The following is a 94,293-nucleotide window of genomic DNA, read 5'->3' on the forward strand; positions in this document are numbered from 1 at the left end:
AAGTTCAATGTTCCGCAGTAGCTCAGTGGTAGAGCAATCGGCTGTTAACCGATTGGTCGCAGGTTCGAATCCTGCCTGCGGAGCCATCATGCTTCCATAGCTCAGTTGGTAGAGCACTTCCATGGTAAGGAAGAGGTCACCGGTTCAAGCCCGGTTGGAAGCTTCACAATGGCTCGTAGCTTTTTTGGTAAAGTGGTCAAGGTCAAACCATTCACAGCAAGAAAACAAACACTTAACTTATACACTGTACGGAGACACTTCTCTCTCTGGAGTTGGCAAAACTCTAGTGAGAGGAGTGTCTTTTTTATTATGTTCTTGAAGTATGCAATCAGAGAGTTTCTCTCCGAGAAGAAAACCATTGAAAACCTCTCCAGAGCGACTCTCGAAGGGTATGAGCTGTTATTTTCTGATTTCATGAGCTGGACAGAGAAAGAGGGAATAAAAACCATTCAAGAGGTGACTCCTCGGGTATTAAAAAATTACTTTATGTATCTCGCTGAGGAGCGCAAGAATAACCCAGTGTCCCTAAACACGAAACGAAAACTTATGAGCGTATTTTTTAACTTCCTCATTTCAGAGGGACTCCTCAATGGTGACAACCCAGTGAAACAACTCAAGAAAGCCAAGGAGGAGAAAACTCTCAAGACATTAACTGATGAGGAGGTAAATTCCCTCATTGCTTGGTTAAAACGTCAAAAGAGACGCAATAACAGCTTTTATACTGTCAGAGATTACACCATATTTGTGACGCTACTCGGAACTGGAATGAGACTTGGCGAGCTATGCAACCTCAAATGGGAGGACATTGATTTCTCGAGCCAGAGAGCAAAAATCTTTGGCAAGGCTCGCAAGGTTGAGACAATTCCACTTAATAGCAAGCTCCTCTCCGAGTTGGCTCTCTGGAAGGAATATAGCTCAGACTCTCTAGGAAAGCTCCCAGAGTACGTATTTACAAACATAAAGGGAGAACGTCTCGGGGAGAATGGAACAAAGCAAGTTTTTAAACGACTCACGAATGAAACTGGTATTAAAGTTTCACCTCATATGCTCAGACATACATTTGCTCGCAAATTTATTGAGTCTGGAGGAGACGTTTCTGTTTTAAGTAAGCTCCTCAGACATAGCTCCATAAAAACGACAGAGATTTATCTACATTACTTCAGCAACACTCTCAAAGACATGAACGAGGCGCATAACCCTCTCAATAACTTAATTTAAGGAGGAGAAGAGCATGAAGATAAATACTCAGCTTTTGAATGCCATTTTAGAGGTATTAAATGAGTTAGACTACAAACTCGATGACAATTCAACAATTTCCAACCTCAAGGAGGCAATAAACGACCTCGCAGAAAATGGACATTTCTTAGAACTTGCTAAAACCCCTCGAGGGGAAACACAACTCAGGCTTGTTGCTACTAAAGCAACGCTATTAGATGAAGAATTGTATTAAAAAACAAACGAGGAGCTCCCTCCCGAGTCGCCAAACTTTGAAGGGAAGCTCCTCACGCAACACACTCCGAGAGGTTGCCCTAAGGGTTGCCCTCTCGTTTTTTATTATACTTACTGAGAGAGCTTGGGGCAACCTCCAGAGGATAACTGGGGGTTTTATTATGGAAAATTTAAGGGAGTTTGAGACTTTCTCAAGCGTTGAAGAAATGGACAATTTTATAAGTGAAGTTCTGGAGTATTTTGACCTTTGCGAGCTGGATAGAAGGCTTTTAAAGTTACTTGCTGGTCATTCTTGCAAGTTTATTGGAGTAAGCTGGCTCAAGGTTGAATCAATGGCTAACGCTCTAGGAGTAAGCTATAAGACAGTTCAAAGAGCTTTGAAGCGTCTCAAGGAGCTTGGAATAATAAAGAGAATAAGAACTCTGAGACCGACTCGAGGAGGCTTTGGGGCAAGTATAACTATCATTTGTCCTATCGAGTTGACCTATCGTGAGGAAGCCACAAAGGAAGCTCCAGAGGGAACTCAAGAGGCTTCAACTCGCAAAGAAACCTTTTCTTTTAAAACATATTCTGAAGATATAAAATATACTCAAGATATAAAATATATACGACAGCAAGCAGAGCTTGACTACTCATATTTAACTGAGTTTGTACCCGAGGAGTTTATTCAAGTCGTCAAACCTTTTGTAAGACCTGAGGAGGCTTATTCTCTCTGGGGAAAAGTGCAAGTTGCTTCTCGGAGATTTGCTCCACTAGTCGAGAATCTTCTCGAGCCAGCAATTAGAGCTTTTAAGGCTTCTGTCTGGGCTTACAAAACAAGAAGAGTGAAAAAGACTTTTGGAGCGTACTTCTGGGGGACTCTTGCAGGTATCCTCTCAGTAGAGCAACGAAGAGAGCTGATAAGAAGGGGAGAGAGTATTCTTAACATGGACACTTGTTTGTTATCTCTTTGAGGGGACAACTCGCAAGGGAGAGCATTGGCGAGGGGAATATTGAACGGAATGAGGAATGATTGGTGAGGGAGTACATAGAGGAGTAGCTCAAAAAAGGAAAACTCGTGAAGGGAATAAAAAAGGTTCTATTATGGAGAAATTTATGAAAGGGGAGTAAATATGGCTGTTGATTTTAGCGAGAAAATTATTACTGACCCAGTAGATATTAATGGCTTCTTGGTTCATTTTATGGACTTTCCCGATAGTTGCCCTGTTTGTCATTTTTCCATCTCTCCTGAGTTCATTCTTATTCATAAAAAGCAGTTTCATTTAATAGAAGTTCTTTGTGGTTGTCCTAGCAATAGATGCGGTTCTTTATTCTTTGCTGTTTATGAATATGATTCAGGGAGTAAAAGTTATTGGTTGTCACATTGTTATCCATATAGCGGAAAAGATAAAGAGTTCCCCGAGGAAATTGTACAATTATCAAGTGACTTTGTTCAGATTTTTAATCAAGCTCATCATGCAGAGCAAGAAGGACTTGACCGAATATGTGGAGTAGGTTATAGAAAAGCCCTCGAATATCTAATAAAAGATTTTGCTACTCATCTTAATCCAGATGAAGCAGAACAGATTAGAAAATTACCTCTACAGCAATGTATACAAAAGTATATCAATCAGCCTGAGATAAAGGAAATGGCTGAAAGAGCTGTATGGTTAGGGAATGATGAGACTCATTATGTGAGGAAATGGAAAGATAAGGACATTAAAGACTTAAAAAACTTGATTGATTTGACTGTTTACTTTATCAGTATGACTTTAAAGGCTAAAAAATACAGAGAGGAAATGGTAAGATAAACACTAGCTCGGGGCAAGTACAAAAGAAAAAAGCCTTAATGCAATAAAACAGAAAAAGGAAAAGGCAGATGATTTATGTCTCTAAAAGAACAACATTTAGCCCTCAGCTCTGGAATTGGTTTAGCAGGATTTGCTGTCTCAAATTTTTGGGATTATAGTTCTGAAGCATTTGATACATTCAAAGATGAAATTATTGATAGTATTGTCAAACCAAAGAAAATAACAGCTGTTCATCATTACTTATCTTTTTTTCAAGATATTTACGAAGAGATAGACAAAATGAGAAAAAACCTAGATGACATGAAGTATGTATATGATTTTATAACAAGAACTTTGGATGAGGTAAATTTACACCCAAACCTTCCAAAACCAGACTTTGAAAAATGTAATGACGAGTATGGACACTTTGAGTGTGGTTGCAGTGAGATAATAGAGCAATGGATAGGTTTTGTAAGCAAAAACGCAGCACAAATAGATAATTTAATTGTTCATTCTGCGTTCCAATTTGTTTTCCAAGATAGGGGATTTTTGCGTAATTTTCATCTGGAGTTGGCAAAATTTATAAAAAATGAAATGGATTATATTGAGAAAAAATATCCAGATTGTGTAACAGCTAAGAAACGAATCAAGCGACAGCCCTTCCCTCAGTGGTTAAAGTCAGCAGTATTTCATAGAGATAAGGGAACTTGCGTTATATGTCGGTGTGACCTGTCTAACTTAATAAGGCAACAAAATCAAATCCATATAGACCACATTGTTCCTTTAAACCTATTTGGTAGCAATGACGCTTCCAATATGCAGTTGCTTTGTGAAAGGTGCAATACTTCTAAAGGAGACCGTTCAACGGATACTAGTTTTATTAATGTACCGTTTTGGAATTTATAAAGTAAGAGACCTTTTAAGGTCTCTCTTTACTCTTTTTTGTCTTGAAATAATGAGGCTAACTCATCGTTAATTGATGGTAGTTGATTGTCTATTTTATAAAGTAATTTTCTAATCATTTCTCTTAACTGTCGAGCATTTGTAGCAAGGGAGCCATCCATCTTAACGTGAGATAGTTCATAAACACGGTTATTTTCTAAGTCTCTAAGTTTGTTTTCGATTTCTAATATCTCTTGACTGTATTTTTCAGTTATACCAAGTTTTTGTTCGCTCATTTATATAACCTCCCCTCATCGTAATTTCTTTTATTTCTACAAAGTCATTGTTTTTTCCTTTTTGGTTGGACTTTGGTTACAAAAATTGCATTGTCAAAATGTATCTTGTATTAAAATCCCACTGATAATTAAACTCTCCCATCCTCACGAGTGCTCCTCTTGAGTTCCAGTTTTTGAACTATTCACTCCCATTTGATACAGTCAAGAACCCCACTAGAAACCCTTTGGAGACCCTTCTCAAGTGTTAAGCTCGTGTGGGAGCCAGTTTGCAAGGAAAACTCTCATAACGCTCCTCACTGGCTTCCTTGTGAGGTATTCTTTTAGAGCCAAGCTAGAGAGGGCAAACTAACAAGTAATCAGCTCAAGAGAACGTCTTATTTTTATTCAATAACATTGCATAAAAAGTGTATAAAAGGGGGATTTTTTAGGACTCCCCCCGAGAATGTTGATATTAAAGCATTTTGTTGACCACTTTCTTGATAGTTAAGTAGTCAAGGGGGAGAAATGTAAGCGAATGTTTCCCTCTCAAGGTGCATTTGCGAACTGGAACGAACAAGACTTTCCCTCGCAAGATGAAGGCTCTCAAGTTGCACTTGTTTGTTATCACTCACGAGTTAGCCCCTCGTAGAGTTTCCCTTGTCAGCAAAGCTCCCTCGGGGTTAAAATCTCGAGTGCTAATACCCCGAGATGAAACAAGCAAGTATTTAATCTTCTTAGGGTTGCTCCCCACAAACTAACATGCCATAAAAAGCTCAGAAATGACTCTATAAGACGCTTTGGAGAGGTGGGGAGGGATTTATACCCCCTTTTCTGAACAGGTCTCAGAAGGCAAATATGGAGCTCTCAGAAGGTGTCTGGCTCGGGGGGGGAAATAATCCTTGAGGAGTAAGCTCGTAAAAATTGACCTCAAGGAAGGCTCATAGAGACGTTTTAACGGACTTGGTAATGGTGTAACTACCCCCAAGAAGAAAAGCCCCTCAGAGGGCAAAAATGGGGCTCTGAGAGGGTGCTCCACTTTCGAGGTGTTTTTCACAAGGCTTTTCCTCGCTTGAGGTTAAAATCCCGTTCACCAACGTTCTCGAGGAGGTCTCTCTTGAGTTTCTCCTCGCTGATTGTTACAATGGGAAACAGAAAACTGTTATAACTTATTTTAACTTTTCTGTTTTAATCACGAGATAGCTTTCTTTGGAGGAAAACAGTTCGCAAGAGAAAAACTTCAAGTAGAAAGCTGGCGAGAACAAACGAGCTCCTCCTCAAGAGTTTCCACTCGTGAGCCAGCCTCTTGAAAAACCTGTATGGCGAGTAAATCTCCAGAGACTCCTCGCTGAGCTAGAATACAAAAGAGAGATTCCCCTCGAGAGCAAACTCATTTCTGTTATAATGCTTCTTACAAAGTTGTTATAATGAGCTATTTTTAATCTGTTATAATTATTTTTATATGTCTGTTATAATAAAATTAACTAAAACTGTTATAATGTTTTTTCGTGATAACTGTTATAGTCTGTTGTGATTGAGAAGCTCTCTCTTGAGCTGTCCCTCTGAAGAACCCCACCTCACAAGCGAACTCTGCAAGCAATACCCTCCGAGGGGGTATCCTCTTAAGTTTTTTCTCCTCACGAGTTGACCTTTCCCTCAACTTATAACACGCTCTCGGGAGCGTTCTAAGGGGGCGTAGAGACGTTTTACAAAGGGGGGCAGTAGGTAAGGTACCCCAAACTCAATACAGGGCAATTCTGAGGCTCTGAGAAGGTCTGGCTCATGAGTGGTAGCAAACAAGCTGGAGCTCGTGAGATGACTCGCTAAGGAGCGAACTCTCTCTGGCGCACTTCTTAGAGAGCTTTGTAAACAAGACTTACTCACGAGGTAGCAAATTAATAGATACCCCTAAGAGGGTATCAAGTTATTGGTAAACCTTGCGAGCGTCTCGGGGGTGTTTGCGCTCCAGAGGTCATTCTCAAGGGCTGGCTCGGAGGAGGGCGAAAAAAAATAAGGGGTAGGGGGGCTTTCACACACACATTGTGACATTTTTAGAAACTAAAATTTTTCAAATTCCCTCTGGTAGTTATTCCCTTCTGAGTCATTCCCTCCTCGAGCTCGCTTCTCGCAGACGCTCTCCCCAAGAGCTCACTCGCTGAGTTACTCCTCGAGGTGCTCCTCGCCAGTCAGTTCTCAAGTTGGTTACACCTCGGGGTTTATGTTAAGATTTTGTAAATTTTTTCTGGAATGTCCCTTTTCGAGGTGAAAAAGTGTAACCCCTCACTGATATATAATTAGTGAGAGTAACTCAAGAGGGAACTCTAAAGAGTATAACTAAATAGTGTTATATATATATTTATTAATTTAACTAATTAGTGTCTAAATTAGTTTAACTAATTAGTTTCTAACTCAGTAATCATAAATATAAAAACATTACTGAGGTTTAACTAATAAGGTTTACACTAAAGAGTTATCTTCTTAGAAAAACATAAATAAAAAAATACATGAGATAGTATTAATTAGTTTAACTCTAAAGAGTAAACTCCTCGAGGTGATACTAATTAAATTTAACTTCTCGAGGGTTTATTGATTTATGTTTTTATTTTATTTCTCTGAGATGGAAACTAATTAGTTAATACTCATAAGCTCCTCCGTTCGAGCTCCTCACTATTTTATGTTTTATGTTTTTATTTTTATATTTTCTTTCTCGAGCTAGGACTAATTAAGAATAGCTCAAGAGCTCCTTCTCGTGAGTTGAATAATCTTTCTCTCTCCTCTCGAAATAAACACCAGCGAGCCAGCCTCAGAGAGAGCCTTCTTCGGGGGTTTCTCTCGAGAGCTGGCTCTTTTAAAATTCCCTTACGAGACGCAACTAAACAAACACCCTTCAAAAGCTCCTCAAAACTGGCTCAGCGAGTTGATTTCAAAAAATAACTCTCTGACTTCTCCTCGAGGTGTAACCCCCCACTGATATATATATAGTGAGAGGGGAAATAGACCCCTAAAAGGCTCTTTGCTCCATGGCTGTTCCTCAAGGTTTACTTTCAACATATACCTCGTACCGCTCCATTGACGGAGAGAAGTCTTTGAGTGCTTCACTCACGAGCTGGCTCAATGAGGCTTGCTCTTGAGCTGGCTCTGTCTTGTTGCTCATGAGTTTATCATCTCATGCTATCGTCCTCCTGCAATTCCTCTCGAGTGGGTTAGAAAAAATTTTTAGCTGTAATTTTTCTCAGCTCCTCAAACCCGCATTCTTGCGTTCCTAGTTATTAGGAAAAGTGTAACCCCCCTCTGATATATATTTAGTGAGAGGGGAAATAGAGGGAAAAACATTGTTAGCTCAGTGTAAGCTCCAGTAATAAACTCGTTAAGATTGACAGCAAAAAGTAAGCCCTTTACCATGGGGAACTCGTTAGAGTCCATCACAAGCCCACTGTTCTCGAGTCGAAAAATGACTCGATTCTTTTTTGAGCAGTGGGCTTAAATTCGAACAGTTTTAAGGCGAGGTGAGCTAGATGGATAAAAAAACGGTCTTACTTTTGAACGTCGAAGAACACTTGAAGCGAATGGGGTGGACTCAAAAAGAGCTTGCAAAGCGCCTCGGTAAGTCTAAGGATTACGTGTCAACGCTAAAACGAGCGAAGCACATAAACCTTGAGGTAGCTGGCAAACTGATGGACGTTTTCGATTTAAACTCCTTAGATGAGCTTTTTCTGGTTGCTAAAGTCGATGACAAAAACAAAGAAAAATAAAACCTAGCGAGGTGGGCTTGTGATGAACACTAATGAGAAAGTTTTTGAAGTGAGAACAAACAGACTCGGGCGGTTTGAGCTTTATCAAAACGGAAAACTCGTTCAAAAGGTTTGTCGTACTTGTGGCAAGGTTAAACTTGCGAGCGAGTTTCCAAGAAACAGTCATGGTCATCACAGACCGGACTGTCGAGAGTGCTTCAACAAACGTCAAAGAGAATACTTGAGGGAGCACAAAGACTGGAAAGTGGTTTACAGACAGCGGGATAGAGCAAGACAGTTTGGAGCCCCTGACAACTACACTCTTGAGGACTACCTCGAGCTGAAAGCATTTGCGAATGGTCGTTGCATGATTAGTGGCAAGAAGACAGACAAACTTCAAGTTGACCATGTGATGACTCTCAGCAAGAAAGTCTTAGGAAGCACAAAAGGCAATATAATTCTCGTTTGTGAGGAAGTCAACCAAGCAAAGCGAGATATGAGCTTGTTTGAGTTTCTTCAAAGTGAACGCTCAAGAGGGCTCGTTGACAGAGAACAACTCGAGAGAACGATTCGCTACTTGGCAGACGCAAACGGTATGACACCTCAAGAGTATTTAGATTTCCTTTACAGAGCTGAGGAGCTCGCCAAGGACATAAAAGAGTTTTTTGAGAACGAAAATAAAGCAAACTAACGGAGGTCGATGAAAGTGAAGCTTATGAATTATTTCAAAAAACAAAGCGATTTAGAAAAATTGATGGCTGAGAAACAAACCTTAGAAAACGAATATAGCGAGATGACAAAAAAGGTTAACCAAGTACAAAGCCTTTTAAACCTAGCTCAAGCTGAACTCATGGTTGACAGCTCCACAACAAACAAGAAGAAAGTTGACAAGTTTAAAGAAGCCCTTGAGAAGTTAGAAAAAGAGCGAGCTACTGTTTTAGAGAAAGTGCAAAAAGTTGCTGTTGAGATTGCACGCTTGAACATGGAAAAACGCAAAGCAGAAATTGAAGCGATTGCTGACAACGATGTTGAACGATTTGAGGAATATTACAGAAGTTATAAACTCAAGAAGCTATGGGAGGAGAAAGTTAGCAAGATAATTCACCAAAAAACAAAAATTTTAGACGCTACAACACCAAAGGGTCTCTTAAAAGAAGCTGGAGTTGAAATAGGTCACTTTGACAAAACAAACGAAGCTCACAAACCTTATTTAGAGCTCTGGGAACGCAAGAGAGCAGAAGTTGAGGAACAAGTTGAAAAAGAACTTGCTGAGCTAGAAAAACAGCTTGAGGATTTCTTAGGTTAAGTCTCTGAGGTGAACAGCCATGAAGCAAAAGAGTCTCAGAGATTTCAAGTTAGAAATTCTCAAGATGGAGCACGAGAGAGAGCTTGCATTTAGAGAATTTATGTTAAAGCATGAGCTCAAACTCTTGAAAATAAAACGAAACCTCAAAGAGAGCTACTCGAGAGTTAGTACATGAACTCCTTCTCAGAGGAGTAAATTCAACACCTCGAGGTGATTGTATGGAAAATGTGAAAAACCATTATAAAAGTCTCCTTCTCGACTACCAAGAAGCGAGCAGAGTCTTTATTGAGACTGGAAGAATGAGCTTGTTAGCTTATGCGCTTGAGCGGTTGGAACAATTCGAGAGAAAGTTTATTGAGGCTTACTCCCTTGAGGAGCTTCTCGAGTTACAATTGGAACTCTTTCCAGATGGGACACTAACAACAAGTGAGGTGATTTAACGATGAAAGACTTTAATAAATTGTTTGACGAGGCTTTTAATAAAGTTTGGAGCAAATATGAGAAGAAGATTCAAGAGAAGCAACGCTTCAATGAAATGACTCTTAGCGAAAAGCTCGAATGGCTCAAGAAGAAAACTAAAGAAGTTGAAGAATACTTTGAGAAAAGCTGGGCAGTGAAAGAACTTGAGAAGAAAGAGCGAGAAAAGCGTGAAAAAGAGGAGTTTGAAGCTTGGTATAGAGATTATGTCCGTCGCATGGGGAATACTTTCTAACCCCACCTCGAGGTGAGACGCTATGGAAGTAGACAAGCAAAAGGTCGCTGAGGTTATGGTGGCTTTGCAGGAAGCCATTCTCAGCGAGGACTTAGCTCGTTTTTATGAACATGTTGGAAAGCTCGAGAAGCTAACTGGCGAGGAGTTTACTGGCAAAGTTCTTTGCACCTTTGCGAGCCAGCTCTCGAGGGAACATGCGATTGTGAACGTTATTTTGCTCCCTGTAATTGAGGAGCTCAAAAGGGGTGAGAAGTAATGCCGAGCTTTAAGGATTTGAGCACAGAGCTTCAAGCAAAGGTTAGAACTCTCGAGGCGATTGCTGAGAAGGATAAAGACGAGGCGAGAGCTCATGAGTATTACAGAGAGCTTAAAAAGAGCAAAGAGATTTGTGGAGCTCTGTCCAACTCGGGGAAAATTTGCATAAATAAACCACACTATAAAGAGAATGGAACGACAAATGGAAGATGTATTTGGCATGGTGGAAAGTCCACTGGAGCTAAGACCAAAGAAGGTAAGAAAAAAGCTCTCGACAATTTAAGAGGTAAAAGTCCGGTACATGGATTATACACAAAAGACTTTCTTTCGACGCTGACAGATGATGAAATAGCTTTCATGCACTGGCTCGAGGAAGGAGTAAAAACTCATTATGAAGTGAGTACACCTCTTGAGGAGACAGCTCTACAAATGCTCATAATGGAAGCTCTAAGACATTTCCGTATGGTAAATACTCGCTTTGAGAAAGAAAGTAAACACACAAGCGAGTTTCTCACTAAATTCTTGCGAATTATTGAAACTCAAGGCTGGAAACGCAAAGAAGAAGACAAGACAAAAGGAGTTAGTACAGAGGTTATGCTGAAACTCATTAATGAACTCGACAAGCCAAGAAAAAGCTCCAACGAGCCACCAAAAATTAAGCGTATTAAGTGAGGTGTGAAAATGAGAAAGGAGCAAAAACTTCTCGCACTGTTATTTTATAAGGAGCATGAGCTCAAGGTCAAACACTTGAACGAGAGTTTAAACCATTTATTCACTCAAAGAGATTTGGCACAACTCCGAGGTGAACTCAAGACAGTTGAAACTTTGGAATTAAAAATTAAAGCGGTGTCTCAAGAGCTTGAACAGTTGGAGCAAGATGGTTTCTTGCTCTTTCACTTTGTCAAGCTCTTTTTGTTTGAGGAAATGCTAGACCTTATGAAAGAAGCTCGAGAGGAGACAGAAAAGCTCTTTCAAGAGTGGCTGGACAGTTAAGAAGGTGAAACAAGGTGGCTAAGAACTTGATTGACATTATACTCATGCTAGCGACCGAGCCAGCTCCATTCTCAAAAAGATTCAAGATAGTATAAAAAAAACTTGATGTTCGTGAGGCGAGTAGAGTTGATAAAAAGCTCATTTCAATTCGATGAAAAAGTTATCGTGTTCATCTCATCACGAGATAGTGAAAGCCCTTGGAAAGACCTCTCTAAAGAGGAACTTAAAAGAGAACTAACTCAGTATTCAGCTTTCTCAGAAGTGCTTCTCATTCACGAGGAGACGAATGAGACTGTAACCTTAAAGCTTTTCTAGGAGGGTGATTGCATGGAAAAGAAAAACATAAGTTTTTCCAAGTGGATTACACTTATCTTGATAAAAACGATTAAATTCACAGAGTCTCGGGAATTGTACAAGCTTTACTTGTTTCAACTAAAAAAATTGGCGATTTATTTGTTTTTGGATTAATGATATGATAAAGATATAGAATCCTTGTTCGGGTATAGTTAATTTAGGATTTGCGGTAATTAAGGGAGAGAAGTTACAGTGACAAAAAATAAACTAGCACAACCTTTTTTAAAGTGGGCAGGAGGTAAACGTCAGTTACTTCCAGAAATACGTAAATATATTCCTAAAAAGATAAACACTTATTACGAACCATTTTTGGGTGCTGGAGCAGTATTATTTGATATTCAACCTAAGAAGGCTGTAATTAATGACATTAATACTGAACTTATCAATACTTATATCGCTATAAGAGACCACGTTGATGAGCTTATAAATGATTTAAAAAAACACAAGAATGAAAAAGAATACTTTTATGCAATTCGTGATTTAGACCGTAAAGAAGAATTTAAGAAGCTTTCCTTGGTTGAGAGGGCATCACGAATTATTTACTTAAATAAAACGTGTTTTAATGGTCTATTTCGTGTAAACAGTCAAGGTCATTTTAATGTTCCTTTTGGTAAATATAAAAACCCTCAAATAGTGAATGAAATTGTTTTAAGAGCTGTTCATAACTATCTAAATTCTAATGATATAACTATACTAAATGTTGATTTTGAAAAAGCTGTAGAGAACGCCAAAAAAGGAGATTTTATTTATTTTGACCCTCCTTATGACCCTGTTTCAGATACTTCTTCTTTTACTGGTTACAGTTTATACGGATTTGATAAAGATGACCAGATTAGGTTGAGAGATTTGTTCGTTGAACTAGATAAACGAGGGTGCAAGGTCTTATTAAGTAACTCGGCGACTGATTTTATAAAGGACTTATACAAAGATTTTCATATTGAGGTTGTTTCAGCGAATAGAAACATCAATGCAAATGCTTCAAGGAGAGGAAAAATTGACGAAGTATTGGTGATGAATTATGAACCTGACAGATAAAGCTTGGGAGAAGTTATTTGAGCGTTATAACATTCTCCAAGAAATTGAGAAAAATGGTTTTTATGAAATTGAAGCAAAGACAATAAAAGAAGAGCGAGAGCCAAGGTTAATGGCAAAGTTTGACCATAGTAGCAACTTGCCAAAGCTATTTAAAAAGAACGGTTTATCTATTTTGCCAATTTCACGCTCAAAATATGTTATAGGTCAATTTGATGTTTATCAAAAAGTAACTTATAACCAAAAGATAAAACCGACTCAAGTGAGTTTTCCAAGTGACATTACAACTATTGACCCGACGAACCTTTATTCAGAAAGCTCAGCTCTTCATTGTGCTGTTATAACTGGAATGATTGAGGATGTTCTAGGAGAGGAAGCTTTCCAGACTGTCTCTGGGAAGATGTCCTCTAAAAAGTTTGACTTTAATATTAGAACTAAAAAGGGGAATGACCTCAAAATTAACGTTACTAACTCACAAGTAGAAATTGATGGCGGATATGAGAGTGCTAATCAATTTATGATTGTTGAAGCGAAAAATGAAATGGTTGAGGATTTTCTTATTCGTCAACTTTATTATCCTTACCGCTTGTGGCAAGGGAAAACATATAAAGAAGTTAGACCAGTATTTTTTACGTACTCAAACGATATTTTTAGCTTTTTTATATTCGAGTTTACTGACCCAATGAGGTACAACTCTTTGAAATTGGTTGAGCAAAAAGATTATGTTATTGCTCATGAGGAGATAGAACTGGAGGATATTATTGAGCTGGTAAACACAACAAAAGTTCAACCAGAGCCACAAATAGCTTTTCCTCAAGCTGACTTATTTCCTCGGATAGTTGACCTTCTAGGGTTACTGGTCGAGAATGATTTAGATAGAGAAACTATTACTTTAAATTATGACTTTGATGAGAGACAAACATACTATTACACAACGGCTGGAATGTATCTAGGATTGATTGAAAGGTACACTGATAAAGAAACAAAGAAAGTTATGTTTACCTTGTCAAATAAAGGTAGAGAAATAATGAGAAAGAGCTTTAAGCAAAAATATTTGAGCTTAGCTGGTTGTATTTTAGCTCATGAACCATTCAAACAAGTTCTTCTTGAGTATATTCAAAATGGCGCTCCTCCAGAAAAGGGGAGAGTAGTTGAAATAATGAGAAGATGTAAACTTTATAATGTCAATTCAGACTCCACATATGAAAGAAGAGCGCAAACAGTCAGCAAATGGGTTGAGTGGATTTTGGATTTGCCAAATATGTATTAACAAGACCGAGTCGCCAAGAAAGAATTTATGACTTAAGCGTGAGCCACCTTGCGAGGTGGCTATTTAAATTTTTAAATAACATACTTTGAAGGGAGGTTGAGAAATATGACAAAGCTGGAGAAAGCAGTGAGAGAAATTGTCAGTTCAAAGGGTGACAGTGCGTATTTTAAGCAGAGCGTTCTAAAATATGGATGCTCCATAGTGGTTGAGGAGTTGAATACCCCTGAGAAAGCAAGAATTTTTTACAGAAAGTATGCAAACGATATTGACAAGTTAGCACAGGAATATTTAGAAAAGACTGGGCGAGCACCAGCCATAAAAATTACTAGGCTCGATGACCTTGATGTGGCTATGGCTTATTGGGCTTTTGAGGAGTGTGTTCGCAGAATGATGAGTGCTTAGAGAGGTTGAAAAGTCAACTCTTTTGATAAATAAAATGCTGAGAAAGCTGGAGCTTAAAGCTCTGGCTTTTTGTTTGTTTTTTTTTGGCGGAATAACTATTCGTTATTCAAATGTTATAATATGGTTAAAGTTTCTTCTCACTTGGGATGTAAGTTATGGAAAAAATGAACAAAGAAGAAAAAATTCAATATGCTAATTTTTTAATCGAGGAAATAACTTCAAAATTTCTTCAAAAGGGTAGTCCATATGTAATTATGGAGGGTTACGAGTATTTAAGGGAGGTAATTACCCTCTATGCTAAACAATCAAATCTATTTGAAAGCATACTGATTTTATTAGAAAACAGTCATGCTGAAGAAGCTTATATTTTAGTAAGGTCAATGCTAAACAATGCAATGCTTATAGATTATTTATGTAATGATAACAAAAATAAACTGAGATATAAAAACTATATGGTGCAACCTCTCAAGTCAGAATTAGCTTTTCTTTATGACATAGAAAGAGCTATTGAAAGAGGTTGGGTCAAAAATGAGTACGAGGGGTTAAAAGAAAAAATAAAGGAAAGAGAAAATATTTTAAGACAAGAAGGCTTTGTACATAAAGGAGAGATTGACACAAGACTTCTGAGTATCAAAGGAATGGCACTCTCAGATAAATTGCTGTTTGCTTACTATATGGCTTTTTATCGAGAAGCTAGCAAGTATGAGCATTCAGATTTTTCGTCACTTGATATTTATAGAACACCTATTGATAGCGATATTCCAAACACTCATGCTTTTATCTTAGATTTATCAAGAACAGACACTGAACTTGAAGAAAAAGTGCTTAATTTATCTATATCAATTTACTCATTAACTTTTATAAAGTTATTACAATATTTCACAAAAAATCATGAACATTTAATTCCTGAAGAGAACAAACCTTACTTAGCTCAGCTTGCAATAATAATTTGGAATAAAACAAGAGAAAACAATTTTCCTTTTTATACGAAATTCACAGAGCAAGAAGGTGAGACTGATGGATGAGTCAAAACAGAAACAAAAACAATTCTTTTTTTTGCTAAATGAACAACTTGAAAAAATTAGAAAAGAAATTAGAGAGATGTTCTCGAATATTGACGAGCAGTTTGATACTATGGAAAAAATAGCTAAATGGGGAGCGAAAAATGGTTGGACATTTCCACCTCATACCACAATGCAAGAATGTTACGATATGATAAATGGTAAAAAACAAAGCGAGATGGATAAAGAATTTGAAAAGCATTATGGAATTTCCGAGAATTATGAAGCAATGAAAAGAAAGTTGTTAAGCAACACCTTATATAGTCAGTGGAAGGAATTGATAGAGGATTGTTTTGACAATTATGAGAGAGGTCGATATAAAATTTCCATACCAAGTTTATTTTTAATACTAGAGGGTACTGTATTTGATATTGTTAAAGACCAAGATTGGAAGAAAGCTTTTAAACAGATGGGGAATAGATTAGACCATGGAAGTATTAAAAGACCAATGTTTATTTCAGTTAAAGAGTTTATATATAATGCTTACTCATACGGAAATTTTGACAGTGCCACTGCAAGACCTTCCTTAATAAATAGAAGCTGGGTATTGCATGGAAGAGACGACATAAAGGAATGGAAAAAGGTTGATGCTTTAAGGTTGTTCAATGCTTTGTACAGTTTAAGTTTTTTGAAATTACAGAAAGAAGGCGAAACAGATGAGCAAAAGAACTGTCTCGGAGATTAAAGTTTGGCACTCCAAAAAAGGTGAAAACAATTGTTTTAATATCCACATAAATGCGCTCGGGGTAATGCTCACTGTCCATGAAAAGAAACAGCACAAAAGCTATGCTCGTATAAAGGAATGGTATGAGTCAGACAAGCCAGAGTTTAATCCAATATTATTTATTTCTGAAGATTAGTTTTACGATGTTAGTTCAATTTTATGTATTGCAACCATGACTTTGCTTCATAATACTTAATGCTTATAACAACATCCCAAAAATTTTTTTAAAAACACTTGACAAGGGTATTGTGACTATATATACTTATTCATGTCAGCTCGCGAGAGAGAAGTGTTTGAGCTACTCTCGAGCCTTGAGCTTCTTGACTTCCATGGATTTTTAATTTAAATTGTTCCATGGTAAGGAAGAGGTCACCGGTTCAAGTCCGGTTGGAAGCTTTGATGTTTGCTTTTTTGGCCCGTTGGTCAAGTGGTTAAGACACCGCCCTTTCACGGCGGTAACACGGGTTCGAATCCCGTACGGGTCACTTTTTTCTTTTTGTTTGGAGGATTAGCTCAGCTGGGAGAGCACTTGCCTTACAAGCAAGGGGTCGGCGGTTCGATCCCGTCATCCTCCACCATGTTTCACTTTTTATTAGCTGGCTTCGCTCAATTGGTAGAGACGAGCCTAAGCTTCATCAAATAAGTTACGAGTTGCCTCGACGCATTTGGCATCGTTGAATTGGCTTGCAGAGGAAGAGGCGACGAAAATAATTTGAGTATAGACACATTGCTTATGCCGGCTTAGCTCAATTGGTAGAGCAACTGACTTGTAATCAGTAGGTTGCGGGTTCAAGTCCTGCAGCCGGCATCACGATACGGAGGGGTAGCGAAGTGGCTAAACGCGGCGGACTGTAAATCCGCTCCCTTTGGGTTCGGCGGTTCGAATCCGTCCCCCTCCATATACATAAGGAACAGCCATTCAACCAAGTATAATGTGTGGATATTGTGAAATAATATGTTTCAGCTGACAGTGTTTGAATATCGTTGGGCTATAGCCAAGCGGTAAGGCAACGGACTTTGACTCCGTGATGCGCTGGTTCGAATCCAGCTAGCCCAGCCATGAGCCATTAGCTCAGTAGGTAGAGCATCTGACTTTTAATCAGAGGGTCGGAGGTTCGAGTCCTCCATGGCTCATCGATGCGCGGAAGTAGTTCAGTGGTAGAACACCACCTTGCCAAGGTGGGGGTCGCGGGTTCGAGTCCCGTCTTCCGCTTTTTTTATCCCGCTATGCGGGGCCTTAGCTCAGCTGGGAGAGCGCCTGCTTTGCACGCAGGAGGTCATCGGTTCGATCCCGATAGGCTCCATTAAAGCATCCCGTTTCGAAAAAGACGAAATGGGGTGCTTTTTATTTTCCCTTTACCCGTGAAATAAGAATAAATATTCAAAAAATTGTCGAGTTGAGTCATGATGGCGTTTTCATCTACAATAATAACGTAATACAACGCGACGGGAAAGGGGAGGCGGCATGAAGAAAATATCGATCATTGGTGTGCCGATGGATTTGGGACAGACGCGCCGCGGCGTCGATATGGGGCCGAGTGCCATGCGCTATGCAGGGGTCGTGGAGCGCTTGGAGCGCCTTCATTATGATATTGAAGATTTGGGAGATATTTCGATAGGAAGAGCTGAACGGCCTGATGATGAAGGGCTTCGTCTTAACTTGCGAAATTTGAAAGCGGTTGCGGAAGCGAATGAAAAATTGGCCACGGTTGTGGATGATGTAATCAAACGGGGAAGATTTCCTCTCGTTTTGGGCGGCGATCACAGCATTGCCATTGGCACATTAGCCGGTGTTGCCAAGCATTATAAAAATTTAGGAGTGATTTGGTATGACGCCCATGGCGATTTGAATACCGCTGAAACGTCGCCGTCTGGAAATATTCATGGAATGCCGCTGGCTGCAAGTCTCGGATTAGGGCATCCGGCATTAACGCATATTGGCGGTTATAGTCCGAAAGTAAAGCCGGAAAATATCGTTCTGATCGGTGTTCGTTCTCTTGATGAAGACGAAAAACGATTAATTCGCGAAAAAGGGATCAAAATATATACGATGCATGAAGTAGATCGTCTCGGGATGACGACGGTGATGGAAGAAACCATTGCTTATTTGAAAGGGCGGACAGACGGGGTGCATTTGTCACTCGATTTAGACGGATTGGATCCCCATGATGCACCAGGGGTAGGCACTCCAGTGATTGGCGGTCTTACTTACCGAGAAAGCCACTTGGCAATGGAAATGCTCGCCGAAGCGCAGTTAATTACGTCGGCAGAATTTGTCGAGGTAAATCCTATTTTAGATGAGCGCAATAAGACCGCTTCTGTCGCCGTGGGGTTGATGGGGTCTCTTTTTGGCGAAAAGTTAGTGTAATGGCTGAAAACAGCAGATTCCGCAAAATCTGCTGTATTTCTTTTTGTATATGCTGGCCTCCTCCCTCGCTTTCTTTTGGATGAAGTGGAGCTCTTTTTGCTCGATTATGATAAAATAAATTATATGTTTTCATGAAACTTTTATTAGAGAAGAACCGTAGTATACTGTAGCCGCAGGGGCGGGGGTATTGTATTATTATGGATATATTTGTGAAAAAACGGATTAAAGCTATAAAAAAAGGCGACCAAAACGCCTATGCCGATATTGTTGACCTTTACAAAGATAAAATATATCGCCTATGCTATCGGATGCTAGGAAACCGCCATGAGGCGGAAGACGTGGCGCAAGAGGCATTCATCCGCGCCTATGTTCATATTGATACGTATAACCCGAAGATGAAATTTTCGACATGGCTTTACCGCATTGCAACAAACTTGGCAATTGATAAAATTAGGAAGAAGAAGCCGGATGCGTATTTGGATGAGGAAGTCAGCGGCACCGATGGGCTTACGATGTATGCCCAGCTTTCTTCTCACGAAGCTTCCCCCGAGGAAACAATAGAAAGCCTGGAGTTGCGGGAGACGGTACAGGAAGCGATCAAAAAGCTGCCGGAAAAATATCGCAGCGTGATCGTGCTAAAGTATATAGAAGATTTATCATTACAAGAAATTAGCGAGATTTTAGAGCTGCCGATCGGTACGGTAAAAACACGGCTTCATCGCGGCAGGGAAGCATTACGAAAGCATTTGGGTCATCTGTAAGAGGGTGAAAAAACATGAAGTGTCCAGAGCATATTATAAATCTTATGCATGATTACTTAGATGGTGATATAGATCCGGGTGATGAAAAACGATTAAAAGAGCATTTACAGCAATGCCCAGCATGTGCCGCTCATTTCCATGAATTAACAAAAACAGTGGCCTTTATTCAGTATGCTTCTCATGTCCCTTCGCCATCTGATTTTACGATGCGGGTGATGGAGAAGTTACCGCGAGAAAAGAAGAGAATTCGAGTGCAAAGATGGATGCAACGCCACCCGTTTCTTACTGCTGCATCGCTGTTTATTCTTTTAACTACCGGAAGTCTGTTTACGGCATGGAATGGAGAGGAACAATTTTCGGTTTCTACACACGAAAATGTGATTATTCGCGACCATACCGTCATTGTTCCAAAAGGGAAAACGGTGAAAGGGGATATCGTTGTCCGCAACGGTTCTATTAGGATAGAAGGGAAAGTAGAAGGCAATGTTACCGTGATTCACGGAGAAAAATATTTAGCTTCCGCAGGGCAAGTAACAGGGGAAATTGAAGAAATTAATCAAGTATTTGAATGGATTTGGTATAATATTAAGGAACGGATCAAGGATACAATGGAAACGTTCGAATAGTGTCAGCCATCTTTCTGATGGCTTTTTTCAATGATATGTTATAATAAAAGAGCTGTTTCCATAAACATGGATGTTGGAATTAGTGATAAAGGAAGTGTGAAAATGCCTTTCGGAGAGCTCCCGGTTATAGACTATTTAACGAAAATCGTCGATATTCTCGTTGTTTGGTACGTGATTTATAAATTAATTATGATGATTCGCGGAACGAAAGCAGTCCAGCTTTTAAAAGGAATTATTCTTATTATATTAGTGCGAATCGTTAGTAACTTTCTCGGTCTTACTACTCTGCAGTGGCTAATGGATCAGGCGATTATATGGGGATTTCTCGCTATTATTATTATCTTTCAGCCGGAATTGCGGCGTGCGCTTGAGCAAATAGGACGGGGAAAGCTGTTTTCTCGAAGTAGCGTGAATGAGGATGAAGAACAAGTGAAAATGGTTGAAGCCATTATTAAAGCTACAGAATATATGGCAAAGCGACGAATAGGAGCGTTGATTTCCGTTGAACGGGAAACAGGAATGGGAGATTATATTGAAACGGGAATTATTTTAAATGCGCGTGTTTCATCCGAACTATTAATTAATATTTTTATTCCGAACACTCCGCTGCATGATGGAGCGGTGATTATTCAAAAAAACCATGTTGCTGCCGCAGCTTGTTATCTGCCGCTTTCAGAAAGCCCATTTATTTCGAAAGAATTAGGAACTCGCCACCGTGCTGCACTGGGAATCAGTGAGGTGACTGACAGCGTAACGGTTGTGGTATCGGAAGAAACCGGCTCGGTATCAATTACAAAAAACGGGGAGCTACATCGGGATTTAACTCCGGAGCAGTTTCGGGAGTTGCTTACAAAAGAGTTAGTGCCGGCAACAAAAACAAAGGCGACTTCCTCATCCCGTTGGCAATGGAGGGGGAAGAAACATGGATAAGTTAATGAACAATCATTGGTTTATTAAAGTGTTTTCTTTACTAGTAGCCATCATGCTCTATATGTCGGCCAATATCGAAAAAGGAGCAAAATCCGGGGAGATCATTCGCAATGCGATCGGACAAGAGGATACAGAAACACTGATGAATGTCCCTGTCGTCGTTTACTATGACGAGGAAAATTTAGTGGTTTCCGGCATTCCGAAATACGTCAACGTAACGTTGCAAGGGCCGGCAAGCATTGTCAAACCGACCGCTTTGCAGCGGAATTTCGAAGTATATATGGATTTAACTGATTTACCGTTAGGAACATATACTGTTCCGATCAAGTATAAGGACATATCCGACAAACTAAAGGTAAACATTCAGCCCTCGACAGCAAAAGTAACCATTCGAGAAAAAGTTTCAAAAGATTTCCATGTCAGGGTTGCATTCATTAATAAAAATAAAGTACCAGAAGGCTATGCCGTGGAACAGCCGGTTGTCAAGCCTAACTCGGTTACGATCACGGGCGCCAAAGAATTAATTGATAGCATCTCATCGGTAACAGCGACAGTGAATTTAGAAGGCGCCACGGATACGATAACTCAAGAATCGAAAGTAACCGTTTATGACCATAGGGGCAGGGTATTAAATATCCATACGCATCCTTCGAATGTTGAAGTAACCGTTCCGATAAGAAGTCCAAGCAAAACCGTTCCTCTAAAAATCAACCGGACAGGAACGTTGCCGGAAGGAGTAAACATTGTAAAAATAAAAACAGTTCCAAATGAAGTGACGATCTTCGGTCCTAAAGAAAAAATTGATGCTATTCAATTTATCGATGGGATTACGATTGATTTAGATGGAATTACTGAAGATAGGACGTTGGAAATGGCTGTTCCGCTGCCGGAAGGAGTCAAAAGCGTTGATCCACCTAAAGTAAAAATCCATATCGATGTGCAAAAAGAAGAAGCAAAAACGCTCAAGGGCGTGCCAATTCATGTGTTAGGATTAGGAGAACCATATACAGTGGAATTTATAGACCCAAAAGAACAAGCAATGGATGTTCGGCTTCATGGAGCGCCTGACATCCTAAACGATATTAAAGAAGATGACGTGGAATTATATATTGATGTTAGCGGTTTAGACCTCGGTGAACATGAGGTAAAGATAAAATGGAATGGACCGCAAAATATAAAATGGGAACTGCCAAAAGAAAATGTAAAAATTAAAATAAGCGAAAAAACAATGAACAATAATCAATAATATTATTTCATGGATGTAAGGAGAGATTGACATAATGGGTAAATATTTTGGTACTGACGGTGTACGCGGGGTAGCGAATCGAGAACTGACACCTGAGCTGGCGTTTAAAATAGGGCGCTGCGGCGGATATGTATTAACTAAAAGTGAAGAACGTCCGAAAGTGTTAATCGGTCGTGATACCAGGATTTCCGGCCATATGCTCGAAGGAGCGCTTGTCGCTGGATTGCTTTCCATCGGAGCGGAAGTCATGCGCCTCGGCGTCATCTCCACTCCAGGGGTTGCTTATTTAACAAAGGCGTTGGGAGCACAGGCAGGGATTATGATTTCGGCGTCTCATAATCCTGTTCAAGATAACGGGATTAAATTTTTCGGTCCAGATGGTTTTAAGCTATCCGATGAACAAGAAAAAGAGATTGAAGAATTGATTGACAGTCCGGAAGATATGCTGCCAAGACCGATCGGCAAAGCTTTAGGACAAGTGAATGATTATTTTGAAGGCGGGCAAAAGTATTTACAATATTTAAAGCAAACCATTGATGAAGATTTTTCCGGTCTGAAAATCGCACTAGACTGCGCGCATGGAGCTACTTCGTCGTTGGCGACGCATTTATTTGCCGATTTAGAAGCCGATGTTGTCACGATGGGCGCATCGCCAAACGGCCTTAACATTAACGAAGGAGTAGGCTCCACTCATCCGGAAGCATTAGCAGCGTTTGTGAAAGAAAAAGGCGCCGATGTCGGACTTGCCTTTGACGGCGACGGCGACCGCCTCATTGCTGTCGATGAACATGGCAATATCGTGGACGGCGATCAAATTATGTACATTTGCGCCAAATATTTCAAAGAAATCGGACGGTTGAAACATCAAACAGTCGTTACTACCGTAATGAGCAACCTTGGATTTTACAAAGCGCTTGAAGCCCAAGGAATCCAAAGCGTGCAAACCAAGGTCGGCGACCGCTATGTAGTCGAAGAAATGAAGAAAAACGGCTATAATCTAGGCGGGGAACAGTCAGGACATATTATTTTCCTTGACTATAACACGACAGGGGACGGGCTGCTGACGGCGCTGCAGCTTGTCAATATTATGAAAATCAAAGGAAAACCGCTGTCCGAGCTGGCAGGAGAAATGAAAAAATATCCGCAGCTGCTTGTCAATGTAAAGGTGGCGGATAAAGAGAAAGTGATGGAAAACGAAAAAGTAAAAGCGGCCATTCAAGAGGTGGAAGCAGAAATGAATGGAAATGGCCGCGTGCTTGTCCGCCCGTCGGGAACAGAGCCGGTCGTGCGTGTCATGGCCGAAGCGCCGACAGAAGAAGCCTGCCGAAACTATGTAGAGCGGATTGCTGCGGTCATTCGTGAAGAAATGGGAGTGGAATAAAAAGAATAGCTTATCACCAACCTATGCATAAATGGAACATTGTATTCCATTTATGCATAGGTTATTTTATGAACAACAACAATATTACAGTTTATGAACAATAACCATATTACAGTTGACGCTTTTTTGGATGTACTGTAATATTAACGTTGTTGTTATTTTTAAGGAAAGGAGGATAGAGGTTACTAGTTCTTTTTTCAAAGCGCCTGGACTAAGCGTGGAACGGCAAAACGCTTAGTTGACGAGGAGGAGGTTTATCGAGGTTTCGGCGGATGCCTCCCGGCTGTGGCGATTACAGCCGCAAGTCCTTCCTTAAAACAAAGGGGTGACCCTTTGGACAAAGGGGAGGATGTAATCGCAAAAAAAAACGAAAAAGTAGGGAGTCTGTCTATACAAAAAGGCCAGACCCCTGATATCGTTCTTTGACAAGAGAATATTCGTTTTTGGGTCGTTTTGTAAGACGGGCTCCCACTAAAGGGAGGAACATATCTATGTGCGGAATTGTTGGTTATATTGGCTACCAAGACGTAAAGGAAATTTTATTGCGTGGATTGGAAAAATTAGAGTATCGCGGCTATGACTCGGCAGGCATTGCCGTGCTAAACGATGAAGGCATCCATTTGTTTAAAGAAAAAGGCCGCATTGCTGATTTACGTAATGTCGTTGACCCGACGGTGAGCGCGTCGATCGGAATCGGCCATACGCGCTGGGCGACGCACGGGGCGCCAAGCCGTGTCAATGCACACCCGCATCAAAGCGCATCGGGACGTTTTACGTTAGTGCACAATGGTGTCATTGAAAACTATGCGATTTTAAAACGCGAATATTTGCAAGATGTTGCGTTTCGCAGTGATACGGATACGGAAGTGATCGTACAGCTTGTTGAAAAATTTGTAAACGATGGTCTTTCTGTCGAAGAAGCGTTCCGCAAGACATTAACATTGTTGAAGGGTTCTTATGCCATCGCCATGATTGATGCGGAAAATCAAGAAGTTATTTATGTCGCGAAAAATAAAAGCCCGTTGCTTGTCGGGCTCGGCCATGGTTTCAATGTGGTGGCGAGCGACGCGATGGCGATGCTTCAAGTCACCAACCAATTCGTCGAGTTAATGGACAAAGAAATGGTGATTGTGACAAGTGAAGACATTACGATTAAAACATTGAACGGCGATATCGTCCAACGCGCACCATATACGGCCGAACTGGATGCAAGCGACATTGAAAAAGGCACCTATCCGCATTACATGCTAAAAGAAATCGATGAGCAGCCGTTTGTGATGCGCCGCATTATCCAAAAATATCAGGATGAGAACGGCCAGCTGACGATTGATCCGCAAATCATTCAAGAAGTTCTAAATGCGGACCGCATATATATTATTGCGTGCGGAACGAGCTATCACGCCGGTTTGGTCGGCAAGCAATTGATCGAAAAATGGGCGAAAATTCCAGTTGAAGTCCATGTCGCAAGCGAATTTTCGTACAATATGCCATTGCTGTCGGAAAAGCCGCTTTTCATTTACATTTCGCAAAGCGGCGAAACAGCAGACAGCCGGGCGGTGCTAGTGCAAACCAACAATCTTGGTTATAAAGCAATTACGATTACGAACGTTCCAGGCTCGACGCTGTCCCGTGAAGCCGATTATACGCTATTGCTTCACGCCGGTCCGGAAATCGCCGTTGCTTCCACGAAAGCATATACAGCGCAAATTGCCGTGCTTGCCATTTTAGCGGTTGCAACCGCGAAGGCCAAAGGCATTGAGCTTGACTTTGATCTTGTAAAAGAACTTGCCATTGTCGCCAATGTGATGGAGATGCTGTGCGATGCGAAAGAAGAAATGGAAAAAATCGCGCGTGAATATTTAGCGGTAACGCGCAACTGTTTCTTTATCGGTCGCGCCGTTGACTATTATGTATGCTTGGAAGGCGCGTTAAAGCTAAAAGAGATTTCTTATATCCAAGCGGAAGGATTTGCCGGCGGCGAATTAAAGCACGGGACGATCGCTTTAATCGAAGACGGCACGCCGGTCATCGCCTTGGCGACACAGGAGCACGTCAACTTAAGCATTCGCGGTAACGTCAAAGAAGTCGTCGCCCGCGGCGCCAATCCATGCATCATTTCGATGCGCGGTTTAGAGACAGAGGAAGACCGCTTCGTTATTCCAGCGGTTCATCCAATGCTTACTCCGCTCGTTTCCGTCGTGCCGTTGCAGCTGATCGCGTACTATGCGGCATTGCACCGCGGCTGCGACGTTGACAAACCGCGCAACTTGGCAAAGAGCGTGACGGTCGAATAAAAGTTAAAAACACGCGTCCCGTTTGTCTCCCTACAAAAAACCCTGACGACACAAAAAAGTGTGACGATGTTGGAAAATAAAACAAGGGAGAAGGAATGGGATTGAAGGGAATCGAGGAAAGTACCTGGCAGTGCTTTTCTCGATTCCTTTTTATTTTGGAACAAAAAGAGGAGGAAGGGATAGTGAATGTTAGCCTAAAAGTGGACACGCCAATATAACAAAACTAATTACATGGAGAAGAGAGTGTTCAACGCGGGAAAACGCTTGAACCTTCATGCTGTCAAACTAATCATAGAAGAAGGAAACACCAGCGCTGAAACTGCTCGAATTGCATAAATGGGGAAGCTGCTATAAAGAGGATTCTATTCAAAGTTTTGTTGGAAGTGAAAACCTCCGGCCGGAAGAATAAGCATTATGAAAAAGCACAATAGTATTAAAACGATTTATTTATTCGGGATTTTATACTTTTTTTAGAATTTGTTTAGAGTTTTTTTAAAGCTTAATACTAAGATAAGAACTAGATCATTTATTCATCATACGGGAGAGTTGATGATGTCTATTCGCACAAAACTGCTGCTATCATACATTGGCATGGTGCTGATTCCAATAGTTTTGTTTATTTTGTCGGTTATGATGCTGATTGGAATCTTTTTGGACGACATTAAAGGAATCAACGAATATTACAAGGACGATCAACAAAAGAAGTGGGTGTTTTCTTTCATAGAAACGTTTAAGAAACGGGATGAGATTTTTTCGGGAATCAAAATGGTATCTAGGTATGACCCTGAACGTCTAATGGACCATACTTTTTTGCAAAATGTAGATGAAGAACTGCGTACGAATAATTCCGGTCTTCTTGTCACGAAACAGAATAAAACCGTTTTTGCATCTGCATTCCTAAAAGACGTAGATTTGTCAAAAGAACTATTAAGAAAAGATACAGAAAGATGGGAGATGTGGAAAAGAGAAAAAGATCGTTTTTTTGTGATTCAAACACACGATTTTCATTTTCAAGATGGGTCTGTCGGAACCGTGTATTTGTTCACTGACACCAGTCCGCTTGCCCACTTTATGCAAAAGTTTTTTCCTCTTGTAATATTGTCTTTGCTGTTAGTGATCGGCTTGACCAACGGATTCCTGACTTTCTTTGTTTCCCGAAGCATCATCAAACCAATATATTCACTCAAACATGCAGCGGAACAAATCAAGGAAGGGAATCTGAATTACGAAGTGAACATGAAGCGCAAAGACGAAATCGGCGAATTGAGTGATGCGTTTGAAGAAATGAGATGCAGGTTAAAAGAATCGATACAGCTTCAACTACAATACGAAGAGAACCGAAAAGAGCTGTTGGCTAACATCTCCCATGATCTGAAAACTCCGATTACAGGGATAAAAGGATGCGTCGAAGCAGTGATGGACGGGATTGCCGATACGAAAGAAAAGCTGGACAAGTTATATGAACATGATTTACAAAAAGGCGGATGACATGGATCATCTAATCGATGATTTGTTTTTGTTCTCTAAACTGGACTTAAAAAGGGTGCCATTCCACTTTGAGAATATCGACATTGTTGATTATTTAACCGATTGCGTGGATGAACTGCGGTATGATCCGAATCTGAATGGCGTGAAGATGAACTTTCTATATGACGGAAAGGGGCCCGTAACCGTCGTCGCGGATCGCGAACAACTTCGTCGAGTCATTATGAATATCGTGGATAACAGTATCAAATATAAACGGGATAAAACGCTGGAAATCGGATTTGATCTAATCGTTGGAGAAAAGGATGTTACCATCGCTATTTGCGACAACGGGCCTGGAATCGAAAGAGAAGCGCTTCAACGTATCTTTGAGCGATTTTACCGGGCGGAGAAATCACGGAATACCGAGACTGGCGGCAGCGGGCTTGGACTGGCCATTGTGAAGCAAATCATCGAAGAACATGGCGGGAAGGTATGGGCGGAAAGCCAAGCAGGAAAAGGTACGACCATATATTTCACGTTGCAAAAATCAAAGGCAATGAAGTGAGGAATAGGCATGAAACGAATATTAATCATTGAAGATGATACCGTGATCGCAGAAGTACAAAAGGATTACTTGGAGGCAAGCGGCTTTTCGGTAGATATTGCTTCAAGCGGAGACAAAGGTTTAGAGATGGCGTTGAACGGGTCGTATGATCTTATTCTTCTGGATGTGATGCTTCCTCATACAGATGGATTTGAAATATGCAGGCAGGTTCGTAAAGTACAGAACATTCCTATTCTAATGGTTTCGGCTAAGAAAGAAGATGTAGATAAAATCCGTGGTTTAGGGATGGGGGCTGACGATTACATCATCAAACCTTTCAGCCTCGGCGAGCTGGTTGCTAGGGTTAAAGCTCATCTTTCTCGTTTCGCAAGGCTGGTCGGTAGTGTTGAACGAAAAACAGAGGAAATTCGTATCCGGGGTATTGTCATTGATAAAGGGTCACGCAAGGTTTTCATCAATGGAAAGGAAGTAATGCTTACATCGAAAGAATATGACTTGTTGCTGTTGTTTGTAACGCACCCGAATCAGGTTTTTAGCAAGGAACAGATCTTTGAACGAATATGGGGGATGGATTCGTTCGGTGATATGGCCACTGTTACCGTGCATGTCAGTAAACTGCGTGAGAAAATTGAGCTCGATCCGTCCAACCCGCAATACATTCAGACTATTTGGGGAGTGGGTTACCGGTTTAACTTATAGATAGGAGGATACTGGTATGAAGAAAATCGGATTAACACCTAAGAAATGGCTGTTAACCTTGCACATCTTATTTGCGGCTATCATGTTTGGCGTAACCGTCACTTTCTTGGTTTTAAGCATTGCCGCGGCGGTCACGACGGATGAGGGCGTGCTGAAGGCTTCCTATACAAGTATGCATCTTTTAGCCAAAACGTCGGTTAGAGCATCCACGATCGGCACCGTAGTTACTGGCGTATTGCTTTCGTTGCTTACCCATTGGGGTTTCTTCCGATATTATTGGATCATCGTCAAAGAGTTGTTAACGATTCTTTCGATCGGTCTTGGTATGGTGGGGATGTACTTATGGTCATTAAAAGCCGTTTCTATTATAACTGTTCAAGGAATGGAATCCCTGCAAAATCCCGATTTTTTGGTTAATCGAACATACCTTTTCATCGGAATATCACTACAGATTGTTTCGCTTATAGCGATGTTTATCCTTTCAGTGTTCAAACCATGGGGAAAAAGGGAAAAGAAATCTAAATTGTCGAAGAAGCATTAAATGTGAACATTTGAGTCGGCATCGTTCTTAACTTCGTTATCGTTGAGTGGCTTATCTTAAAAAAACAAAAAAATCACTAAGATTGATTGAGAGCCTTTTTTGCTTTAATATTTTTTACTGTTGATGATAAGGTAATTATTATGTTATACTACTATCGACTTTTGAGAATGGAGGGTTTCCTTGTGGCATTTTATAGACTTCGATCCCAAGCTTTGAACGGGTAATTGAATACGTTCAAAGGCTCTGCCTGTGTGTAGAGCAAATGGGATTGGTCTGCCTATTTTTAAGGAAACCTATTGTTATACGATTATGAGAATATGAGAAAAAGAGGGGGACGAATCTGTCCCCCTTTTATGTCTTTAAAAATAGAAAGCCATACAAAGGTAAGGAATGCTTCTTAGTATGCTTATCCACGTAAAGATATGCTTGAATTTTGTGCTGCAGTTCAGGATGGTTGCTAAAGATTTATTACGAGTGGATCAGCTTTGTTAAGTATGCCATTCTTTGTTGGAAGACCAGAATGATAACCAGGGAAGGATTTTTGTTTTCTTCTGAAAATAACTTATCTTTTTTGGTTTCTTAGATAGGTCCACATTCCTTTACTGAAACACAGGCAGATCGCCTGTGTTTTTTATTTTGTAAAAGTAAGGATATATATGAAAAGCAAAAAAGTACAAAAATAACTAATTATGATGAAGGGTGGGAGGCATTGTTAAAATGAGCAAAAAAATAATATGTGCCAAACTGATCAATAAATTTGAAAAGATTTTTCAATGTCCCATTTGTTCATCCCCTATGGGAATCGTGGACTTGAAAAGTTTAGTTTGCTCTAACAACCATACTTTTGATATCGCTAAGCAGGGATATGTAAATTTGATGACTCGTCCTCTCGCAACGAAGTACGATAAGGAATTATTTGAATCACGTAAGATTATTGCTGAAAATGGATTTTTTGAACCATTGCACAAGATGATTAGTGAATGGATAAAAAATGAAGTGCGTTTAGAGGGAGAAACGGTGAAAATACTAGATACGGGATGCGGAGAAGGTTCGCATTTATCCAGCATCAAGCAGAAAATCAGCTTTCCTTCCGCCGGCGAAGTCTTGGGAGTGGGGATTGATATAGCTAAAGAAGGTATTTTGGTAGCGGCTAAGAATCATTCCAACATGATTTGGTGCGTCGCTGATCTTGCTCACAGCCCTTTTAAGGATAACACATTTGATGTAATCCTTAACATCTTGTCGCCAGCAAATTATAGAGAATTCCAAAGACTGTTGAATGGCAATGGTATCGTCATAAAAGTGATTCCTCGAAGTGATTATCTAAAAGAACTAAGAGAAGTTTTCTTTGATGAACCGGAAAAGCAGTCTTATTCTAATCAAAAGACCGTTCGAAGATTTAATGCTAACTTTGAGGCTGTAGATAAGTTTCGATTGTGTTATAGTGTTTCCTTGAATCAATCGCTGATTCCGCCGCTGATTCGTATGACTCCTTTATCATGGTCTGCAACAGCGGAAAAGGTACAGGCATTGTTAAATATGAATGTAGGCGAAATAACCATCGATCTAGATATTTTAGTTGGAAAAAATAAAACAAAATAAGGTCATTTTGCGTTTACAAATGGCTTTGTTTCAGGAGACGGATAAACAGAAAGAAAATGGCTGCTTTTTCACACCGTTCGGATCTCTGAACGGTGTTATGCATATTTTGTGCATCGAGTGCAATATTTTTTCAAAACTTGTGTTGACTCTCATGCCACGTGATACTTTATAGTGAGTGTTGAAGGGAGGCCAAAAGGATGGCGATGAGAGTAAAAGAGGTTGCGGATTTAGTTGGCATTAGTGTGCGCACACTGCATTATTATGATGAAATCGGGTTATTGACCCCAGAGAAGACAACGGAATCCGGTTATCGCCTTTACACGGATGATGACCTTGAGGAATTGCAACAAATCTTATTTTTTAAAGAACTTGGCTTCCCTTTGAAGAAAATTAAAGAAATTATCAATAATCCTTCATTTGATCGGCATAAGGCGTTGGTGCTGCAACGAAAAATGTTGCTGGAGAAACGCAGACGGCTTGATAAAATGATTGCTACGATTGATAAGACCATTCAGCATATGAAAGGGGAAATTCAAATGACGAACAAAGAGAAATTTGAAGGTTTTGATTTTCGTCATAATCCATACGAACAAGAAGCCCGTGAACTTTGGGGAGATGAAGCTGTCGACAAAGCAAACGCTAAAATCGGGAGCATGTCTAAAGCAGAACAAGAAGCTATGGTTCGAGCAATGAATTCGATCTATAAAAAACTTGCGGCCCTTCGCCACGGTTCGCCTGAATCAGAAGAGGCACAAGCCGCAATTAAAGAATGGTATGACTTTTTGAACCATAACTTCGGCAATTACTCACTCGAAGCATTCAAAGGATTAGGTCAAATGTATGTGGATGATGAACGATTCACCAAAAATATCGACCAATTTGGTGAAGGCTTAGCGAAATTTATGCGCGATGCCATGGCGGTTTTCGCGGATCAAAACAAAAAATAATGTGAACAAAAGCAGGGCATTGCCCTGTTTTTGTTCAGACTGTTGAAGCTCCAAGTCATTATGACCTAGGGGCTCAAGTTTTGATAGACGGATGAGGGGTTTATAGGCTATTTATGAATTTTTAAATAGATTTTCTGCATATCCGCACATGCTCAAAATGGTTTTAGAATCATAAGTGCAATAATGATTAAAAAAATACCATTTTCTATGTGCTCGTAACGAAAAAGCTGATTGGATAAACGTATATATTCCTCTGGTATGTCTTCTCCTTTATAAGTTTCTAACAAATGTTTTAATGGTTTTGATTTAGGTGCTAATACAAGCGGTCCCATCGCGAGTGCAATTAAGAAGAGAACAAGGCTTGTCACATACCAACCCATTTGAAATAAGCCTGGATTTAAAAATCCCATTAACAAACCTGTAATAAGTAAAAGCGTCCCCCCGATCATAACGAACGTATGCAGCTTCCGTCTAATTGCGTAAGCATATTTAAGTTGCGTCATTGTTTTTGCCGATTTTACGACATGAATTAAAATAAAACCCGGCCCCATCCCTAATATCGCTGAAAAAATATGTATAAAAACAAGAATTTTATAAAATGTTGTCATAAGAATCTTCCTCTCTGCTGAGGTAAGTTGCGCTTTCTACCTTAATCATACACCATTTATGCTCGTATAACGCAGTGATATTTCGTACAAAATGCAAAAATTTATGCGAAGAAAACCTCTGAATTTGATAATAAAGCGCTTGTTTCATATTGTAGAATATAATTGGCCGATTTTAAAAGGGGTTTGAGAAGTCTCCCTCCTCGAAACGAAGAGAAGGGGAGATGAATCGGGAAGTTTTTGATTCCCTGAAAACGAACATATGTGCTATAATAGAGCCATCCTATCAAGCGGGGAAGGAGAACATGATTGTGAAATCTTCTGCATCAAATGAAGTCATCTCACTCTATCAAAAGCTATTAGATGCTTGGAATAACCGAAGTGCCGATGCAATGGCAGAGCAGTTTACAGAGAAGGGCGAGCTTATCGGCTTTGATGGGAGCCAGGCGATTGGACGGGAAGAGATCTTTTCTCATCTTCAACCCATCTCTGAAAATCATCCCACTCCCCCATATGTGAGCAAAGTGAAAAATGTGCGTTTTCTCGGTTCTGATATTGCCATTTTACGCGCTATAGCAGGAATGGTGCCGCCTGGACACTCAGACATCGATCCTAAACTCAACGCACATCATACACTTGTCGCAGTCAAGAGCGAAGAGGGCTGGCGGATCGAGCTTTTTCAGAATACTCCGGCTCAGTTTCATGGAAGGCCTGAGTTAGTCAAGCAAATGACCGAGGAATTAAGGCAGTTGCTTAAGTAAGTCTTTCCACCATGGTGGGATAAGCGCCTATTTTTTTATTCTTTGTCAGGTAAAAATTCAACCATTTATTTTAAGCCCCAGGTTTTAGACCTGGGGTTTAGTGTATTTTAGGCTCTCCAATGAAATGACTTGATTTTTTTGGTTTTGGCGGAAATGAATGGCTAATACCCGCAAACATTTGCCTTCTTCACGTGTTGCAAAAAGGCAACACTTTCTGAAGGATACAGCCATGATTCATGTGGTGTTTTGTTTGCAGTTTCCGTTTTTGTTGCATATTAGCAACAATATGTTGTTGTTTTGCAACAATTTTAGATGATAATATAAAAAATAATAAATAAAATTAATAAAATTTTTAATATTAATTCTTTTAAAATGCTGGTACGGGATTTGCACCATAAAATAACGGGTGCTTTGGCACTGAGGAGTGAAACGATGATTATGAAGGAAGTGATGACGAGAACTTTTGTAAAGTTTTATGGAAATGATTCTATCGAAGAAACCGCTAACTTCCTAGTCAACAAAAAAGCAAAGGGGGATTGGTATATAACCGTTTTGGCGATTTAGTCGGGGGATTTACAGAAACGGAAATTTTATTTGGATTGCAAATGGAAAAATACGACAAAGAAAAATAGGAAGGGGATATACAATGGATTTTACTTTGCCGAAAGAGATTGAATTTTTAAAAGAAAATGTTCGAAAATTCGTGAAAGAAGTAGTCGACCCGGTCGCGATGGAAATTGAAGAAAACGATCAAATTCCGGAGCACATTATCGAAAAATCGAAAGAAATGGGCTTGTTTGGGCTGAGCATTCCGGAAGAATACGGCGGCTTAGGCTTGTCAATGGTCGGCAAATGCGCGATTTACGAGGAGCTTGGGAAAACGCACAACGGCTATACGACACTGATTGGCGCACATACCGGCATCGGCACCGTTGGCATTGTCGAACTTGGCACGGAGGAACAAAAGCGGAGATACTTGCCGAAAATGGCGACAGGAGAATGGATCGGCGCGTTTGCTTTAACCGAGCCTGGCGCGGGTTCCAATGCGGCCGCATTGAAAACGACAGCGGTGAGAAAAGGAGACCGCTACATTATCAATGGCTCGAAACATTATATTACAAATGCGGTCGAAGCTCATGTCTTTACCGTAATGGCGGTTACCGATCCTTCCAAAGGGGCGAAGGGGATCACTTCCTTTATCGTCGAAAAAGACTTTCCGGGCTTTATTTTAGGAAAAGTGGAACGGAAAATGGGACTAAGAGGCTCGCATTCGGCGGAAATTTTCTTTGATAATTTGGAAGTCCCGGTTGAAAACGTGCTCGGCAAAGAGGGAGAAGGGTATGTCAATGCCTTGAAAATATTGGCGAACGGCCGCGCTGGATTGGCGGCAAGAAATTTAGGATCATGCATTAGATTGTTGGAATATTGTATGGAATACGCGCAGCAGCGCGAGCAATTTGGCAAGCCTATTTTTGAACAGCAAGCCATTCAGCATATGCTGGCGGAAATGAGCATGCTTATCGAAGTGTTGCGATCGATTACATATCGCGTCGCTTGGATGACGGACCAAAAAATGCGGGTCGTCAAAGAAGCGGCGATTGCTAAGCTGTTTGGTTCTGAAGTATATAACAAAATTGCCGATTTGGCCGTCCAAATTCACGGAGGATTAGGATATATGAAAGACTATCCAATTGAGCGTTTCTACCGTGACGCGCGGATTACGAAAATTTATGAAGGAACATCGGAAATCCAGCGCAATATTATCGCCAATGAATTAAGGAAAGAATATTCCAAAGTAAGAGTATAATTGTTTTATCCAAGGTAAAGGTTTAGGCGTTTACCTGGGCTTTTTTGTACACCATAATAGCCCGTCTCAAGAAACGAAAGAAGCAGCCTTAAGTTCATCACTTTTATGGTAGATTGTATTATTATTTTCTCCGGCGTCGCGATTGTGTTGCAGTTTTTGTAAAAAGTAATTTTTTACCATTCGTGTGAGAGAAAGACCTTTTACCATCCTCATGTTTATTATCATTTTTACGACAGCCATATCGATTTTGATATATCAATTTGTCCATGAATTTGGTTACCGTATCGAAGCGGGAGGAATGATTTGCATCCTTTTCGGCTTGCTTGTATTGGCTGTGACATGGTGGCTCAATAAGAAGTTTCGCATTACAAAATGATAATGAGCGGCATTTCTTTTACGCATGCCAAGTTCATTTATTTGAATGCCTGCCTGGAGATTCGCTACAATAAGGTGGAAACATGAATATTTCGCTTTCTTGTTGTTGATGCAACGGAGAGCCTAAACCGAGGTGCATATACGATGAAAATAGAGGTTTGGTCCGATTTTGTTTGCCCATTTTGCTATATTGGGAAACGCCGGTTGGAAGAAGCGCTTGAGCAGTTTCCGCATAAAGATCAGGTCGAAGTCGTATTCCGCAGCTTTGAGCTGGATCCCAATGCGAAAAAACAGTACGATATGACAATCCATGAAATCATCGCGAAAAAATACGGTATTTCGGTTGAAGAGGCGAAAAGGGTCAATGCCGATATTGGCAGACAGGCAGAGTCCGTCGGGCTGACGTTCCGATTTGACACGATGAAGCCGACGAATACGTTTGACGCTCACCGCCTTGCCAAATATGCCAAAGAGCAAGGAAAACTTCCAGAAATGACGGAACGGCTGTTTCAAGCCTATTTTACCGATTCGAAATGGATTAGCGACCATGATGTACTCGTCGAGCTGGCTGGCGAAGCCGGGCTGGATCGGGAGGAAGTGAAACAAGTTCTCGAAAGCAGTCGCTATACCGATGAGGTGAGAAAGGACGAGGCGGAGGCGGCCCGTTTTGGCGTCCGCGGCGTGCCGTTTTTTGTGCTGAACCGCAAATACGCGATTTCCGGCGCGCAGCCGATAGAAGTGTTTATACAGGCGCTTGAAAAAGTGTGGGAAGAGGAAAACGCAAACTCGCCATTGCAGCCGCTGGCAGCGGATGGAGGAGGCCAATGCATGGACGGCAGCTGCCAAATGGAATAGCAAGTGTATAAAAACACAACCAGACGGTCTTTGGAGAGAGCCGCCTGGTTGTGTTTTGTTATCCGCGCTTGACAAACAATGGCAAGTCGGTATGCCCCATTTCGCGGACGTATACGAAAAGCTGGCCTTTATGGTGGATTTCATGGTCCATCGCCATTTGTAAAAATTGCGCTGTCGGGATTTTCGCACCAAAAACGTTCGTGAGATCTAAAACACGTTCAAAATCTTCATTGGTAAGGGATTCCAGCAATTGCTTCGTTTTTTCTGTATATGTTTGGGCAAGCTTTTGCAAATTGGTTTCCGTTTCCTCAATTTTTTCTGTAAATAGCGCTGGATCTCCATGTTTCGCGGTGTTGGCGAATTTATAAAAGCTGAAAAGAATATGAGTGGCTAAATCTTTCGCCGACATCGACGTTGGTGTCGGTTTGTAGTCATAATGCTTTTCTTCGATTTTGTTAATTAACTCTACCGTTACATTGCGATGGGATAAAAAGTATTGCACAAGTTTTTGTGCCTGGCTCATATGCATTCCTCCCTTTGGAATTTGTTTCCCTTTCTGATTATATCAAAGAAGAACAGGATATGGTTAGTAAGGAAGTTTGACGATAAAGGTTGTCCCTTGCCCTGGGGTGCTTTCTACGTTGATCGTACCATCGTGGGCCAATACGAATTCTTTGGCAATTGCCAGACCCAGTCCCGTTCCGCCCCGATTGCGCGTTCTTGCCTCATCGGTGCGGTAAAATCGATTAAACAGCAAATGAAACTTTTGGAAATTCCGTTCGTAATATAATAAAAAAGGGGAGTATATGATGTCATCTGCATGGCTATTTTTTGGAGGCATTGCCTTGCTGTATTTCCTTGTGACGATCCCGATTCAATATTTGTATATATCGGGAATAAAAGAACGGGCAAGAAAATCGAAGCTTTCGCAAGAACAAATGTATCAGAACATGTCGTTTGAAGAAGAGCAGTTACACTTCCATATACAAGGAAACATAGCGAATCTACCGTCTACTGTTGTCGCTCATTTTTTGTATCAATTACGCCATCGTAAAAAATCAAAGGGCTAAAGAGGTAGCGGACAGACCAAATATACAGTGATCATTTCCGTCCAATCCTTATCTGTTAAATAGAATATATTTACTTAAATGTATAAAACATTATTTTGAATATGAGTAGGTAGGGACAAGGTGTCCGTTCTATCCTGTTATGCTCCTGAAGAAGCGGTAGAATGGAGGTACGGATTTTCTAGCCTGCTGTAGAGATAAAATAGTAAAATAAATGGAGATGAAAGGGTGTGAATAGGGATGAAGGACACCTCCTCGCCAAAACCGATGAAAATAAAAGTCATTATAGCCGATGATAATTCCTTTGTTCGCGAAGGAATGCGAATTATATTAAGCACGTACGATGAGTTTGAGGTCGTAGCGACAGTGAATGATGGACAAGAGGCATTCCATTACTGCAAGAATCATGATGTAGATATCGCGCTATTGGATGTGCGTATGCCGAACATGAACGGAGTCGAAGCGACCAAACTCATATGTGAGCAAACAAAGACGAAACCTCTTATACTTACTACTTTTGATGACGATGAATATATTTTAGATGCCATGCGAAACGGCGCGAAAGGATATTTTTTGAAAAATACCGACCCGGAGAGGATACGGGAAGCGATTAAAGCAGTATATAACGGAAATATCATTATGCAGGATGTCGTAATGGAAAAGATCAAGTCCAGCTTAAAAGAAGAAAAAGAAGCAGAACCTAAAATTGACAAGAGCCTTTTTACGGAACGAGAAATGGCAATTATGTCTTTCATTGCGAAAGGGCTTTCGAACAAAGAGATTTCGAAACAGCTTTTTATATCGGAAGGAACAATCGCCAATTACATCACTTCGATTTTAGATAAAACAGGATTACAGCATCGCACACAGATCGCCATTTATTATTTAACAGGAAAAATTAGTTGAGGGAGATCAATGGAGCTTTGGTTCATCCTGAGCAAACTAATCGTGTGGGTCTATGTGGCTGTCTGTTACGTGTACTCTGATAATACCGCTATTTCTTGGTTTGTCTTTTCTTCTCTTGTCTACTTTTGTATCAATATGGTCATTTACATCGTCAAAAAAGATACAGTGAAAAAGGGCGCGGTGCTGCTATCGATCGGTCTTATACTTACTGCGAGTTTCTATATTTACCCTTTATTTATTTTGCTTTTGCCCATCAATCTATATGAATTCGCTTCTGGCCATATACGTAAAAAATGGATGCTGTTTCTCTTGCTTTTGCTTCCAATTTTCTTTGTTCCAGAAGACGTATATCCTATATATGGGCTTGTTGCGTCGTTTACTTTTATGGGTGTTACCATGGCAAAACAGTACACGTTTAGAACAGAACAATTGGAAGATCATCTTGATAAAATGCGAAGAGATATACAACGGTTAACAAAAAGTTTAAATGAGTATCATGAATACATAAAGCAGTCCCAATATACCCTTCAATTAGAGGAACGAAACCGGCTGTCTCAAGAAATCCATGATAAAATCGGCCATTCCATGACCGGAGCACTCATTCAGATGGAAGCGGCGAAACGCTTAATGGATATGGACAAAGAAAAAGCAAAAGAACTATTGCAAAATGCCATCCATATTTCGAAAGAAGGAATTGAAAATATAAGAATGACATTAAAACAAATAAAGCCTCCATCCGAACAAATCGGTATGAATCGAGTGAGATTATTCATAGAGGAATTTTCGGCTAAACATCATATTCGAATTCCGCTTGTATGCAAAGGGGATTTGGAGGTCATTTCCCCTATCCAATGGAAAATTATTTATGAGAATATTACTGAAGCGTTAACGAACGCGATGAAATATGCGGAAGCAACTGTCGTTTCCGTTGAGATTCATGTACTTAACACTCTCATTAAAGTGGAAGTGAAAGATAATGGAAAAGGCGCCGAAAAAATAAAAAAAGGCCTTGGAATCATGGGAATGGAAGAACGGGCCGCTTCGGTAAACGGCACTGTAATTGTTGATGGCACAAAAGGCTTTTCTGTGACAACGTTGCTTCCTATTCTTCAATGAATGACCTCATGCAGAAAACATGAAAATTCTCATGTGAAGAAGATGAACTCCTACACTTACAGGGGTTCATCTTTTTTTCTATAATAAGCAACATAAAGCAGGTAAAGAGGGTGAAAGGATGAACATATTAGAAATCAAAAACGTAACGAAAAAATTTGGCGACTTCATCGCAGTAGATAATATGTCTTTAACGGTAGCGGAAGGGGAAATATTTGGATTCCTCGGGGCAAACGGCGCTGGGAAAAGTACGACAATCAATATGATTTCCGGGCTGCTGCGTCCCAATGCGGGTGAGATCAAGATTCTTGGAAAAGACATTGGCAAACATAGTCATTTTGCGAAAAGAAATATCGGTATCGTTCCCCAAGATATTGCGATTTATGAAGATTTAACGGCATATGAAAATGTGAAATTTTTTGCCGGCTTATACGGACTGCGTGGTTCCCAGCTACATGAGCGGGTAGAAGAAGCATTACAGTTTGTCGGATTAAGCGATAAACAAAAAAGCTATCCGAAAAATTTTTCAGGCGGAATGAAACGCAGATTAAATATTGCTTGTGCGATCGCCCACCGACCGAAGCTGATTATTATGGATGAGCCTACCGTGGGCATTGATCCGCAATCTAGAAATTATATTTTGGCCTCTGTCAAAAAGCTAAACGAAATGGGATGTACGATCATTTATACAAGCCACTATATGGAGGAAGTCGAAGAAATCTGCACGCGAATTGCCATCATCGATCATGGAAAAATCATTGCGGAGGGAACGAAAGAACAGCTTGAAGCGATTATCACGAATACAAAAGACGTTTGGATTGGAGTCAAATCAATGGATAACATGGATATCAACAAACTTAAAGCCATTAGTGGGGTAAAGGCAGTGCAATGCGAAGAAAACATGGTGAAAATTAGTTCGGATATAGGAGTCAATAACCTTAACCGCATTATTCAATGTTTGATGAATGATGGCGTAGAAATACGTTCACTGGAAGAAAAGTCGCCAAATTTAGAAACGGTCTTCCTTACCTTAACGGGAAGAAATTTAAGAGATTAGCCTTTTAACCTACCGTAATATAAAGGAGGTTTTTTCTTGAATATCGTTAATATCGCCATAAAGGAAATAAAAAGAGATTTTCGCGATGTGAGAACGCTTATTTTTATGCTTGCATTTCCGATTGTGCTCATGTTAATACTTGGTACAGCTCTTTCTAATGCTTTTGATTCCACCATTTCGGTAGAGGATATTCATGTTTTGTACAAAGACAAAACGGCTGGGGAGTTTTCCACATATGTTCGTACATTTATAAAAGAAGCAAAGAAATCTGACATTCATTTCAAAAAAGCTTCCCATCATATGGATGGGAGAAGAGAGGTCAAGCAGGGGAATTATGACGGTTACATGGAAATCGATAATCAAGGCGTACAGCTGTATACGAACAATAGCAATTCGGTCAAAGGCAGTATTATTCAAGGAATGGTGGCTGCTTTTGCCGATAAATATAATATGGTTGCGGCTGTGGCGCAAGTGAAGCCCAATCAAGTCCATATGCTGATGAACAACGGTCATCGTGATGATTATATACAAGAAACCTCCCTGCATTCTAAACGGCAACCAGGCGCCATGGACTATTATGCCATTACGATGACAACGATGATTGCTCTTTATGGAGCCGTATCGGCCAGTTATTTAATAAGGGGAGAAAGAACACGGAAAACAGCAGATCGGTTACTAGCGGCGCCAATTCATAAAAGTGAAATTTTTATCGGAAAAATACTCGGAAGCATGGTTACCAATTTTCTTTGCGTTGCCATTATCATCGTTTTCAGTAAGTTTGTCTTCAAAGCGTATTGGGGAAACCATCTTGCACTCGTATACCTTGTAGTGTTCACCGAAGTACTATTCGCCGTTAGTTTCGGGCTAGGCATCAGCTACATTGCAAGGACAGAAGGAGCTGCGAAAATGATTGTCATGGTGGTGATACAGTTAGCGTCTTTCTTTGGCGGGGCGTATTTTAAAATAGAAGCTACAAGTACAATAGCAAGGTTGATTACTAATCTTTCTCCGCTCACATGGGCAAACACGGCTATTACGAAAATGATTTATGCCAACGATTTGTCCGCCAGCTTTCCTGCCATACTCCTAAATGTCGGATTATCAGCGTTGTTTTTGCTGATTGCAGGGATGTCGCTCACAAGACGGGAGGGATTATAAGATGCGCGATCTCGTTTGGCTAATAAGGCATACATTAAAAAGGACGTTTAGCAACAAAAGGAATATACTATTATATTTTGGTACTCCATTGATCGGGATTATAATATCTCTACTTGTTTACGGCGGTTCTACAGCGAAGGATTTGCATGTCGGTATGGTAAACCATGATCCTCATTATATTACCAATGATACGATACGTTTTATCAAAAGCATTGAACATATATCGGTTACGAATGTAAAAGAATCAGAAATTGATGACAAAATCACGTCTGGAAAACTAGACTGTGTGGTTATTTTTCATTCAGGGTTTTCACAAAGCGTTCAAGAAGGACGTCCTAGCCATATTCAAATCGTTTCGATCCGGGGAACAGAAATTACAGGTTTTATCAAATCGTATCTGTATCATTACATCGATAATATTGCTGCCCTCGGCCAAATTGCAAAAGGGGATGAACATACGTTTTTGGAGATGTACAAACGTTATCAGCAAGCTCCGTTCAACATGTCAGTCCATTCGTTACAAGATACATCGAAACACAAATATATGACGTATCAAACGATCGGATATTTGCTCATGATCATGCTTTTATCGGCGGGAAATTTAGCCGAAATCATTATTAAAGAAAAAGAAAATCGAACTTATTTCCGATTATTATCCACTCCTATTAATGCAAAGCAGTATGTATTATCAAATGTCATCGTCAACATGATCGTAATGACGGGACAGATTATCATTACGCTAATCATGATGGATACAGTATTTCACATCAAAACAAATATTCCTTTTTGGCAAATGACAACGATCCTTATGCTTTTTGCCTTGGTAGCCATTGGAGTAGCGTTAATGACAGTGGCTTTTGCGAGCAGTTCCGCTTCTTCAGGAGCGATGCAAAATTTATTAACGGTTCCTACATGCATGCTTGCTGGATGTTTTTGGCCAGTGGATATTATGCCTGCATTTGCGCAAAAAATGGCTGATTTTCTTCCGCAGCGGTGGGCGTTAGATACGCTATTGAAATTACAGCAAGGGCATCATTTCGGAAGCTTATATTTAAATATACTGATTCTCTTTGCCTTTGCGCTCGCTTTTTTCTTAATTGCTGTTTACAAATTTGGGAGAAATCATAGTGTGGGCAATTTTTTATAACCAATGTCTCTTTCCCATGGTTAGGCAAATATAGGTGATCATTTTACAAAACATCACTATATATTAGTATTAGGATACGATACCATGAAGAATAGATTGAGGTGAAAACATGCCCAAAATCTTTATCGATCCGGGGCATGGCGGCAAAGATACAGGCGCGGTTGGAAACGGGCTGCAAGAGAAAGATATTACGTTATCCATTGCATTGGAGATGCAACGCATATTGCAAGACGAATATGAAAACGTTTCTGTGCAGTTAAGCCGTAAGAGCGATACGGCTGTACCATTAAGTCAGCGGGCGGCAAAAGCGAACCGCTGGGGTGCCGACGTTTATCTAGCCATTCACGTAAATGCTGGGGGAGGAACGGGGTATGAGGATTATATTTATGAAGGACTTTCCGATCATTCCAAAACAGCGCGGATTCGCGATATCATTCACGAAGAAGTGGTACGGGCGACAGGATTCCGCGACCGCGGGAAAAAGAAAGCAAACTTTTACGTGCTAAGAGAAACGGCCATGCCAGCGGTGCTTACGGAAAACGGATTTGTCGATCGAGAGGAAGACGCGGAAAAGTTGAAAGATCCTGCTTTTCTGCAAACGATCGCAAGAGGGCATGTGAATGGGTTAGCGAAAGCATTCCACTTAACAAAAAAGTCAGATGCGAACGATTTGATTCGTGTCATTGTCGATGGGAAACAAATCGGTGTCTATGAAGACAAGGAAAATGTATTGAAACAAGTAGAATACTATTTAGAAAAGGCTAATAAAATCGAGATGGAACGAGTGAAAAGATGAGTTTGTATAGCAAAGCCTATCGCACTTTGTGAAGTGCGATAGGCTTTTTTGATTGGTTTGTCTCAAGATACAAGCCGTTGCCAATCCCCTCCTTTTTCATAGAGTATATCAAGGTTTCACTAGAGGAGGAGATCGAATGTACGGATATTCTATTGTTCAGCTAGCGCGTAATTACGCACATAAATTAGACCGTCCTTTGCGTCATTTTATGGTAAGTATGTATAAGCCTTTTATATATACTCCGTGTATTATTCATAAACATCTAGAAAGATGGATGAAAAAGACGAAAAAAATTCCAGTCATCATTCATTTTCATGATGAGGATGGTATTTTCGCTCTCAAGGAAATCGAAAAACAACATTTTCGCATGAAAATTCATCATCAATTCCGTTATATCCCTTCGTGCAGTGCCGAGGTGACTCCGCAAGCGTTAGAGCAAATTTTACAGCGCTCCGATGTGAAAAAAATATACTTAAACCGAAAAGTAAGCGCGCTATTGAATAATGCTGTTCCATCAGCGAATGCGAAACATGTGACAGTGAACGGGACAACGTTAAGCGGAAAAGGGGTAACGATTGCGATTGTTGACACAGGAATTTATCCGCATCCGGACTTGGAAGGACGGATTGTTGAGTTTGTCGATTTTGTTAATGGGCGTACTGCCCCGTATGATGATAATGGACATGGAACCCATTGCGCCGGCGATGCGGCGGGAAACGGCCGCATGTCTTCCGGATTGTATGCGGGGCCGGCATATGAGGCAAATGTGGTAGGAGTAAAAGTGCTGAACAAGGCAGGAGCTGGCACCCTTGATACAATCATTCGCGGAATTGAATGGTGCATCCAATATAATGAAACGAATCCAAACAACAAGATTGATATTATTTCACTGTCACTAGGCGGCGAACCGCAGCCGTTTCCTGCCGAAAATGACGATCCGCTTGTGCAGGTGGTGGAAAAGGCATGGGATCATGGCATTGTCGTCTGTGCTGCAGCTGGAAATGCGGGGCCGGAATATAGAACGATTTCTAGTCCAGGAATCAGCGATAAAATTATTACCGTCGGAGCCCTCGATGACCTTGATACGGCCGAGACAAGGGCGGATGATAAAGTTGCCGATTTCTCCAGCCGAGGGCCTACCAATTACGGGGTGACAAAGCCTGATATTGTCGTGCCGGGAGTCAATATCATTTCGCTGCGCGCGCCGAGATCCACGTTGGACAAATATCAGAAACAAAGTCGCATCGACCAATATTATACGAGCATGTCAGGAACATCCATGGCGACACCGATTTGCGCGGGCATTGTTGCTTTAATGCTGCAGCATAAACCAAATGCCACGCCAGATGAAATTAAACAGGCCCTAAAAGAAGGTACTGATCTATGGAAAGGGCTTGACCCTAATGTATATGGAGCGGGGTATGTCAACGCCAAAAAAGCAATTGAATTACTAAAAGCATAAAAAAGAAGAGGAAAGCGTTATTCGCCGCTTCCCTCTTCTTTATCTTTGCGATTATTGTTGTAATTGTATTTGGACGGATCGACCGGCTTAAATCCTTTCGGAGTATAGAACCGCAACAAATCACCGTATACGACTTTATCGGAAAGGTCCAGTTTCGTACGGGCAATTTGTTCCATTCGTTTAATTTCTGGAGTTTCTTTCAACGGTTCGCCCGTCTTCGAATCATAATATTTTCCGTTTACCGCCGTTACGGTCGGAGTGACGAAGTTGCCGTTGCGGAACGGCACGATTTCCTGATGTTCCGGCGACAACAGGTCTGTACCGAAATGGACATAATTTTTTGTATCAATGCCTAACAGGTGAAGAACTGTCGGCAATAAGTCAATTTGTCCGCCGTATTTATGAATAACGCCGCCTTTGACGCCAGGAATATGGATAAACAAAGGAACTCGTTGTAATTGCGCGTATTCAAACGGCGTAATTTCTTTTCCTAGTAGTTGTGACATTGCTTTATTATGATTTTCGGAAATTCCATAATGGTCACCATATAAAATGATGACGGAACGGTCGTATAAGCCGGATTTTTTCAGATAATCAAAGAACTCTTTTACCGCTTCGTCCAAATAACGGGCGGTTTGGAAATAACGGTCTACCGAGCCATCGCCTGTATCCGCCGGTTTGATCGTTGCGTCTTCCTCGCTAATTGGATAAGGAAAATGGTTTGATAGCGTGATAAATTTGACATAAAACGGTTCTTTCAACGATTCCAACAATGGAATCGATTCTTTAAAGAACGGTTTGTCCTTTAATCCATAGTTAAGCACATCGTGGTCATTCATATCATAGTAGCTTGCATCAAAGAAATGATCGAACCCGAACGATTTATAAATTTCATCACGGTTCCAGAACGTTTTATAGTTACCATGGAACACCGCCGACGTATATCCATACTGGCGGAGAATTGCCGGTGCTGCTTGATACGTGTTTTGTCCTTTGGTTGTAAACACAGCTCCTTGTGGCAAGCCGAACAGCGAGTTTTCTAACATGAACTCTGCATCCGATGTTTTCCCTTGACCGGTTTGATGGAAGAAGTTATCAAAGTAAAAGGTGTTCGGATCACGCACAAGCGAATTTAAAAATGGAGTTACTTCTTGGCCATGCAATTTATAGTTAATCAAAAAGTTTTGGAACGATTCTAAATGAATGTAAATTACATTCATTCCTTTTGCGACACCGAAATACTTCGGATTTGGTTTCGCATATGTTGCTTGTACATGGTTTAAAACCGTTGTAATATCGCTTTTATTCGCAAACGCGCGCTGTGTCGAAGATTTCATGCTTTGCACAGCGTCATAAATTAAGTAGTTGTAGACCCCTAAATATTTCACGATGTAGTTTCGGTCAAACGTTCTTGTCAGCAGTTGCGGGCGGTCCACTTCAGCCAGCGCAAGGTTCGCGGTAAAAATGAGGACAGCAGTCGCGAACACAATGCTTTTTTTGTAGCGTCCGACCTGCACTGCTGGCAGGGAGAAACGTTTCGAAGCGACAATCGCTATTAAAATAATCGTATCTAAAAAATAGAAAATATCGTACCACTTGAGCAATTCCCAAATACTTCCGCCAAGATCGCCAAAGTTTTTCGTCTGCGTGAGCGTTGGAAATGTAATAAAGTCGCTAAAGAAACGGTAGTATACAATATTGGCGTATAAAATAAACGATAAGATGAAATTAATAATAATGAGCCATGTATACGCTCGTTTTCCTTTCGCCAATAACGCTAATCCTAAAAAGAAAACAGCAGAGCTGATCGGGTTAATAAACAGCAGAAACTCCTGCATGGAATTGCTGATGCCCAGATTAAATTCAGCTAGATAAGCTACATACGTTTTCATCCAAAACAAAAATACAGCAAAAATAAAAAAAACAATATATTGGTTAGGGAGAGAACGGTATTTGTTTAACAGTTTTGCACCAATCCTCTTCACGTTCTCTTCGCCTCCTTGTTTATTATTTGAACGCCTAGTGCAATGGATAGCACATATACATATATGAACAACAGCTGCACAAAGTGCTGCGTGCAGCATGCGAGGCATTCTGTCATTATTTTACGTTGAAAAATCTCCACGTCAAGTAGCATAATACCTATTTTATATAAAGTCAATGGAATGTTTTTATTCTATTTCCACTTTATTTTCGCTTTCCTCGCTGTCTGTCCCCCCTTTCTCTGCCATTTGCCAAGCGTTTCTTTCTGTTTTATATAGACGAAAGTGGAAAGGAAATGGTTTCACGTTTATGGAAAAAATTCTGTCCAATTGAACGGCCATGCCCTCTAACCATTTTATTAAGCGAGTGACGCATTATGATAAAAAATAATTGGATGTACCGGATTTTGCTGTTTCTTGGTATATTTTTCTATGCATAACCTGTAACTATGTAGAAATTAGAATGAAGAAAAGAGGAAGGGATACTAGGATGACCACGGCACGGAAATATTATTTAGACCCACCGAAAGTATTGGTGACTGGATTTGCCGTGATTATTTTCATCGGTGCTATGTTGTTAATGCTTCCAGTGGCGACGAATGATGGAAAAGGATTGTCTTTTTTAGATGCGTTATTTACGGCAACATCGGCTACATGTGTAACGGGATTAGTGGTTGTTGATACGGGAACGACGTTTACCCTATTTGGGCAGCTTGTTATTTTAGCGCTTATTCAAGTAGGCGGACTTGGATTTATGACATTTGCAACGATGTTTGCCTTTCTGCTTGGAAAGCGGATTTCGTTGCAAGAACGGTTATTGCTTCGAGAAGCGATGAATAATTTAACACTCGAGGGAATCGTCCGTTTAGTGAAGAGGGTATTAATTTTTACGGTAATAATTGAAGGGATCGGCGGCCTTGTATTGGCCATTCGTTTTGCATTTGATATGCCGCCGCTAAAGGCTTTCTATTTTGGGATGTTTCATGCGATCTCCAATTTTAATAACGCAGGTTTTGATTTAATGGGAGATTTCCGAAGTCTAACAGGATATGTGGAAGATCCAGTTGTTACGCTTGTTGTATGCGCCCTTATTATTTTAGGTGGCATTGGTTTTATCGTCATAAATGAGGTGTACGAATATCGGCAGACGCACCGCTTTTCCCTTCATACAAAAGTCGTCGCCGTAACGAGCGGCCTCTTGTTAGCATTTGGCACGCTGCTCATTTTTTTGTTTGAGCTTCATAATCCAAAAACGCTCGGGCCATTATCTCCGCTTGGCAAGTTTTTGGCCTCCTTCTATCAGGCGGTAACACCAAGAACGGCTGGATCGAATACGTTGAATATTCCTGATTTAACGCAGCCGACATTGTTTTTGATTATATTTCTTATGTTTGTTGGCGCCTCTCCCGGTTCAACTGGCGGCGGCATCAAGACGACCACTTTTGCGACATTATTGGGAGCGGTTTGGTCGCAAATACGAGGAAAAGAGGATGTCGTCTTTTTTAAAAAGCGGATTATGTATGATACGATTTATAAATCGTTAACCGTAACGATCAGCGGTTTGTTTATCGTTATGTTTGTAACGATGCTGTTAACGATTACGGAAAAAGGAAAAGACTTTTTAATGATTTTATTTGAAGCAACGTCGGCATTTGGCACGGTAGGATTGTCTATGGGACTGACACCGGAGCTATCTCCATTCGGAAAGGTGTTAATTATATTTACGATGTTTGCGGGAAGAGTCGGGCCATTAACGATCGCTTACGCTGTAACATTGCATCGCAAGCCGGATCCGTTCCGCTATCCAAAAGGGAAAATTATGATTGGTTAAGCAAGAATGCAAAAATAAGCAAAAGTGTGAGAAAGAAAGAAAAAGAAAAGATAAAATGAGCCAAATCGTGTTCACTTCCTTCCTTTTGCTCCTTTACAGGGAAACAAGAAGCGAGTAATATAGCTGCTATGATGCAACACTATATAGGGAAATCGCTGAATCCTTAATGGAGCGGGGGACCCAATGTTGTAACGTCCGTTACTTGGGGTGAATCCTGAAAAGGAAGGGCTATCTCTCCATGCCCTAACCCGACAGCTAACCTCGTAAGCGTTCTGGGGAGGGATGTAAAGGGAAATGTTCGCCTAATCTAACCGTTGAGTACATCCTCAACGGTTTTTTTCTTTTTGAATGATGATGGATGAAAAAGGAAAGCTAATACGTAAGGGGGAGATAGAACGATGGCTTCTTTGAAACGATGGCTAATTGGTTCGCCGATGGAAACAAAACGGCTAAAACACGAAAAGTTGCCAAAATGGAAGGCTTTAGCCGTGTTTTCATCCGATGCGCTTTCATCGGTTGCGTACGCGACGGAAGAGATTTTATTAGTATTAATGTTGTTAGGAACGAGCGTGTTTTTTTATTCGCTGCCGATTGCAGTTGCCATTTTAGTGCTGCTGCTGCTTGTGACGTTATCCTATCGCCAAATTATTTACGCATTTCCGTCCGGAGGCGGAGCTTACGTAGTTGCTAGAGATCATTTAGGAACGGCGACCAGCCTCGTTGCCGGCGCGGCATTAATGATTGATTATATTCTTACTGTAGCGGTCAGCATTAGCTCAGGCGTGGCGGCGTTAACGTCGGCGTTTCCAAGCTTGCTGCCGTGGAAAGTACAAATCGGAGTAGCGCTCGTATTGCTGCTGATGATTTTAAACTTGCGTGGAATTACCGAGTCGGCCACAGTGTTTGCGTACCCAACGTACTTGTTTATTATTTCCGTGTTAGTGCTTATTGCTGTAGGGGGATGGCAGCTGTGGCATGAAGGATGGCATGGGTTTAATTACAAAGAGCATGCTTCTGCTGCACATTTTTTTGCTTCAGGTTATAGTGTGTTTATTTTATTAAGAGCATTTGCATCAGGATGTTCGGCGATGACAGGGATAGAAGCCATTAGCAACGGTGTCCCGGCATTTAGACCGAATAGCTCAAAAAATGCAGCCATAACAATGGGCTGGATGTCCGTTTTATTAGGGACGATGTTTTTAGGAATTACCGTTTTAGCGGCAGGGTTTGGTGTGACGCCATTAGAACATAAGACGGTCATTTCCCAAATTGGCCATCATGTTTTCGGGAATAGTATATTCTTTTACCTATTTCAAATGATTACGATGCTTATTTTAGTACTGGCCGCAAATACAAGCTTTGCCGGTTTTCCGCAGCTGGCTTCCATTATTGCCAACGATCGATTTTTGCCGAGAAGCTTGGCGGCGCGCGGCGACCGCCTTGTATTTTCGAACGGAATTATTCTGCTAAGTATTTTGGCCATCGTGCTGATTGTTACATTTCACGGTGAAACTCACTCACTGATCCCGCTGTATGCAGTCGGTGTGTTTCTTTCGTTCACGATCGGCCAAAGCGGAATGCTAAAGAAAATATGGAAAGATAAAGAAATGCGACGTGCGACCACGATTCTGACCATTGGGGCAGGAACGATTGTAACGGGGCTGGTCACCATTATTACAGTGGTGGCGAAATTTACGCAAGGCGCATGGCTGGTCATTGTCGCCATTCCATTATTAGTGTGGATGTTTTACCGCATTCACGATCATTATGAAAAATTGGGAGAGCAGCTAAAACTGGACGAACCGGAGTGGGCGCGTCGCGAAAAAATGTTAAAGCCGAAAGTGATTATTCCGATTTCAGGGGTAAGTAAAGTAGTCGCGCAATCAGTGCAGTACGCACGCAGCACCTCCAACGATATTACGGCGATCTCTGTAATTTTCTACGAGGAGGAGGAACAAAAGCTAAGAGAAAAATGGGAAAAATTTTATCCTGATATTCCATTGCAGGTGATCTATTCTCCTTATCGGACGATTCTGTCTCCAATATTAGACTATATTAACGAGGTGGAAAAACAAGCAAATGGTTCGCCGATTACGATTTTAATGCCGCAATTTATCGTAAAAAAATGGTGGCATACGCTTTTGCATAACCAAACGGCGATTATTTTGCGCTTTTTCTTGATTATGAAAAAGGACATTGTTATTGCGACATTACCGTATCATTTACGGGAATAATGTGTCGACAGAAGCAGAAATATTTCCTTGGAAATCGACATGTGTCGAATGGGCAAAAAAAGTTCCCCCTGTGTGAATCATTGCATATAGTAACGCAGGAGGAACGAATAATGTGGAAATATATATCAATGATCATGTTAGCCTTTGCCGTCAGTATGGACAGTTTAAGCGTTGGGGTGACATACGGAATTAGGAAAATTCAATTTCCGCTTCGCTCAAGGCTCGTCATCGCATGCATGTCCGGCGCGATGTTATTGTCATCCATGTATGTCGGCAGTGTTCTTTTGTTGTTTTTGCCGGTGCAGGCGGAGCGATGGCTGGCTTCCTCTATATTAATTGCCCTTGGCATTTGGGCGATTTATAATGTAGTTAAAAAAGAGGATAAGCACGAAAGGATTGAACCGTTGGTGGCGGCTCCGCCTCGCATTAAAGTATGGAGGTTTCAATTGGAGCGATTTGGCATCGTCGTTCAAGTGCTAAAACGCCCGACGCTAGGGGATTTGGACCGTTCCGGAAGCATCAGTATGACAGAGGCGATATTGATTGGTTTCGCGCTGTCGATGGATGCGTTTGGTGCGGGAATCAGTGCCTCGTTTTTAGGGTATTCGCCATTGCTGCTTGCCTTGCTTGTATGCACATTAAATATCATTTTTATTGGTTTAGGGTTAAAAGCTGGAAATCTGCTCTCCAAGACAAAGGCAGTGAAAAAGGCTACGGTCATCCCTGGAGCGATTTTAATCTGCCTCGGCATCACGAAAATATTTTTTTGACCATCCTAAAAGCCGTTGCCTTTAGGATGGATTATATTGAATCTCTTTGGCCGTTATATTCGTAACTATTCATAGAAACAATATTTCTATGAGGAGAGATGAACAAATGTGGAAAAAGTTGTTGTCTAAACTTGGAGTAGGAGCTGCAAAAGTAGACCTTGTGCTGCACCGTCCTCACGTACGTCTAGGTGAAAAATTGGAAGGAGAATTTTTGATTGAAGGGGGGACGGTGGCACAACAAATTCGCAAGCTGGAAGTGGAACTGCAACTCACCGTTCAGGCTGATGGAAAAGCATATCGCCGAACGGTGGCCGTCATTCCCGTTGCTCCCGCGTTTACCATTCAGCCCGGGGAAAGAAAGGTATTGCCGTTTTCTTATGTTCTACCGTTGCATTTGCCGATTACCCGTCATAGTGTGCGCTATACGTTTGTGACGCGTTTGGATATTGCCGATGGAGCCGACGCCTTTGACCAGGATGCGATTCATATTCTTCCGCCGTTAGCCCTTGAGAAATTGTTTCAAGCGTTTGCGAAACTTGGTTTCCGCGAGAAGCCTTCTTCGGGCAAAATAAGTGCGTACGGCCAAGAATTTGCCTTCTTCCCGACCGACATGTTTAGAGGAACGGTACAGGAAGTAGAATTTTTTGCCCTGCTCGAAGAGGAAGGGGTTCGGTTGTATCTAGAAATAGACGTATGGAACGGATTTGCTGGGCTACGTGAAAAAGAGATGAAACAAGAGATGTTTTTGCGTTATGAAGAGTTAGACGATGTGGACGGAACAGCTCAAGCGTTGCAACGTGCAATCGAAGAAGCGGTTCAAGCCGCTCAGAACCCTTCCTTCCATATGGGCACTACCTATGCGCCGCCTTATACCGCTCCACATGCATACGATCCTTATCATCAACATCATCCTTATCACCAACATCATCATGGTGGGCATAGCATGATGGGAGCGATTGGCGGATTTGCGGCGGGAATGCTTGCGGGCATGGTGACGGAGGAATTGTTGGAGGACGTCGTTGAGGATGCGCTTGATGATCATGACCTAGGAGACATGCTGGATGTCGGCGATTGGTTTGACGGCGACGACGATATTATATAAGCATCACAGAGGGTGTTTCCAAAAGCAAAATGATGGGACACCCTTTTTTCTGCGTCCATCATCGTGAGGAGCGTTAAGAAAGACGAAAAAGATCCGATGGCCTTTCATGAAAAGGGGCATCGGATCTTTTACATAAAATGTTATATTTTTTTAAATAGCGTGACGTTGTCGATATAAATAGGACCCTTATAAGCTAATTTATTTCCGACGATGTTAAGAAACAGCTCGTTAACATTAGGCATAGCATTAAATTCAACATTAACGTGTAGCAATTTGTATTGTTGGTTATGGATTGTAACAGTGGTTAAGTCATTTACATTGACATGGTATTGGTCGACACCGATTTTGATCCAACCTGGATTTAAGGCGATGTAAGGACGTAAAGCGCCATTGACATCCACGCGAGGCAGAAGCAAGTCAAATGATATACGGGATGTTTCGCTTAATTCAGAGATAGGGCTTATTTTTACCTTTACTTCTTCCCAGTCTGCATTCCCAGGAAGATCTACATTTACACGCAGCATCTCGTTTTCGCGTGCTAATGCAGGAATTCCAAAGTTGGCTTGCCATGTGCCATCTGCATATACGTTATTCATATCCGAATCAAAAGAAAATTGTTTGATGATTTCATATGCGGAAGCATTTTGGATATTGACCGTCACTTCATCGGATGCAATCGTTTGTTTGTTCGTTAAAGTGGCAGTTGCTTTTAAGGTAACTGTACTGTCCTCTATTTCTTTTGTGGTATCCCAGTCAAATTCGTAACAATCGAATGAAGCATTATATTTCATCGTATAAGCTTCATCATGGCTGCTAAGTTGCAGCTGTACTTTTGCACTTTGTGCTGGTCACTCGCCACTTTTACTTTTACACGATAAGTGCCGCAAACATCTTGTGGTTTTGCAGGGAAGGCAAAATATACTTTTGGTTCTTTTTCGACATGTCTATCTCCGTTAAACAATTTAGCATATGTTTTTAGCAGGTTAGTAACCGAGCTATGATCATTGACAATCCGGAATCCGTCATAATCAGGATAGTAACCATTTTCATCCGCGCTTTCAGGGTTGTCATCGATGCCAGTCAGAAGCCAAAACATTGCACCGGTGCCGCCGTGTTCGAACATCGTCCGATTCCATGTATCATATATCATTTCACGGTTTTGCACTCCTGTGGCGCTAATTCCGTATTCTTCGAGCACAACTGGTTTTTTCGCTTTCTTTCCGGCAGCAAGATGGTCAAGAATATATTGTTCTCCCCACTTTTCGACGTTTTCCGGCGAAATTCCCCAATGTTCAGGATATAAATGGAATGTCCCGTAGTCTATATTTTTTAAAGCAATTAACCGGTCCCAGTCCACCCCGTTATAACCAGTGTACATATAGGAACCTTCACCATTGAATCCACCCGACGAACGGCGGAAGAATCCTTCGTCTCCTACTGCAACAAGGTGATGAGGGTCCATTGATTTAATATATGTGCTCATTTCATCGGCCCAGCGAACAAGCGTATCCCCTGTTGGGTCAGAGTCGTTGCGAGGTTCGTTAGCCAATTCCCATGCCATAATCGTCGGTTCATTTTTATAAATGATGCCGGTATATTGGTTTTTCCGATTGATTAGATAATGAACGTAATTTTTGTAAGCGGTTTTAATTCTTTCATCTGTATAGAATAAATCGTGATTCGTTTCTCCAATCCAGTTGACGTATTGCATCATGCCGCCGAAGTTATTCCAGTTGTTTGTTAATACGATGACTAAGCGAATTCCTTCCTGCTTGGCTTTGTAAATGGTGTAGTCTAAACGTTCAAAACCGTTTTGCGCCCCTTCTAATTCTTTAGGAATGGGTCCTTCTCCCATATACTTGCCCATTTCATATTGCATGTACGTGTTATGCGCTTGGTTTTCCGAAGTCATCCCGTCAAAAAATCCCCAAAGACGAATCACTTTTATTCCCATTTTTTTTGCTGATTCAATGACGTCATCAATCATTTGATTGGATTTGTAATGAAGGTAATAGTTATTGGTTCCGACAAAGCGAAACTCTTTGTTGCCAATCATTAATTTGTCGCCTTTGCGGTAAACAAATTCATTGTCTTTTGTTGGAGTGGCAGGTTCCCTCTTTGTTTTTGCATGTACGTTGTTTTGGGAGAAAAAGATAGGTACTACAGCACAAACGATACTAACAAGAAGCGCGATGAAGGTGTAACTCCATTTTTTGTTCATGGATTAAACTCCTCCTTCTTTTATGAATTTCTAAGTGAAAGATCTGGGCAGTCAAACCATGGTGTAGTGGAGAATGAAAGGTTTGTAGGAAGACAGGTAATTAACTCGTGGTGGATATAGGGGAAATATCTGGATGCTGTTAGGGAAATTTTATAAAACGTTTTCTATGTTGTCAACTTAAATTTAAGTAATCGTTAAGTTTAAAATTATAACTAAATGAAGTTAATTTAGCAGGAATATAAAATAAAAATGCCGAATCTATAAACCTATAGATCGTTGTATTGTGTTATTTAAGTAGAGAAAGGATGAACGTTCACCATGTTCGATATGCCGTTAGCACAATTACAGAAATACATGGGGACAAATCCGAAGCCGGCTGATTTTGCTGACTTTTGGAGTCGAGCGTTGGAGGAATTATCTGCCCAATCGTTGCATTATGAGCTGATTCCGGCAACATTTCAAACGACAGTGGCGAGTTGCTACCATTTGTATTTCACGGGAGTCGGCGGGGCTAGAGTCCATTGTCAGTTAGTAAAACCGAGAGAGCAGAAGCAGAAAGGCCCGGGGTTGGTATGGTTTCATGGCTACCATACGAATAGCGGCGATTGGGTCGATAAACTGGCATATGCTGCGGCAGGTTTTACTGTATTGGCGATGGATTGCCGCGGCCAAGGAGGAAAATCAGAGGATAATTTGCAAGTGAAAGGCCCAACATTGAAGGGCCATATTATTCGCGGAATTGAGGATCCAAATCCTCATCATCTTTATTATCGAAATGTTTTTTTAGATACAGTTCAGGCGGTAAGAATTTTATGCTCTATGGATCATATTGATCGTGAACGAATTGGTGTATATGGCGCTTCCCAAGGAGGAGCGTTGGCATTAGCGTGTGCTGCTCTGGAACCATCGGTGGTGAAAAAAGCGGTTGTGCTCTATCCATTTTTATCGGATTATAAGCGGGCGCAAGAGTTGGATATGAAAAATACCGCGTATGAGGAAATTCATTATTATTTTCGATTTTTAGATCCCACACATGAGCGGGAAGAAGAAGTATTTTACAAACTAGGCTATATTGATATTCAACACTTAGCCGATCGGATTTGTGCCGATGTTTTATGGGCTGTTGCGCTAGAAGACCATATTTGTCCCCCGTCCACACAATTTGCTGTTTATAATAAAATTAAGTCAAAAAAAGACATGGTTTTGTTTTACGAGTATGGTCATGAGTATTTACCGACTATGGGAGACCGTGCTTATCTGTTTTTTGCCGATCTTCTTTCCAATCCAAAAGAGAAACGTTAAGTAAATCTTAAAAAATTCTATCATTCTTTGAGGACGGGGTTGAACATCGTGAAACAACGTGTAACGATGCGTGATATAGCCAGAAAACTTGGAGTGAGCAGCGTCACTGTTTCAAAAGCACTAAATGATAAGGAAGGTGTCAGTGAAGAGCTGCGGAAAAAAATTAAGGAAACGGCCCGGGAGATGGGGTATCGTTTGAATACGCTGGCCAAAGCGATGAAGGAAGGGTATTCGTATAACGTTGGTGTCGTCATTCCGGAACGATTTATTGGAGATACACAATCATTTTATTTGCGGTTTTACCAGCATATCGCCAAAGCATTAGATCATTACGGCTATTGCAGTATATTACACATTTTGACTGCGGAAGACGAGGAGCAGCTGCAGCTGCCGCGGGTGTATAATGAACGGAAAGTAGACGGTTTCATTATGCTTGGACAAGTAAATAAAGAATATGCCTCGCTTTTTCAACAAATTGAGCTGCCTGTCGTATTTCTTGATTTCTATCATGACCAAGATGTTGACTGCGTGTTAACGGATAACTTTTTTGGTATGTATGAGTTGACTAATCATTTAATTCAATGTGGCCATCGGGAAATTGCTTTTGTCGGGAATATTTACTCTACAAGCAGCATTCAAGACCGTTTTTTAGGCTACTATAAATCATTGTTGGAACATCGTATTCCTTTACGAGAGGAATATATCATTAGCGACCGTGATGAAAAAGGGAAATATATTGATTTTGTATTGCCGAAAAACATGCCGACTGCTTTTGTATGCAACTGTGATCAAGTAGCCTATCATTTGGTTCATACGCTCAAAGAGTTAGGGTACCGTGTTCCCGAAGATTGTTCTGTTGTAGGATTTGATAATGACATTTATGCCACATTGGCGGAGCCTAACTTAACGACTGTACAAGTGAATATGGAAGAAATGTCCGATTTGGCTGTAAAGATGATCATCGAGAAAAGTAAAGACCGGAATAAAAAGTATGGCAGGGTTTTAGTGAAAGGACAAATTATTTATCGGGACTCTGTCCAACGTATAAATGATTGAGATGGCATAACAAAAAGCGGAGGGGGATAGCTGTGCCGATTCAAGTAAATGAGGAAACAAAAGAATTTCATTTATTTAATGAGAATATCAGTTATATTTTTCGGGTGCTAGAAAAAAGCAACCAATTGGAACATTTGTACTATGGAAAGCGAATCAAACATCGTGATTCTTTTCAGCATCTCATTGAACGGGAAGTACGGCCGTCTTGCAATATGTTTGAAGGCGACTATACTTCATCGCTTGAACATATTAAACAGGAATATCCAAGCTACGGAACGACGGACTATCGCTATCCGTCCTATGTGATCATGAATGATATCGGGAGCACCGTGACGAATTTCCAATATGATAGTTATCGAATTATTGCTGGAAAGCCGAAACTTCCTTTTCTGCCGGCTACATATGTGGAGAACCCAGAAGAAGCAGATACATTGGAAGTGACATTAATCGACGATGTCCTACAGTGTAAGTTGGTTTTAAGCTATACGATTTATCGTCATCGCAATGTTATTTGTCGAAATGCCAAATTAGTGAATGAAGGGGAAAAGGCGTTTTATATCCACCATGCCATGAGCAGCAGTGTTGATTTTCCGGACAGTGATTTTGAAATGGTGCAGTTATCGGGAGCATGGGCAAGAGAGTTTCATTTGGAAACAAAAAAAATAACAAAGGGAATCCAGTCTGTATATAGTGTTCGCGGGGCAAGCAGTCATATTCATAACCCATTTCTTGCTTTAAAACGACCGGATGCAACGGAACATAAGGGGGAAGTTTACGGTTTTAGTCTTGTCTACAGCGGAAATTTCTTGGCGCAAGTCGAAGTCGATACGTATGATGTGACCCGCGTGCTAATGGGCATTCATCCATTTCAGTTTCGTTGGAAGCTGTATCCGACCGAATCGTTTCAAACGCCCGAATGTGTGATGGTTTATTCCGACCAAGGATTAAATGGAATGAGCCAAACGTATCACGATTTATACCGTACCCATTTAGTAAGAGGACCATGGCGGGATCGTCCTCGCCCTATTTTAATTAATAACTGGGAAGCGACCTATTTTGATTTTAATGAAGAAAAAATTTTGCAAATCGCTAAAACGGCAAAAGAACTTGGAATAGAATTGTTCGTGTTGGACGATGGCTGGTTTGGCAATCGGAATGATGATACAAGCTCGCTGGGCGACTGGTTTGAAAATAGGGAGAAACTCCCAAGTGGTATTAAAGGATTATCGGAAAAAATTGAAGCGTTAGGGATGAAGTTCGGTTTATGGTTTGAACCAGAAATGGTTTGTAAAGGCACAAAACTGTTCCAAGAACATCCCGATTGGGTGATTGCTACACCGAACCGCCGCATGTCCCATGGCAGAAATCAATTTGTTTTGGATTTTTCCAAACAGGAAGTGGTAGATTATATTTTCGGCTTAATGAGTCACGTAATAGAAAATGCAAAGATCTCTTATATTAAGTGGGATATGAATCGGTATATAACTGAACCATACTCCAATGGATTGCCTGCCGACCGACAAGGGGAAGTATTCCATCGTTATATATTAGGAGTTTACCAATTATACGAACGATTGTTGGAAGCGTTTCCTCACATTTTATTTGAATCCTGTGCGGGTGGTGGCGGAAGGTTTGATCCAGGGATGCTATATTACGCACCGCAAGCATGGACGAGTGATGACACCGATGCGGTGGAACGGCTGAAAATTCAATATGGTGCTTCCCTCGTATACCCGTTAAGTTCGATTGGCAGCCATGTTTCAGCTGTTCCAAATCATCAAGTTGGACGGATAACTCCGCTTGACACAAGAGCTAATGTTGCTTATTTCGGAACGTTTGGATATGAGTTGGATATTACGAAATTAACGGACGAAGAAAAAGAAAAGGTGAAGCAGCAAGTCACCTTTTTTAAAGAAAAGAGACAACTTATTCATCACGGCCGTTTTTATCGGCTGCTTGACCCGTTCCACTCGAATGAAGTGGCATGGATGGTTGTATCAGAAGACCAAAAAGAAGCCATCGTAGGCTATTATCAAGTACTGGCCAAACCAAATGATCGTTATCACCGTCTCAAGTTAAAGGGATTGCATCCGGATTTCCTTTATGTTGTAGAAGGAAAAGGGACTACCCATTACGGCGATGAGCTGATGAACGTTGGGATGATTTTTGCTGAGAATTACACAGACCGTGCCCATGAATATTGGCAGCGTGAGAAGAAAGGCGATTTTGCTTCGCAAGTTTTCGTGTTGAAGGCAATATCTTAAGTTTATACGGAAGGGACACCGTCATTTTTACTTTCGTTGTGGAAAAACGGAAAGAAACCGTTTCGCTTCGATGAATGATAATGAATCAGGTAGCACGGGGGTGGGGATACGATGAAACATTATATGGTATTTGATATTGGCGGCACCCATGTAAAACATGCCGTCATGAATGAGACAGGCAGTTTTTTAGAAAAGGGAAGTTACCCTTCCGAACGAAATGATTTTGAGAAATTTAAAGAAGATTTGCTGGCTGTCGTACGGCAGGCAAAGGAGCGTTATGAAGTGGTGGGAATTGCAATGAGCTGCCCTGGCGGAGTGGATAGTGACAGCGGTGTGATCGGAGGGAGCAGTGCTCTTCCTTGCATTCATGGCCCGAATTTTAAAGAAGTATTTGGGAGTGAAACCGGTCTTCCGGTGGAATTGGAAAATGACGCGAATTGCGCGGCCCTTGGGGAGCTTTGGAAAGGAGCGGCGAAACATAATCGAGATGTTTTATTTGTCGTAGTAGGAACGGGAATCGGCGGAGCGGTTGTCAAAGACCGAAAAATTCATAAAGGTGCCCACCTGCATGGCGGGGAGTTTGGTTATATGATTATGGATGTCCGCAACGAAAACGGGAATATAGAATGCAAAACATGGAGCGACATTGGTGCGACCGGAGCGCTTGTCTGCCGTGTTGCTAAAGAAAAAGGATTAAGCGTCCATGAGCTAAACGGTGAAAAGGTTTTTGCGATGACGGAACAAGGAGACCTGCAGGCACAAAAGGCAATTGATGAATTTTATTTTGCGTTAGCGCGGGGAATTTTTAATATTCAATATGTATACGACCCGGAAAAAATTATTCTCGGCGGTGCGATCAGCAATCGCGAGGATTTTATTGAACAAATTGAGAAAAGACTATCTTTGCTTATGTCCCATATAGGTATTGCTAAAGTAAGACCGGTCATCGAAAAATGCCATTTTAAAAACGACGCCAATCTGCTCGGCGCGCTTTATCATTATATGCAACGGCGCGGGGAGTTAATAGAGTAAGAAAAGAACCTGTTCTATCTGCGGATAGAGCAGGTTTTTATTTTGCGCGAAAGCGAAGGAGGTGATGAATTATATAAATATATTTAAATAAAAGTATAGACTTTTTAAATGTTTATGTATATAATTTAATTGAATAGAATAATTAATTTAAATTTTTTGTTATTTGCAAGCGCTTTAATAGGGGGAATGTCTTTCAAGAAAGGTGGGAGAGAGTGGTGACAAAGTCACGAACGTTTGTCTTTTATATGTTTATTTTGCCTTGGTTGCTTGGGTTTTTTATCTTTACTGCCGGACCAATGATTTATTCCCTTTACATGTCGTTTACCGACTATTCCGGTTTTGGTGAAGCGCATTGGGTGGGGCTAGAAAACTATAAAAAAATCTTTACCGACGATCCATTGTTTTGGCAAGCATTATGGAATACTTTCTTTTATACGATTATTGGTGTGCCGCTTGGGTTGGTTGTTGGGTACATGTTAGCAGTCTTATTAAATACAAAAGTAAAATTTATGGGGATATTTCGGACGATTTTTTATTTACCTTCCATCGTCCCTGCCGTAGCTAGTTCATTGTTATGGATTTTGATTTTTCAGCCGGAATTTGGAATTGCCAATGCTATTTTATCCTTTTTCCATTTGCCGACTTCCAACTGGCTGTTAAGTGAAGCAATGGTGAAGCCGACGTTAATTATTATGAGCCTGTGGGGAGCAGGTGGTGGGATGGTCATTTACTTAGCAGGCTTGCAAAGCGTACCATCGTCACTGTATGAGGCAGCAGAATTAGACGGTGCAGGAAAGTGGCACAAATTTTGGCATATTACCGTTCCAATGACGTCCAATGTTATTTTCTTTAATTTAATTATGGGTTTGATCGGTTCGTTTCAAATATTTACACAGGCATATGTAGTAAGTAACGGAAACGGTGGCCCGAACTACAAATCGTTGTTTTACGTTTTCTATCTTTATCAAGAAGCGTTTAAATTTTTCAAGATGGGCTACGCTTCTGCGCTAGCTTGGATTTTATTCGTGATTATTCTCATTGTGACGGTAATTCAGTTCAAGATATTCGGCAAGAAGGTATATTACGAATTTGATGAATAATTCGCTTAGAGAGGAGGGAGTATGGTGGAACTGGCTGAAGCAAGGGTAGAGACAAAGCCGGTAAAAATGCGAAGCATGAAGAGAGGCAAGCGGATAGAAAGAATCGTTATTTATGCCTTGCTCATTATTTTATCGATTGTATTTATTTTTCCGTTCTTTTGGTTGGTCGGCACATCTCTTAAACCGGAAAGCGAAGCGATGGCGTTTCCGCCTTCATTACTGCCAAAGAAATGGGATTGGGCGAATTATAAAGAAGTATTTGAAATTGTCCCTTTTGCTAAATATTATATTAACTCACTTATTGTTACCGTTGGCGGTGTGATAGGAACCGTTATTTCGTGTACGATTGTTGCCTATGGTTTTGCTCGCATTAAAGGGAAAGGAAGAGATTTTTGGTTTGCCGTGCTGTTGGCGACCATGATGCTTCCGCCACAGGTAACTATGATCCCTGTTTATATGATTTTCTCAAAACTTGGTTGGATTAATACATTTTTGCCGCTTATTGTGCCATCGTTCTTTGGAAATGCGTATTATATATTTTTGTTGCGTCAATTCTTTAAAACTATTCCAAGAGAGCTGGAGGAATCTGCTTATCTGGATGGCTGCGGGACATTTGGGATCTTCTGGAGAATTATCATTCCACTTTCGATTCCTTCCGTCATTACCGTAGCATTGCTAAGCTTTATGGGATATTGGAATGACTTTTTAGGACCACTAATTTACTTAAATGATGAATCAAAATATACGCTTGCGTTAGGTATTCTTCAATTTAAAGGCGCTCTCATTGTTTCATGGGGACCAATGATGGCAGCTAGTGTACTAGTTCTTTTACCACTAATTATCCTTTTCTTTGTTGGGCAAAAATACTTTATCAGCGGAATTGCCACCACAGGGGTAAAAGGATAAAACAACCAATTAAGGTAGTAATTCATTTTTATATAAAAAGGGGGATTGTAACAATGAAGAAAACAAAAAGATGGTGGAGCATCCTCAGTATTTGCGCAGCACTTATTTTATCTATCGCTTTAGCAGGATGTTCTAATTCCGAAAAAGCTTCGGAAGGGAAAAAGGGCGATGTTACATTACGAATTTTAATTTGGAACAACAATCCGGAAGGAACAAAACTGGAAAATGAGATTTTCAGGGCATTTGAAAAGGAGAATCCTGGTATCAAGGTAAAAACGGTTTATGCCCCTTACGACAAATTTAATGATAAGTTTTTAACAATGTCCGCAGGAGGAGATCAACCGGATTTAGTATGGATTCAGCCTGCCGCGTTTGGTCAATTTGTAGCCAAAGGATTGTTGATGGATTTAACCGACCGGGTGGAAAAAGAAATCAACAAAGATGAATTTTTGCCGAACGTTTTAGAGTTAGGACAGGTAAATGGAAAGCAGTATGCATTGATCCGCGACGCTTCTGCCTTCCAAATGGGATATAACAAAGATTTATTTGATAAAGCCGGCGTCCCTTATCCAAAAGATGATTGGACATGGGAAGACTTTTTAGAAGCAGCTAAAAAATTGACGAAAGTAGAAAACGGGAAAATTGTTCAATTTGGCATTGAAAATTTCTATACGAATGAGTTATTGGTCGAAAATGGTGGTGGATTTGTCAGCCCAGACGGCAAAAAAGTGATTATTGACAGCCCGGAATCGATAGAAGCGATTCAATTTGGTCGCGACCTTATTCATAAGTACCATGTTCAACCAACTTCTGCGCAATCGCAAGGCATGACGAATATGTTCCTAGCTGGAAAAGCGGCAATGAGATTACTAGGTCCTTGGGACTGGGCCGATACCGCGAAAAATGCTAATTTTAGATGGGATGTTGTGCCAATGCCGGCAGGAAAAGCTGGAAACGTAGCTGCTGCATCCTACCTTCCAATCGGTATTTCGAAAGGCACAAAGCATCCGGAAGAAGCATGGAAACTGTTGAAATTTTTAACGTATGGAAAAGGTCAAGACCTGCAATTAAATACCATCTCTGCTGTATCTGTGATGAAGCGAAATGCGGATAAAATTGAAAGCATGAAAAACGCGCCGGAAAACGCAAAATCACTGGCAAAAACGTTAAAAGAAGGGAAAACCGTGCGAAATGCGCCGTATACTCCGGAATATGCAGAAATTGTGAACAAAATACAGCCAGTCATTGATAATATCAACTTAAAAAATCTAGATGTGGAAAAAGAGTTGAAGAAAATAGCGGATCAAATCAGAAAAGAATATAACTTACAATAAATCTAGTTTTTAAAGGGAGGTGTTTGTTTTCCAGTGAAAACAAACACCTTTTTCCTCGCACAAATATGGCGTACAGGAAAGGAGACGGTATGATGGGCACGAACTGGGAGATCAAGAGTTTTAATTTCGTTACGTGGGATTGGTCAAAAGACGTGGAACTGGATCAAGCAAAGCGTGAAATAGATGAGATGGTGAAACGGTGTGCTATCAATACGGTGACGTTTGCTTTTGCGGCAAGACAAGAGCATTGTTATTCCACTTATATCGACTGGAAAAGCGGGTTCATGCCCAATCTAAATGAATTAAGTGAACTGATTCATTATGCAAAGTCTAAAGGATTAAAAACAATTGTCAAACCAATGGTAAACGTCAATGATGGATACTGGCGCGCCTATATTCGCTTTTTTGATGAAGATGTTCCATGCGAGCCAAAATGGAGCGATTGGTTTCGCCATTATAATGAATACATGCTGGCGTATGGCCAATTTTGCGAGCAGAACGGTGTGGATATGCTAATTATCGGCTGTGAAATGGTAGGAACCGATCATCGTGAACAAGAATGGCGTTATTTAATTAGCCAGTTGCGGCAAGTATATGGTGGGGCATTAACCTATAATTGTGATAAATATCAAGAGCATAACGTAAAATGGTGGGACGCCCTCGATTATATTTCTTCATCGGGCTACTATCCGAAAGGAATGATTGAAAATGAGTTAGAACGGATTGAACAAGTCGTCCGCCATTATGGAAAGCCGTTTTTCTTCGCCGAGGCGGGCTGTCCTGCCGTCGTTGGAGCTTCCGCGGTGCCAAATGACTGGAAAATCATTGATAAGGGAATTCCAAGTGAGAAGGAGCAGGCGGACTACTACACGGAGTTTTTATCGATATGTGCAAAAAAGGAGTTTATAAGCGGATTTTGTTTCTGGGATTGGCCAATCAAATCGCCGGCAACAAAAGAAGAAATCGAACAACCTGGACAGTATAGCATCAAATGGAAACAGGCAGAGCAGATTGTAGCACATTTCTATCGAACGCATTAAAAAAGTATAGCCCTTTTGTACTATTGGTTTATAATAGAAAGCAGAGGTAGGCGATATGTTGTGAGAATGCGAAAAAAAACAAAAAAACGGTCATTTTTGGACAGTAAATATTTTTCCTTTATGGATACTACTTATCGCCTGATTAAATCCAGTTTGTTGTTTTGGGTTTATTTATTTAAGCATGCCATTGTTCTAGGATTTTCTATTTCTTTTTGTACATTGATTGATGTGGTCGAGGAAATTTTAGGTGGCAACGCGCAGGCGATACGTCAGTTATTTCGGGAAAAAAGCAAAAGATATCGCAACAGCAAGATCCTATCGCTTCTTCTTATCGGATTGACGATCTATTTTAGTGCCTTTGTCATTCTTCCTTTTCCTAAAGGATGGAGTTCTGCCGTTGTTGCTACGATTAAATTTGTTTGTTTGTATATGCTGTTGCTTATATGGATTTTGTTCATGTATACGTCTTATACGATGGTGAAACTACAACTGCCAGCGAAACAAGCTGCTTTATATGGATTTTATTTAATGGTTAAACATTTTCTTCGTTCTTTTGCACTGTTGCTAGTGTTTTTGGCTATCATATGGTTAAGTGGCTATAATGCGGTTTTTTTCCTTTTCTTTGCCCCGTCTATTTACGTGATGTGCACGAGGGCTATCATCGGTTCCATTTATCGGTCCGATCGAGAACAATCATCGGTGTTTATATAAATTCTTTGTAATTAGGTGATGGTATTGACAAAATATAGGGAAATTGCCAACGATATCAGGAGTAAAATTTTGAAAGGAATATATAAAGAAAACGAGCAGCTGCCGTTTGAAAAGGAACTATGCGAAAAATATCGTGCCAGCAAAATGACGGTCAAAAAAGCGCTCGACCTCCTTGTCGCCGAAGGGCTGATTGTCAAAAAGCGAGGGTCGGGCACGTTCGTCAAAGACATTCAAACGCAGGAAATGCAGCGCATGATGCTGTCCAATCAGTTCCGCGGATTCACCGCGACGTACGCGGACCGGAAAGTATCAAGCATCGTTTTGGATTTTTCTGTCATCAGCGCACCGGAAAGGGTAGCGACTTATTTAAATATCCAGAAAGACTCGTTTGTGTATGCCATTCGCCGAGTTCGCTGCGTAGACGATCAGCCGCTGGTCATTGAGTCGATGTATATGCCGATTCATGTGATTACGGGGTTAAAAAAGGAACATTTAGAAGCGTCTGTTTACAAATATATTGAAGAAGACTTGGGGCTGAAAATTCAAAGCGCCCACCGCACGATTCGCGTCCGCAAATCAACAGCGGAAGAACAGAGGCATTTGCACATGCAAGAGCATGACCCGGTTGCCGAAGTCGAACAGGTTGCGTTTTTAGATAACGGACAGGCGTTTGAATATTCGCTTTCCGTGCACCGCTACGATGCGTTTGAATTTAAAACCGTCATTTTACGATAAGGAAGCGAGGGAAGAAGATGAAACTCGAAGGAAGAATCGTATTCATCGGCGACAGCATTACCGAATCGGGAAGATGGAGAGACCCGGAACAAATTGGCTACGGATATGTCCGGCTGATCCGCGACTATCTTATTACCGCTTATCCGCACCGCTCCTTTGATGTTGTTAATCGCGGCGTCAGCGGCAACCGCATTCCCGATCTGCTGGCGAGGTGGGAGCGGGACGTTATCGATCTTCAGCCAGATATCGTTTCCATTTCGATCGGCATCAATGATGTATGGCGCCAGCTCGACCATCCAGAAAAGGAGCAAGTATATCCGGACCAATTTGAACGGGTATATACGCAGCTGGCTGTGCAAACGAAGGAAAAAACGAAAGCGCAGCTGATATTTATGGAGCCGACCATTATCGGCGAGGATATTCATTCAGAAGGAAACATAAAGCTGAAACCGTATGTGAAAATTGTGCAAAAAATGGCGCAGCGGTTTCGAGGCATTTTAGTGCCTACCCATCAGGCGTTTCTCGCCTATTTGCAAGCGCGTTCGCCATATAGACTGACAACAGACGGTGTTCACATGAATTCCATCGGCAATATGCTGATGGCGCGTACTTGGATAGGTGCGGTGAAAAAAGTGAATTGATCTCTTTCATCACTTTCCTTTCTTTGGCTGAAGAGGAGGTCTTGTCGCTCGATGATGATGAAAACAGTCCGACGGCTCGCAAAGAAGAGCCCGTCGGATTTTTTGTGAAGAAAAAATTTCCAAGAGTTTAGAGTGAGAGGAAATTTATAGGCAGATAGATACCTCTTTTGGCGGTGGTAGAAATAGAAGATTTATAGTAAAATAAAGCGTGCTGACTTTTTGGTATGTATTGATTTGGTAAAAGGAAAAGAGCAGGAAAGTGCTATAAAGAGAAAGCGAAGCGTGATATTTTGGCATAGCGGAAAAATATGCTATATAAGTAGAGACAACTTATAATTTCGAAAAGAAAGGAATGCTAGCGAATGGACATTGTAGAGATTATAAAGGCCATTATTTTAGGAATGGTTGAAGGATTAACGGAGTTTGCACCGGTTTCCTCAACGGGCCATATGATTATTGTTGATGATATGTGGCTGAAATCGCAGGAATTTTTAGGGAAGTATGCAGCAAACACTTTTAAAGTTGTCATTCAGCTTGGCTCGATTTTGGCGGTCGTTGTTGTGTTTAAAGACCGCTTTATCGACTTGCTTGGGCTGCGTGGACGCCATCGCGATGGACAGCCGCGTCTGAAGCTGATGCAAGTGATTGTCGGACTCATTCCAGCAGGGGTATTAGGAGTGTTGTTTGATGATTATATTGACGAGCACTTATTTTCGACCGCAACCGTGTTGATCGGATTAGTGCTTGGGGCGCTGTTGATGATTGCCGCTGATTGGTTTGCTAAAAAGAATACTCCGAAAGCGCAAACGGTCGACCAAATTACATACAAACAGGCGATCATCGTCGGCCTTGTTCAATGCTTGTCGTTATGGCCGGGATTCTCCCGTTCCGGCTCGACGATTTCCGGCGGGGTGTTGGCGGGAATGAGCCACCGGGCCGCGGCCGACTTCACGTTCATTATGGCTGTTCCGATTATGGCCGGCGCAAGTGGCTTGTCGCTGTTAAAAAACTGGCAGTACGTGACGGCGGCCGATATCCCGTTTTTCATCGCTGGGTTTATTAGCGCATTTTTGTTTGCCTTGCTCGCGATTCGCTTTTTCTTGCATCTCATCAACCGCGTCCGCCTTGTGCCGTTTGCGGTGTACCGCATTGTCTTGGCGCTGGTCATTTACGTTTTGTATTTCTAGAATGATTGGAGAATACTGCTTTTATGCCCGATGGATGCATTCCATCGGGTGTTTTTATTCCAATAGTCCAAGCTTCATCGCTTTGACGACCGCCCCAGCCCGCGAGTCGACGTCTAATTTTCGCAAAATCGAAGATACGCGGCATCAAACAAAAGCCTTCATTTTACAACACTAATCATGTATAATATACATAGAAGGTTCGTATAAATAAAATAAGACCAAGGGTGCTGCAACACCCTCGGTCCTGCAATAGAACGGTTCCCTGCAAGGGGGATCGGCAGCAGAGCGGAAATAATCCACCCGTAGCTCCGGAAACTCAAGGGTGGATTATTTCTTTTGGTTGTAAGACAGTATTGAAACGATAAGACTTGCAAAAGATATCGCAAACATTAACGCTTCAAACACTGTTATCGGCATCACCCCCTTTCTGCATATAAAGGGGTACATGCCGACCCACCCTTGAGTTCTCCCGTACTATTGCTTTCCTAATTATACCATATATTCGCAACTGTTGAAAACGGAAGATAATAAGGTTTATCTTCTGTTTTTTCGTTGGAAAGCAGATGCCTTGTAGAGCATCTTTCTCATTACATTCATTCAAAAAATTACTGTAATAAAGTTCCCTATAATAGTCACATCTTGAGAGTAATTGTTGGTATGTACCTATATCAACAATACTTTCCTGACTGAGAACTACAATCAAATCTGAGTTTATAAATTGTACTGATACGATATGCCATTACAATTTTGTGTAATTTAATTGCTGAATTGCATCATCGATTTTTCTCTCCGTAACAGTATCTAAAGCACAGTCACCTCGTCTAGCAACAAGATAGATGGGTTTTCCAATTAAAGCTCTAGCTAAAGCAAGCCGCTGCCTTTTACCGCCAGATAGATTGGATCCACCTTCTGAAATTATTGTTTGATACCTCATAGGTATTAGCCTCAATATCTTCATGTATCTGTGCTCTTTTTTTGGCAAGCAAAACATCATCCATGCTTACATTAGGATTATGTATGGTTAGATTATTGAATTAAATAAAAAATTCTCCTGTAAAACAACTATGTTTTTTCTTAAGAATTTCTTGCTAATTTTATCCTGTCTATAACCGTTAAAAAACTCACCCAATAGTTGGTTGTATAGAGGCCAGCCCACAAAATCGCGCTGCCGTTTTACTGCCAGTACATCTCTTTTCACAGAACAAGTGTACGAATTGATCGAAACTCCTAAACATGCTTCTTACGGAGATTTAGCATGTCTTTGCTTTACACTGTCAAAAGCGCTTTGAAGGTCCCCTGCTCTTACTTCCGAAGAGCTTGCCGTAAAAATGAATGATCCATTATTGAATATGGGGAGAATTTCGTGAGTCCGGAGAGACTTTCATTTTTTCTCGGCACGTTAGCGAGTGTTAAGTATTTTTTTCTTTTGGATATTGACAGTAAATGGGAACGATGGTATGATTACAGACATAAAGCATAGTAATCAGATAGGATTTATATGTTATAAGAACCGACTGTAGAAAGGGGAATTTCATATGGGTAAAGCAGTCATTATCAACGGGAGTCCTTCTCTGGCATCAAGACTCAACGGAATTATTCAATACGTAGAACAACGGTTGTTACAAGCGGGTATTGAAGTTGAACACATCCGAGTCGCGGAATTGCCCGCGGAAGATTTAATCAAAGCCAAATTTGACAGTGAAGCCATTCTGCATGCTAACAAAAAGGTGGAGGAAGCGGAGGCGATCGTTATCGCAAGTCCGGTGTATAAAGCAGCGTATACGGGAGTATTGAAGGCCTATCTCGATTTGCTTCCGCAAAAAGGGTTATCAGGAAAAATCATTCTTCCACTGTTTATCGGAGGCACGATCGCCCATCTTTTGTCCATCGACTATGCATTGAAGCCGGTGCTATCCACATTGGGCAGCAGGCATATTCTTGGCGGGGTGTATGCGGTCGATACTTGGATAACCCGACATGAACAAGAAAGTTACAATCTATCAGAAGATTTGATCCACAGATTAGATGAAGCGGCCACGGAATTTGCTGAAGAAATCAAACGAAGAACCGGATTATCGCCGGAAAGTGTCAAGTAAAGCAGACAGTACCTTCATTTCAACAAGATGAAGGAAGCACATCTATTAGTCAACTCAATGTACCTATTCCAATTCCACTCAGAATAATGCTTTTTTATCCGTTCCAATTATTCGTTAAATAGCAGAGGGTCTAACCCTTTGTCTATAAATAAATCTAAACAGAGGTGAAAAATATTGTCTTTGAAGTTTGCTTACTGGGTACCCAATGTCAGCGGAGGATTGGTCATTTCGAAGATTCCTCAAAAAACTGGCTGGTCCTTTGAAGACAATGCTAGGTATGCCCAAATTGCCGAAGAAGTTGGATTTGAATATGCGTTGCTGCAGACCAGGTTTATTGCAAGCTACGGTGCGGAAAATCAACTGGAGGCCATCACGTTGGCGGCAGCTTTAGCGGCGGTGACTAAGAAGCTAAAGCTGATTTCGGCTGTTCTTCCCGGCTTGTGGCATCCGGGAACGGTAGCCAAAATGCTCTCCACCATTGACCAAATCAGCCATGGACGTGCTGCGATTAACGTAGTGAGCGGATGGTTTAAAGGAGAATTTCACGCGTATGGCGAGCCTTGGCTCGATCACGACGAAAGATACCGAAGATCCGAAGAGTTCATTCGTGTCCTACGCAGCATGTGGACGGAGGAAAAGACTCATTTTCGCGGTGATTTTTACCGAATTAACGGCGCCCCTCTAAAGCCGAAGCCATATAACGTTCCGGAAATTTTCCAAGGAGGCAATTCCCGTGCCGCCCGGCAGATGGCTGCCAGAGTGTCCGACTGGTATTTCATGAACGGTAATACGATCGACGGTCTCAAAGCGCAAATCAATGAAGTATCATCGCTGGCTAAAGCAAACAACCGCAAGGTGAAATTCGGCGTCAACGCGTTTGTTATCGTGCGGGACACGGAAGAAGAAGCTAAGCAGGTGCTTCGCGACATCATTGCATACGCAGATGCCGAAGCTGTGGAAGGCTTCCGCAGCCAAGTGCGCTTTGCCGGCAAAGCTTCCCCAGAAAGAGAAGGCATGTGGGCTCATTCAGATTTTAACGATTTAGTCCAATACAATGACGGTTTCAAAACCGGATTAATCGGTACGGCGGAACAGGTGGCAGACCGCATTATCGAGCTCAAAAAAATCGGCGTTGACCTCATCTTGACTGGGTTCCTTCATTATGACGAAGACATCCGACTATTCGGTGAAAAAGTGATTCCGTTAGTTCGCGAAAAGGAAGCAACGTTAAACGTGGATGCCGTATAAAAAATTACTTACAAAGGAGATTGTGAATATGAGCGTAACAGTGAATAGCTCGATCGTACAACCGCATTATGAAACGCTGCGGGAAGAAATCCGCGCCATTGTGGAGAAAGTCATTAAACCGAATGCCGACATCATCGACCGGGACGGCATTTTCCCCAAACAAAATCTTCAAGTGCTTGCCGAAACAGGGTGGAATGGCGTATTGATTCCCGAACAGTGGGGTGGACGGGGCCTAGATCATGTCGCTTTTGCCATTGCTGCGGAAGAAATCGCCAAAGGTTGCCCTTCGACATCACTTGTTTACGTCATGCATATAGGTGCTGCCCAAACTATTTTGCTGTACGGAAACGACGATCAAAAGGAGCGCTGGTTGAAGCCGATCCGCCAAGGACTCATCGGCACCTATTCCACGAGTGAAAAAGCGACGGGAGGCCACTGGTGGTTCAATTTGAGCCAAGCCTCCCGAGATGGAAAATATTACATTCTCAATGCCGAAAAATCATTTACTACCAGCGCGGGACAAGCAGATTTTTATGTCGTTCAGACCCGTTCGCCGGGAGCACAGTCACCAACAGATATCAGTTTTTTCATCGTAGACGGGAAGTTGCCAGGAATTAAGCCCGGAGTATGGGAAGCTCTAGGAGTTCGGGGAAATCACAGCGGTCCGATTACCTACGAAGGTGTCCGCGTTCATCAAAAAGACAAACTTGGGAAAGAAGGCCAGGGAAGAGAAATACTAGAGAGCGGCGTTTCTCCCATTTATTTGATCGGACTTGGCTCTACTTGGCTTGGAGTTGCGGAGGCAGCCTTGGAAGCGGCAGTCTCATATGTCAAAGGGATGATTCATCGCGATTTCAACAAACGTCTTGCGGATTACCAAGTGATCCGCCAACAGTTAGCCGAAGTAAAGGTTTTGATTGACAGCCTCAAACCGTGGCAATATACATTGGCCAAACAGTTGGACGAGTTGCAAGCGCAGGGCAAACCGCAAGTGGAGCTATTTTTACCGCTTGTCGAATTCAAAATTCATGCATCGGAAGTCGCCAATAAAGCGACGAAGGCCGCACTGGATGTCACAGGGGGGTACGGATATAAGCGGGGAATATTTGAACGGTTGTTTAGAGATGCCCGTGCCGGTATTGCCATGGGACCTTCCAACAATATTGCCCGTGAATGGATAGGGAAATCCCTTGTTGGTTTGCCCCTTGAGCTGTGGTATGAAGGTGGAGATTAAAACTTAACGCATATGAAAGAGTACGGTTGAATTCAGGCCTGAGGGACTCCCTTAGGCCGTTTCAAACAAAGTGCTCCGTGGTATCTCATTCTCATGGTAATAAGCAGCTGATTAAAAGAAGTGTAGCGTCGGCTTGGAACACTCGTTGATTTTTTCTGATCAGACCATCCACCATATTCTACAAAATAGCATAATCAGAATTGGGGAGGAATGAGTATTGGGTATAAAGTCTATAGGTTCCCATTTGCAGGTAAAAGGTGTTGGAAAACGTTTTGGTAACGTCGAAGTGCTGAAACGCTTGGATTTAGAAATCAAACCGGGCGAATTTATCGCCATCGTCGGACGCAGCGGCTGTGGCAAAAGCACGTTGTTGCGTCTGCTCGCCGGACTTGATGTTCCGACAGAAGGGGAAGTTCTTCTAGACGGCGAGAGAGTCAATGGAATTCATCCGGATACTAGGATCTTGTTCCAAGATGCCAGATTGCTTCCGTGGAAAAGAGTCATTGACAATGTACAAATTGGTGCAAGAAATGGAGACAAAGCTAGAGCGGAAGAAGCTCTGCGACTGGTGGGACTGGAACATAAAGCCAAAGAATGGCCTAGCGTGTTATCCGGAGGACAGCGTCAGCGCATTGCTCTGGCGAGAGCGCTGGCAGGCTCCCCACGTCTCCTGCTGTTGGATGAGCCGCTCAGCGCACTAGATGCGCTGACACGTATCGAAATGCAGGAGCTGATCGAACAGATTTGGTGGGAACAGCAATTTTCAGCTATTCTGGTAACACACGACGTCAGCGAGGCAGTCGCATTAGCAGATCGCATCGTTCTCATCCAAAACGGCGCGATTGCAATCGATATACCGGTACCTCTACCGCGACCGAGGGAAAGAAACAGCGACTTCGCATACTACGAAAAACTGATTCTCGATCACCTCATGGAGCGGGGAGCTCCCGCATCTGTATCGGCGGTCTCCTCCTAAATAATCATTCTCAAGAGTTTCATATTTATATCATTACCGAATGAAAGAGGGATCTTCGCGATGATTTCAAAAACGTATAAAGTCGCCTTCATTTTTCTGATTATTGCCGCAATTGGGGTTCTCAGCAGCTGCAGCCGTTCAGCTTCAACAGCGTCGGAAGTGAAAACAGTAAAACTCGATTACGCTTACTACAATCCAGTCAGTCTAGTATTGAAAGAAAAGAAATGGTTGGAGGATGAACTGCAGAAGGACGGCATCGAAGTCGAATGGGTTTTCAGCGCTGGAAGCAATAAAGCGCTGGAGCTTTTGAACAGCAAGAGCATTGATTTTGGTTCGACAGCAGGCTCCGCTGCTCTGCTCGGAAAGGCGAACGGAAACCCGATAAAATCGATTTATATTTATTCTAAACCGGAATGGACAGCATTGGTTGCAAGTGCTGGTTCCCCTATAGAAAAGGTAAAAGATTTGAAGGGGAAAAAAATCGCCGTCACACGTGGAACGGATCCTTACATCTTTTTGCTACGGGCGTTGGATGCTGCGGGATTGAGCGAAAAAAACGTGGAAATCGTCCAGCTGCAACACCCTGACGGCAAAACTGCCCTGGAAAAAGGAGATGTGGACGCATGGGCGGGACTCGATCCGTATATGGCACAGACGGAGATAGAGAAGCACTCCAAGCTGTTTTTCCGTAACGTGGATTGGAATACCTACGGATTCCTGAATGTCAGGGAAGCTTTCGCGAAAGACCATCCCGAGATTGTGGAAAAAGTACTGAAAGCTTATGAAAAGGCTAGAAAATGGGCGTTGGAAAACCCGAATGAATTCGTAAAAATTGTGGCTGCGGAAAGCAAACAGAGCGAAGAAGTCGCAGCCAAAGTGCTCAGCCGTACAGATTTCACGAATCCGGTAATCGGCGAAATCCATAAGCAGGCAATTGAAGCGGCAGGTGAAGTCCTATTGAAAAGCGGCGTCATTGACAAATCCGTGGATATAAAGAAAACGATCGACGATTTAATCGATCCGCAGTATATAGAACACATCGACACGAATTAAGGGGGGATTGCGGTTGCGTCAATGGAACAAAAACTTCGTTGTCACAGGAATGGGGCTCATCATTCCAGTATCTATTGTGATCTTGTGGCATATCTTCTCGGTTAGCGGCTTGATTGCCACCAATATCATGCCTTCCCCTTTGAAGATCGTTTCCACCATCGTGGATTTGTTTCGTGAAGGAGAGCTCCTAGAACATATCGGAATTACATTATACCGGGTAAGCATGGGATTTCTGCTTGGTACGGCTATCGCTTTATTGTTTGGGGTACTGAACGGATATTTTCGTACGATCCGGTATTTGTTAGACCCTCTCATCCAAGCGCTGCGCAATATCCCTTCCTTGGCCTGGGTGCCGTTGTTTATTTTATGGATGGGAATCAGTGAGGCTTCAAAAATATCATTAATTGCTTTGGGTGTCTTTTTCCCGGTTTATCTAAATTTGGTGTCCGGCATTCAAGGAGTGGATCGCCGTCTGCTGGAAGTGGGATGGGTGCACGGTTATCAAGGGTGGAGATTGATCCGCCATTTTTTTCTTCCATCGGCCCTTCCTTCCTTCTTTGTCGGACTAAGAAGCGGTCTCGGACTAGGATGGATGTTTGTCGTAGCTGCGGAGATTATGGGTGCAAGCAAAGGGTTGGGCTTTCTTCTGACTGATGGTCAAACGACGGGGCGTCCGGCGATCATCATTGCCAGCATTCTGTTGTTTGCGATGCTTGGAAAATTGACCGATTATCTCCTGGAACTGGCAGGACGCCGAATTCTCCGTTGGCAAGATAGCTACGAATCGCTTGAAAGGAGAAAAGCATTATGAATACGACAAGAGGAGTTTAAAGGATGGAAGAAACGTGTAGCTAGACTAAATAAGACACGGTATCGGCAGGATACCGTGTCCATTAGTTGAGAGACAGCACTATTTTTGTGTTACATTTCTTCAGGAGCGTGAATTCCTAACAGCCGCAACCCTTCTTTTAATACAACCGTTGTCGCGTACACTAAGGCAAGCCGTGAGTGTAATTGCTCGTCTTCGGTAAGGACCTTTGTATGAGCGTAATAGCTGTTAAAGGCTTGGGACACATCGATGAGATATTTAGCAATAAGAGAAGGATCGAGATATTCGTAAGCATTTTGAATGATGTTTGGGAACGCGGCAAGGAGTTTGACGATCTCCCAGCTCCCTTCGTCTGTTAGCCCTTGGATATGATCCGTTACAGGCGATGGAGCGTTACGTAAAATCGAGCAGGCTCTTGCGTGTGTATATTGCACGTATGGTCCTGTTTCTCCTTCAAAATTCAACATGTCTTCCAACGAAATTATAACTGTTTTTCAAAATATTCAAGCTTCATTTCATTTCCCGTGTCCCTTCAATCAGCGTCAACAACTTTTCTAACGCATCTCCTGCGTCGGACCGCTCCATGTTTTGCTGGTAGCGGTCTTTGTTTTGGTAAAGATGATAAATGGCGCTTTGCAGTGATTCGTTCGTTAAGTCTTCTTCCATCAACACTTCGGCGTAACCTGATTTTTCAAAAGAGCGGGCGTTTAAAATTTGGTCGCCGCGGCTCGCTTCTTTGGATAGAGGAATGAGCAGCATCGGCTTGCGCAAGGCGAGGAACTCGAAAATCGAGTTGGCGCCGGCGCGCGATAAGACGATGTCAGCCATCGCCAGCAGATGAGGAAGATCTTCATGAACATATTCAAACTGCTTATAGCCTTTTTCATTCGCCAATTTGGCGTCGACATTTCCTTTTCCGCAAATATGCACGATTTGAAAATCGGAAAGAAGCGTTTGCAAATTGGCGCGCAGCGCGTCATTAATCCGTTTCGAGCCTAGACTTCCGCCCATGGCGAGAAGAACCGGCTTTCCTTTTTCAAACTGGCAAAGCTTTCGTCCTTTGTCGGCGTCCCCACGCTTTAATTCCTCACGAACGACCGCCCCAATGTAAACGCCTTTTTCTTCCTTGACGTGGCGCATCGTTTCCGGGAATGTGACGCAAATTTTGGTTGCAAACGGCATCGCGATTTTATTGGCCAGTCCTGGGGTAATATCCGATTCGTGAATGATGGATGGCACCCCGCTTAACCACGCGCCGATGATGACAGGGACGGACACAAATCCGCCTTTGGAAAAGATGATATCCGGCTTTTCTTTTTTGATGATGCGGTACGCTTGCCAAGTGCCTTTCAGCACTTTAAACGGGTCTTTAAAGTTGTTCCAATCGAAATAGCGGCGCAACTTTCCAGTCGAAATCGGAAAGTAAGGCACGTCGTCCATTTTTGCGATAATTTCCCGTTCAATGCCCTGGTGGGAACCGATATAGGCAATGTTCCAGCCTTGTTCTTTTAATTTCGGAATCAGCGCGACGTTCACCATGACATGTCCGGCTGTGCCGCCGCCGGTAAGAATAATTTTTTTGCTCAACGTTGATCACCTGTCTTTTTCAGCATGATGCAATGGTTTATTAGCTTTTTTCCATGTATCGTATTGTATTATAGCAGATACTTTCCGTTTCATGTGTGAAAACGCGAAAACCGATCGGCGTTGTTTACGTATGCTAAAGAATCAGGTTCTCATGTTTCATCAAATTTTCATCATTTTCTGTTTTAATTTTTATCAACGTGTTATATGATAATTAATCTGTAAATATTGTTTTGATATGGTGATAGATTCAAATCGGTTTGTTTTTTTCTATTTTCAAAGATAAGAAATATTGGTAAAGTACAAATAAAGAGGTGAAAACGATGCTGTGGATGATTTTGGCGTGTCTTATTGGCGGGATACTATTATATGGCATCGTTCCAACGATTGTTATTCGCAAAAAAAAGTTTCGTATTTATCGCGAAGGAGCGTCCGAGAATAACATTGCTTTGACGTTCGATGACGGTCCTGACCCGTATTATACACCAAAATTATTGGATTTATTAAAAAAACATCAAGTGAAAGCGACATTTTTCGTGGTTGGAAACAAAGCAAAACAATATCCTGATATTGTCAGACGGATGCATGAGGAAGGTCATGAAATCGGAATGCACAATTACCGGCATATCAGCAATTGGCTGATACTTCCGCCTTTTTTGGAAAAAGGATTGCAGAAATCAGCAGATATTATTGAAGAGATTATTGGAAAGCGGCCCATCTATTACCGTCCGCCTTGGGGGCATTTTAATTTATTTACCCCGCTTGTGCAAAAGAAATATATTACGGTGCTGTGGACTTACATTCTTGGTGACTGGAATGCAAAGCTTGGCACGATGGAATTGTTCCGCCGCCTTCGAAATAGTATGAAGGGTGGAGCCATTATTGTTCTGCATGACAACGGTGATGCGCTTGGCGCTGACAAACGGGCGCCGGAACAAATGCTTGCGGCGCTGGAGCTGTTGCTAAAGGAAGAAGCGGCGAAAAAAATGCGCTGGGTGACGATTACAGATGTTATGAACGTGCAAACTAATAAACAAATCTCGTCAATATAATGGGGGGATCTATGGATACGAGTATTCTCTTTTCGTATGTGGAATCATACGGATATGTCATTATTTTCGTGTTTTTGTTTTTCGGCATTGTCGGCATTCCGGCGCCGGAAGAGAGTTTATTGTTTTTTCTTGGCATCATAATTGCCAGGCAACAGCTTTTATGGGAATATTGTATGATCGCCAGCTGGTGCGGCGTAGTGGTCGGGATGATCACCGCTTACGGCATCGGGCGCTTTTTTGGAGCGCCATTTATTCAAAAGTACGGAAAGTATTTAGGGATTAAAGAAGAAAAGTGGGAGCGGACAAAACAGCTGTTTCATCGCTATGGAAAATGGGGTATTTTATTCGGCTATTACATTCCGGGAGTTCGGCAAATTTCTCCGTATATGGCAGGGGTTATTCACTTCCCGTTTCGTTCGTTTTTATTGCTTGCTTCGCTTGGCGCAACGGTGTGGATTGTTCCCGTTATGCTTGCCGGAATGTTGCTCGGACGGCATATGCAAATTCCGCTGTTTTATTTTCCTCTGATTGGGTTGACATTGTTCGTATTGTTTCTATTTGCAACATGGATTGGGCAGCGACTGCGCAAAAAATCTTTGGAAAACTAAGGGAGCTAACGATGATGAAAATTCTTGTATTACCGCTGTTCCAGATGAATACAGGACATCATAAAGTAGCCGATACGTTGATCGATTTTCTGCAAAGGCAGTTTCCGTATGTATTTTGCAAAAAAATCGATTTTTTAAGCTATTGTAATGAATTAATGGAGAAAATGGTATCGGAAATGTATTTGCGCTGGATTCGCTCTCATCCTGCTTCGTACCATCGTGTTTATAAGACGTTCATGTACCATGATGTTCATCGATTGGAATTCGTTTCTTTCGAGCCGTGGCTTCCTTATTTTGAAAGCAAGATGAGGAAAATGCTGGAAAGAGAGAAGCCAGAGCTTATTATTTGCACGCACTCCTTTCCATCGCGCATTTTGCAGCGGCTTAAGCGGAAGAAAGTGATTCGCACACCAGTGATCAACGTTTATACAGATTTTTTTATTAATAGCGTGTGGGGGAAGCGAAATATTGATTACCACTTTGTTCCGCATGCCGACGCAAAACGGGAGCTGATGACGAAGTATCATATTGAGGAAAGACGGATTATCGTAACAGGGATTCCCGTCCATGAAGTGTTTATGGCGAAACATTCAGAGGCAAGAAGGAAAAGACGTTCGTTTCATTTGCTATTGGCAGGCGGCAACCAGGGATTAGGAAATATCATCGATTTTCTCAAAAAAGCAAGGAATTCTCATTTGTTTCGTTATTCGGTATTATGCGGGGCAAACAAAAAGCTTTATGATGAAATCGCAAGCTGGGAACATCCGCATATTCGGCCTTTCTCCTACATATCGAGCCCGCAGGAGATGAACCGTTTATATAACGAGGTTGATGCGGTGATCACGAAACCGGGCGGCGTTACGGTAAGCGAGGTATTGCATAAGCAATTGCCGATTTTTACAGTCGATTATTTGCCTGGCCAGGAACAAATTAATTTACAGTATCTTGAAAAACGCGGGTTAGTTTATAATTTGTCTGGGCTTCGCCATTACGAACAAAAAGTTTTTCATGTGCTTACAGATGAAATCGAAAAAAACCGCTTTTACCGCCGGGTGCACGAATATTTTGCAGAGATCGAAAAAACGGCCCAAGATGCATTAGAAGAGATGGTGGCGGTGATGTGCCAAGGATCGTATCGCGCTCTCCGGAAATAGCGATTTCACCATCTAACGAATCGGTTAGATGGTGTTTTTGCTGTTTTTGAAGTGACGAAACAACCTGCATTGCTCATATAAAAATACCATACGATTGCGCGCGAAAAGTGTTAAAATAGGAACGATGGGAAGCAAAGAGGAGGAACCTACATGAAAACGAGAGTCGGGATTTTATACGGCGGCAAATCGCCGGAGCATAACGTTTCGCTATCAACAGCGATGGCGGTCATGAACGCTATGGATAAAAATAAATTTGATGTGATTCCAATTTATATCACCACCGAAGGACAATGGATCAAAGGGGAGCGGCTGACCGGAACGATTACGGAAGTCAAGCAGCTGCAGTTCCAGTCGGATGCGAAAGCAATGATACCGGTAGCGTTAAACCAAGTGCCGGTATTAGCGGATGATAAAAATCAGCATCCTTCTGAAATGGATGACAATAAGGAATCGGAAACGGCTATTGATGTGATTTTTCCATTATTGCACGGCCCAAATGGAGAAGACGGCACCGTGCAAGGCTTGCTCGAGATTTTGAATATTCCATATGTCGGAAACGGCGTGCTTGCCTCAGCGGTCGGCATGGATAAAGTGGTGATGAAAAACTTATTTGCCCAGGCCGGGCTGCGCCAGGCGAAATACGTAGCGTTTACGAAGCGGGATTGGAGTAAAGATGAAGAAGCCGCATACGACCAGGTTGAGCGAAAACTCGGCTACCCTTGTTTTGTCAAGCCGGCAAACGCAGGGTCAAGCGTTGGCATTACGAAATGCAAACAGCGCGCCGATTTGAAGACCGCTTTTATCGAAGCGTTTAAGTATGACCGAAAAATTATTGTGGAAGAAGCGATTGTCGGCCGTGAAATCGAAATTGGCGTAATCGGTAATGATGAACCAATTTGTTCGGTCGTAGGAGAAATTATTCCGAAAAAAGAATTTTATGATTATCAGGCAAAATATGAAGATGGCAATACGGAACTCATCATTCCGGCGCAAGTGACGGAAGAACAGTATGAAACGATCAAGCAGATGGCGATTACGGCCTTTAAGGCGCTTGATCTTTCCGGGCTTGTGCGCGCCGACTTTTTCTTGGCGGAAGATGGCACGGTGTATATTAACGAAATTAATACGATGCCTGGGTTTACGCCATACAGCATGTTCCCATTGCTATGGAAACATAGCGGCGTTTCGTATCCAGAATTAATCGAGCGCCTCATTCAGCTAGCGATCGAGCGGCATGAAGAAAAGCAAACGATCACGTACACGTTTGAGAAATAGAGAAGGTGGAGAAAGATGATCACTCGCACGTTAAAGGAGATACAAGCGATGGCGGATGGCCGCTTGGTGGCTGACGAATTTGCGGATGTTACGATCAGCGGCGTCTCGACCGACACACGGACGATTCAGCAGGGCAATTTATACGTCCCGCTCAAAGGAGCTAAGTTTAACGGGCATGCGTTTGTGCAAGAGGCGTTTGCAAAAGGCGCCAGTGCGGTGCTTTGGTCGGAAACGGAAGGAAATCCGCCAGAGAACGCCCCGGTGATTGTTGTTGATGATACGCTGCGCGCGCTGCAGCGCCTGGCCCACAGGTACCGCAGGCAGCTGGCCGTAAAAGTGATCGGCATTACAGGAAGCAACGGCAAAACAACGACAAAAGATATGACAGCGGCGCTATTGGCCACTTCTTATAAGGTGCAAAAAACAGAAGGGAATTTAAACAACCATATTGGCGTGCCATTGACGCTCCTTCGTTTAGCAGAAGATACGGAAATGGCGGTCGTCGAAATGGGAATGAGCAATTTCGGTGAAATTGAACTTTTGTCCAACATCGCTGAGCCGGATGCGGCGATTATTACGAACATTGGGGAATCCCATTTGCAAGAATTAGGTTCGCGTGCAGGAATTGCACAAGCAAAACTGGAAATTTTGTCTGGTTTGCGCAAAAACGGTCTGTTTGTTTATCATGGCGATGAGCCGTTATTGACAAGCCGCGTGTCAAATTTGCCGCTGCCGGAACACGTCAAAACGTTTGGCCAAACAACGAAAAACGATTATTATCCGAATGCGGTGCGGATGGAAGCGAAGGGGACGACATTTACGATCAACCAGCTTCCAAACCGAACGTTGTTTATTCCGATTTTAGGGAAGCATCATGTTTACAACGCATTGGCTGCCATTGCGGTTGCCCGCTTTTTTGGTGTCAGTTGGGAGAGCATTCAAGAAGCGCTTGCCCATTTAGAGGTCACCCGCATGCGCATGGAGCTGATCGAAACGAAACGGGGTTTTACGATCATTAACGATGCATACAATGCCAGCCCTACTTCTATGACGGCGGCTTTGCAACTGCTCGGGGAATTGACAGGATATAAGAAAAAAATTGCGGTGTTAGGCGATATGTTGGAGCTCGGTGACCAAGAAGTAGCATTTCATCGCGAAATAGGCGCGATGCTTCGTCCGGAAATGATCGATTATGTTTTTACCTATGGACCGCTGGCGCGTCATATTGCGCTAACCGCTGCTCCGTTTTTCCCGGATGGGCGGGTGAGCGCATACGATGAGAAAAAAGCATTGGTGAACGATTTGCTTGCCATCGTGTCTGCGGGTGATGTGATTTTGTTAAAGGCTTCCCGTGGGATGAAATTGGAAGAGTTGCTTCGCGATTTGCAATAACGGTATCATCGTGTAAAATGAAAACAACGGTGAAAAATAAAAGCGGCGTTGTCGATCGCCGCTTTTGATTTTTAGGAAACGGTGATAATCATGATCGGCTGTCTATGTATCCATGGATTTACGGGAAGCCCTGATGAAGTTGCCCCACTGGCAGAGTATTTGCGAAAGCGGACGGATTGGATGATCAAAACCCCCACTCTTCCCGGCCACGGAGAAGAGCTGCAGCTGAAAGGAATTACGTATGATCAATGGTTTCAAGCGGCGGAACGGGAGCTGCAAGCGTTAATGGACGAGTGTGAAACGGTATATGTCATCGGTTTTTCGATGGGCGGAGTGATCGCCGTCTATTTAGCGGAAAAATACCGCATTGACAAGTTAGTGCTGTTAAGCGCGGCATTTTATTATGTAAATCCGCGCCAATTATGGAAAGACATTCGTGATATGTTTCGCAATGGGTGGCGGCGCATTGGCGAACATCCGCTGTTTATCCGTTATAAAAATAAGATGCGATCCACGCCACTTGCTGCGGTATTAGAGTTTCGCAAACTAGTGAATGAAGTACGGCCGCGTCTTCCCTACGTTCATGTCCCGGTGTTGATTGTGCAGGGAGAAAAAGACGGGATTGTTCCGCTAAAAAGCGCCCATTATTTATATCAAAGAATTGGTTCATCCAAAAAGAAACTATTATTCTTGCCCGAGTCTTATCATCACGTCTGCCATAGCGCAGACCGGCACCTGTTGTTTACCGAAGTCGAAAAGTTTTTATGGGAAAATGGTAATGATTGAAAATGACAGATGAAAATGGTATGATAACTGTCAAAACATTTTTATTTGATTTTATATTGATCAGTAAGGATGATTAAAGGAGTTTGAATAACATTGACGACATTTCAAGAGTTAGGATTAAGCAATGAATTAATGAAGGCGATCAGCCGCATGGGGTTTGAAGAAACGACCCCGATTCAAGCAAAGACGATTCCGCTAAGCTTGCAAAATAAAGATGTAATTGGACAAGCACAAACCGGTACCGGGAAAACGGCGGCGTTTGGCATTCCGCTTATTGAAAAAGTAGATGTGAAAAAGGAAGCAGTGCAAGGATTGGTCGTGGCCCCAACGCGTGAGCTGGCGATTCAAGTATCAGAAGAGCTTTATAAAATTGGTGCCGTCAAGCGCGTGCGCGTATTGCCGATTTACGGCGGGCAGGATATTGAACGGCAAATTCGCGCGTTGAAAAAACATCCGCACATTATTGTCGGGACACCGGGGCGAATTATCGACCATATCAACCGCAAGACGTTGCGGTTAGAGCAGGTGCATACAGTGGTGCTCGATGAAGCGGATGAAATGCTGAATATGGGATTTATTGACGATATTGAGGCGATTTTAAGCAATGTTCCGAAACAGCGGCAAACGTTATTGTTTTCAGCGACCATGCCGGAACCGATCCGCCGCATTGCCGAGCGGTTTATGAATGATCCGCAGCTCGTAAAAGTAAAAGCAAAAGAAATGACCGTTCCGAATATTCAACAATATTACCTCGAAGTGCAAGAAAAAAAGAAATTCGATATTTTGACGCGTTTATTGGATATTCAGGCCCCCGAGCTGGCGATTGTGTTCGGGCGGACAAAGCGGCGTGTCGATGAATTGGCGGAAGCGCTAAATTTGCGCGGCTATGCGGCGGAAGGGATTCACGGCGATTTAAGCCAGGCGAAACGTCTCTCTGTGTTGCGCAAATTTAAAGAAGGTGCGATCGAGATTTTGGTCGCCACGGATGTAGCGGCGCGCGGGCTGGATATTTCCGGCGTGACGCATGTGTACAATTTTGATATCCCTCAAGATCCGGAAAGCTACGTTCACCGCATTGGCCGCACCGGCCGCGCAGGGAAAACAGGCGTCGCGATGACGTTTGTGACACCAAGGGAAATCGGACAGCTTCATAACATTGAACGGACGACAAAGCGGAAAATGGAGCGTATGAAACCGCCAACATTGGACGAAGCGCTGGAAGGGCAGCAGCGTATCGCGGTGGAAAAATTGGTGAATGTGGTAGAAAGCGAAAACTTGTCTTTCTATAAACGAGCTGCTGAAGAGCTATTAGAGGAACATGATTCGGTTTCGCTGGTAGCCGCATGTATTAAAATGTTGACAAAAGAACCGGATACGACGCCGGTGCGGTTAACGGAAGAGCCGCCGCTTCCGGTTAAACGGGAGAAAAAGCGGGGAAACCGCGCGGAAGGCCCATTCCGTGAGCGTGCCAAAAAACGGCGCGTTGCCCGTTAAAAACGGTGCAACAGGCGCCGTTTTTTGCTATGGTAAAATGTATATGCGCGAACAACAGCCGGGCAGCAAACAGAATGAATATATCCATTGGGGAAAAGAAATTTTTATGGCGATCGTCCTGCTTGGCTATGTCGCCATGAGCGTTCATTTGCAGCAGTGTTCCCTGTCGCAAACGATGACGTTTGCGCCCTTTTTTAGAAATCGAATGGGTTGACGGCGTCATTTTCATCCGCTAATTCATCAGATCCCGCTTTCATTGTCGAGAAAGCGGCGATGATGGTTAGCGATGAAGAAGAAAAGGCCGATGCGGGCGCAGGCGAGACGAGATAAAAGGAGCAATAATCCCTCCTGTTAAAAAACCAAATAGGTGGGCGACCATATTCAGATCAGGAGTGGTAAATGCGATAAATAAACTAATACAGATAACGGCGAGAAGAAGGCGGGCATGCTGATGGTCGATTATATCGCGGCGGAATACGATTAAATAGCCATACATGCCGAACAGGCCAAAAATAGCGCCAGACGCTCCAACGTGACTGTACATAGCCGGCAGAAGGAAAAAGGAGGCGATGTTGGCGCCGACTCCGCTCCCTATATAAAGAAGCAAAAACTTGCTTTTCCCTAACATTTGCTCTAATGCAGGGCCGAATAAAAGAAGAGAAATGGAATTGATCATCATATGTTCAAACCGCACATGAAAAACAAGAGGGCTTACAAGCCGCCAATACTCCCCTTCGCGTATGGCGGCATTAAATCCAATCATTCGTTCCCATAATGGTTCCGCACTCGAAAGACGCAAAAAAAACATAAACCATATGACTACATGAAGGATCACAAGGATAGAAACAACGGGATAAAGGCGAAAAAAAACACGGGCGTTTTCCCTGCGCACAAACATGTCATTCTCTCCTTCATCTTTGTTTATCAAAAAATGGCTAGGAAAGCTTCCGCTTTGGCGGGCAAAACGAATAAGTGAAAGATGAATCGGCTTATTAAAATGGTATGTAAGAAGTAGAAAGGATAGAAGGACAATGATTATCGGAGTTGGCATTGATATTGTGGAATTAGAGCGGGTTAGACAGTTGATGGAAAAAAATGAAAAATTGATTGACCGCATTTTAACGAGGGACGAAAAAAATGTGTTTGCACAATTATCGCCAAAACGCAAAGTGGAATTTTTAGCGGGGCGGTTTGCGGCGAAAGAAGCGTACGCAAAAGCCGTCGGCACAGGAATTGGAAAACATCTGTCATTCCACGATATTCAAATTATGAACGACCTGCATGGAAAGCCAATCGTCGTTTCAGATGCGAATGACTGCCGCATCCATCTTTCCATTTCTCATAGCCGTGATTATGCAATCGCTCAAGTAATTATTGAGCGCTTGTCATAGCTAGTCTGCATATTCCCCGAAGTTGTCTCATATATTGTAATGCGAAAAGGGAAATCGATATGAGGCAAAGGGGTTGAAATGAATGAGGAGAAAGGTGCTCAGTGTATTGGTTGGCATCATATTGCTTATTGCTTTAGCTGGCTGTGGGTCAAAATCACAGGAAGATGTCATCAAAGCGCTCGATGAAAAAATGGATGAGATCACAAGCTACCAGGCAGAAGCAAAAATGACATTTCAAACAGGTTCAAAACCGCAAGTATATAACGTCGAAATCTGGTATAAACATCCTGCCTATTACCGTGTCAGCTTAAAAAATGCGGACAAAGAGCAAAGTCAGATGATTTTGCGCAATGATGAAGGGGTCTTTGTGTTTACGCCGGCGCTTAATAAAAGCTTCCGGTTCCAAAGTGATTGGCCGAAAAACAGCAGTCAGGCCTATTTGTATGAGTCATTGGTCAAAGACATTTTGAGCGATTCGAAGGCGAAGTTTAAAGCGACAAAAAATCATTACGTATTTGAAACGAAAACAAACTATCCAAACAGCAATGTCGTGCCGACGCAAGAAATTACGTTAAACAAAAAGGATTTATCACCGGTATCGGTCAAAGTGATGGATACCGACCGAAAAGCTTTGTTAACCGTGCAATTCTCCAAGGTCGAATTTAATAAAAAGTTTGATGATGATGCATTTGACACATCGAAAAATATGACGGGAGCGCGTTTAGAAGTGCCGACGATGGCAGAAGCGAAAGACAAAGCGATGGAAGTCATGTATCCGGTGCAGCTGCCGGAAGGAGTAAAGCAAATCGATGAGAAGGAAGTTGCCAGTGAAAACGGAAAACGAGTGATTATGACGTTCGGCGGCGAAAAAACATTTACATTAGTTCAGGAAAAAGCAAAAGTTTTACCGGCAACAAGCACACCGATGCTGGTCAATGGCGAGCCGGTCGATTTAGGTTTTGCGATTGGTACGCTGACGGACAAAACATTGACATGGTCGTATAAAGGTGTCGACTTTACGATTGCTTCCGATGATTTAACACCGGAGGAAATGGTCATGGTAGCCCGCTCCGTGCAAGGAAAGGCGATTAAATAATTGATTTGCTAGGCAACAGGCTCGCGGCTTGCCGAGCCTGTTTTTTTTAGGAAAAGGCAGACTCTTAAGACAATGATATATTCCTTCCTTGTTTAGAAAGTGGTAAACTAAAAAAGGATAGCGCAAATTAGAGCGTTTACATTCAAAAAATAACTCTGAGATCTGCTAGACAAGGAAGGACAGCGAGAAATGATGAATTCATTTTACCGTGATACGTGGGCTGAAATTGATTTAGACGCGATTTATTACAATGTTTCTCAACTTAAGAAGCTTTTGCCGGATGAAACTTGCATTATGGCAGTGGTAAAGGCGAATGCATACGGCCACGGCGATGCGCAAGTGGCGAAGACAGCGCTGGAGGCCGGCGCTTCCTATTTGGCCGTAGCTTTTTTAGATGAAGCGCTTGCATTGCGAGAAAAAGGAATCACTGCTCCGATTCTCGTATTAGGCGCTTCTCGTCCTAGCGATGTCCATCTTGCCGCCAAGCACAAAATCTCACTTACGGTGTTTCAACCGGACTGGGTCGAGCAAGCGGCCGATTTATACAAGGGAACGGAACGAGTGCGGTTCCATTTAAAAATGGATACGGGAATGGGACGGTTAGGAGTCAGAGAGGAAGCGGAGACAAAACGCATTGTTGAATTAATCGACGGCCATCCGTATTTTTCGCTGGAAGGCGTTTATACTCATTTCGCCACAGCCGATGAAATCAATACCGATTATTTTTCCTTTCAGTATCGTCGTTTTCTGCAAATGTTAGAGTGGCTTCCGTATAAACCACCGATGATCCATTGCGGGAACAGCGCGACGGCTTTGCGGTTTCCGGATAAAGTATTTAATATGGTGCGCTTTGGCATTTCAATGTATGGATTGTCGCCTTCGCCAGCTATAAAGCCATACTTGCCATACGAGCTAAAAGAAGCTTTCTCCTTGCATAGCCGCCTTGTTCACGTTAAAAAGCTACAACCAGGAGAAAAAGTGAGCTACGGTGCAACCTATACGGCGGAGACGGAACAATGGATAGGCACTGTGCCAATCGGCTATGCAGACGGCTGGTTGCGCAAACTGCAAAATTTCCATGTGCTGGTGAACGGAAAAAAAGCGCCGATTGTCGGGAGAATCTGCATGGATCAACTCATGATCCGTCTGCCTGAACCAATGCCGGTCGGAACGAAAGTGACTTTAATTGGGCGGCAGGGCGACGAATATATTTCCGTTGATGACGTGGCCCAATATCTTGGAACGATTAACTATGAGGTTCCTTGTACAGTAAGTTATCGCGTTCCCCGTATTTTTTTCAGAAATAAGAGTATAATGGAAGTGAGAAATGTTGTTTTGAATGGCAATGATTATGTATAAACTTTTCAGAAGATAATACGCAGAAAACGCAGAAATGACTTTGCAGCGCCTTTATTTAGTGGTATGATGAAATGGAAGCAATGAATGGCTGCAGTTCGTGGAGGTGTATATTTGTGTCGGAGTCTAGCGCAACAACGGAAATCGTCGTTCGTTTGCCTCAATCATTAGTAACAGAATTAGATGTGCTGGTGAAACAAGAAAACGGCAATCGGAATGAACTGATTTACCAAGCGACGAAAATGTATATTCGTGAGCGGAAGAAACGGCAAATCCGCGAAGCGATGAGACGAGGCTACATGGAAATGGCAAAAATCAATTTATCGATCGCTTCAGAAGCGTTTCTTGCAGAATATGAAGCCGACCACACCGTTGAACGTTTAGTTAGCGGGGGGTAATGCTTTGATTGTTAAACGTGGCGACGTTTATTTTGCGGACCTTTCCCCGGTAGTTGGCTCAGAGCAGGGCGGTGTCCGCCCCGTATTGGTCATCCAAAATGACATTGGCAATCGCTTTAGCCCAACGGTGATCGTAGCGGCGATTACAGCGCAAATTCAAAAAGCGAAGCTGCCAACGCACGTTGAAATTGATGCAAAACGCTACGGGTTTGAGCGGGATTCCGTCATTTTGCTAGAACAAATTCGGACAATTGATAAACAGCGGCTCACGGATAAAATCACCCATTTAGATGATGAAATGATGGATAAAGTGGATGAAGCGCTGCAGATCAGTTTAGGACTTATCGATTTTTAACATAAACCGGCAAGAGTTTTCCCACTTCGAAAACATACGAAGCCTAGTTTGAAGTGGGCATCTTGAATCCGGTGCACAGGGTGGGAAACATCGCCCCAAGTGTTTGCTCATGAAAGTCTTGTGGAACAAGAGTCAGTGTCCATGCGAAGCACGGAAGAAGCTCTTTGGTACAAAAGAACCTGCCGACTTTAGTCGTGCGAAGATTCCGTTTGCAGTGCTTTGTCCTATCATTCTCCTGTTTCGATTTCGAAAAAGGGCTTATTCTGTGTTTGCAGCGTACTGAGCCATCTATCGCCTCTGCAATGTATAAACAAAGTGGCAGATAGTTTGTTTTGCTGTGCATAAAAAAGGACAGGTCGCGGGGAGAAACGATCTGTCCAACTATTTATAGTATGGTTGATCGGAAATAGCTGCATCTTTGTAGCTATTTTTATTTTCGCCATTGGAGGGATAATCGATTTGTTCAATAGAGAAGCGTTGATCGGCTTGATCGCCAATGAGTTGCAGTTGTCTGCCAATCAAGTGAGCAATGTCATTACCCTTTCCGAGGAGGGGAACACAGTACCGTTTATCGCCCGCTATCGCAAAGAGATGACAGGCGCGCTAGATGAAGTGCAGATTCGTGATATTTTAGAGAAATGGAGCTACTTGCAAAGCCTAGAACAACGTAAAGAAGAAGTTCTTCGTCTTATCGATGAGCAAGGGAAATTGACGGATGAGTTGAAAAACGCGATTATGAGCGCCACGAAACTGCAGCAAGTCGAAGATTTGTATCGCCCTTATCGGCAAAAAAGACGCACGAAAGCTACGGTCGCCAAAGAAAAAGGGCTCGAACCGCTTGCTGAATGGCTATGGACATGTCCAGCGGAACCGAGACCGGAAGAAAAAGCACAGGAATTTATCAACCCGGAAAAAGAAGTGTTTACGGTGGAAGAAGCGCTCCAAGGAGCAAAAGATATCATTGCTGAAAAAGTGTCTGATGATGCGCAATTCCGCCAATGGATTCGCCAGCAAACGTGGAAAAAGGGAGTCATTGTATCAACGGCCAAAGCGCCGGAAAAGGATGAGAAGAAAGTATATGAAATGTATTACGAATACGAAGAGCCTGTACATAAGATTGTGCCGCACCGTGTGTTAGCGTTAAACCGCGGCGAAAAGGAAGAGGTGCTGCGTGTCACCATAAAGGCACCAGTAGAAGAGATTATGGCGTATTTACAAAAAAACGTGATCACAAATCCGCAATCTCCTGCCGCTCCGCTTTTATCTGAAGCAATAGAAGATGGCTATAAACGGCTTATCGAGCCGGCCATTGAACGCGACATCCGCAATGGGCTAACGGAAAAAGCGGAAGAGCGGGCGATTCACATTTTTTCTGAAAACTTGCGGAAGCTTTTGCTGCAGCCGCCATTGAAAGGAAAAATCGTGCTTGGCATTGACCCGGCCTACCGAACGGGATGTAAGCTTGCTGTTGTTGATGAAACAGGCAAACTATTGAAAATTGATGTCATCTATCCACATCCACCGCAGCAACGGGTAGACGAAGCAAGGGAAAAGTTAATTCGTCTAATCGCAGAATATCATGTAGAAATGATTGCGATTGGGAATGGAACAGCATCACGGGAAACGGAACAGTTCGTCGCCGATACGCTGAAGCAGGTGGATAGGGAAATCTTTTACTTAATTGTCAATGAAGCGGGTGCCAGCGTATATTCTGCCTCTGATCTCGCACGCCAGGAATTCCCAGATTTGCAAGTTGAAGAGCGGAGCGCCGTTTCGATCGCCCGGCGCGTACAAGACCCATTGGCAGAATTGGTAAAAATCGATCCAAAGTCCGTCGGTGTCGGCCAATATCAGCATGATGTTTCGCAAAAGAAATTAGCCGAATCGCTGCGCTTTGTCGTAGAAACGGTCGTGAACCAAGTCGGTGTCAATGTCAATACCGCATCTGTTTCCTTATTGCAATATGTATCGGGGCTTACAAAGACGGTGTCGGAAAATATTGTAAAGCGACGGGAAGAACAAGGAAAATTTAGAAGCCGCGAAGAATTAAAATCGATACCGCGGCTCGGTGCGAAAACATATGAGCAATGTATTGGCTTTTTGCGTATTATTGACGGAGATGAACCGCTCGACCGGACGCCGATCCATCCAGAGCGATACGAAGAAGTGAAAAAGCTATTGCAAAATTTAGGCTTTTCCACAGCGCATATCGGAAGCAAAGAACTTCGCGAGGCGCTGCAATCGCTGAATATTTCCGATACGGCCGCGAAGCTTGGTATCGGCGAATTAACGTTACAAGATATTATCGACGCCTTAATCCGCCCGGAACGCGATCCCCGTGATGAACTGCCAAAGCCGTTATTGCGCAAGGACGTTTTAAAAATGGAAGATTTAAAAGCGGGGATGGAACTAGAAGGCACCGTACGGAATGTCGTTGACTTCGGCGCGTTTGTCGATATCGGCGTCAAGCAGGACGGGCTTGTGCATATTTCTAAATTAAGCAAGCAATACGTACGACATCCGCTTGATGTTGTATCGGTCGGCGATGTCGTAAAAGTTTGGGTGGATCATGTAGATGTGAATAAAGAAAGAATCTCTTTATCAATGATTGCGCCAGCGGAGCTAGAGAAAACACTGCCTTCATGAGCAGTGTTTTCTCTGATAAAAAAACCAGCATTGGTTTAACAGTTTGATTTGATAACGATTTTTTTCATAGTAGGCTCGTCTCATTTGATTTTTTAGCCAAGTTGGCATCGTGTCCAACCTCCTATAATGAAAAGGTTAGTATATAATGTATGTACTGCCAGTCTGTCCTGTGCCAGAAAAGTGAGGAGTAAAGAGCAATGGAACAAAGTGATTTACAAAAACTTGTCGAAAGGGTATCTTTGCAATTTTTTCAAAAACCGTTCAAACATATGGCGACGTTCAACCCACGGCTGCGAACAACAGGAGGACGTTACATCGTACAAACCCATAACATTGAGATAAATAAAAAGTATTACGAATCATTTGGCGAAGAAGAACTGATCGCCATTATTAAACATGAATTGTGCCATTACCATCTTCATTTAGAGGGGAAAGGTTACCGTCATCGCGATAAAGATTTCCGCGATTTATTGCGGCAAGTTCAGGCCCCGCGTTATTGCCGCCCGCTTCCGCAACAAACACGAAAAAAAGCAAAAAAGATACACGTGTACGTTTGTTCCTGGTGCGGTTTGACTTATGAAAGAAAAAAACGGGTCAATACGAATCGGTATGTTTGCGGGAAATGTGGGGGAAGGCTAACATCAGATGATAGCGGTGAAGCAAAGTAAAATTTTTCAAATTGGTTGATAACGAGAAGCAAAAAAATGATAAAAAGTTATTGACATGGATTATTTATTATGCTAAATTATAAAAGCCGTCGCCAAACGACGGGTTGCAAAAAACATATTGACAACGCTAAGTTACCTAAATATAATAAAGAATGTCGGTTGCACACAACAGATCATTTAAAAATTAATTATTCCGCAATAGCTCAGCGACGAGGAATACATCAATGAATCCACTCCGAGTTGCCTCGACGCATCTAGCTTCTTGGAGACGGCTAGCAGAGGAAGAGGCAGCAAGCATACCGAAAAGCTGTCTGTTGTTAGGATTCATTATTCCGCAATAGCTCAGCGGTAGAGCAACCGGCTGTTAACCGGTAGGTCGTAGGTTCGAATCCTACTTGCGGAGCCTTTGGAGAAGTACCCAAGTGGCTGAAGGGGACGGTTTGCTAAACCGTTAGGTCGTGTCTTTACGGCGCGCGGGTTCAAATCCCGCCTTCTCCGCCACTTTGATATATATCGTGGCCCGTTGGTCAAGTGGTTAAGACACCGCCCTTTCACGGCGGTAACACGGGTTCGAATCCCGTACGGGTCACTTTTATAAGATGTGTTGGGGTTGTGAAACCCCAACCTTCATGATGGTCCCGTAGTGTAGTGGTTAACACGCCTGCCTGTCACGCAGGAGATCGCGGGTTCGAGTCCCGTCGGGACCGCCATTACATGAATCATTGGGCCATAGCCAAGCGGTAAGGCAACGGACTTTGACTCCGTGATGCGCTGGTTCGAATCCAGCTGGCCCAGCCATGAGCCATTAGCTCAGTAGGTAGAGCATCTGACTTTTAATCAGAGGGTCGGAGGTTCGAGTCCTCCATGGCTCACCACCTTGCGGGTGTGGCGGAATTGGCAGACGCACCAGACTTAGGATCTGGCGCCTCACGGCGTGGGGGTTCAAGTCCCTCCACCCGCACCAGTTGAATATGCGGTCGTGGCGGAATGGCAGACGCGCTAGGTTGAGGGCCTAGTGGGGGCAACCCCGTGGAGGTTCAAGTCCTCTCGACCGCATAACAAAAAACATTTGCATTCAACAATTTATTGTGTTATAGTAAAATTTGTTGTCTTAATATCGCGCGCTCGTAGCTCAATTGGATAGAGCATCTGACTACGGATCAGAAGGTTAGGGGTTCGAATCCTCTCGAGCGCGCCATAGCGGGAAGTAGCTCAGCTTGGTAGAGCACATGGTTTGGGACCATGGGGTCGCAGGTTCGAATCCTGTCTTCCCGACTTGTTTAATAAAAATATGCGGGTGTAGTTTAGTGGTAAAACCTCAGCCTTCCAAGCTGATGTCGTGGGTTCGATTCCCATCACCCGCTCCATTATAATAAACTAAATTAATACTTGACTTCATTAATCTG

Annotated in this window: 88 protein-coding genes, 21 tRNA genes, 3 pseudogenes and 1 riboswitch; of the genes and pseudogenes, 100 read left to right on the forward strand and 12 right to left on the reverse strand. The window is 42.2% G+C overall.

What is annotated here, in order from left to right; translation table 11 throughout:
• Nucleotides 1–11: 11 nt before the first annotated feature.
• The 7 genes from GCA01S_RS08725 to GCA01S_RS08755 all read left to right on the forward strand — a co-directional run bounded on the left by GCA01S_RS08725 (nucleotide 12) and on the right by GCA01S_RS08755 (nucleotide 4,124).
• A tRNA-Asn gene (locus GCA01S_RS08725) sits at nucleotides 12–86 on the forward strand.
• A 4-nt stretch (nucleotides 87–90) separates the two neighbouring features.
• Nucleotides 91–163: transfer RNA gene (locus GCA01S_RS08730), tRNA-Thr, on the forward strand.
• A gap of 5 nt (nucleotides 164–168) precedes the next feature.
• Entirely contained in the window at nucleotides 169–1,218 is a 1,050-nt protein-coding gene (locus GCA01S_RS08735) for a tyrosine-type recombinase/integrase (protein WP_071997942.1), read from the forward strand.
• Between the two features lie 13 nt (nucleotides 1,219–1,231).
• The gene (locus GCA01S_RS08740) at nucleotides 1,232–1,450 is read left to right on the forward strand and encodes a hypothetical protein (RefSeq protein ID WP_008881903.1); all 219 of its coding nucleotides are present in this window, start codon (nucleotides 1,232–1,234) and stop codon (nucleotides 1,448–1,450) included.
• A 160-nt stretch (nucleotides 1,451–1,610) separates the two neighbouring features.
• The gene (locus GCA01S_RS08745; protein WP_042409132.1) at nucleotides 1,611–2,402 is read left to right on the forward strand and encodes a helix-turn-helix domain-containing protein; all 792 of its coding nucleotides are present in this window, start codon (nucleotides 1,611–1,613) and stop codon (nucleotides 2,400–2,402) included.
• A gap of 159 nt (nucleotides 2,403–2,561) precedes the next feature.
• Nucleotides 2,562–3,239 (forward strand): DUF4145 domain-containing protein, encoded by a 678-nt coding sequence (locus GCA01S_RS08750; protein ID WP_008881900.1) that lies wholly within the window; start codon nucleotides 2,562–2,564, stop codon nucleotides 3,237–3,239.
• Nucleotides 3,240–3,314: 75 nt separating this feature from the next.
• Nucleotides 3,315–4,124 (forward strand): HNH endonuclease, encoded by an 810-nt coding sequence (locus GCA01S_RS08755; RefSeq protein ID WP_042409136.1) that lies wholly within the window; start codon nucleotides 3,315–3,317, stop codon nucleotides 4,122–4,124.
• Nucleotides 4,125–4,150: 26 nt separating this feature from the next.
• Here GCA01S_RS08755 and GCA01S_RS08760 read toward each other — a convergent pair whose 3' ends face one another.
• The gene (locus GCA01S_RS08760) at nucleotides 4,151–4,396 is read right to left on the reverse strand and encodes a hypothetical protein (RefSeq protein WP_008881898.1); all 246 of its coding nucleotides are present in this window, start codon (nucleotides 4,394–4,396) and stop codon (nucleotides 4,151–4,153) included.
• 3,491 nt (nucleotides 4,397–7,887) lie between these two features.
• On the opposite strand from GCA01S_RS08760, the gene GCA01S_RS08765 reads away from it, so the two are divergent.
• The 34 genes from GCA01S_RS08765 (at nucleotide 7,888) to GCA01S_RS08930 (ending at nucleotide 31,639) form a co-directional block, all read left to right on the forward strand.
• A complete protein-coding gene (locus GCA01S_RS08765; protein ID WP_008881878.1) occupies nucleotides 7,888–8,124 on the forward strand; it encodes a helix-turn-helix transcriptional regulator in 237 nt (78 codons plus the stop codon).
• Nucleotides 8,125–8,146: 22 nt separating this feature from the next.
• Complete coding sequence (locus GCA01S_RS08770) at nucleotides 8,147–8,794, forward strand: HNH endonuclease (protein ID WP_042409140.1); 648 nt, start codon at nucleotides 8,147–8,149, stop codon at nucleotides 8,792–8,794.
• A gap of 9 nt (nucleotides 8,795–8,803) precedes the next feature.
• Nucleotides 8,804–9,409: a hypothetical protein gene (locus GCA01S_RS08775; RefSeq protein WP_042409143.1), complete on the forward strand. Its 606-nt coding sequence runs from the start codon at nucleotides 8,804–8,806 to the stop codon at nucleotides 9,407–9,409.
• 218 nt (nucleotides 9,410–9,627) lie between these two features.
• On the forward strand, nucleotides 9,628–9,849 hold the full coding sequence (locus tag GCA01S_RS08780) for a hypothetical protein (protein ID WP_008881874.1): 222 nt from the start codon (nucleotides 9,628–9,630) through the stop codon (nucleotides 9,847–9,849).
• A 2-nt stretch (nucleotides 9,850–9,851) separates the two neighbouring features.
• Nucleotides 9,852–10,121: a hypothetical protein gene (locus GCA01S_RS08785; RefSeq protein WP_008881873.1), complete on the forward strand. Its 270-nt coding sequence runs from the start codon at nucleotides 9,852–9,854 to the stop codon at nucleotides 10,119–10,121.
• 22 nt (nucleotides 10,122–10,143) lie between these two features.
• Nucleotides 10,144–10,377 (forward strand): hypothetical protein, encoded by a 234-nt coding sequence (locus tag GCA01S_RS08790; protein WP_008881872.1) that lies wholly within the window; start codon nucleotides 10,144–10,146, stop codon nucleotides 10,375–10,377.
• On the forward strand, nucleotides 10,377–11,048 hold the full coding sequence (locus GCA01S_RS08795) for an HGGxSTG domain-containing protein (protein WP_008881871.1): 672 nt from the start codon (nucleotides 10,377–10,379) through the stop codon (nucleotides 11,046–11,048). Before GCA01S_RS08790 ends, GCA01S_RS08795 begins: the two co-directional genes overlap by 1 nt.
• 9 nt (nucleotides 11,049–11,057) lie before the next feature.
• Nucleotides 11,058–11,369 carry a hypothetical protein gene (locus tag GCA01S_RS08800; RefSeq protein ID WP_042409148.1) on the forward strand — a complete coding sequence of 104 codons (312 nt, stop codon included), beginning with the start codon at nucleotides 11,058–11,060 and terminating at the stop codon, nucleotides 11,367–11,369.
• 546 nt (nucleotides 11,370–11,915) lie between these two features.
• Entirely contained in the window at nucleotides 11,916–12,758 is an 843-nt protein-coding gene (locus tag GCA01S_RS08805) for a DNA adenine methylase (protein ID WP_008881867.1), read from the forward strand.
• Nucleotides 12,742–14,025 carry a type II restriction enzyme gene (locus GCA01S_RS08810; RefSeq protein ID WP_008881866.1) on the forward strand — a complete coding sequence of 428 codons (1,284 nt, stop codon included), beginning with the start codon at nucleotides 12,742–12,744 and terminating at the stop codon, nucleotides 14,023–14,025. Before GCA01S_RS08805 ends, GCA01S_RS08810 begins: the two co-directional genes overlap by 17 nt.
• Before the next feature lie 105 nt (nucleotides 14,026–14,130).
• Nucleotides 14,131–14,427 carry a hypothetical protein gene (locus GCA01S_RS08815; RefSeq protein WP_008881865.1) on the forward strand — a complete coding sequence of 99 codons (297 nt, stop codon included), beginning with the start codon at nucleotides 14,131–14,133 and terminating at the stop codon, nucleotides 14,425–14,427.
• A 155-nt stretch (nucleotides 14,428–14,582) separates the two neighbouring features.
• Nucleotides 14,583–15,452 (forward strand): DUF5677 domain-containing protein, encoded by an 870-nt coding sequence (locus tag GCA01S_RS08820; protein ID WP_221198346.1) that lies wholly within the window; start codon nucleotides 14,583–14,585, stop codon nucleotides 15,450–15,452.
• Nucleotides 15,445–16,173 carry a hypothetical protein gene (locus GCA01S_RS08825; protein ID WP_042409151.1) on the forward strand — a complete coding sequence of 243 codons (729 nt, stop codon included), beginning with the start codon at nucleotides 15,445–15,447 and terminating at the stop codon, nucleotides 16,171–16,173. The genes GCA01S_RS08820 and GCA01S_RS08825 overlap by 8 nt, the downstream gene beginning before the upstream one ends.
• Before the next feature lie 452 nt (nucleotides 16,174–16,625).
• A tRNA-Glu gene (locus GCA01S_RS08835) sits at nucleotides 16,626–16,697 on the forward strand.
• Nucleotides 16,698–16,714: 17 nt separating this feature from the next.
• Nucleotides 16,715–16,790, forward strand: a tRNA-Val gene (locus tag GCA01S_RS08840).
• A 157-nt stretch (nucleotides 16,791–16,947) separates the two neighbouring features.
• Nucleotides 16,948–17,020 (forward strand) — tRNA-Thr (locus GCA01S_RS08845).
• Between the two features lie 9 nt (nucleotides 17,021–17,029).
• Nucleotides 17,030–17,111: transfer RNA gene (locus tag GCA01S_RS08850), tRNA-Tyr, on the forward strand.
• Nucleotides 17,112–17,197: 86 nt separating this feature from the next.
• Nucleotides 17,198–17,272 (forward strand) — tRNA-Gln (locus GCA01S_RS08855).
• A 1-nt stretch (nucleotide 17,273) separates the two neighbouring features.
• Nucleotides 17,274–17,346, forward strand: a tRNA-Lys gene (locus GCA01S_RS08860).
• 7 nt (nucleotides 17,347–17,353) lie between these two features.
• Nucleotides 17,354–17,425, forward strand: a tRNA-Gly gene (locus GCA01S_RS08865).
• 18 nt (nucleotides 17,426–17,443) lie between these two features.
• Nucleotides 17,444–17,516: transfer RNA gene (locus GCA01S_RS08870), tRNA-Ala, on the forward strand.
• 161 nt (nucleotides 17,517–17,677) lie between these two features.
• Nucleotides 17,678–18,580, forward strand: coding sequence for an arginase (gene rocF / locus GCA01S_RS08875; protein ID WP_042409155.1), 903 nt, complete (start codon nucleotides 17,678–17,680; stop codon nucleotides 18,578–18,580).
• Between the two features lie 197 nt (nucleotides 18,581–18,777).
• Nucleotides 18,778–19,341 (forward strand): RNA polymerase sigma factor SigW, encoded by a 564-nt coding sequence (sigW, locus tag GCA01S_RS08880; protein WP_042409158.1) that lies wholly within the window; start codon nucleotides 18,778–18,780, stop codon nucleotides 19,339–19,341.
• A gap of 14 nt (nucleotides 19,342–19,355) precedes the next feature.
• A complete protein-coding gene (gene rsiW, locus GCA01S_RS08885) occupies nucleotides 19,356–19,967 on the forward strand; it encodes an anti-sigma-W factor RsiW (RefSeq protein ID WP_042409160.1) in 612 nt (203 codons plus the stop codon).
• A 102-nt stretch (nucleotides 19,968–20,069) separates the two neighbouring features.
• Complete coding sequence (gene cdaA, locus GCA01S_RS08890; RefSeq protein WP_042409162.1) at nucleotides 20,070–20,897, forward strand: diadenylate cyclase CdaA; 828 nt, start codon at nucleotides 20,070–20,072, stop codon at nucleotides 20,895–20,897.
• A complete protein-coding gene (locus tag GCA01S_RS08895) occupies nucleotides 20,890–22,143 on the forward strand; it encodes a CdaR family protein (protein ID WP_042409164.1) in 1,254 nt (417 codons plus the stop codon). The genes cdaA and GCA01S_RS08895 overlap by 8 nt, the downstream gene beginning before the upstream one ends.
• 34 nt (nucleotides 22,144–22,177) lie before the next feature.
• A complete protein-coding gene (glmM, locus tag GCA01S_RS08900; RefSeq protein ID WP_042409168.1) occupies nucleotides 22,178–23,524 on the forward strand; it encodes a phosphoglucosamine mutase in 1,347 nt (448 codons plus the stop codon).
• A 491-nt stretch (nucleotides 23,525–24,015) separates the two neighbouring features.
• Nucleotides 24,016–25,818: a glutamine--fructose-6-phosphate transaminase (isomerizing) gene (glmS, locus tag GCA01S_RS08905; protein WP_042409171.1), complete on the forward strand. Its 1,803-nt coding sequence runs from the start codon at nucleotides 24,016–24,018 to the stop codon at nucleotides 25,816–25,818.
• A gap of 552 nt (nucleotides 25,819–26,370) precedes the next feature.
• On the forward strand, nucleotides 26,371–27,306 hold the full coding sequence (locus GCA01S_RS20905) for a HAMP domain-containing protein (RefSeq protein WP_255212270.1): 936 nt from the start codon (nucleotides 26,371–26,373) through the stop codon (nucleotides 27,304–27,306).
• A gap of 1 nt (nucleotide 27,307) precedes the next feature.
• Nucleotides 27,308–27,850, forward strand: coding sequence for a sensor histidine kinase (locus GCA01S_RS20910; protein WP_255212271.1), 543 nt, complete (start codon nucleotides 27,308–27,310; stop codon nucleotides 27,848–27,850).
• Between the two features lie 9 nt (nucleotides 27,851–27,859).
• Entirely contained in the window at nucleotides 27,860–28,549 is a 690-nt protein-coding gene (locus GCA01S_RS08915) for a response regulator transcription factor (protein WP_042409173.1), read from the forward strand.
• Between the two features lie 16 nt (nucleotides 28,550–28,565).
• Nucleotides 28,566–29,090, forward strand: coding sequence for a hypothetical protein (locus GCA01S_RS08920; RefSeq protein ID WP_042409176.1), 525 nt, complete (start codon nucleotides 28,566–28,568; stop codon nucleotides 29,088–29,090).
• Between the two features lie 717 nt (nucleotides 29,091–29,807).
• A complete protein-coding gene (locus tag GCA01S_RS08925) occupies nucleotides 29,808–30,692 on the forward strand; it encodes a putative RNA methyltransferase (RefSeq protein WP_017435920.1) in 885 nt (294 codons plus the stop codon).
• Between the two features lie 197 nt (nucleotides 30,693–30,889).
• The gene (locus GCA01S_RS08930; protein WP_042409179.1) at nucleotides 30,890–31,639 is read left to right on the forward strand and encodes a MerR family transcriptional regulator; all 750 of its coding nucleotides are present in this window, start codon (nucleotides 30,890–30,892) and stop codon (nucleotides 31,637–31,639) included.
• Nucleotides 31,640–31,791: 152 nt separating this feature from the next.
• On the opposite strand, the gene GCA01S_RS08935 is transcribed toward GCA01S_RS08930, so the two are convergent.
• Nucleotides 31,792–32,247, reverse strand: coding sequence for a DUF2269 family protein (locus tag GCA01S_RS08935; protein WP_042409183.1), 456 nt, complete (start codon nucleotides 32,245–32,247; stop codon nucleotides 31,792–31,794).
• 308 nt (nucleotides 32,248–32,555) lie between these two features.
• Between GCA01S_RS08935 and GCA01S_RS08940 the strand changes: the two genes are divergently transcribed.
• The 3 genes from GCA01S_RS08940 to GCA01S_RS08950 all read left to right on the forward strand — a co-directional run bounded on the left by GCA01S_RS08940 (nucleotide 32,556) and on the right by GCA01S_RS08950 (nucleotide 36,042).
• Entirely contained in the window at nucleotides 32,556–33,005 is a 450-nt protein-coding gene (locus GCA01S_RS08940; protein WP_042409271.1) for an SgcJ/EcaC family oxidoreductase, read from the forward strand.
• A gap of 646 nt (nucleotides 33,006–33,651) precedes the next feature.
• Nucleotides 33,652–34,812, forward strand: coding sequence for an acyl-CoA dehydrogenase family protein (locus GCA01S_RS08945; protein ID WP_017435914.1), 1,161 nt, complete (start codon nucleotides 33,652–33,654; stop codon nucleotides 34,810–34,812).
• A 519-nt stretch (nucleotides 34,813–35,331) separates the two neighbouring features.
• The gene (locus GCA01S_RS08950) at nucleotides 35,332–36,042 is read left to right on the forward strand and encodes a DsbA family oxidoreductase (RefSeq protein WP_042409185.1); all 711 of its coding nucleotides are present in this window, start codon (nucleotides 35,332–35,334) and stop codon (nucleotides 36,040–36,042) included.
• Nucleotides 36,043–36,100: 58 nt separating this feature from the next.
• On the opposite strand, the gene GCA01S_RS08955 is transcribed toward GCA01S_RS08950, so the two are convergent.
• A complete protein-coding gene (locus tag GCA01S_RS08955) occupies nucleotides 36,101–36,565 on the reverse strand; it encodes a DinB family protein (RefSeq protein ID WP_042409187.1) in 465 nt (154 codons plus the stop codon).
• A gap of 63 nt (nucleotides 36,566–36,628) precedes the next feature.
• Nucleotides 36,629–36,796: pseudogene (locus GCA01S_RS19285) on the reverse strand (ATP-binding protein); the annotation flags it as partial.
• 55 nt (nucleotides 36,797–36,851) lie between these two features.
• On the opposite strand from GCA01S_RS19285, the gene GCA01S_RS08960 reads away from it, so the two are divergent.
• The 8 genes from GCA01S_RS08960 (at nucleotide 36,852) to GCA01S_RS08995 (ending at nucleotide 44,748) form a co-directional block, all read left to right on the forward strand.
• Nucleotides 36,852–37,112, forward strand: a complete 261-nt coding sequence (locus tag GCA01S_RS08960) for a DUF3949 domain-containing protein (protein WP_042409189.1) — start codon at nucleotides 36,852–36,854, stop codon at nucleotides 37,110–37,112.
• Between the two features lie 264 nt (nucleotides 37,113–37,376).
• Nucleotides 37,377–38,015 (forward strand): response regulator transcription factor, encoded by a 639-nt coding sequence (locus GCA01S_RS08965; protein ID WP_042409273.1) that lies wholly within the window; start codon nucleotides 37,377–37,379, stop codon nucleotides 38,013–38,015.
• Between the two features lie 9 nt (nucleotides 38,016–38,024).
• Entirely contained in the window at nucleotides 38,025–39,131 is a 1,107-nt protein-coding gene (locus tag GCA01S_RS08970; RefSeq protein ID WP_017435905.1) for a sensor histidine kinase, read from the forward strand.
• A 118-nt stretch (nucleotides 39,132–39,249) separates the two neighbouring features.
• The gene (locus GCA01S_RS08975) at nucleotides 39,250–40,185 is read left to right on the forward strand and encodes an ABC transporter ATP-binding protein (protein ID WP_017435904.1); all 936 of its coding nucleotides are present in this window, start codon (nucleotides 39,250–39,252) and stop codon (nucleotides 40,183–40,185) included.
• Between the two features lie 36 nt (nucleotides 40,186–40,221).
• Nucleotides 40,222–41,343: an ABC transporter permease gene (locus tag GCA01S_RS08980; RefSeq protein ID WP_042409191.1), complete on the forward strand. Its 1,122-nt coding sequence runs from the start codon at nucleotides 40,222–40,224 to the stop codon at nucleotides 41,341–41,343.
• 1 nt (nucleotide 41,344) lies between these two features.
• Entirely contained in the window at nucleotides 41,345–42,490 is a 1,146-nt protein-coding gene (locus GCA01S_RS08985; RefSeq protein WP_042409194.1) for an ABC transporter permease, read from the forward strand.
• Nucleotides 42,491–42,599: 109 nt separating this feature from the next.
• The gene (locus GCA01S_RS08990) at nucleotides 42,600–43,286 is read left to right on the forward strand and encodes an N-acetylmuramoyl-L-alanine amidase family protein (RefSeq protein WP_042409196.1); all 687 of its coding nucleotides are present in this window, start codon (nucleotides 42,600–42,602) and stop codon (nucleotides 43,284–43,286) included.
• Nucleotides 43,287–43,422: 136 nt separating this feature from the next.
• Nucleotides 43,423–44,748, forward strand: coding sequence for a S8 family peptidase (locus GCA01S_RS08995; RefSeq protein ID WP_042409200.1), 1,326 nt, complete (start codon nucleotides 43,423–43,425; stop codon nucleotides 44,746–44,748).
• 17 nt (nucleotides 44,749–44,765) lie between these two features.
• On the opposite strand, the gene GCA01S_RS09000 is transcribed toward GCA01S_RS08995, so the two are convergent.
• Nucleotides 44,766–46,712: an LTA synthase family protein gene (locus tag GCA01S_RS09000; RefSeq protein ID WP_221198348.1), complete on the reverse strand. Its 1,947-nt coding sequence runs from the start codon at nucleotides 46,710–46,712 to the stop codon at nucleotides 44,766–44,768.
• 508 nt (nucleotides 46,713–47,220) lie between these two features.
• Between GCA01S_RS09000 and GCA01S_RS09005 the strand changes: the two genes are divergently transcribed.
• From GCA01S_RS09005 to GCA01S_RS09020, 4 genes are all read left to right on the forward strand, one after another.
• On the forward strand, nucleotides 47,221–48,561 hold the full coding sequence (locus GCA01S_RS09005) for a TrkH family potassium uptake protein (RefSeq protein WP_042409204.1): 1,341 nt from the start codon (nucleotides 47,221–47,223) through the stop codon (nucleotides 48,559–48,561).
• A gap of 143 nt (nucleotides 48,562–48,704) precedes the next feature.
• Nucleotides 48,705–48,846, forward strand: a riboswitch (cyclic di-AMP (ydaO/yuaA leader).
• Nucleotides 48,847–48,959: 113 nt separating this feature from the next.
• Complete coding sequence (locus GCA01S_RS09010) at nucleotides 48,960–50,795, forward strand: APC family permease (protein ID WP_042409207.1); 1,836 nt, start codon at nucleotides 48,960–48,962, stop codon at nucleotides 50,793–50,795.
• A gap of 110 nt (nucleotides 50,796–50,905) precedes the next feature.
• Nucleotides 50,906–51,565, forward strand: a complete 660-nt coding sequence (gene ytaF, locus GCA01S_RS09015) for a sporulation membrane protein YtaF (protein WP_042409210.1) — start codon at nucleotides 50,906–50,908, stop codon at nucleotides 51,563–51,565.
• A gap of 106 nt (nucleotides 51,566–51,671) precedes the next feature.
• A complete protein-coding gene (locus tag GCA01S_RS09020; RefSeq protein ID WP_017435893.1) occupies nucleotides 51,672–52,667 on the forward strand; it encodes a sporulation protein in 996 nt (331 codons plus the stop codon).
• A 140-nt stretch (nucleotides 52,668–52,807) separates the two neighbouring features.
• Here the strand turns inward: GCA01S_RS09020 and GCA01S_RS19835 are convergent, their stop codons facing one another.
• Both GCA01S_RS19835 and GCA01S_RS19840 read right to left on the reverse strand, forming a co-directional pair.
• Nucleotides 52,808–53,458, reverse strand: a complete 651-nt coding sequence (locus tag GCA01S_RS19835) for a hypothetical protein (protein ID WP_042409213.1) — start codon at nucleotides 53,456–53,458, stop codon at nucleotides 52,808–52,810.
• On the reverse strand, nucleotides 53,455–54,888 hold the full coding sequence (locus GCA01S_RS19840; RefSeq protein WP_052510029.1) for a glycoside hydrolase 5 family protein: 1,434 nt from the start codon (nucleotides 54,886–54,888) through the stop codon (nucleotides 53,455–53,457). The genes GCA01S_RS19835 and GCA01S_RS19840 overlap by 4 nt, the downstream gene beginning before the upstream one ends.
• A 318-nt stretch (nucleotides 54,889–55,206) precedes the next feature.
• Here GCA01S_RS19840 and GCA01S_RS09035 point away from each other — a divergent pair, with 318 nt between their 5' ends.
• From GCA01S_RS09035 to GCA01S_RS09090, 12 genes are all read left to right on the forward strand, one after another.
• Nucleotides 55,207–56,190, forward strand: coding sequence for an acetylxylan esterase (locus tag GCA01S_RS09035; RefSeq protein WP_042409215.1), 984 nt, complete (start codon nucleotides 55,207–55,209; stop codon nucleotides 56,188–56,190).
• Between the two features lie 48 nt (nucleotides 56,191–56,238).
• On the forward strand, nucleotides 56,239–57,246 hold the full coding sequence (locus tag GCA01S_RS09040) for a substrate-binding domain-containing protein (protein WP_042409217.1): 1,008 nt from the start codon (nucleotides 56,239–56,241) through the stop codon (nucleotides 57,244–57,246).
• Nucleotides 57,247–57,278: 32 nt separating this feature from the next.
• On the forward strand, nucleotides 57,279–59,510 hold the full coding sequence (locus tag GCA01S_RS09045) for an alpha-galactosidase (protein WP_042409220.1): 2,232 nt from the start codon (nucleotides 57,279–57,281) through the stop codon (nucleotides 59,508–59,510).
• Nucleotides 59,511–59,621: 111 nt separating this feature from the next.
• Nucleotides 59,622–60,542, forward strand: coding sequence for an ROK family protein (locus tag GCA01S_RS09050; protein WP_042409221.1), 921 nt, complete (start codon nucleotides 59,622–59,624; stop codon nucleotides 60,540–60,542).
• Between the two features lie 215 nt (nucleotides 60,543–60,757).
• A complete protein-coding gene (locus GCA01S_RS09055; protein ID WP_223813721.1) occupies nucleotides 60,758–61,642 on the forward strand; it encodes a carbohydrate ABC transporter permease in 885 nt (294 codons plus the stop codon).
• A 24-nt stretch (nucleotides 61,643–61,666) separates the two neighbouring features.
• Nucleotides 61,667–62,548: a carbohydrate ABC transporter permease gene (locus GCA01S_RS09060; protein WP_223813722.1), complete on the forward strand. Its 882-nt coding sequence runs from the start codon at nucleotides 61,667–61,669 to the stop codon at nucleotides 62,546–62,548.
• Between the two features lie 53 nt (nucleotides 62,549–62,601).
• On the forward strand, nucleotides 62,602–63,882 hold the full coding sequence (locus GCA01S_RS09065; RefSeq protein ID WP_042409227.1) for an ABC transporter substrate-binding protein: 1,281 nt from the start codon (nucleotides 62,602–62,604) through the stop codon (nucleotides 63,880–63,882).
• Between the two features lie 92 nt (nucleotides 63,883–63,974).
• Nucleotides 63,975–64,922, forward strand: a complete 948-nt coding sequence (locus tag GCA01S_RS09070) for a glycoside hydrolase family 113 (protein ID WP_042409230.1) — start codon at nucleotides 63,975–63,977, stop codon at nucleotides 64,920–64,922.
• 60 nt (nucleotides 64,923–64,982) lie between these two features.
• Nucleotides 64,983–65,633: a hypothetical protein gene (locus GCA01S_RS09075; protein ID WP_042409233.1), complete on the forward strand. Its 651-nt coding sequence runs from the start codon at nucleotides 64,983–64,985 to the stop codon at nucleotides 65,631–65,633.
• An 18-nt stretch (nucleotides 65,634–65,651) separates the two neighbouring features.
• Nucleotides 65,652–66,368 (forward strand): GntR family transcriptional regulator, encoded by a 717-nt coding sequence (locus GCA01S_RS09080; protein ID WP_255212272.1) that lies wholly within the window; start codon nucleotides 65,652–65,654, stop codon nucleotides 66,366–66,368.
• A gap of 17 nt (nucleotides 66,369–66,385) precedes the next feature.
• A complete protein-coding gene (locus tag GCA01S_RS09085; RefSeq protein ID WP_042409237.1) occupies nucleotides 66,386–67,009 on the forward strand; it encodes an SGNH/GDSL hydrolase family protein in 624 nt (207 codons plus the stop codon).
• 362 nt (nucleotides 67,010–67,371) lie between these two features.
• Complete coding sequence (locus tag GCA01S_RS09090) at nucleotides 67,372–68,196, forward strand: undecaprenyl-diphosphate phosphatase (protein ID WP_017435890.1); 825 nt, start codon at nucleotides 67,372–67,374, stop codon at nucleotides 68,194–68,196.
• A gap of 739 nt (nucleotides 68,197–68,935) precedes the next feature.
• Here the strand turns inward: GCA01S_RS09090 and GCA01S_RS09095 are convergent.
• Nucleotides 68,936–69,178: an ATP-binding cassette domain-containing protein gene (locus GCA01S_RS09095; protein ID WP_183363838.1), complete on the reverse strand. Its 243-nt coding sequence runs from the start codon at nucleotides 69,176–69,178 to the stop codon at nucleotides 68,936–68,938.
• Nucleotides 69,179–69,731: 553 nt separating this feature from the next.
• Here GCA01S_RS09095 and ssuE point away from each other — a divergent pair.
• The 6 genes from ssuE (at nucleotide 69,732) to GCA01S_RS09125 (ending at nucleotide 75,614) form a co-directional block, all read left to right on the forward strand.
• Complete coding sequence (gene ssuE, locus GCA01S_RS09100; protein ID WP_042409241.1) at nucleotides 69,732–70,292, forward strand: NADPH-dependent FMN reductase; 561 nt, start codon at nucleotides 69,732–69,734, stop codon at nucleotides 70,290–70,292.
• A gap of 174 nt (nucleotides 70,293–70,466) precedes the next feature.
• Nucleotides 70,467–71,540: a dimethylsulfone monooxygenase SfnG gene (gene sfnG, locus GCA01S_RS09105; RefSeq protein ID WP_042409243.1), complete on the forward strand. Its 1,074-nt coding sequence runs from the start codon at nucleotides 70,467–70,469 to the stop codon at nucleotides 71,538–71,540.
• Between the two features lie 28 nt (nucleotides 71,541–71,568).
• Complete coding sequence (locus GCA01S_RS09110; protein WP_042409245.1) at nucleotides 71,569–72,774, forward strand: acyl-CoA dehydrogenase family protein; 1,206 nt, start codon at nucleotides 71,569–71,571, stop codon at nucleotides 72,772–72,774.
• Nucleotides 72,775–72,991: 217 nt separating this feature from the next.
• Complete coding sequence (locus tag GCA01S_RS09115; RefSeq protein WP_017435884.1) at nucleotides 72,992–73,750, forward strand: ABC transporter ATP-binding protein; 759 nt, start codon at nucleotides 72,992–72,994, stop codon at nucleotides 73,748–73,750.
• 60 nt (nucleotides 73,751–73,810) lie between these two features.
• Nucleotides 73,811–74,803, forward strand: coding sequence for an aliphatic sulfonate ABC transporter substrate-binding protein (locus GCA01S_RS09120; RefSeq protein WP_042409249.1), 993 nt, complete (start codon nucleotides 73,811–73,813; stop codon nucleotides 74,801–74,803).
• A 13-nt stretch (nucleotides 74,804–74,816) separates the two neighbouring features.
• A complete protein-coding gene (locus GCA01S_RS09125) occupies nucleotides 74,817–75,614 on the forward strand; it encodes an ABC transporter permease (RefSeq protein WP_042409250.1) in 798 nt (265 codons plus the stop codon).
• Nucleotides 75,615–75,724: 110 nt separating this feature from the next.
• Here the strand turns inward: GCA01S_RS09125 and GCA01S_RS09130 are convergent.
• A pseudogene (locus GCA01S_RS09130) lies at nucleotides 75,725–76,111 on the reverse strand (DALR anticodon-binding domain-containing protein); the annotation flags it as partial.
• Nucleotides 76,112–76,142: 31 nt separating this feature from the next.
• Nucleotides 76,143–77,219, reverse strand: coding sequence for an undecaprenyldiphospho-muramoylpentapeptide beta-N-acetylglucosaminyltransferase (locus tag GCA01S_RS09135; RefSeq protein WP_017435880.1), 1,077 nt, complete (start codon nucleotides 77,217–77,219; stop codon nucleotides 76,143–76,145).
• 320 nt (nucleotides 77,220–77,539) lie between these two features.
• On the opposite strand from GCA01S_RS09135, the gene GCA01S_RS09140 reads away from it, so the two are divergent.
• From GCA01S_RS09140 to GCA01S_RS09175, 8 genes and pseudogenes are all read left to right on the forward strand, one after another.
• Complete coding sequence (locus tag GCA01S_RS09140; RefSeq protein WP_017435879.1) at nucleotides 77,540–78,268, forward strand: polysaccharide deacetylase family protein; 729 nt, start codon at nucleotides 77,540–77,542, stop codon at nucleotides 78,266–78,268.
• A gap of 11 nt (nucleotides 78,269–78,279) precedes the next feature.
• Complete coding sequence (locus GCA01S_RS09145) at nucleotides 78,280–78,876, forward strand: DedA family protein (RefSeq protein ID WP_042409254.1); 597 nt, start codon at nucleotides 78,280–78,282, stop codon at nucleotides 78,874–78,876.
• Between the two features lie 11 nt (nucleotides 78,877–78,887).
• Nucleotides 78,888–80,030: an MGDG synthase family glycosyltransferase gene (locus GCA01S_RS09150; protein WP_042409256.1), complete on the forward strand. Its 1,143-nt coding sequence runs from the start codon at nucleotides 78,888–78,890 to the stop codon at nucleotides 80,028–80,030.
• A 150-nt stretch (nucleotides 80,031–80,180) separates the two neighbouring features.
• The gene (locus GCA01S_RS09155; RefSeq protein WP_017435876.1) at nucleotides 80,181–81,305 is read left to right on the forward strand and encodes a D-alanine--D-alanine ligase; all 1,125 of its coding nucleotides are present in this window, start codon (nucleotides 80,181–80,183) and stop codon (nucleotides 81,303–81,305) included.
• A gap of 15 nt (nucleotides 81,306–81,320) precedes the next feature.
• Nucleotides 81,321–82,697, forward strand: coding sequence for a UDP-N-acetylmuramoyl-tripeptide--D-alanyl-D-alanine ligase (locus GCA01S_RS09160; RefSeq protein ID WP_042409259.1), 1,377 nt, complete (start codon nucleotides 81,321–81,323; stop codon nucleotides 82,695–82,697).
• A 90-nt stretch (nucleotides 82,698–82,787) separates the two neighbouring features.
• A complete protein-coding gene (locus tag GCA01S_RS09165; protein ID WP_042409261.1) occupies nucleotides 82,788–83,483 on the forward strand; it encodes an alpha/beta hydrolase in 696 nt (231 codons plus the stop codon).
• Nucleotides 83,484–83,615: 132 nt separating this feature from the next.
• Nucleotides 83,616–84,917: pseudogene (locus GCA01S_RS09170) on the forward strand (DEAD/DEAH box helicase); the annotation flags it as partial.
• 25 nt (nucleotides 84,918–84,942) lie between these two features.
• Nucleotides 84,943–85,191 carry a hypothetical protein gene (locus tag GCA01S_RS09175; RefSeq protein ID WP_042409264.1) on the forward strand — a complete coding sequence of 83 codons (249 nt, stop codon included), beginning with the start codon at nucleotides 84,943–84,945 and terminating at the stop codon, nucleotides 85,189–85,191.
• A gap of 66 nt (nucleotides 85,192–85,257) precedes the next feature.
• Here GCA01S_RS09175 and GCA01S_RS09180 read toward each other — a convergent pair whose 3' ends face one another.
• A complete protein-coding gene (locus GCA01S_RS09180) occupies nucleotides 85,258–85,875 on the reverse strand; it encodes a rhomboid family intramembrane serine protease (RefSeq protein WP_042409266.1) in 618 nt (205 codons plus the stop codon).
• Nucleotides 85,876–86,008: 133 nt separating this feature from the next.
• On the opposite strand from GCA01S_RS09180, the gene acpS reads away from it, so the two are divergent.
• From acpS to GCA01S_RS09210, 6 genes are all read left to right on the forward strand, one after another.
• Nucleotides 86,009–86,368: a holo-ACP synthase gene (acpS, locus tag GCA01S_RS09185; protein ID WP_017435871.1), complete on the forward strand. Its 360-nt coding sequence runs from the start codon at nucleotides 86,009–86,011 to the stop codon at nucleotides 86,366–86,368.
• Between the two features lie 82 nt (nucleotides 86,369–86,450).
• On the forward strand, nucleotides 86,451–87,464 hold the full coding sequence (locus GCA01S_RS09190; RefSeq protein ID WP_042409268.1) for a LolA family protein: 1,014 nt from the start codon (nucleotides 86,451–86,453) through the stop codon (nucleotides 87,462–87,464).
• Between the two features lie 192 nt (nucleotides 87,465–87,656).
• Entirely contained in the window at nucleotides 87,657–88,823 is a 1,167-nt protein-coding gene (alr, locus tag GCA01S_RS09195; RefSeq protein ID WP_042409283.1) for an alanine racemase, read from the forward strand.
• 113 nt (nucleotides 88,824–88,936) lie between these two features.
• On the forward strand, nucleotides 88,937–89,218 hold the full coding sequence (locus GCA01S_RS09200; RefSeq protein ID WP_017435868.1) for a CopG family ribbon-helix-helix protein: 282 nt from the start codon (nucleotides 88,937–88,939) through the stop codon (nucleotides 89,216–89,218).
• 4 nt (nucleotides 89,219–89,222) lie between these two features.
• Nucleotides 89,223–89,573: a type II toxin-antitoxin system endoribonuclease NdoA gene (gene ndoA / locus GCA01S_RS09205; protein WP_003253417.1), complete on the forward strand. Its 351-nt coding sequence runs from the start codon at nucleotides 89,223–89,225 to the stop codon at nucleotides 89,571–89,573.
• A 459-nt stretch (nucleotides 89,574–90,032) separates the two neighbouring features.
• Entirely contained in the window at nucleotides 90,033–92,219 is a 2,187-nt protein-coding gene (locus tag GCA01S_RS09210) for a Tex family protein (protein WP_042409286.1), read from the forward strand.
• Here GCA01S_RS09210 and cmpA read toward each other — a convergent pair.
• Entirely contained in the window at nucleotides 92,214–92,327 is a 114-nt protein-coding gene (gene cmpA / locus GCA01S_RS20105; RefSeq protein ID WP_017435866.1) for a cortex morphogenetic protein CmpA, read from the reverse strand. The two genes, GCA01S_RS09210 and cmpA, sit on opposite strands and share 6 nt — an antisense overlap.
• Before the next feature lie 89 nt (nucleotides 92,328–92,416).
• Here cmpA and GCA01S_RS09215 point away from each other — a divergent pair, with 89 nt between their 5' ends.
• The 12 genes from GCA01S_RS09215 (at nucleotide 92,417) to GCA01S_RS09270 (ending at nucleotide 94,254) form a co-directional block, all read left to right on the forward strand.
• Nucleotides 92,417–92,887 (forward strand): SprT family protein, encoded by a 471-nt coding sequence (locus GCA01S_RS09215; protein ID WP_017435865.1) that lies wholly within the window; start codon nucleotides 92,417–92,419, stop codon nucleotides 92,885–92,887.
• Nucleotides 92,888–93,218: 331 nt separating this feature from the next.
• Nucleotides 93,219–93,290, forward strand: a tRNA-Asn gene (locus GCA01S_RS09220).
• Between the two features lie 5 nt (nucleotides 93,291–93,295).
• A tRNA-Ser gene (locus tag GCA01S_RS09225) sits at nucleotides 93,296–93,388 on the forward strand.
• Between the two features lie 16 nt (nucleotides 93,389–93,404).
• A tRNA-Glu gene (locus GCA01S_RS09230) sits at nucleotides 93,405–93,476 on the forward strand.
• A 45-nt stretch (nucleotides 93,477–93,521) separates the two neighbouring features.
• Nucleotides 93,522–93,597 (forward strand) — tRNA-Asp (locus GCA01S_RS09235).
• A gap of 13 nt (nucleotides 93,598–93,610) precedes the next feature.
• Nucleotides 93,611–93,685, forward strand: a tRNA-Gln gene (locus tag GCA01S_RS09240).
• 1 nt (nucleotide 93,686) lies between these two features.
• Nucleotides 93,687–93,762 (forward strand) — tRNA-Lys (locus GCA01S_RS09245).
• Between the two features lie 4 nt (nucleotides 93,763–93,766).
• Nucleotides 93,767–93,851, forward strand: a tRNA-Leu gene (locus GCA01S_RS09250).
• 9 nt (nucleotides 93,852–93,860) lie between these two features.
• Nucleotides 93,861–93,943 (forward strand) — tRNA-Leu (locus GCA01S_RS09255).
• A 65-nt stretch (nucleotides 93,944–94,008) separates the two neighbouring features.
• Nucleotides 94,009–94,085, forward strand: a tRNA-Arg gene (locus GCA01S_RS09260).
• 3 nt (nucleotides 94,086–94,088) lie between these two features.
• Nucleotides 94,089–94,162: transfer RNA gene (locus tag GCA01S_RS09265), tRNA-Pro, on the forward strand.
• Nucleotides 94,163–94,180: 18 nt separating this feature from the next.
• Nucleotides 94,181–94,254: transfer RNA gene (locus GCA01S_RS09270), tRNA-Gly, on the forward strand.
• The last annotated feature ends 39 nt before the right edge of the window (nucleotides 94,255–94,293 follow it).

The organism is Parageobacillus caldoxylosilyticus NBRC 107762 (genome assembly GCF_000632715.1).
Taxonomy (GTDB): domain Bacteria; phylum Bacillota; class Bacilli; order Bacillales; family Anoxybacillaceae; genus Saccharococcus; species Saccharococcus caldoxylosilyticus.

Excerpts from the sequence above, each read along its gene's own strand:
- GCA01S_RS09160 (WP_042409259.1), top strand. The coding sequence starts at position 81,321 with ATGATCACTCGCACGTTAAAGGAGATACAAGCGATGGCGGATGGCCGC.
- GCA01S_RS08790 (WP_008881872.1), top strand. The coding sequence starts at position 10,144 with ATGGAAGTAGACAAGCAAAAGGTCGCTGAGGTTATGGTGGCTTTGCAG.
- GCA01S_RS09050 (WP_042409221.1), top strand. The coding sequence starts at position 59,622 with ATGAAACATTATATGGTATTTGATATTGGCGGCACCCATGTAAAACAT.
- GCA01S_RS08945 (WP_017435914.1), top strand. The coding sequence starts at position 33,652 with ATGGATTTTACTTTGCCGAAAGAGATTGAATTTTTAAAAGAAAATGTT.
- GCA01S_RS08895 (WP_042409164.1), top strand. The coding sequence starts at position 20,890 with ATGGATAAGTTAATGAACAATCATTGGTTTATTAAAGTGTTTTCTTTA.
- ssuE (WP_042409241.1), top strand. The coding sequence starts at position 69,732 with ATGGGTAAAGCAGTCATTATCAACGGGAGTCCTTCTCTGGCATCAAGA.
- GCA01S_RS08965 (WP_042409273.1), top strand. The coding sequence starts at position 37,377 with ATGAAAATAAAAGTCATTATAGCCGATGATAATTCCTTTGTTCGCGAA.
- GCA01S_RS08795 (WP_008881871.1), top strand. The coding sequence starts at position 10,377 with ATGCCGAGCTTTAAGGATTTGAGCACAGAGCTTCAAGCAAAGGTTAGA.
- GCA01S_RS08810 (WP_008881866.1), top strand. The coding sequence starts at position 12,742 with ATGAACCTGACAGATAAAGCTTGGGAGAAGTTATTTGAGCGTTATAAC.
- GCA01S_RS08825 (WP_042409151.1), top strand. The coding sequence starts at position 15,445 with ATGGATGAGTCAAAACAGAAACAAAAACAATTCTTTTTTTTGCTAAAT.
- alr (WP_042409283.1), top strand. The coding sequence starts at position 87,657 with ATGAATTCATTTTACCGTGATACGTGGGCTGAAATTGATTTAGACGCG.
- GCA01S_RS19840 (WP_052510029.1), bottom strand. The coding sequence starts at position 54,888 with ATGAACAAAAAATGGAGTTACACCTTCATCGCGCTTCTTGTTAGTATC.
- GCA01S_RS08815 (WP_008881865.1), top strand. The coding sequence starts at position 14,131 with ATGACAAAGCTGGAGAAAGCAGTGAGAGAAATTGTCAGTTCAAAGGGT.
- GCA01S_RS09165 (WP_042409261.1), top strand. The coding sequence starts at position 82,788 with ATGATCGGCTGTCTATGTATCCATGGATTTACGGGAAGCCCTGATGAA.
- GCA01S_RS09120 (WP_042409249.1), top strand. The coding sequence starts at position 73,811 with ATGATTTCAAAAACGTATAAAGTCGCCTTCATTTTTCTGATTATTGCC.
- GCA01S_RS08775 (WP_042409143.1), top strand. The coding sequence starts at position 8,804 with ATGAAAGTGAAGCTTATGAATTATTTCAAAAAACAAAGCGATTTAGAA.
- GCA01S_RS08920 (WP_042409176.1), top strand. The coding sequence starts at position 28,566 with ATGAAGAAAATCGGATTAACACCTAAGAAATGGCTGTTAACCTTGCAC.
- GCA01S_RS09010 (WP_042409207.1), top strand. The coding sequence starts at position 48,960 with ATGGCTTCTTTGAAACGATGGCTAATTGGTTCGCCGATGGAAACAAAA.
- GCA01S_RS08740 (WP_008881903.1), top strand. The coding sequence starts at position 1,232 with ATGAAGATAAATACTCAGCTTTTGAATGCCATTTTAGAGGTATTAAAT.
- GCA01S_RS19835 (WP_042409213.1), bottom strand. The coding sequence starts at position 53,458 with ATGAAATATAATGCTTCATTCGATTGTTACGAATTTGACTGGGATACC.
- GCA01S_RS09190 (WP_042409268.1), top strand. The coding sequence starts at position 86,451 with ATGAGGAGAAAGGTGCTCAGTGTATTGGTTGGCATCATATTGCTTATT.
- GCA01S_RS08760 (WP_008881898.1), bottom strand. The coding sequence starts at position 4,396 with ATGAGCGAACAAAAACTTGGTATAACTGAAAAATACAGTCAAGAGATA.
- GCA01S_RS08935 (WP_042409183.1), bottom strand. The coding sequence starts at position 32,247 with ATGACAACATTTTATAAAATTCTTGTTTTTATACATATTTTTTCAGCG.
- GCA01S_RS08990 (WP_042409196.1), top strand. The coding sequence starts at position 42,600 with ATGCCCAAAATCTTTATCGATCCGGGGCATGGCGGCAAAGATACAGGC.
- GCA01S_RS09065 (WP_042409227.1), top strand. The coding sequence starts at position 62,602 with ATGAAGAAAACAAAAAGATGGTGGAGCATCCTCAGTATTTGCGCAGCA.
- glmS (WP_042409171.1), top strand. The coding sequence starts at position 24,016 with ATGTGCGGAATTGTTGGTTATATTGGCTACCAAGACGTAAAGGAAATT.
- rsiW (WP_042409160.1), top strand. The coding sequence starts at position 19,356 with ATGAAGTGTCCAGAGCATATTATAAATCTTATGCATGATTACTTAGAT.
- GCA01S_RS08780 (WP_008881874.1), top strand. The coding sequence starts at position 9,628 with ATGGAAAATGTGAAAAACCATTATAAAAGTCTCCTTCTCGACTACCAA.
- sigW (WP_042409158.1), top strand. The coding sequence starts at position 18,778 with ATGGATATATTTGTGAAAAAACGGATTAAAGCTATAAAAAAAGGCGAC.
- GCA01S_RS08970 (WP_017435905.1), top strand. The coding sequence starts at position 38,025 with ATGGAGCTTTGGTTCATCCTGAGCAAACTAATCGTGTGGGTCTATGTG.
- GCA01S_RS08820 (WP_221198346.1), top strand. The coding sequence starts at position 14,583 with ATGGAAAAAATGAACAAAGAAGAAAAAATTCAATATGCTAATTTTTTA.
- rocF (WP_042409155.1), top strand. The coding sequence starts at position 17,678 with ATGAAGAAAATATCGATCATTGGTGTGCCGATGGATTTGGGACAGACG.
- GCA01S_RS09090 (WP_017435890.1), top strand. The coding sequence starts at position 67,372 with ATGGACATTGTAGAGATTATAAAGGCCATTATTTTAGGAATGGTTGAA.
- GCA01S_RS09080 (WP_255212272.1), top strand. The coding sequence starts at position 65,652 with ATGGTATTGACAAAATATAGGGAAATTGCCAACGATATCAGGAGTAAA.
- GCA01S_RS09070 (WP_042409230.1), top strand. The coding sequence starts at position 63,975 with ATGGGCACGAACTGGGAGATCAAGAGTTTTAATTTCGTTACGTGGGAT.
- acpS (WP_017435871.1), top strand. The coding sequence starts at position 86,009 with ATGATTATCGGAGTTGGCATTGATATTGTGGAATTAGAGCGGGTTAGA.
- ytaF (WP_042409210.1), top strand. The coding sequence starts at position 50,906 with ATGTGGAAATATATATCAATGATCATGTTAGCCTTTGCCGTCAGTATG.
- GCA01S_RS08755 (WP_042409136.1), top strand. The coding sequence starts at position 3,315 with ATGTCTCTAAAAGAACAACATTTAGCCCTCAGCTCTGGAATTGGTTTA.
- GCA01S_RS08745 (WP_042409132.1), top strand. The coding sequence starts at position 1,611 with ATGGAAAATTTAAGGGAGTTTGAGACTTTCTCAAGCGTTGAAGAAATG.
- GCA01S_RS08785 (WP_008881873.1), top strand. The coding sequence starts at position 9,852 with ATGAAAGACTTTAATAAATTGTTTGACGAGGCTTTTAATAAAGTTTGG.
- GCA01S_RS08960 (WP_042409189.1), top strand. The coding sequence starts at position 36,852 with ATGTCATCTGCATGGCTATTTTTTGGAGGCATTGCCTTGCTGTATTTC.
- GCA01S_RS09215 (WP_017435865.1), top strand. The coding sequence starts at position 92,417 with ATGGAACAAAGTGATTTACAAAAACTTGTCGAAAGGGTATCTTTGCAA.
- GCA01S_RS08925 (WP_017435920.1), top strand. The coding sequence starts at position 29,808 with ATGAGCAAAAAAATAATATGTGCCAAACTGATCAATAAATTTGAAAAG.
- GCA01S_RS08950 (WP_042409185.1), top strand. The coding sequence starts at position 35,332 with ATGAAAATAGAGGTTTGGTCCGATTTTGTTTGCCCATTTTGCTATATT.
- cmpA (WP_017435866.1), bottom strand. The coding sequence starts at position 92,327 with ATGCCAACTTGGCTAAAAAATCAAATGAGACGAGCCTACTATGAAAAA.
- GCA01S_RS09085 (WP_042409237.1), top strand. The coding sequence starts at position 66,386 with ATGAAACTCGAAGGAAGAATCGTATTCATCGGCGACAGCATTACCGAA.
- GCA01S_RS09140 (WP_017435879.1), top strand. The coding sequence starts at position 77,540 with ATGCTGTGGATGATTTTGGCGTGTCTTATTGGCGGGATACTATTATAT.
- GCA01S_RS09145 (WP_042409254.1), top strand. The coding sequence starts at position 78,280 with ATGGATACGAGTATTCTCTTTTCGTATGTGGAATCATACGGATATGTC.
- GCA01S_RS08985 (WP_042409194.1), top strand. The coding sequence starts at position 41,345 with ATGCGCGATCTCGTTTGGCTAATAAGGCATACATTAAAAAGGACGTTT.
- GCA01S_RS09155 (WP_017435876.1), top strand. The coding sequence starts at position 80,181 with ATGAAAACGAGAGTCGGGATTTTATACGGCGGCAAATCGCCGGAGCAT.
- GCA01S_RS08975 (WP_017435904.1), top strand. The coding sequence starts at position 39,250 with ATGAACATATTAGAAATCAAAAACGTAACGAAAAAATTTGGCGACTTC.
- GCA01S_RS08915 (WP_042409173.1), top strand. The coding sequence starts at position 27,860 with ATGAAACGAATATTAATCATTGAAGATGATACCGTGATCGCAGAAGTA.
- GCA01S_RS09035 (WP_042409215.1), top strand. The coding sequence starts at position 55,207 with ATGTTCGATATGCCGTTAGCACAATTACAGAAATACATGGGGACAAAT.
- GCA01S_RS08995 (WP_042409200.1), top strand. The coding sequence starts at position 43,423 with ATGTACGGATATTCTATTGTTCAGCTAGCGCGTAATTACGCACATAAA.
- GCA01S_RS08750 (WP_008881900.1), top strand. The coding sequence starts at position 2,562 with ATGGCTGTTGATTTTAGCGAGAAAATTATTACTGACCCAGTAGATATT.
- GCA01S_RS09020 (WP_017435893.1), top strand. The coding sequence starts at position 51,672 with ATGTGGAAAAAGTTGTTGTCTAAACTTGGAGTAGGAGCTGCAAAAGTA.
- GCA01S_RS20905 (WP_255212270.1), top strand. The coding sequence starts at position 26,371 with ATGTCTATTCGCACAAAACTGCTGCTATCATACATTGGCATGGTGCTG.
- GCA01S_RS09150 (WP_042409256.1), top strand. The coding sequence starts at position 78,888 with ATGATGAAAATTCTTGTATTACCGCTGTTCCAGATGAATACAGGACAT.
- cdaA (WP_042409162.1), top strand. The coding sequence starts at position 20,070 with ATGCCTTTCGGAGAGCTCCCGGTTATAGACTATTTAACGAAAATCGTC.
- GCA01S_RS08800 (WP_042409148.1), top strand. The coding sequence starts at position 11,058 with ATGAGAAAGGAGCAAAAACTTCTCGCACTGTTATTTTATAAGGAGCAT.
- GCA01S_RS09110 (WP_042409245.1), top strand. The coding sequence starts at position 71,569 with ATGAGCGTAACAGTGAATAGCTCGATCGTACAACCGCATTATGAAACG.
- GCA01S_RS08955 (WP_042409187.1), bottom strand. The coding sequence starts at position 36,565 with ATGAGCCAGGCACAAAAACTTGTGCAATACTTTTTATCCCATCGCAAT.
- GCA01S_RS08765 (WP_008881878.1), top strand. The coding sequence starts at position 7,888 with ATGGATAAAAAAACGGTCTTACTTTTGAACGTCGAAGAACACTTGAAG.
- GCA01S_RS08770 (WP_042409140.1), top strand. The coding sequence starts at position 8,147 with ATGAACACTAATGAGAAAGTTTTTGAAGTGAGAACAAACAGACTCGGG.
- glmM (WP_042409168.1), top strand. The coding sequence starts at position 22,178 with ATGGGTAAATATTTTGGTACTGACGGTGTACGCGGGGTAGCGAATCGA.
- GCA01S_RS08735 (WP_071997942.1), top strand. The coding sequence starts at position 169 with ATGGCTCGTAGCTTTTTTGGTAAAGTGGTCAAGGTCAAACCATTCACA.
- GCA01S_RS20910 (WP_255212271.1), top strand. The coding sequence starts at position 27,308 with ATGGATCATCTAATCGATGATTTGTTTTTGTTCTCTAAACTGGACTTA.
- GCA01S_RS09005 (WP_042409204.1), top strand. The coding sequence starts at position 47,221 with ATGACCACGGCACGGAAATATTATTTAGACCCACCGAAAGTATTGGTG.
- GCA01S_RS08930 (WP_042409179.1), top strand. The coding sequence starts at position 30,890 with ATGGCGATGAGAGTAAAAGAGGTTGCGGATTTAGTTGGCATTAGTGTG.
- GCA01S_RS09180 (WP_042409266.1), bottom strand. The coding sequence starts at position 85,875 with ATGTTTGTGCGCAGGGAAAACGCCCGTGTTTTTTTTCGCCTTTATCCC.